This window comes from Streptomyces sp. NPDC021212 (assembly GCF_044332925.1).
In the GTDB taxonomy this organism is placed as follows: Bacteria; Actinomycetota; Actinomycetes; order Streptomycetales; family Streptomycetaceae; genus Streptomyces.
The window spans coordinates 281,257-395,079 of sequence record NZ_JBIRPZ010000006.1 but is presented as its reverse complement, the minus strand read 5'-3'; the positions used below and the strand labels follow the sequence as shown (position 1 = coordinate 395,079).

General features: G+C 72.8%; 98 protein-coding genes, 5 pseudogenes and 1 riboswitch (2 of these 104 cut by a window edge). Of the genes and pseudogenes, 56 read left to right on the top strand and 47 right to left on the bottom strand.

Going from position 1 to position 113,823, the window contains the following annotated elements:
* The 3 genes and pseudogenes from ACH4SI_RS18935 to ACH4SI_RS18925 form a co-directional block, all read left to right on the top strand.
* Positions 1-553: the final stretch of a hypothetical protein gene (locus ACH4SI_RS18935; RefSeq protein WP_398296891.1), read on the top strand. 737 nt of this gene lie to the left of the window's left edge; 553 of the gene's 1,290 nt are visible here — the last part of the coding sequence; the start codon falls outside the window, past its left edge; it ends in the stop codon at positions 551-553.
* Between the two features lie 122 nt (positions 554-675).
* Positions 676-1,431: pseudogene (locus ACH4SI_RS18930) on the top strand (LacI family DNA-binding transcriptional regulator); the annotation flags it as partial.
* Between the two features lie 144 nt (positions 1,432-1,575).
* On the top strand, positions 1,576-3,021 hold the full coding sequence (locus ACH4SI_RS18925; protein ID WP_398296890.1) for a lipase maturation factor family protein: 1,446 nt from the start codon (positions 1,576-1,578) through the stop codon (positions 3,019-3,021).
* An 18-nt stretch (positions 3,022-3,039) separates the two neighbouring features.
* On the opposite strand, the gene ACH4SI_RS18920 is transcribed toward ACH4SI_RS18925, so the two are convergent.
* Complete coding sequence (locus ACH4SI_RS18920; RefSeq protein ID WP_398296889.1) at positions 3,040-3,360, bottom strand: hypothetical protein; 321 nt, start codon at positions 3,358-3,360, stop codon at positions 3,040-3,042.
* An 839-nt stretch (positions 3,361-4,199) separates the two neighbouring features.
* Between ACH4SI_RS18920 and ACH4SI_RS18915 the strand changes: the two genes are divergently transcribed.
* From ACH4SI_RS18915 to gntA, 3 genes are all read left to right on the top strand, one after another.
* On the top strand, positions 4,200-8,075 hold the full coding sequence (locus tag ACH4SI_RS18915; RefSeq protein WP_398296888.1) for an HAD-IC family P-type ATPase: 3,876 nt from the start codon (positions 4,200-4,202) through the stop codon (positions 8,073-8,075).
* A gap of 169 nt (positions 8,076-8,244) precedes the next feature.
* Complete coding sequence (locus tag ACH4SI_RS18910) at positions 8,245-8,373, top strand: hypothetical protein (RefSeq protein WP_398296887.1); 129 nt, start codon at positions 8,245-8,247, stop codon at positions 8,371-8,373.
* 221 nt (positions 8,374-8,594) lie between these two features.
* Positions 8,595-9,353: a guanitoxin biosynthesis heme-dependent pre-guanitoxin N-hydroxylase GntA gene (gene gntA / locus ACH4SI_RS18905; protein ID WP_398296886.1), complete on the top strand. Its 759-nt coding sequence runs from the start codon at positions 8,595-8,597 to the stop codon at positions 9,351-9,353.
* Between the two features lie 89 nt (positions 9,354-9,442).
* Here the strand turns inward: gntA and ACH4SI_RS18900 are convergent, their stop codons facing one another.
* Positions 9,443-10,459, bottom strand: a complete 1,017-nt coding sequence (locus ACH4SI_RS18900) for a cation diffusion facilitator family transporter (protein WP_398296885.1) — start codon at positions 10,457-10,459, stop codon at positions 9,443-9,445.
* 310 nt (positions 10,460-10,769) lie between these two features.
* On the opposite strand from ACH4SI_RS18900, the gene ACH4SI_RS18895 reads away from it, so the two are divergent.
* The gene (locus tag ACH4SI_RS18895) at positions 10,770-11,024 is read left to right on the top strand and encodes a hypothetical protein (RefSeq protein ID WP_398296884.1); all 255 of its coding nucleotides are present in this window, start codon (positions 10,770-10,772) and stop codon (positions 11,022-11,024) included.
* A gap of 45 nt (positions 11,025-11,069) precedes the next feature.
* Here ACH4SI_RS18895 and cobN read toward each other — a convergent pair whose 3' ends face one another.
* Positions 11,070-14,699 carry a cobaltochelatase subunit CobN gene (gene cobN, locus ACH4SI_RS18890; protein ID WP_398296883.1) on the bottom strand — a complete coding sequence of 1,210 codons (3,630 nt, stop codon included), beginning with the start codon at positions 14,697-14,699 and terminating at the stop codon, positions 11,070-11,072.
* Positions 14,700-14,727: 28 nt separating this feature from the next.
* Positions 14,728-14,852: riboswitch (cobalamin riboswitch) on the bottom strand.
* A gap of 88 nt (positions 14,853-14,940) precedes the next feature.
* Between cobN and cobG the strand changes: the two genes are divergently transcribed.
* The 3 genes from cobG to ACH4SI_RS18875 are packed head-to-tail and all read left to right on the top strand — an operon-like array spanning position 14,941 to position 18,550.
* Complete coding sequence (cobG, locus tag ACH4SI_RS18885; RefSeq protein WP_398296882.1) at positions 14,941-16,350, top strand: precorrin-3B synthase; 1,410 nt, start codon at positions 14,941-14,943, stop codon at positions 16,348-16,350.
* An 8-nt stretch (positions 16,351-16,358) separates the two neighbouring features.
* Positions 16,359-17,009 (top strand): precorrin-8X methylmutase, encoded by a 651-nt coding sequence (locus ACH4SI_RS18880; protein ID WP_398296881.1) that lies wholly within the window; start codon positions 16,359-16,361, stop codon positions 17,007-17,009.
* Complete coding sequence (locus ACH4SI_RS18875) at positions 17,006-18,550, top strand: precorrin-2 C(20)-methyltransferase (RefSeq protein WP_398296880.1); 1,545 nt, start codon at positions 17,006-17,008, stop codon at positions 18,548-18,550. The genes ACH4SI_RS18880 and ACH4SI_RS18875 overlap by 4 nt, the downstream gene beginning before the upstream one ends.
* On the opposite strand, the gene ACH4SI_RS18870 is transcribed toward ACH4SI_RS18875, so the two are convergent.
* A complete protein-coding gene (locus ACH4SI_RS18870) occupies positions 18,535-19,299 on the bottom strand; it encodes a cobalt-precorrin-6A reductase (protein WP_398296879.1) in 765 nt (254 codons plus the stop codon). The genes ACH4SI_RS18875 and ACH4SI_RS18870 overlap by 16 nt on opposite strands.
* Before the next feature lie 53 nt (positions 19,300-19,352).
* Here ACH4SI_RS18870 and ACH4SI_RS18865 point away from each other — a divergent pair, with 53 nt between their 5' ends.
* A complete protein-coding gene (locus ACH4SI_RS18865; RefSeq protein ID WP_398296878.1) occupies positions 19,353-20,495 on the top strand; it encodes a cobalt-precorrin-5B (C(1))-methyltransferase in 1,143 nt (380 codons plus the stop codon).
* An 804-nt stretch (positions 20,496-21,299) separates the two neighbouring features.
* Here ACH4SI_RS18865 and cobM read toward each other — a convergent pair.
* From cobM to ACH4SI_RS18820, 9 genes are all read right to left on the bottom strand, one after another.
* Positions 21,300-22,070 carry a precorrin-4 C(11)-methyltransferase gene (cobM, locus tag ACH4SI_RS18860; RefSeq protein WP_398296877.1) on the bottom strand — a complete coding sequence of 257 codons (771 nt, stop codon included), beginning with the start codon at positions 22,068-22,070 and terminating at the stop codon, positions 21,300-21,302.
* A complete protein-coding gene (gene cbiE / locus ACH4SI_RS18855; RefSeq protein WP_398296876.1) occupies positions 22,067-23,308 on the bottom strand; it encodes a precorrin-6y C5,15-methyltransferase (decarboxylating) subunit CbiE in 1,242 nt (413 codons plus the stop codon). The genes cobM and cbiE overlap by 4 nt, the downstream gene beginning before the upstream one ends.
* 47 nt (positions 23,309-23,355) lie before the next feature.
* Positions 23,356-24,105 carry an acyltransferase gene (locus tag ACH4SI_RS18850; RefSeq protein ID WP_398296875.1) on the bottom strand — a complete coding sequence of 250 codons (750 nt, stop codon included), beginning with the start codon at positions 24,103-24,105 and terminating at the stop codon, positions 23,356-23,358.
* A 37-nt stretch (positions 24,106-24,142) separates the two neighbouring features.
* On the bottom strand, positions 24,143-24,859 hold the full coding sequence (locus tag ACH4SI_RS18845) for a (2Fe-2S)-binding protein (protein WP_398296874.1): 717 nt from the start codon (positions 24,857-24,859) through the stop codon (positions 24,143-24,145).
* Complete coding sequence (meaB, locus tag ACH4SI_RS18840) at positions 24,852-25,850, bottom strand: methylmalonyl Co-A mutase-associated GTPase MeaB (RefSeq protein WP_398296873.1); 999 nt, start codon at positions 25,848-25,850, stop codon at positions 24,852-24,854. The genes ACH4SI_RS18845 and meaB overlap by 8 nt, the downstream gene beginning before the upstream one ends.
* Positions 25,850-28,093, bottom strand: coding sequence for a methylmalonyl-CoA mutase (scpA, locus tag ACH4SI_RS18835; protein ID WP_398296872.1), 2,244 nt, complete (start codon positions 28,091-28,093; stop codon positions 25,850-25,852). The genes meaB and scpA overlap by 1 nt, the downstream gene beginning before the upstream one ends.
* Positions 28,093-29,991, bottom strand: a complete 1,899-nt coding sequence (locus tag ACH4SI_RS18830; RefSeq protein ID WP_398296871.1) for a methylmalonyl-CoA mutase family protein — start codon at positions 29,989-29,991, stop codon at positions 28,093-28,095. Before ACH4SI_RS18830 ends, scpA begins: the two co-directional genes overlap by 1 nt.
* A gap of 312 nt (positions 29,992-30,303) precedes the next feature.
* A complete protein-coding gene (locus ACH4SI_RS18825; protein ID WP_398296870.1) occupies positions 30,304-31,518 on the bottom strand; it encodes a cytochrome P450 in 1,215 nt (404 codons plus the stop codon).
* Positions 31,519-32,640: 1,122 nt separating this feature from the next.
* Positions 32,641-32,811 (bottom strand): hypothetical protein, encoded by a 171-nt coding sequence (locus ACH4SI_RS18820; RefSeq protein WP_398296869.1) that lies wholly within the window; start codon positions 32,809-32,811, stop codon positions 32,641-32,643.
* 178 nt (positions 32,812-32,989) lie between these two features.
* On the opposite strand from ACH4SI_RS18820, the gene ACH4SI_RS18815 reads away from it, so the two are divergent.
* The 7 genes from ACH4SI_RS18815 to ACH4SI_RS18785 all read left to right on the top strand — a co-directional run bounded on the left by ACH4SI_RS18815 (position 32,990) and on the right by ACH4SI_RS18785 (position 43,114).
* The gene (locus ACH4SI_RS18815) at positions 32,990-33,997 is read left to right on the top strand and encodes a DUF3048 domain-containing protein (protein ID WP_398296868.1); all 1,008 of its coding nucleotides are present in this window, start codon (positions 32,990-32,992) and stop codon (positions 33,995-33,997) included.
* A 161-nt stretch (positions 33,998-34,158) separates the two neighbouring features.
* Positions 34,159-36,519, top strand: a complete 2,361-nt coding sequence (locus ACH4SI_RS18810) for a glycosyl hydrolase family 95 catalytic domain-containing protein (RefSeq protein WP_398296867.1) — start codon at positions 34,159-34,161, stop codon at positions 36,517-36,519.
* 124 nt (positions 36,520-36,643) lie between these two features.
* Complete coding sequence (locus tag ACH4SI_RS18805; RefSeq protein WP_398296866.1) at positions 36,644-38,200, top strand: bifunctional phosphatase PAP2/diacylglycerol kinase family protein; 1,557 nt, start codon at positions 36,644-36,646, stop codon at positions 38,198-38,200.
* Between the two features lie 97 nt (positions 38,201-38,297).
* Positions 38,298-39,293, top strand: coding sequence for a DMT family transporter (locus ACH4SI_RS18800; protein WP_398296865.1), 996 nt, complete (start codon positions 38,298-38,300; stop codon positions 39,291-39,293).
* 449 nt (positions 39,294-39,742) lie between these two features.
* The gene (locus tag ACH4SI_RS18795; RefSeq protein ID WP_398296864.1) at positions 39,743-41,083 is read left to right on the top strand and encodes an MFS transporter; all 1,341 of its coding nucleotides are present in this window, start codon (positions 39,743-39,745) and stop codon (positions 41,081-41,083) included.
* Positions 41,084-41,111: 28 nt separating this feature from the next.
* The gene (locus tag ACH4SI_RS18790) at positions 41,112-41,777 is read left to right on the top strand and encodes a response regulator transcription factor (protein ID WP_398296863.1); all 666 of its coding nucleotides are present in this window, start codon (positions 41,112-41,114) and stop codon (positions 41,775-41,777) included.
* Complete coding sequence (locus tag ACH4SI_RS18785) at positions 41,774-43,114, top strand: sensor histidine kinase (protein ID WP_398296862.1); 1,341 nt, start codon at positions 41,774-41,776, stop codon at positions 43,112-43,114. The genes ACH4SI_RS18790 and ACH4SI_RS18785 overlap by 4 nt, the downstream gene beginning before the upstream one ends.
* A 50-nt stretch (positions 43,115-43,164) precedes the next feature.
* Here the strand turns inward: ACH4SI_RS18785 and ACH4SI_RS18780 are convergent, their stop codons facing one another.
* Both ACH4SI_RS18780 and ACH4SI_RS18775 read right to left on the bottom strand, forming a co-directional pair.
* Positions 43,165-44,100, bottom strand: a complete 936-nt coding sequence (locus ACH4SI_RS18780; RefSeq protein WP_398296861.1) for a TAXI family TRAP transporter solute-binding subunit — start codon at positions 44,098-44,100, stop codon at positions 43,165-43,167.
* A gap of 95 nt (positions 44,101-44,195) precedes the next feature.
* On the bottom strand, positions 44,196-44,618 hold the full coding sequence (locus tag ACH4SI_RS18775; RefSeq protein WP_398296860.1) for an ATP-binding protein: 423 nt from the start codon (positions 44,616-44,618) through the stop codon (positions 44,196-44,198).
* 269 nt (positions 44,619-44,887) lie between these two features.
* Between ACH4SI_RS18775 and ACH4SI_RS18770 the strand changes: the two genes are divergently transcribed.
* From ACH4SI_RS18770 to ACH4SI_RS18760, 3 genes are read left to right on the top strand one after another with little or no spacing between them, the layout of a single operon-like run.
* The gene (locus ACH4SI_RS18770; protein ID WP_398296859.1) at positions 44,888-45,745 is read left to right on the top strand and encodes a helix-turn-helix domain-containing protein; all 858 of its coding nucleotides are present in this window, start codon (positions 44,888-44,890) and stop codon (positions 45,743-45,745) included.
* Positions 45,746-45,777: 32 nt separating this feature from the next.
* The gene (locus tag ACH4SI_RS18765; RefSeq protein ID WP_398297126.1) at positions 45,778-46,053 is read left to right on the top strand and encodes a DUF397 domain-containing protein; all 276 of its coding nucleotides are present in this window, start codon (positions 45,778-45,780) and stop codon (positions 46,051-46,053) included.
* The gene (locus tag ACH4SI_RS18760; protein WP_398296858.1) at positions 46,050-46,871 is read left to right on the top strand and encodes an SAM-dependent methyltransferase; all 822 of its coding nucleotides are present in this window, start codon (positions 46,050-46,052) and stop codon (positions 46,869-46,871) included. The genes ACH4SI_RS18765 and ACH4SI_RS18760 overlap by 4 nt, the downstream gene beginning before the upstream one ends.
* A gap of 27 nt (positions 46,872-46,898) precedes the next feature.
* Here the strand turns inward: ACH4SI_RS18760 and ACH4SI_RS18755 are convergent, their stop codons facing one another.
* Together ACH4SI_RS18755 and ACH4SI_RS18750 are read right to left on the bottom strand one after the other, a co-directional pair.
* A complete protein-coding gene (locus tag ACH4SI_RS18755) occupies positions 46,899-48,299 on the bottom strand; it encodes an ATP-binding protein (protein WP_398296857.1) in 1,401 nt (466 codons plus the stop codon).
* 3 nt (positions 48,300-48,302) lie between these two features.
* Positions 48,303-49,007 (bottom strand): response regulator transcription factor, encoded by a 705-nt coding sequence (locus tag ACH4SI_RS18750; RefSeq protein ID WP_398296856.1) that lies wholly within the window; start codon positions 49,005-49,007, stop codon positions 48,303-48,305.
* A 173-nt stretch (positions 49,008-49,180) separates the two neighbouring features.
* Between ACH4SI_RS18750 and ACH4SI_RS18745 the strand changes: the two genes are divergently transcribed.
* Positions 49,181-50,446: a glycosyltransferase family 4 protein gene (locus ACH4SI_RS18745; protein WP_398296855.1), complete on the top strand. Its 1,266-nt coding sequence runs from the start codon at positions 49,181-49,183 to the stop codon at positions 50,444-50,446.
* A gap of 51 nt (positions 50,447-50,497) precedes the next feature.
* Here ACH4SI_RS18745 and ACH4SI_RS18740 read toward each other — a convergent pair whose 3' ends face one another.
* The 8 genes from ACH4SI_RS18740 to ACH4SI_RS18705 all read right to left on the bottom strand — a co-directional run bounded on the left by ACH4SI_RS18740 (position 50,498) and on the right by ACH4SI_RS18705 (position 58,549).
* Positions 50,498-51,973 (bottom strand): SDR family NAD(P)-dependent oxidoreductase, encoded by a 1,476-nt coding sequence (locus ACH4SI_RS18740; protein ID WP_398296854.1) that lies wholly within the window; start codon positions 51,971-51,973, stop codon positions 50,498-50,500.
* An 87-nt stretch (positions 51,974-52,060) separates the two neighbouring features.
* Positions 52,061-53,191, bottom strand: a complete 1,131-nt coding sequence (pqqE, locus tag ACH4SI_RS18735; protein ID WP_398296853.1) for a pyrroloquinoline quinone biosynthesis protein PqqE — start codon at positions 53,189-53,191, stop codon at positions 52,061-52,063.
* Complete coding sequence (pqqD, locus tag ACH4SI_RS18730; RefSeq protein ID WP_398296852.1) at positions 53,188-53,454, bottom strand: pyrroloquinoline quinone biosynthesis peptide chaperone PqqD; 267 nt, start codon at positions 53,452-53,454, stop codon at positions 53,188-53,190. Before pqqD ends, pqqE begins: the two co-directional genes overlap by 4 nt.
* The gene (gene pqqC / locus ACH4SI_RS18725) at positions 53,451-54,149 is read right to left on the bottom strand and encodes a pyrroloquinoline-quinone synthase PqqC (protein WP_398296851.1); all 699 of its coding nucleotides are present in this window, start codon (positions 54,147-54,149) and stop codon (positions 53,451-53,453) included. Before pqqC ends, pqqD begins: the two co-directional genes overlap by 4 nt.
* A complete protein-coding gene (pqqB, locus tag ACH4SI_RS18720) occupies positions 54,146-55,048 on the bottom strand; it encodes a pyrroloquinoline quinone biosynthesis protein PqqB (RefSeq protein ID WP_398296850.1) in 903 nt (300 codons plus the stop codon). The genes pqqC and pqqB overlap by 4 nt, the downstream gene beginning before the upstream one ends.
* A gap of 10 nt (positions 55,049-55,058) precedes the next feature.
* On the bottom strand, positions 55,059-55,199 hold the full coding sequence (gene pqqA / locus ACH4SI_RS18715; protein ID WP_398296849.1) for a pyrroloquinoline quinone precursor peptide PqqA: 141 nt from the start codon (positions 55,197-55,199) through the stop codon (positions 55,059-55,061).
* 69 nt (positions 55,200-55,268) lie between these two features.
* Complete coding sequence (locus ACH4SI_RS18710) at positions 55,269-56,759, bottom strand: glycoside hydrolase family 28 protein (protein WP_398296848.1); 1,491 nt, start codon at positions 56,757-56,759, stop codon at positions 55,269-55,271.
* Entirely contained in the window at positions 56,756-58,549 is a 1,794-nt protein-coding gene (locus ACH4SI_RS18705) for a discoidin domain-containing protein (protein WP_398296847.1), read from the bottom strand. Before ACH4SI_RS18705 ends, ACH4SI_RS18710 begins: the two co-directional genes overlap by 4 nt.
* A 241-nt stretch (positions 58,550-58,790) precedes the next feature.
* Here ACH4SI_RS18705 and ACH4SI_RS18700 point away from each other — a divergent pair, with 241 nt between their 5' ends.
* A complete protein-coding gene (locus ACH4SI_RS18700; RefSeq protein WP_398296846.1) occupies positions 58,791-59,600 on the top strand; it encodes a hypothetical protein in 810 nt (269 codons plus the stop codon).
* 11 nt (positions 59,601-59,611) lie between these two features.
* Positions 59,612-60,694: a PQQ-dependent sugar dehydrogenase gene (locus tag ACH4SI_RS18695; protein WP_398296845.1), complete on the top strand. Its 1,083-nt coding sequence runs from the start codon at positions 59,612-59,614 to the stop codon at positions 60,692-60,694.
* 56 nt (positions 60,695-60,750) lie between these two features.
* On the opposite strand, the gene ACH4SI_RS18690 is transcribed toward ACH4SI_RS18695, so the two are convergent.
* From ACH4SI_RS18690 to ACH4SI_RS18680, 3 genes are read right to left on the bottom strand one after another with little or no spacing between them, the layout of a single operon-like run.
* The gene (locus tag ACH4SI_RS18690) at positions 60,751-61,896 is read right to left on the bottom strand and encodes a glycoside hydrolase family 105 protein (protein ID WP_398296844.1); all 1,146 of its coding nucleotides are present in this window, start codon (positions 61,894-61,896) and stop codon (positions 60,751-60,753) included.
* Positions 61,896-63,203: an NAD(P)/FAD-dependent oxidoreductase gene (locus ACH4SI_RS18685; RefSeq protein WP_398296843.1), complete on the bottom strand. Its 1,308-nt coding sequence runs from the start codon at positions 63,201-63,203 to the stop codon at positions 61,896-61,898. The genes ACH4SI_RS18690 and ACH4SI_RS18685 overlap by 1 nt, the downstream gene beginning before the upstream one ends.
* A complete protein-coding gene (locus ACH4SI_RS18680; RefSeq protein WP_398296842.1) occupies positions 63,200-64,597 on the bottom strand; it encodes an MFS transporter in 1,398 nt (465 codons plus the stop codon). The genes ACH4SI_RS18685 and ACH4SI_RS18680 overlap by 4 nt, the downstream gene beginning before the upstream one ends.
* 174 nt (positions 64,598-64,771) lie before the next feature.
* Here ACH4SI_RS18680 and ACH4SI_RS18675 point away from each other — a divergent pair, with 174 nt between their 5' ends.
* The 7 genes from ACH4SI_RS18675 (at position 64,772) to ACH4SI_RS18645 (ending at position 71,453) form a co-directional block, all read left to right on the top strand.
* Positions 64,772-65,950, top strand: a complete 1,179-nt coding sequence (locus tag ACH4SI_RS18675) for a CdaR family transcriptional regulator (RefSeq protein WP_398296841.1) — start codon at positions 64,772-64,774, stop codon at positions 65,948-65,950.
* Positions 65,951-65,974: 24 nt separating this feature from the next.
* Positions 65,975-66,298, top strand: coding sequence for a hypothetical protein (locus tag ACH4SI_RS18670; protein WP_398296840.1), 324 nt, complete (start codon positions 65,975-65,977; stop codon positions 66,296-66,298).
* A gap of 141 nt (positions 66,299-66,439) precedes the next feature.
* A complete protein-coding gene (locus ACH4SI_RS18665) occupies positions 66,440-67,855 on the top strand; it encodes a glutamine synthetase (protein ID WP_398296839.1) in 1,416 nt (471 codons plus the stop codon).
* Between the two features lie 3 nt (positions 67,856-67,858).
* Complete coding sequence (locus tag ACH4SI_RS18660; protein ID WP_398296838.1) at positions 67,859-69,028, top strand: amidohydrolase family protein; 1,170 nt, start codon at positions 67,859-67,861, stop codon at positions 69,026-69,028.
* A gap of 62 nt (positions 69,029-69,090) precedes the next feature.
* Positions 69,091-69,444 carry a hypothetical protein gene (locus ACH4SI_RS18655; RefSeq protein ID WP_398296837.1) on the top strand — a complete coding sequence of 118 codons (354 nt, stop codon included), beginning with the start codon at positions 69,091-69,093 and terminating at the stop codon, positions 69,442-69,444.
* A gap of 87 nt (positions 69,445-69,531) precedes the next feature.
* Positions 69,532-70,329: an SDR family NAD(P)-dependent oxidoreductase gene (locus ACH4SI_RS18650; RefSeq protein WP_398296836.1), complete on the top strand. Its 798-nt coding sequence runs from the start codon at positions 69,532-69,534 to the stop codon at positions 70,327-70,329.
* Between the two features lie 59 nt (positions 70,330-70,388).
* A complete protein-coding gene (locus tag ACH4SI_RS18645; protein ID WP_398296835.1) occupies positions 70,389-71,453 on the top strand; it encodes a zinc-dependent alcohol dehydrogenase family protein in 1,065 nt (354 codons plus the stop codon).
* A gap of 21 nt (positions 71,454-71,474) precedes the next feature.
* Here the strand turns inward: ACH4SI_RS18645 and ACH4SI_RS18640 are convergent, their stop codons facing one another.
* From ACH4SI_RS18640 to ACH4SI_RS18630, 3 genes are all read right to left on the bottom strand, one after another.
* A complete protein-coding gene (locus ACH4SI_RS18640) occupies positions 71,475-72,980 on the bottom strand; it encodes an MFS transporter (protein WP_398296834.1) in 1,506 nt (501 codons plus the stop codon).
* Positions 72,977-73,612 (bottom strand): TetR/AcrR family transcriptional regulator, encoded by a 636-nt coding sequence (locus tag ACH4SI_RS18635; RefSeq protein WP_398296833.1) that lies wholly within the window; start codon positions 73,610-73,612, stop codon positions 72,977-72,979. Before ACH4SI_RS18635 ends, ACH4SI_RS18640 begins: the two co-directional genes overlap by 4 nt.
* Positions 73,613-73,685: 73 nt before the next feature.
* A complete protein-coding gene (locus tag ACH4SI_RS18630; RefSeq protein ID WP_398296832.1) occupies positions 73,686-74,636 on the bottom strand; it encodes an SDR family NAD(P)-dependent oxidoreductase in 951 nt (316 codons plus the stop codon).
* Positions 74,637-74,688: 52 nt separating this feature from the next.
* Here ACH4SI_RS18630 and ACH4SI_RS18625 point away from each other — a divergent pair, with 52 nt between their 5' ends.
* Positions 74,689-75,102, top strand: coding sequence for a MerR family transcriptional regulator (locus ACH4SI_RS18625; RefSeq protein ID WP_398296831.1), 414 nt, complete (start codon positions 74,689-74,691; stop codon positions 75,100-75,102).
* On the opposite strand, the gene ACH4SI_RS18620 is transcribed toward ACH4SI_RS18625, so the two are convergent.
* The 3 genes from ACH4SI_RS18620 to ACH4SI_RS18610 all read right to left on the bottom strand — a co-directional run bounded on the left by ACH4SI_RS18620 (position 75,036) and on the right by ACH4SI_RS18610 (position 78,253).
* The gene (locus ACH4SI_RS18620; RefSeq protein WP_398296830.1) at positions 75,036-76,277 is read right to left on the bottom strand and encodes a serine hydrolase domain-containing protein; all 1,242 of its coding nucleotides are present in this window, start codon (positions 76,275-76,277) and stop codon (positions 75,036-75,038) included. The two genes, ACH4SI_RS18625 and ACH4SI_RS18620, sit on opposite strands and share 67 nt — an antisense overlap.
* Before the next feature lie 69 nt (positions 76,278-76,346).
* The gene (locus ACH4SI_RS18615) at positions 76,347-77,081 is read right to left on the bottom strand and encodes a response regulator (RefSeq protein WP_398296829.1); all 735 of its coding nucleotides are present in this window, start codon (positions 77,079-77,081) and stop codon (positions 76,347-76,349) included.
* Entirely contained in the window at positions 77,078-78,253 is a 1,176-nt protein-coding gene (locus ACH4SI_RS18610; protein WP_398296828.1) for a sensor histidine kinase, read from the bottom strand. Before ACH4SI_RS18610 ends, ACH4SI_RS18615 begins: the two co-directional genes overlap by 4 nt.
* Positions 78,254-78,399: 146 nt before the next feature.
* Here ACH4SI_RS18610 and ACH4SI_RS18605 point away from each other — a divergent pair, with 146 nt between their 5' ends.
* The 13 genes and pseudogenes from ACH4SI_RS18605 to ACH4SI_RS18545 all read left to right on the top strand — a co-directional run bounded on the left by ACH4SI_RS18605 (position 78,400) and on the right by ACH4SI_RS18545 (position 91,282).
* On the top strand, positions 78,400-78,696 hold the full coding sequence (locus tag ACH4SI_RS18605; protein WP_398296827.1) for an antibiotic biosynthesis monooxygenase family protein: 297 nt from the start codon (positions 78,400-78,402) through the stop codon (positions 78,694-78,696).
* Between the two features lie 147 nt (positions 78,697-78,843).
* Positions 78,844-79,338: pseudogene (locus ACH4SI_RS18600) on the top strand (cytochrome P450); the annotation flags it as partial.
* 662 nt (positions 79,339-80,000) lie between these two features.
* The gene (locus ACH4SI_RS18595) at positions 80,001-81,032 is read left to right on the top strand and encodes a hypothetical protein (RefSeq protein ID WP_398296826.1); all 1,032 of its coding nucleotides are present in this window, start codon (positions 80,001-80,003) and stop codon (positions 81,030-81,032) included.
* 30 nt (positions 81,033-81,062) lie between these two features.
* Positions 81,063-82,334 (top strand): FAD-dependent oxidoreductase, encoded by a 1,272-nt coding sequence (locus tag ACH4SI_RS18590; RefSeq protein ID WP_398296825.1) that lies wholly within the window; start codon positions 81,063-81,065, stop codon positions 82,332-82,334.
* Positions 82,335-82,450: 116 nt separating this feature from the next.
* Positions 82,451-83,854, top strand: coding sequence for an MFS transporter (locus tag ACH4SI_RS18585; RefSeq protein WP_398296824.1), 1,404 nt, complete (start codon positions 82,451-82,453; stop codon positions 83,852-83,854).
* A 56-nt stretch (positions 83,855-83,910) separates the two neighbouring features.
* A complete protein-coding gene (locus ACH4SI_RS18580; protein WP_398296823.1) occupies positions 83,911-84,759 on the top strand; it encodes an FAD binding domain-containing protein in 849 nt (282 codons plus the stop codon).
* Positions 84,756-87,128 (top strand): xanthine dehydrogenase family protein molybdopterin-binding subunit, encoded by a 2,373-nt coding sequence (locus tag ACH4SI_RS18575; protein WP_398296822.1) that lies wholly within the window; start codon positions 84,756-84,758, stop codon positions 87,126-87,128. The genes ACH4SI_RS18580 and ACH4SI_RS18575 overlap by 4 nt, the downstream gene beginning before the upstream one ends.
* Positions 87,125-87,664 (top strand): (2Fe-2S)-binding protein, encoded by a 540-nt coding sequence (locus tag ACH4SI_RS18570; protein ID WP_398296821.1) that lies wholly within the window; start codon positions 87,125-87,127, stop codon positions 87,662-87,664. The genes ACH4SI_RS18575 and ACH4SI_RS18570 overlap by 4 nt, the downstream gene beginning before the upstream one ends.
* Positions 87,655-88,296 carry an SRPBCC family protein gene (locus ACH4SI_RS18565; protein WP_398296820.1) on the top strand — a complete coding sequence of 214 codons (642 nt, stop codon included), beginning with the start codon at positions 87,655-87,657 and terminating at the stop codon, positions 88,294-88,296. The genes ACH4SI_RS18570 and ACH4SI_RS18565 overlap by 10 nt, the downstream gene beginning before the upstream one ends.
* Positions 88,293-89,000, top strand: coding sequence for an isochorismatase family protein (locus ACH4SI_RS18560; RefSeq protein WP_398296819.1), 708 nt, complete (start codon positions 88,293-88,295; stop codon positions 88,998-89,000). The genes ACH4SI_RS18565 and ACH4SI_RS18560 overlap by 4 nt, the downstream gene beginning before the upstream one ends.
* The gene (locus tag ACH4SI_RS18555; RefSeq protein ID WP_398296818.1) at positions 88,997-89,848 is read left to right on the top strand and encodes an alpha/beta fold hydrolase; all 852 of its coding nucleotides are present in this window, start codon (positions 88,997-88,999) and stop codon (positions 89,846-89,848) included. The genes ACH4SI_RS18560 and ACH4SI_RS18555 overlap by 4 nt, the downstream gene beginning before the upstream one ends.
* A 34-nt stretch (positions 89,849-89,882) precedes the next feature.
* Entirely contained in the window at positions 89,883-90,719 is an 837-nt protein-coding gene (locus ACH4SI_RS18550) for an Asp/Glu racemase (protein ID WP_398296817.1), read from the top strand.
* Between the two features lie 83 nt (positions 90,720-90,802).
* A complete protein-coding gene (locus ACH4SI_RS18545) occupies positions 90,803-91,282 on the top strand; it encodes a MarR family winged helix-turn-helix transcriptional regulator (RefSeq protein WP_398296816.1) in 480 nt (159 codons plus the stop codon).
* A gap of 65 nt (positions 91,283-91,347) precedes the next feature.
* Here ACH4SI_RS18545 and ACH4SI_RS18540 read toward each other — a convergent pair.
* The 3 genes and pseudogenes from ACH4SI_RS18540 to ACH4SI_RS18530 form a co-directional block, all read right to left on the bottom strand.
* A pseudogene (locus ACH4SI_RS18540) lies at positions 91,348-91,535 on the bottom strand (hypothetical protein); the annotation flags it as partial.
* A 126-nt stretch (positions 91,536-91,661) separates the two neighbouring features.
* Positions 91,662-93,749, bottom strand: coding sequence for a 3-hydroxybutyrate oligomer hydrolase family protein (locus ACH4SI_RS18535; RefSeq protein WP_398296815.1), 2,088 nt, complete (start codon positions 93,747-93,749; stop codon positions 91,662-91,664).
* A 43-nt stretch (positions 93,750-93,792) separates the two neighbouring features.
* On the bottom strand, positions 93,793-95,115 hold the full coding sequence (locus tag ACH4SI_RS18530; protein ID WP_398296814.1) for a CitMHS family transporter: 1,323 nt from the start codon (positions 95,113-95,115) through the stop codon (positions 93,793-93,795).
* 145 nt (positions 95,116-95,260) lie between these two features.
* Here ACH4SI_RS18530 and ACH4SI_RS18525 point away from each other — a divergent pair, with 145 nt between their 5' ends.
* The 4 genes from ACH4SI_RS18525 (at position 95,261) to ACH4SI_RS18510 (ending at position 99,446) form a co-directional block, all read left to right on the top strand.
* Positions 95,261-96,205, top strand: coding sequence for a LysR family transcriptional regulator (locus tag ACH4SI_RS18525; RefSeq protein WP_398296813.1), 945 nt, complete (start codon positions 95,261-95,263; stop codon positions 96,203-96,205).
* A gap of 83 nt (positions 96,206-96,288) precedes the next feature.
* Entirely contained in the window at positions 96,289-97,500 is a 1,212-nt protein-coding gene (locus tag ACH4SI_RS18520) for a CaiB/BaiF CoA transferase family protein (protein WP_398296812.1), read from the top strand.
* Positions 97,490-98,392 (top strand): HpcH/HpaI aldolase/citrate lyase family protein, encoded by a 903-nt coding sequence (locus ACH4SI_RS18515; RefSeq protein WP_398296811.1) that lies wholly within the window; start codon positions 97,490-97,492, stop codon positions 98,390-98,392. The genes ACH4SI_RS18520 and ACH4SI_RS18515 overlap by 11 nt, the downstream gene beginning before the upstream one ends.
* Positions 98,393-98,450: 58 nt before the next feature.
* Positions 98,451-99,446, top strand: coding sequence for an aldo/keto reductase (locus ACH4SI_RS18510; protein WP_398296810.1), 996 nt, complete (start codon positions 98,451-98,453; stop codon positions 99,444-99,446).
* A 43-nt stretch (positions 99,447-99,489) separates the two neighbouring features.
* Here the strand turns inward: ACH4SI_RS18510 and sigJ are convergent, their stop codons facing one another.
* On the bottom strand, positions 99,490-100,380 hold the full coding sequence (gene sigJ / locus ACH4SI_RS18505; RefSeq protein WP_398296809.1) for an RNA polymerase sigma factor SigJ: 891 nt from the start codon (positions 100,378-100,380) through the stop codon (positions 99,490-99,492).
* Positions 100,381-100,601: 221 nt separating this feature from the next.
* On the opposite strand from sigJ, the gene ACH4SI_RS18500 reads away from it, so the two are divergent.
* From ACH4SI_RS18500 to ACH4SI_RS18480, 5 genes are all read left to right on the top strand, one after another.
* Entirely contained in the window at positions 100,602-100,985 is a 384-nt protein-coding gene (locus ACH4SI_RS18500) for a hypothetical protein (RefSeq protein ID WP_398296808.1), read from the top strand.
* A complete protein-coding gene (locus tag ACH4SI_RS18495) occupies positions 100,976-101,227 on the top strand; it encodes a hypothetical protein (protein ID WP_398296807.1) in 252 nt (83 codons plus the stop codon). Before ACH4SI_RS18500 ends, ACH4SI_RS18495 begins: the two co-directional genes overlap by 10 nt.
* Before the next feature lie 34 nt (positions 101,228-101,261).
* Complete coding sequence (locus ACH4SI_RS18490; protein WP_398296806.1) at positions 101,262-103,049, top strand: glycoside hydrolase family 9 protein; 1,788 nt, start codon at positions 101,262-101,264, stop codon at positions 103,047-103,049.
* A 184-nt stretch (positions 103,050-103,233) separates the two neighbouring features.
* The gene (locus ACH4SI_RS18485) at positions 103,234-103,638 is read left to right on the top strand and encodes a nucleotidyltransferase (protein ID WP_398296805.1); all 405 of its coding nucleotides are present in this window, start codon (positions 103,234-103,236) and stop codon (positions 103,636-103,638) included.
* Between the two features lie 309 nt (positions 103,639-103,947).
* Complete coding sequence (locus tag ACH4SI_RS18480; protein WP_398296804.1) at positions 103,948-104,934, top strand: MFS transporter; 987 nt, start codon at positions 103,948-103,950, stop codon at positions 104,932-104,934.
* 10 nt (positions 104,935-104,944) lie between these two features.
* Here ACH4SI_RS18480 and ACH4SI_RS18475 read toward each other — a convergent pair whose 3' ends face one another.
* From ACH4SI_RS18475 to ACH4SI_RS18460, 4 genes and pseudogenes are all read right to left on the bottom strand, one after another.
* The gene (locus tag ACH4SI_RS18475) at positions 104,945-105,433 is read right to left on the bottom strand and encodes a glutathione peroxidase (RefSeq protein WP_398296803.1); all 489 of its coding nucleotides are present in this window, start codon (positions 105,431-105,433) and stop codon (positions 104,945-104,947) included.
* 38 nt (positions 105,434-105,471) lie between these two features.
* On the bottom strand, positions 105,472-105,936 hold the full coding sequence (locus tag ACH4SI_RS18470; protein ID WP_398296802.1) for a PaaI family thioesterase: 465 nt from the start codon (positions 105,934-105,936) through the stop codon (positions 105,472-105,474).
* Between the two features lie 49 nt (positions 105,937-105,985).
* A pseudogene (locus ACH4SI_RS18465) lies at positions 105,986-106,469 on the bottom strand (enoyl-CoA hydratase-related protein).
* Between the two features lie 28 nt (positions 106,470-106,497).
* Positions 106,498-107,076, bottom strand: coding sequence for a TetR/AcrR family transcriptional regulator (locus ACH4SI_RS18460; RefSeq protein WP_398296801.1), 579 nt, complete (start codon positions 107,074-107,076; stop codon positions 106,498-106,500).
* A gap of 238 nt (positions 107,077-107,314) precedes the next feature.
* Here ACH4SI_RS18460 and ACH4SI_RS18455 point away from each other — a divergent pair, with 238 nt between their 5' ends.
* Positions 107,315-107,842, top strand: coding sequence for a DUF3761 domain-containing protein (locus ACH4SI_RS18455; protein ID WP_398296800.1), 528 nt, complete (start codon positions 107,315-107,317; stop codon positions 107,840-107,842).
* A gap of 62 nt (positions 107,843-107,904) precedes the next feature.
* Here the strand turns inward: ACH4SI_RS18455 and ACH4SI_RS18450 are convergent, their stop codons facing one another.
* The 4 genes and pseudogenes from ACH4SI_RS18450 to ACH4SI_RS18435 all read right to left on the bottom strand — a co-directional run.
* Positions 107,905-108,828 (bottom strand): YceI family protein, encoded by a 924-nt coding sequence (locus ACH4SI_RS18450; protein ID WP_398296799.1) that lies wholly within the window; start codon positions 108,826-108,828, stop codon positions 107,905-107,907.
* Positions 108,829-108,938: 110 nt separating this feature from the next.
* On the bottom strand, positions 108,939-109,811 hold the full coding sequence (locus tag ACH4SI_RS18445) for a dioxygenase (RefSeq protein WP_398296798.1): 873 nt from the start codon (positions 109,809-109,811) through the stop codon (positions 108,939-108,941).
* A gap of 50 nt (positions 109,812-109,861) precedes the next feature.
* Positions 109,862-110,131, bottom strand: coding sequence for a hypothetical protein (locus ACH4SI_RS18440; RefSeq protein WP_398297124.1), 270 nt, complete (start codon positions 110,129-110,131; stop codon positions 109,862-109,864).
* 86 nt (positions 110,132-110,217) lie between these two features.
* Positions 110,218-111,696, bottom strand: a pseudogene (locus ACH4SI_RS18435) (FAD-dependent monooxygenase); the annotation flags it as partial.
* A 76-nt stretch (positions 111,697-111,772) separates the two neighbouring features.
* Here ACH4SI_RS18435 and ACH4SI_RS18430 point away from each other — a divergent pair.
* Positions 111,773-113,572 (top strand): sigma-54-dependent Fis family transcriptional regulator, encoded by a 1,800-nt coding sequence (locus tag ACH4SI_RS18430; RefSeq protein ID WP_398296797.1) that lies wholly within the window; start codon positions 111,773-111,775, stop codon positions 113,570-113,572.
* A gap of 10 nt (positions 113,573-113,582) precedes the next feature.
* Here ACH4SI_RS18430 and ACH4SI_RS18425 read toward each other — a convergent pair whose 3' ends face one another.
* Positions 113,583-113,823 carry the final stretch of an SIS domain-containing protein gene (locus ACH4SI_RS18425; RefSeq protein WP_398296796.1) on the bottom strand. The gene runs 968 nt beyond the window's last position, so 241 of the gene's 1,209 nt are visible here — the last part of the coding sequence; its start codon lies beyond the right edge, outside the window — the gene reads right to left on this strand; its stop codon occupies positions 113,583-113,585.

Sequence of the window (113,823 nt, the reverse complement as noted above, 5' to 3'; positions counted from 1 at the left end):
TGAGCTGACGATGCGGCTGGCCACCGGCGATGTGTGCTTCGAGCTGTGCGTGCAGCGCTACGCGGACGAGCGCCGCACCCCGGTCGAGGACGGCTCGGTGGAGTGGCGGGAGGGCGACGCGCCCGTCGTCCCGGTGGCGCTGCTGACCGTACCCCGCCAGGATCTCGACACCGCCGAGGCGCGGGCGGCGGCCCACCGGGTCGAGCAGCTCGCGTTCAACCCGTGGCACACCACGGAGGAGTTCCGGCCGCTGGGCAACCTCAACCGGGCCCGCAAGGCGGCGTACGAGGCGGCCGCCGCGCACCGTCTCGGGCTGTGCGCGGCCGCCGCGCCGCCGCCGCGCGGCACCCTCCTCGGGGCGCCGGTGCGGGCCGGGGCGCGCCTGGCCTTCGGCCTGGTCGACCGCTGTGTGCCGTGGCACCGGCTGCCGGTGCCGCCGGGGCTGCTCGACCTGGCCGCGCTGCGCCGGACGCTCCGGCGGCTCCGTCCCGCCGACGTCGGCGTACGCGAGGGCGCCGACGCACGCGGAGCCCCGCCGCCGCCCGCTCGCTGACCGCCGCCGCGGCCCGCTGGACCGGTTCACCACCGCGATATCGTGTGGCGGTTCACCCGGGCCGGACACGGGGGCGGTCATGGACAGCGAGGCCGGGTCGGACCGGGGGGCGGCGCGTCACCATACGGGACGTGGCCGCGCGCGCCGGAGTCTCCAAGGGCGCGGTCTCCCTCGCCTTCAACGACCGGCCCGGGGTCTCCCCCGCCACCCGGGACCGCATCTTCGCGGCCGCCCGCGACCTGGGCTGGGCACCCCATCTCTCGCCCGCTCGCGTGCTGGTCGAGCGCTCCTGCTCGTTGCTGCTGCGGCTGGTGCGGGACGTCGAGGAGGAGATCGCGGTCCAGGAGGCGTGGTGGCGCGGGCGGCAGGTGGGCGGCTCGATCCTGGTCGACCTGCGCTAACGCGATCCGCGCGTCCCCGCGCTGCGGCGGCTCGGACTGCCCGCCGTCGCCGCCGGACATCCGTCCCTGGCGGGCGGGCTCACCTCGGTGTGGACGGACGCCGTGACGGCGGCGGGCGAGGCGGTGCGCTATCCGGCGGCCCTCGGCCACCGCCGGATCGCCCGGGTGGGCGGCGTGCCGGCGCTCGGTCACAGCACCGTGCGTACGGCGGCCTTCGAGGCCAACTTGGGCGCATTGGGACTCGGGGCCGGGCGCACGGTGGCCACGGACTTCTCCGGCGAGGAGGGCGCGCGGGCCACCCGTGCCCTGCTGGCCTCGGGCGACCGGCCGACGGCGATCATCTACGACAACGACATCATGGCGGTGGCCGGGCTGTCGGTGGCGGCCGAAATGGGGCTCGCGGTCCCGGCGGATGTGTCGCTGCCGGCATGGGACGACTCCCAGCTGTGCCGGCTGACGCATCCGACGCTGTCGGCCACGGCGCCGCCACCGGGGCGGCGGGCCTGAACCGGTTCAGGCGCCCCACCGGGCCCCGAATGCTCCGCCGCGCTGCGGGCACTCGCCGAAGGTGGTACGGATAGCCGCAGGCCGCGGCGGCAACAGGCCCAGGGAGCAGCCCTTATGGAGTGGTTCACCTCATCCGGCTACTGGCTGAGCCGGCTGGTCTTCCAACGGGGGCTGGCCGCCATCTACCTGATCGCCTTCCTGACGGCGGCCACCCAGGGCCGGGCCCTGATCGGCGAACGGGGACTCACCCCGGTGCCCCGGTTCCTCGCGCGGGTGCCGTTCCGCCGCTCGCCCAGCCTCTTCCATCTGCACTACTCCGACCGCTTCTTCACCGCCCTGACCTGGCTCGGCGCCGCGCTGGCCGCCGCCGTGCTGGCGGGGGCCGCCGACGAGGTGCCGCTGTGGGCCGCGATGGCGGCGTGGCTGGTGCTGTGGCTGCTGTATCTGTCGATCGTCAACGTGGGGCAGGTGTGGTACGGCTTCGGCTGGGAGTCGCTGCTGCTGGAGGCCGGTTTCCTGGCCGTGTTCCTGGGAAACGAGCGCACGGGCCCGCCTGTCCTGATTCTTTGGCTGCTGCGCTGGCTGCTGTTCCGGCTGGAGTTCGGCGCCGGGCTCATCAAGATGCGCGGGGACCGCTGCTGGCGCGATCTGACCTGTCTGTACTACCACCATGAGACCCAGCCGATGCCCTCCCCGCTGAGCTGGTACTTCCACCATCTGCCGAAGCCGCTGCACCGGGTGGAGACGGCGGCCAACCACGTGGCCCAGCTGGTCGTCCCGCTGGCCCTGTTCACCCCGCAGCCCGTCGCGAGCGTGGCCGCGGGCATCATCGTGGTCACCCAGCTGTGGCTGGTGGCCTCCGGCAACTTCTCCTGGCTGAACTGGGCGACCATCCTGCTGGCCCTCTCCGCGGTCGACGGGCGGATGGCCGCCGAGGTGCTGCCGCTGCCGGCGCCGCCCCCGCTCGCCGCTCCCCCGGTCTGGTACGAGGTCCTGGTGGCGGCGGCCTTCGTCCTCGTCGTGGTGCTCAGCTACTGGCCCGCCCGCAATCTCCTCTCGGGCCGCCAGCTGATGAACTACTCCTTCAACCCACTCCATCTGGTCAACACCTACGGGGCCTTCGGCAGCGTCAACCGCAGCCGGCAGGAGGTGGTGATCGAGGGCACCGACGAATCCGTGCTCACCCCGGACACCGTGTGGAAGGAGTACGAGTTCCGGGGCAAGCCGGGCGATGTGCGCAGGATGCCGCGTCAGTTCGCGCCGTACCACCTGCGGCTGGACTGGATGATGTGGTTCGCCGGGATCTCCTCGGCGTACGCCGGGTCGTGGTTCACCCCGCTCGTCGGCAAGCTGCTGGTCAACGACCGGGCCACGCTGAAGCTGCTGCGCGCCTCCCCCTTCCCGGACGCGCCGCCCACGCACATCCGGGCCCGGCTGTACCTCTACCGCTTCACCACCCGGCGGGAGCGGCGCGCCGGTGGCGGGTGGTGGCATCGCACCCTGATCGGCGAGTTCCTGCCGCCGGTCCGGCTGGAGGAGATGGGCCCGCCGGGCCGGTGACGACGTCGGGGAACGGCGTTACGCGGCCGCGCCCTTCACGTTCGGCGTCTCGGCTCCCGGCGGCGGGTTGCGCAGGACGGCGTAGCCGAGGCCGACGCCCACCGCGATCGGCCATTCCAGTACGCCCGCGATGCCCATCGCGCCGAGGCCGACGTAGAGCGGAAGCCCGCCCTTGGCGGGCAGCACCCGCCGCGCGGTCTTGATCGGCATCGCGGCGACGTTCGCCGTGGCCATCGCGGCGCGCGGAACGGTGAACGTGACGGTGCGGTCGCCGTTCTTCGCGCGGGACCGCCCTGCCTTGCGGGTGTCGGTCGTCTTGGATGTCGTGGCTGCGCTCACGCCTTCCTCCTTCTGGCCGCCCCTTTTGTTTCTTTTTCGGGTAATTAGGTAAATGTACTGCCATTTGGGACTTTCGGCGACCGAGGGAGCGCGGCCGGTGCTGCCATTTGCGATGCTGTCCGATCTCGTCTCCCTGCCGGGCCGCAGCATCAGCGGGGTGCGGCTGCGCCTCGCGGACGCCGCCCACGTGCTGCGGGACACCGGTGAGCGGCGCACCCGCCGCAGGGTGTGGGCGCGGGCGGGCCGGGCGCATGTGGAGGTGCGGGGGCTCACCGGGCACGGGGAGGCGCATGACCGGCTGGCCGGGCATCTGACGGCCGCGCTGCGCCGCCTGCACGGCGTCAACTGGGCCGAGGTGAACGCGGCCGTGGGCCAGGTGCTGATCGACTACGACGAGGACCATCTCGGCGCCGACGATGTGTTGGAGCTGATCGAGCACATCGAGAAGGCGCACGGGAGCGACACGGACTCCTTCCCCGGCGATCGCCCGTATCCGCCGTACGACACCGCCCCCGCCACGCTGGCCGCCACCGCCCTCGTCGCCGACTGCGTGGGCCTGGTGACGGCCACGGTCCGGCGCGTGACGCTGCTGCCCGCGCTCACCCCCGCGCTGCGGCTCCCGGTGGTGATGGCCGAGATCCAGCCGCGGCTGCGCGGCCTGCTGGAGTCCCGGCTCGGCCACGCCCACGCCACCCTGCTGCTCGGCGTGTCGAACGCGGCGGTACACGCGCTGACCAGGGGGGGAGGTCCCGCTGGCCCTGGACGCGCTGCAGCGCCTCCTGCAACTCGCCGAGATCCGCGGCCGGCAGGCCGTGTGGCAGCTCCGCGAACCCGCTCTGGTGCCCGGCTCCGACGGGCTGCCGCCGCGCTCGCGTCCCGCCGCTCCGCGCCCGGCGCCGCTGCCCGCCGGACCGATCGAGACCTGTGTCGACCGCACCTCCCTCGCGTCCCTGATCGGGGCGGGCGGGCTGCTGGCCTGGAGGCGGGACCCGGCGCGGGCCGCGGAGGCGATCCTGGCCACCGTGCCGAGGGCCGCCGCCGCGGGCCGCGAGGCGTTCGCCGCCCGGCTGGGCGACGCCCTGGCCCGCGAGGGCGTGGTGCCCATGAACGGCGCCGCGCTGCGGCTGCTGGACCGGATCTCGGCGGTCCTGATCGACTCGGGGGTGCTGTGCACCCACTGCCCGCGGCTGCTGTCGGTGGTCACCGTCGGCGACCTGGACGAGGCCGGGGCGTGGAGCGCCGCGCAGTCCGTCCTGGACCGCCGCTCGCTGCCGGAACTCTCCGGCGGGGGCCCCTGGACCCGCGGCGCCTGGCGGCTGGAGCGGCCGGACGACGTCCCCGCGGCACACCCTTCGAGTCCGACGGCGATGACCGTGGACCTGTGCGACCCGCACGGGCGGCGGCAGGCGCGGGTCCGCGTCGGCTGCGAACTCGACCCGCTGGCCGACGCCGTGGTGGCCGCCGCCCGCGTCGGCACGGACCGGCTGGTGCTCACCGAGCACGCGAGCGCGGAGGAGATCGCCCCCTGGGCGGACGAGCTGCTCGCCCGCGACACGCCGCTGCTCGACCGGGTGCGGCGGCTGCAGACCGACGGCAACGGCGTGTTGCTGATCAGCGCCGAGGAGGACCAGGCGCTGGGCGCGGCCGACCTCGGCATCGGCGTCGTACGGCGCGGCGAGGCACGGGTGTGCTGGTCGGCGGATCTGCTCTGCGGCCCCGGGCTCGCCCAGGCATGGCGCGTACTGCGGGCGATGGAGGACGCGCGCGGGGTCAGCCACCGATCGGCCCGGCTGTCGATGGGCGGCTCCGCGCTCGGCGCGCTCATCGCCGCCGCGGGCACCCGGCCCACGGCGGTCGGGTTCGTGACCTCCCCGGTCTACAGCGCGGCCTTCCTGGCCGTGCTCGGGGGGATCGGCGCGGCGCGCCGGGTGCGGCGCCGCCCGCTGCCGGCGGAGCGAGTCCGCGGCAACTGGCACACGCTGGGGGCGCGGGAGACGCTGAGCGTGACCCGCACGTTCCAGGAGTACCGGACGGAGCCGTCGGCCTCCGGCGTGTCGCACTTCGAGGGGGCCGAGGCGGCGACACGCCCGGTGTGGGCGGCCGGGATGCGCCCGGTGCGCAAGGCCGCGGGGATGGTCGTACGGGCCGGGGCCGCGGGCGTCGCCGCCTCTCCCGTCGGCGCGCTGACCCGGGACGCCACGGCGCTGGTCGGCGCGGTGCGCGAGGAGCTGCGCGATCCGCTCACCCCCGTGCTGGCGCTGGGCGCCGCGGCGTCCGCGGCGGTGGGGTCCGGGGTGGACTCCCTGCTGGTCGCCGGCGTCATGGCGGGCAACGCGGTGATCAGCGGCGCGCAGCGGCTGCGGGCCGACCGCTCGCTGCGCGGGCTGCTGCTGAGCGAGCAGCGGCACGCCCGGCTGGTCGACTGGGCGCCCACGATGTCCCTGGCGGACGGGATGGCGGTGGACCGCGAGGCGTTCTTCACCGGGCTGGCCACGGCCCCGGCGCGGCGCGTGCCCGCCGAGGACCTGACGGTCGGCGACATCATCGCGCTGCGGCCCTCGGACGTCGTACCGGCCGACGCCCGGTTGCTGGTGAGCGACCGGATGGAGCTGGACGAGGCCGGGCTCACCGGCGAGTCGGGGCCGGTCGCCAAGGACCCCGCCGCCACGCCCGGCGCGGATCTGGCGGACCGATCCTGCATCGTCTACCAGGGGTGCACCGTGCTGGCCGGGACCGGCTACGCGGTGGTCGTGGCCGCCGGATCGCAGACGGAGGCGGGACGCGCCGCCGCACTGGCCGGGCGCGCCACCGCTCCCCTCGGCATCGAGGGCCGGCTCGCCGCGCTGACCAGGATCGCGCTGCCCGCCACCGGGCTCGGCGGCGCCGCTGTCACCCTGCTGGGACTGCTGCACGGGACGCCGGTGCGCGAGGCGCTGGCCACCGGGGTGGCGGTCGCGGTGGCCGCCGTGCCCGAGGGGCTGCCGCTGGTGGCCACCGTGGCGCAGTCCGCCGCGGCGCGCCGGCTGGGACGCCGCGGGGTGCTGACCCGCTCGCCGCGGGTGCTGGAGGCGCTGGGCCGGGTCGACACGGTGTGCTTCGACAAGACCGGCACGCTGACCGAGGGGCGGCTGTCCGTGTCCCGGGTGGCGGCCTACGATCACGACCTGCCGATCGGCGGCCCCCTGGGCCGCCGGCTGCTGCGCACCGCGGCGCGGGCCTGTCCCGGCCCCGACGGCGGCCGGGCGCTGGCCCACGCCACCGACCAGGCCGTGGTCGACGCGGCGGCCGTGCACTGCGACGCGGACGACGCCTGGCGGCCGGTGTCCGAGCTGTTCTTCGAGGCGAGCCGCGGGTTCTCGGCGTGTCTGGGCACCGAGTCCGGGCGGCCGCGACTCGCCGTCAAGGGAGCACCCGAGATCGTGCTCGCCCGGTGCGTCTCCGCCCTGGGCCCGGTGGCGACATGCGGCACCGTACCGCTGACCCCCGAGCGGCTGCGCTCCACCGAGCGGCTGCTGTACTCCCTGGCCTCCGACGGGCTGCGCGTCCTGGCGGTGGCCGAGGCCCTGCCCGATACGGCCGAGCCGCCCGACACGCCGGGGGCGAGCCTGGCCGAGCTGGCCCGGGGGCTGACCCTGCTCGGCTTCATCGCCATCGCCGACACCACGCGGCCGGGCGCCGCGGAGACCGTCAAGCGGCTGACCGACGCCGGGGTGAGCATCGCCATGATCACCGGCGATCATCCGACCACGGCCGCCGCCATCGCCCGTGAGCTGGGCATCCCCGATTCCGGCCCGGTGCTCACCGGCGCGGAGCTGGACACCCTGCCGGAGAAGGAGCGGGTCGAGCGGATCTCCCGGACCACCGTCTTCGCCCGGGTCTCGCCCGAGCACAAGGTCCGTATCGTCCAGGCGCTGCGGCAGGCCGGGCGGGTGGTGGCCATGACCGGGGACGGGGTCAACGACGCGGCCGCGATCCGCCTCGCGGACGTGGGCATCGGGCTCTCGGCCCATGGCTCGACCTCGGCCCGGGCCGCGGCGGACCTGGTCCTCACCGATCCGGACCCGACCCGGATCCTCGACGCGCTGCGGGAGGGCCGGTCGCTGTGGCGCAGCGTGCGGGACGCGGTGGCGATCCTGGTCGGCGGCAACGCGGGCGAGGTCGCCTTCACCGTACTGGGCGCGGCGATCGCGGGCCGGGCGCCGCTGGGCACCCGTCAGCTGCTGCTGGTCAATCTGCTCACCGACATGCTGCCCGCGCTCGCCGTCGCCCTGGCCAGGGCCCGGGACGACACGGCCGGGGAGGATCCGCTGGCCGGCGGCCCCTCCCCCGCGCTGCTCGGGTCCGACCTCGGCCGGATCCTTGCCGTGCGCGGCACCGCCACCGCGCTGGGCGCGGCGGCGGCGTGGACGTGCGGGCGGATGACGGGCCGGGCCCGGCGGGCGAGCACCATGGGGCTCGCCGCGCTGGTCGGCACCCAGCTGGGCCAGACGTTCATCACCGACTGGCACAGCCCGCTGGTGCTGGTCACCGGCGTGGCATCGGCGGCCGCCCTGTTCGCCGTCATCGAGACGCCGGTGGTCAGCCACTTCTTCGGCTGCACGCCGCTGGGGCCGATGGCCTGGACGGTGGTGGGCGTGTGCTCGGCCGGGGCGACCCTGGGCGCCGCCGCCGCGCCGCGGCTGCTGTTCTCGCGGCCGGTACCCTGCGCGTTTTAGGGAATCAGGCCCACCGGGGGCTTGTCGTGGTTCACCCGAGTTCACCCGATTTTTACCCTGCGTGCGCCGCCTGCTTGCCCACTCGGATCAGGCTACGGAAATGGAAGCGGATGCCTAGCTTCCGGTGCTCGCCTCCGTAAAGAACTGTTCCGTCCAGTGAGGTAACCCCATGGCCGACATTCTGACGACCGTCCTGGCCAAGCTGGCCCGCATGGCTCTGGAAGCGCTGCTCGCGCAGCTCGCGAAGTCGCTTCTGACCGTCGTGTTCAAGCCGTCGGCCGCCCCGGCCGCCGCCTGAAACGACCGTTATCCGGCGACTGTTCGCCACGAACATCCCCGCGTGGGCGATTTCTACGGCACGAAGCTCGCCACGAATTTCGTTGATTGGCCTCGGCCCGTCACAATCTCCAGGTGACCTTCCCCGTCCTCCAGCGGACTCGGTCCTTCCGGGTACCGCCGGTGAGGGGTGGGCGCTTTCGGATGCGTGAAGGAGATGACCTGCTGCGAGGAGGCACGTAGGTGGAAGAAAGGCTGGCCATGACGGTGGATGCGCGTGGTGAAGTCGAGGAGTTCATCCTCGGGGAACGGTTCGCGTGCCTGGCGGGGCGTTCCGCCTGGCGCCGGGGAGGCATCACTCACCGCCACTATGACCTGCTGGGGGGCGAGGATTCCGCCCGGCTGCTGGCGCTCGATCTCGCGGAGTTCGTGAGTTCGGCGGACTGGAGCGCCCGGACGTTCACGAGTTTCATCGCGACCTTCGAGCAACCGCGCGGGGTCGATGAGCTGCGGTTCGAAGAGCTCCTCTGGCAACAGCTGCAACTGCTCCATGAGCAGGACGCGGATTTCCATCATTGGGCGGAGGGCTATTCGTCCGATCCGCAGTCCCCGGAGTTCGCGTTCAGCGTGGCCGGCCATCCCTTCTTCGTGATCGGCCTGCATGAGACCCACCGCCGGTTCGGCCGCAGGCCGCCCTTCCCGATGCTGGCCTTCAACTCCCACGAACAGTTCGACCGGATCAAGGGCGCCGGGATGTGGGACCGGCTCGCGGAGAAGATCCGCAAGCAGGACATCCAGCTGCAGGGGGACATCAACCCCAACCTGTACGAGTACGAGGAGCTGTCCGAGACCCGCCGGTACTCGGGCCGCCCCAAGCCGGCCGACTGGCAGTGCCCCTTCGCCGCCCGGGAGGCCGCCCGGCAGGCCGAGCTGGAGCATGTGGCGGAGCGGGAGCTGACCGTCTCGGCGGCGGCCGTGTCCGTCACCGGCACCGCCGGCTGAGGTTCCGCGGACCGCGGCTCCGCGGCCGGTGACACCGCTGGGGCCCGGGTGCGGAACTCCGCGCCCGGGCCCCTTGCGCAGCGGTTCCGTCAGTGGTCGTGCGCGGATGCCCGGTGGACCGGGCCGTGGGCGGTCAAGCAGTGCTCGACGAGCGGTTCGTCCGCGCGCCGGTGCTCGTCCCCGTCCGCCCGCGGCCGGGGCGTCAGGGTGTCGAGGTGGTCCACCTGGAGCGTGGTGTGGGTGATGCCGTACTCCTCGCGCAGCACCTCCTCCAGCCCCTCCCGCACCGCGTGGCAGTCGCCCTCCGCAGCGACCAGCACATGGGCGGACAGCGACACCTCACCCGAGGTGATCTGCCAGACGTGCAGATCGTGCACCTCGGCCACCTCGGCGTGGGAGGCCAGCAGGCTCCCGATCTCGTCCGGCTCGACCCCGGCGGGAGCCGCCTCCAGCAGGACGCGCCCGGAGGCACGCAGCAGTTCCACGCCCGCCTTGATCATGAGGACGACCACGATGAGACCGGCGATCGCGTCGGCCCGGGCGAAGCCGGTGGTCACCACGACCAGTCCGGCGATCGCGGTGGCGATGAAGGCGTAGAGGTCGTTCAGCACATGCTGGAAGGCGCCTTCGATGTTCAGCGAGGAGCGGTTCGCCTTCGACATGCACCAGGCCGCCGCGATGTTCACCACGATCCCGGCGAGCGCGACGGCCAGCACCAGACCACCGGTCACCTCGGGCGGATCGATCAGCCGCTCCACCGATTCGAATCCGAGGTATGCGCCGAGCAGCAGCAGGGAAAGCCCATTGGCCTGCGCGGAAAGAATTTCAGACCGCTTGAGCCCATAGGTATAGCCGCCGCGGGCGGGCCGGGCCGAAAGCCGGATCGCGATGAGCGCGAGGACGATCGAGGCGGCGTCGGTGAGCATATGTGCCGCGTCGGACAGCAGCGCCACCGAACGCGCGATCACCCCGATCACGACCTCCACCAGCATGAAACCCGTGATCAGCGCGAGAGCGATGGACAGCCACCGGCGGTCGGCGTTCTCCGCCACACCGTGCGCGTGCCCGCCGTGACCCTCATCGTGTCCGTGCGTATGGGCTCCCACCCGCTCCTCCTCGGATCGCTTCAGGGACAGCCGCAATTGAACAGCACGTCGGAGAATTCTCCAAAGGCTGCAATGGACACGGTTATCAGATGGCATTGCCTCATGAATTCGGCAACGCTTTTCATTGTCACGCCGGGGGAAATACGCGGGGCACCGGGCTCCGGAGGGGGCGTCACCCGGGCGGGCGCCACACGAGTGGCCGATATCCACGGGTCGCTGATGTGTACGAGGCCACGCCGGTGCGGGTGAGGTCGGCGCGAAGGAGGTGACCCCGCGGGGCGCGGCGCGTTGGCCGAACATGACGACGACGATGCGACGCCGTTCTCTCTCGCAGCCGAGCAGAGCGCTGGACCGGAGCACCGAAGGCGGCGGAACGGTTCACCAGACGCTTCACCAGTCGAGCTCCGTACCGATCTACGCGGCGCTGGTCGAGCGCTGGTCGTCCGCGGGGCGGGCGGTGCCCGGGGCGTACGACCGCGAGTGGACCGAACTGGTCAACTGCCCGCCCTGGCCGGACCGGATCCGGGCGGCGACCCGGCCGGCGGCACAGTCCTCCGCGGGCTGAGCCGCCGCCCGTCCGACGCTCGGGAGATCCGGAGGATCCGGAGGATCAGTCGTCCCCGCCCTCCAGGCCGCCCTCGGTCTCCAGGAACAGCTCCCGGACCCGCTCCAGCACCTCCGGGTCCGGCTGCTCCCACAAGCCCCGGCTCTCGGCCTCCAGCAGCCGCTCGGCCATGCCGTGCAGCGCCCAGGGGTTGGCCTCCTCCAGGAACGCGCGGTTCTCCGGGTCGAGCAGATAGGTCTGGGCCAGCTTGTCGTACATCCAGTCGGCGACCACGCCCGTGGTGGCGTCGTAGCCGAAGAGGTAGTCGACGGTGGCGGCCAGCTCGAAGGCGCCCTTGTAGCCGTGCCGGCGCATCGCCTCGATCCAGCGCGGGTTGACCACCCGGGCCCGGAAGACCCGCGAGGTCTCCTCGTGCAGGGTGCGGGTACGCACCGTCTCCGGGCGGGTGGAGTCGCCGATGTACGCGGCCGGGGCGGTGCCCTTCAGGGCGCGCACGGTGGCGACCATCCCACCGTGGTACTGGAAGTAGTCGTCCGAGTCGGCGATGTCGTGCTCGCGCGTGTCGGTGTTCTTCGCCGCGACCGCGATCCTGCGGTACGCGCTCTCCATCTCCTCGCGCGCCGGACGGCCCTCGAGACCGCGGCCGTAGGCGTAGCCGCCCCACACCGTGTAGACCTCGGCGAGGTCGGCGTCGGTGCGCCAGTCGCGGCTGTCGATGAGCTGGAGCAGGCCCGCGCCGTACGTCCCCGGCCGGGAGCCGAAGATGCGGGTGGTGGCGCGGCGCTCGTCGCCGTGCTCGGCGAGGTCGGCGCGGGTGTGGGCGCGTACGTAGTTGACGTCGTCGGCCTCGTCCAGGGACGCGGCGAGCCGTACGGCGTCGTCCAGCAGCCCGACCACGTGCGGGAAGGCGTCGCGGAAGAAACCGCTGATGCGCAGCGTGACATCGACGCGCGGGCGGCCCAACTGGTCGGCGGGCACGGGCTCGAGCCCCGTCACGCGCCGCGACGCGTCGTCCCACACCGGGCGGATGCCCATCAGCGCCAGCGCCTCGGCCACGTCGTCGCCGGAGGTGCGCATGGCGCTCGTGCCCCACAGCGACAGGCCGACCGACCGCGGGTACTGGCCGTCGTTGTCGGCGCGGTAGCGCTCGAGCAGCGAATCGGCGAGCGCCTGGCCGGTCTCCCAGGCGAGCCGGCTGGGCACGGCCTTGGGGTCGACGGAGTAGAAGTTGCGACCGGTCGGCAGGACGTTGACCAGTCCCCGCAGCGGCGATCCGGACGGCCCGGCCGGGACGAAGCCACCGCTCAGCGCGTGGACGGCGTGATCGATCTCGTCGGTCGTGGCGGCGAGGCGCGGCACCACCTCACGGGCGGCGAACTCCAGGATCGCGGTGACGGCGGCCCGCTGGGCCTCGGGCAGGTCCAGGGCGGCCTTCTCGGCGGCCTCCGGGACCCAGTCCGCGTCCTCCATCGCCTGGACGAGGGCGCGGGCGCGCTCCTCGGCCTCGTCCGCGTTCGAGCGGGTGGCGGCCGACTCGTCCAGGCCCAGCGCCTCGCGCAGCCCGGGGAGCGCCGACGTACCGCCCCAGATCTGACGGGCGCGCAGGATGGCCAGCACGAGGTTGACGCGCTCGGGTCCGGTCGGCGCGCCGCCGAGGACGTGCAGACCGTCGCGGATCTGGGCGTCCTTGACCTCGCACAGCCAGCCGTCGACGTGCAGCAGGAAGTCGTCGAAGCCCTCGTCGTCGGGCCGCTCCTCGAGACCCAGGTCGTGGTCGAGCCGGGCGGCCTGGATGAGGGTCCAGATCTGGGCGCGGATGGCGGGGAGCTTGGCCGGGTCCATGGCGGAGATGGCGGCGTACTCGTCCAGCAGCTGTTCCAGCCGGGCGATGTCGCCGTACGAGTCGGCGCGCGCCATCGGCGGTACGAGGTGGTCGACGAGGGTGGCGTGGACGCGGCGCTTGGCCTGGGTGCCCTCGCCGGGGTCGTTGACCAGGAAGGGGTAGATCAGCGGCAGGTCGCCGAGCGCGGCGTCGGGGCCGCAGGCGGCGGACAGGCCCGCGTTCTTGCCCGGCAGCCACTCCAGGTTGCCGTGCTTGCCCAGGTGCACCATGGCGTCGGCGCCGAAGCCGCCGTCGGCCTCGGGGGTCGCCATCCAGCGGTAGGCGGCCAGGTAGTGGTGCGAGGGCGGCAGGTCCGGGTCGTGGTAGATGGCGATGGGGTTCTCGCCGAAGCCGCGCGGCGGCTGGATGACGACCAGGAGGTTGCCGTGGCGCAGCGCGGCGAGGACGATCTCGCCCTCGGGGTCGCGGCTGGTGTCCACGAACATCTCGCCGGGCGGCGGGCCCCAGTGCTCCTCGACCGCGTCGCGCAGCTCCCGCGGCAGCGTGGCGTACCAGCGGCGGTAATCGGCGGCGGGGATACGGACCGGGTTCTTGGCCAGCTGCTCCTCGGTGAGCCAGTCCTGGTCGTGGCCGCCCGCCTCGATGAGGGCGTAGATCAGTTCGTCGCCGACGCCGGAGACCAGGCCCGGGAGGGAACCCTCGCCGTCCTCGGGGCCGAAGTCGTACCCTTCGGCGCGCAGTCGGCGCAGCAGGGCGACGGCGCTGGCGGGGGTGTCGAGGCCGACCGCGTTGCCGATCCGGGAGTGCTTGGTGGGGTACGCGGACAGGACGAGCGCGAGGCGCTTGTCGGCCGCCGGTATGTGCCGGAGCCGGGCGTGTCGTACCGCGATTCCGGCGACACGCGCGGCGCGCTCGGGGTCGGCGGCGTAGACCGGCAGACCGTCCTCGTCGACCTCCTTGAAGGAGAACGGCACGGTGATCAGCCGCCCGTCGAACTCCGGGACGGCGACCTGGGTCGCGGCGTCCAGCGGCGACAGACCCTCGTCGTTCTCCTCCCACGCGCGGCGCGACGAGGTCAGGCACAGCGCCTGGAGCACGGGGACGTCGAGCGCGGCGAGCGCGCCCGCGTCCCACGCCTCGTCGTCGCCGCCCGCCGACGCCTCGGCGGGGCGGGTGCCGCCCGCGGCGAGCACGGTGGTGACGACGGCGTCGGCCGCGCCGAGTGCCTCGATCAGCTCGGGCTCGGGGGCCCGGAGGGAGGCGACGAACAGCGGCAGCGGGCGTCCTCCGGCGTCCTCGACGGCCTGGCAGAGCGCCTCCACGAAGGCGGTGTTGCCGCTCATGTGGTGGGCCCGGTAGTAGAGCAGGGCGATCGTCGGGCCGGTGACGTCCTCGCGCGCGCTGCGCTCCAGCGGCCCCCAGGTGGGGGCGGGGGCGGGCGGTTCGAAGCCGTGGCCGGTCAGCAGCACGGTGTCGGACAGGAACCGGGCCAGCTGGCCCAGATTGGCGGGGCCGCCGTGCGCGAGGTAGGCGTGCGCCTCGGCGGCGATCCCCACGGGGACCGTGGACGCCTCCATGAGCTGGGCGTCGGGAGCCTGTTCACCGGTGAGGACGACGACGGGGAGGTCGCCCGCGAGCAGGGTTTCGAGGCCCTCCTCCCAGGCGCGGACGCCACCGAGCAGCCGCACGACGACGAGTTCGGCACCGTCGAGGAGCCCGGGCAGATCGTCGAGCGCGAGCCGCGCCGGGTTGGCGAGACGGTACGGCACCGGGCCCGTGGCCGCACGGGCACTGAGCAGGTCGGTGTCGGAGGTCGACAGCAGCAGAATCATGGCTCAGCGCCTTCCTCGGGGTCCGCGCCCCGGCGGGTGGGAAGACGGCGGGAGTTCCTGGCTCGCACGGCGGGCTGCCGTGCTCACAGTGGCGGGACCGCACCGGATTCGCACCGGTTTCCTCCCCTTGACGCCGTCTTGTGCGTCCAGCGGGCCACATGGCCCGCCGCAGAGCATAGTAGGCGTTGCTGACCTGGCACGGGACAGTGAGGGCCGACCGGACGTCGGTATGCTCGCCGCCATGTCCCTCCCCCCGACAACCGTCCCACTTGCGAACGAAGCGCCCTCTCAAGCGCCCTCGCGGCGGGCGCGCGGTCGCGATGACGCCTGCCCCGGCGCGCTGCGGCTGCACCCCGCGGACGACGGCTCGCTGGCCCGCATCCGGATACCGGGCGGGCTACTGACGGCAGGTCAGGCGCGGGTGCTGGCGCGGGCGAGCGAGGAGCTGGGGGACGGCCGGCTGGGCCTCACCTCGCGGGGCAATCTCCAGATCCGCGGCCTGGACGCGGCATGCGGCGGCGAGCTGGCGGCCGGTCTGCGGGAGGCCGGACTGCTCCCCTCCGACCGGTACGACCGGGTGCGCAACATCGTGGCCTCCCCGCTGAGCGGCCTGGACGGCGCCGGATACGGCGATGTCACGGCGTGGGCGCGGGAGTTGGACGCCGCGCTGTGTGCAGGTGAGTGGGAAGAGTTGTCCGGCTTGTCGGGCCGTTTCCTGTTCGCGATGGACGACGGCCGCGGCGATGTGGCCGCGTTGGGCGCGGATGTGACATTGATCGCAACGCGCGACGGCGGAGCGGTGCTACGGGTGGGCCCCGGCGCGTCCGGCGTGTCGGACACGGGGTTCGCGCTGGAGGTGTCGGCGCGGGACGCGCCGCGCGCCGCCGCGCTGGCCGCCGTGGAGTTCCTGGCCAGGGCCCGGGCGAGCGGTACGCGGGCGTGGCGGGTGCGCGAACTGCCCGCGCAACACGCCGTGACCGCCGACGGCTTGGCGGCGCGGCTCGCGGACGAGGGTGCCGAAGCCGTACGTATCGGACACGACAGACCGGGTGGCACGCCGGGCGCGCCGCCCGCGCCGGGCGTCGTGTCCGGGCCGGACGGGTGGCACGCCGTGTCCGTCCTCGTACCTCTGGGCCGGGTCGGCGCCGCGCAGTGGCGGCTGCTGGCCGGGCTCGCCTCCCGGGACGGGTCGGACGCGCTGCGTGTGACACCCTGGCGCGGCGTGGTGCTCCCGGGCTTCACCGCGGACGGCGCGGCGCACGCGTCACGGGAGGTGGCCGACGCGGGGCTGGTGACCGATCCGGACTCCCCGTGGACCGGGGTCGGCGCGTGCACGGGACGGCCGGGCTGCGCCAAGTCCCTGGCCGATGTGCGCGCCCACGCGGAGCGCGCGGTGGCGGGCGCTCCCCGCTCCCCTGACGCCGACGCGCCGCCGGTGTACTTCTCCGGCTGCGAGCGGCGCTGCGGCCACCCCGGCGGCCGCTGGGTGGACGCGCTGGCCACCTCCGGTACGGACTACCGGCTCACCGTACGAGACGCGCAGGGCCCCGACGGCGCGACCGGCGCGACCGGCGTCGGCGAAACAGACGTGGCAGACGTAACGGCGGAGCAATTGGCCGACGCCGTGGCGGCGGCCCGCGGAACGGCATGATCAACGACATGATCGAGGACACAGTGTTCGACTACGAGAAGGACGGGGCGGCCATCTACCGCGCCTCCTTTGCCACCATCCGCGCCGAGGCGGACCTGGGCGGCCTCCCCGCCGACGTCAGCCAGGTCGTGGTGCGGATGATCCACGCGTGCGGCATGGTCGACCTGGTCAAGGACCTCGCGTACACGCCCGGGGTGGTCGCGCGGGCCCGGGAGGCGCTGCGCGCCGGGGCGCCCGTGTTCTGCGACGCCCAGATGGTCGCCAGCGGCGTCACCCGCAGGCGGCTGCCCGCGGACAACGACGTGGTGTGCACGCTGTCCGACCCCGCCGTACCGGAGTTGGCGCGACGCATGGGGACCACGCGCAGCGCCGCCGCGCTGGAGCTGTGGCGGGACCGGCTGGAGGGTTCGGTCGTGGCGGTCGGCAACGCGCCCACCGCGCTGTTCCGTCTGATGGAAATACTCGAAGAAGGCGGGGCGGGCGCGCCGCGCCCGGCCGCCGTCATCGGCGTGCCGGTCGGGTTCATCGGCGCCGCCGAGTCCAAGGACGCGCTGGCCGGACATCCGGCGGCGCCCGACCATCTGGTGGTGCGCGGCCGACGCGGCGGCAGCGCCATCGCCGCGGCCGCGATCAACGCGATAGCGAGCGAGGAAGAGTGAGCGAGCAGCAGCGACAGGCGACGCCCGCGGCGAAGGGTCCGAAGGGCCGGCTGTACGGCGTGGGCCTCGGTCCCGGTGACCCGTCCCTGATGACGGTACGGGCGGTGGAGGTCATCGCCGGGGCCGATGTGGTCGCGTACCACAGCGCCCGGCACGGCCGCAGCATCGCGCGTTCCATCGCCGAGCGGCATCTGCGGCCCGACCACATCGAGGAGCGGCTGGTCTACCCGGTCACCACGGAGGGCACCGACCATCCGGGCGGCTACCGGGGCGCGATGGAGGAGTTCTACACGGAGGCGGCGGCGCGGCTCGCCGCGCATCTGGACGCGGGGCGCACGGTCGCGGTGCTGGCCGAGGGCGATCCGCTGTTCTACGGCTCGTACATGCACATGCACAAGCGGCTCGCCGACCGCTACGACACCGAGGTGATCCCCGGCGTGACCTCGGTGAGCGCGGCGGCCGCCCGGCTCGGCGCGCCGCTGGTGGAGGGCGAGGAGGTGCTGACGGTCCTCCCGGGCACGCTGCCCGAGGAGGAGCTGACGGCACGTCTCGCGACGACCGACGCGGCGGCGGTCATGAAGCTCGGCCGCACCTTCCCGGCCGTGCGGCGCGCCCTGGAGCGTTCGGGGCGGCTCGCCGACGCGCGGTACGTGGAGCGCGCCACGATGAGCGCGGAGCGCACCGGGCCGCTGGGCGAGGTCGACCCGTCGTCGGTGCCCTACTTCTCGGTGGCGGTGCTGCCGAGCCGCGTCGGCACACCGGCCGCCCCGGACGCCGCCGCGTCCGGGCGCCCGGGCGAGGTCGTGGTGGTGGGCCTGGGCCCCGCCGGTCCGCTGTGGCTCACCCCCGAGGCGCGCGGTGAGCTGGCCGCCGCCGAGGACCTGGTCGGCTACACCACCTACCTGGACCGGGTCCCCGTACGCCCCGGCCAGCGGCGCCACCCCTCCGACAACAAGGTGGAGGCCGAGCGCGCCGAATTCGCCCTCGACCTCGCCCGGCGCGGGCGGCGTGTCGCCGTCGTCTCCTCGGGCGACCCCGGGGTGTTCGCCATGGCCACCGCCGTGCTGGAGGCCGCGTCCGAGGACCCGTACCGCGACGTCCCGGTGCGCGTGCTGCCCGGCATGACCGCGGCCCACGCCGCGGCCGCCCGCGCGGGCGCGCCGCTCGGCCACGACTACGCCGTCGTCTCGCTGTCCGACCGGCTCAAGCCGTGGGAGGTCATCGCCGGACGCCTGGCCGCCGCGGCCGCCGCCGACCTGGTCCTCGCCCTCTACAACCCCGGCTCCCGCAGCCGGGTCTGGCAGGTCGGCAAGGCCCGCGAACTCCTCCTGGAACACCGCGCGCCGGACACCCCGGTCGTCCTGGGCCGCGACATCGGCGGCCCCGAGGAGAGCGTCCGCATCATCCGGCTGGCCGACCTCGACCCGGCCGAGGTGGACATGCGCACGATCATCCTGGTCGGCTCCTCCCAGACCCGCACCGCCCGCCGCGGCGACGGCACCGAGATCGTCTGGACCCCGCGCCGCTACCCGGAGGTGTGACGCCCCCGAAGCCAGGCGACGGCCTCGGCGGGGGTCCGGACCACCGGGACGTCCTGCGGGGCGGGTGGGCGCTGGACCACGACCACGGGGATTCCGGCGTCGCGGGCCGCGGTCAGCTTGGGGGCCGTGGCGCCGGCGCCGCTGTCCTTGGTGACCAGGACGTCGATGCGGTGGCGGCGCAGCAGCTCGGTTTCGCCTTCGTAGGTGAACGGGCCCCGGTCGAGGATCACCTCCATACGGGGCGGGGCCGGGGGCTCGGGGGCGTCCACCGAGCGGACCAGGAACCACGGCTCGGCGAGGTGGGCGAAGGCCGCGAGTCCCATGCGGCCCGTGGTGAGGAAGACCCGCTCCCCCAGGTCCGGCAGCAGCCGCGCGGCCTCCTCCAGGGAGGCCGCCGGGTGCCAGCGGTCGCCCGGACCCGCCACCCAGCCGGGGCGGCGCAGGGCGAGCAGGGGAACATGGACGGCGGCGGCCGCACGGGCCGCGTTGAGACTGATCGTGTCGGCGAAAGGATGGGTGGCGTCGATGAGCGCGTCCACCTGGTGCTCGCGGAGCCAGTGGGCCATGCCCTCGGGGCCCCCGAACCCGCCGATCCGCACCTGCCCGGCGGGCAGTCGCGGTTCGGCGACCCGGCCCGCGAGCGAACTGGTGACGCGCAGGGCGGGATCGCCGTCCAGCTCCGCGGCCAGTCGGCGGGCCTCGGTGGTGCCGCCCAGGATGAGCACGTGGCGCGCCGGTGCGCTGTTCATCGGATGCCTTTCGTCGCCGGTGCGCCCGTCATCGTATGCGCGGCGGGTGGCCCATGGCTGAGGCGGAGACCGAGGCGGCCGGGGGTCGCGGGGCGCAGCTGGAGCGGACCGGGCTGCGGCCCGGGTGGACCACCGGGGCGTGTGCGACGGCCGCGACGACCGCCGCGTACACCGCGCTGCTCAGCGGCGAGTTTCCCGATCCGGTGACGATCGCGCTGCCCAAGGGGCAGCGGCCCGCGTTCGCGCTGGCCGCCGAGGAGCTGGCGGCGGACCGGGCCATGGCCGCGGTCGTGAAGGACGCCGGGGACGATCCCGACGTGACGCACGGCGCGCTGGTACGGGCGACCGTACGGGCCCTGCCGCCGGGCGGCGGCGTGGTGTTCCGGGCCGGGCCGGGCGTCGGCACCGTCACCCGGCCCGGGCTGCCGCTCGCGGTGGGCGAACCCGCCATCAACCCCGTGCCGCGCCAGATGATGCGCGACCACATCGCCGCGGTCGCCGCCCGCCACGGCGGCAGCGGTGACGTCGAGATCGAGATCGCCGTCGACCACGGTGAGGAGATCGCCCGTAGTACGTGGAACCCCCGCCTGGGCATCCTCGGCGGGCTGTCCATCCTCGGGACGACCGGCATCGTCGTGCCGTACTCGTGCTCGGCCTGGATCGACAGCATCCGGCGCGGGGTGGACGTGGCACGAGCGGCGGGACGGCGGCATGTGGCGGGATGTACGGGGTCGACCTCCGAGAAGGTGGCGGTGGCCGAACACGGGCTGCCGCAGGACGCCCTGCTGGACATGGGTGACTTCGCGGGCGCCGTGCTCAAGTACCTGCGCCGCCACCCGGTGGACCGGCTGACGATCGCGGGCGGCTTCGCCAAGCTCTCCAAGCTCGCCGCGGGCCACCTGGACCTGCACTCCTCCCGCTCCCAGGTCGACAAGTCCCACCTCGCCGACCTGGCCCGCCGCGGCGGCGCGGACGAGGAACTGACGGCGGCGGTCGCGGCCGCCAACACCGGCCTGGAAACGGTCCAGCTGTGCGCGGCCCGAGGCGTCCCCCTCGGCGACCTGGTCGCCGCGGCGGCCCGCGACACGGCCCTCGGCGTCCTGCGCGGGGCCCCGGTGGCGGTCGACGTCATCTGCATCGACCGCGCGGGCACGATAGTGGGCCGCGCCGCCCCGCGCGGCCCACGGGACGCCTGACGCGGCCGGCGCGCACGCCGTACCCCGCGCCGCGTGCGGCGCCCTCCCCGGGCGAGAGGCGGCTGCCGCCGCGGGAACACGGTCTCCGGCCGACCGACGCCGTGGCGCCGGCGCGGCGCGAGGCACGGTCCCCGTCCGACGCCAGGTACGGTGCCTGCCCGCCACGGGACACGGGGCCCCGCCCGACGCGACGGGTGGCGCGAGGCGGCACCCGTCGCCCGGCACCGCGCGGCCCGGGACGCGCCGCCCGCCGGGCGCAAAGGGCGTTACCCGGCCCGCCTTCGCGTGGCAGTCGCCGGACGCGGGCGGCGGCGCGGCGTGAAGCGCAGCGCCTCCCGGCACGGGGCGCAGGCTCCACGCGGCGCGAGGCGCGGTACCCAGCCGACGCGGGACGCGCCCCGCCCGGCACAGAGCACAGCACCCGCGCGCAATGCGGTGTCCTGCCCGGTACAGCGGGGGCTTGGCCGCCGAACCGGGGCACCGAGGCGCCCGAGGGTAGGGGCGCCGTACCCACCCGGCGCGGGGTGGCGCGCCCGCCGGATAGGGAACGCAGCGCCGGCCGGCACGGGGCACGGGCCCCGCAGGGCGCGAGGCGCGGTGCACAGCCGATGCGAGAGGCGGACCCGCGCAGCCCGCGCGACGCGGTGTCCCGCCCGGTGCAGCAGGCGTCCGGCCGACGAGCCCAATGGCACTACCGGGCCGCCGGCGGGGCCCCGCCCGGCCGCGCGGTGAACCGGCGGGCGGTGGTGAGGTGTTCGCGTACCCGGGCGCGATGGGTCACGGTGGCGTGGGCCGACGGGTTGCTCAGGCGTCGGGCGTGGCGCACGGGGTGTGGGAGCGGGTGCGCTCAGCCGAGTAGAGGTGGCTGTCGCGGAACTGCTCGGCGGCCAGGGTTCGGCCCACCATGATGACGGCCGTGCGGACCACACCGGCCGTCTTCACCTGGTCCGCGATGTCCGCCAGGGTGCCGCGCAGCACCAGTTCGTCGGGGCGGCTGGCCATGGCGACCACGGCGGCCGGGCAGTCGGGGCCGTAGTGCGGGAGGAGTTCGTCGACCACGCGGTCCACGTAGCGGGCGGCGAGGTGCAGGACGAGCAGGGCGCGGCTGCGGCCGAGGGTGGCGAGGTCCTCGCCGTCGGGCATGGGGGTGGCCTGCTGGGCGATGCGGGTGAGGATGACGGTCTGGCCGACGGTCGGCACGGTCAGCTCGCGGCCCAGCGCCGCGGCCGCGGCGGCGAAGGCGGGGACGCCGGGGACGACCTCGTACGGGATCCCGGCCGCGTCGAGGCGCCGCATCTGCTCGGCGACGGCGCTGAAGACGGCCGGGTCGCCGGAGTGCAGCCGGGCCACGTCGTGCCCCGCCTCGTGGGCGGCGGTGAACTCGGCGGTGATCTGGTCGAGATGGAGCCCGGCGGTGTCGACGAGCCGGGCGTCCGGCGGGCATTCGGCCAGCAGTTCGCGCGGTACGAGGCTGCCCGCGTAGAGGCACACCTGGCAGCGGGCGAGGGTCCGCGCGCCGCGCAGGGTGATGAGATCGGCGGCGCCGGGGCCCGCGCCGATGAAGTACACCGTCATCGTGTCTCTCCTGGGACTGGGTCTTTGGTGGTGGACCACTGGGTGACCGGCATCGCCTGGCGCCAGCCGGTGAAGCCGCCCACGGGGGCGGCGTGGGAGACGGCGAGGCGGATGAGGTCGCCGCCGTGGCGGCTGTACCAGGCGGTGAGCAGGGCTTCGGATTCGAGGGTCACGGTGTTGACCACCAGGCGCCCGCCCGGGGGGAGGGCGGTCCAGCATGCCTCCAGGAGACCGGGGGTGGTGGCGCCGCCGCCGACGAAGACGGCGTCGGGCGCGGGCAGGCCGGTGAGGGCGGCCGGGGCGGCGCCGGTGACGACGCGCAGGGCGGGGACGCCCAGGGTGGTGGCGTTGCGGGTGATGCGTTCCGCGCGTACCGGGTCGCGTTCGACGGAGACCGCGCGGCAGGCGGGGTGGGCGCGCATCCATTCCACGGCGATGGAGCCGGAGCCGCCGCCGACGTCCCACAGCAGTTCGCCCGGGGCGGGGGCGAGGGCGGCGAGGGTGGCGGCGCGGATGTGGCGTTTGGTCAGCTGGCCGTCGTGTTCGTACGCGGCGTCCGGCAGCCCGGGGACGGCTGACAGGCGCGGGGTGTCCGGCGCCGGGGCGCAGTCGAGGGCGATGACGTTGAGGGGGTCGCCGGGCTGGTGGGGCCACGCCTCGGCGGTGCCCTCGATGGCGTGTTCCCGCGCACCGCCCAGCTGTTCCAGGACCCGCATCCGGGTCGGGCCGAAGCCGCGGTCCCGCAGCAGCCCGGCGACCTCGGCCGGGGTCCCGGCGCCGGCGCTGAGGACGAGCAGCCGGCGGCCCGGGTACAGGGCGCGTGACAGGGCGGCGAGGGGGCGGCCGACGAGGCTGATCACCTCGGTGTCCTCCTGCGCCCAGCCGAGCCGCGCACAGGCGTGGGAGACGGACGACGGATGGGGCAGCACCCGCAGCGCGTCCGGGCCCAGCAGCTCGGTGAGGGTGCGCCCGATGCCGAAGAACATGGGGTCGCCGCTCGCCAGTACGCAGACGTGGCGCCCGGCGTGCGCGGCGAGCAGCCCGGGGATCGCGGGGCGCAGCGGCGACGGCCACGGCACCCGCTCGGCGGCGCATTCCGGTGGCAGCAGGTCGAGTTGGCGCGGGCCGCCGATGACAGCCTCGGCCGCGCGCAGTGCCTCGCGACCGGCCGGGGCGAGCCCGTCCCATCCGTCGGCGCCGATGCCGACGACGGTCAGGGGGTCGGGTGGTGGGCTCACAGGGGTTCCTCGTGGTTCGGTGGCGGCTCTTGCACTCTACTGACCTGCTACGACGCTCCCGCCTCCGGCTCCGCCTCGGCCAGCGCCAGCAGCTCCTCCACCGTCATGCCGGCCGGTATCGGCTCGGGCGCGGGCGTCCGCAGCGGCGGCTGCCAGCCGTCCTCGGGGGCCCAGCGCCGGATGACGCGGGCGGGCGCCCCGGCGACCACGGCGTGGTCGGGCACCTCACCCCGTACGACCGCGCCGGCCGCGACGACGACGTTGCGGCCCAGCCGCGCCCCGGGCAGGATCACGGCGCCCGCGCCCAGCCAGCTTCCGGAGCCGATCTCGACGGGCGCGGAGCGCGGCCACTGCCGTCCGATGGGCTGGTGGGGGTCGTCGTACGAATGGTTGTCGCTGGTCACGTAGATGTACGGACCGCAGAACACGTCATCGCCGAACACCACGTCCCGGGAGGCGATGACGTGGCTGCCGCGGCCCAGGATCACGCCGTTGCCGAACCGCAGAATGGGGCCGGGGCCGAGGTCGAGGCCGGGCATCATGCCGACGGTGAGCGTGACCTGTTCGCCGATGACGCAGTGCTCGCCGAGTTCGATCCACGGCTCGCCGAAGATGGTGCCCTGGGGGAACGCCAGCCGGGTGCCGGCGCCGATGCGGCCGAAGCGGTACGGGCCGGGCCGCTCGGCGGTCACCGCGCCCGCGCGCTGGACGGCGCGCCATCCGCGGTGCACCAGCCGGGACGTGGCGCGGCGGCGCCACGCCCGCCAGGATGAGAACACGTTCTCGTTCATCGGCATTCGCACACCGTATCGAGTCCCGGCGCGTCCGTCCGCGTCAGCCCGGTGACTTCCGCAGGACGCAGTCCCCGCACAGCCCGCCGCCCGGCACCCGGTAGTACAGGCAGCAGCTGCGGCGCCGGAAGGCGGGCGGCGGGGCGGTCAGCTCGCCCGCGCCCCGCAGCGGCGGCTGCGCGAGCAGGTCGCGTACCAGCCCCGCCGCCCGGTCGGCGGCCTCCGCCCGGCCCCGGGCGCGGCACCAGTCGTCCAGCACCCGGAGCGAACCGGTGAGCGCGGAGGCGGCGTTGCCCCACAGTAGACGCCCCGAGACCCGGTACCCCCGCGTCACGGCGGAGTGCAGGGGCAGCAGATGAGCGTACGCGGAATCGGCCAACTGCCCGGCGAGCCCGCCCGGTTCGCCCATCACCCGCGCCGGACCGGGCCACCACAGATCGTCGGGCGCGGTCCGGGCCGGGTTCCACCACAGCTGATCGGGACGCAGATCCGGCACCCGGCCGGAGAGGGCCGCCGGGCCGAGCGCGAGCGCCCACAGCCGGGCGGCGAGCCCCTGGAAGACGAGGGAGGCCGCGACCCTCGGCTCATCGGTGCGCAGGCCGGCGCCGACCGACTCCACCCGGCCGCGCAGCAGGGGCGCGGCGGCGCCCCCGCCGGTCACCCGGTAGGCCTCGCCGATCCGCGCGTACCCCTCCTCACCCGGATCGCCGGGGCCGGTGCGCAGGGCGAAGAACGGCCCGATCCGGGCCTCCTCAGACACCGTCGGCCGGGCCCCTGAACGCCTCCAGCAGCCGGTCCGCCGCCAGCGTCGCCGTCAGCGTGCCGTCGCGGACCTCCTGTTCGAGGCCGGGCGCGAGGCGGCGCACCTCGGGGTGGGCGTGCAGCCGGGCGAGCAGCTGGTCGCGCACCATGGACCAGGTCCAGCCCACCTGCTGGTCGCGGCGCTTGGCCTCCAGCGCGCCGGTGGCCTCCAGCACCCTGCGGTGCTGCTCCAGCCGCTCCCACACCACGTCGAGCCCGGTGTTCTCGCGCGCCGAGCAGGTGAGCACCGGCGGGTTCCACGGGGCGTCCGGCGGCTGCAACAGCCGTAGCGCGCCCGCCAGTTCGCGGGCCGCGGACTTGGCGTCCCGGGCGTGCGGACCGTCCGCCTTGTTGATGGTGACGACGTCGGCCAGCTCCAGGACGCCCTTCTTGATGCCCTGCAGCTGGTCGCCGGTGCGGGCCAGGGAGAGCAGCAGGAAGGTGTCCACCATGTCCGCGACGGCGGTTTCGGACTGACCCACGCCGACGGTTTCCACGAGCAGCACGTCGTAGCCCGCGGCCTCCATCACGACCATGGACTCGCGGGTGGCGCGGGCGACCCCGCCGAGCGTCCCGGCGCTCGGCGAGGGCCGTACGAAGGCGTTCGGGTCGACGGCCAGCCGCTCCATCCGGGTCTTGTCGCCCAGGATGGAGCCGCCGGTACGGCTGGAGGACGGATCGACGGCGAGCACCGCGACCTTGTGGCCGAGCCCGGTGAGCATGGTGCCCAGGGCGTCGATGAAGGTCGACTTGCCCACCCCGGGCACCCCGCTGATGCCGACCCGCCGCGCCCCGCCGGTGTGCGGCAGCAGCTCGATCAGCAGCCGCTGGGCGAGGTCGCGGTGGTCGGCCCGGGTGGACTCGACGAGGGTGATGGCGCGGGCGATGTACGCGCGCTTGCCGTCGAGCACGCCCTTGGCGTACTCCTCGACGTCGATCGTCCGCGGCATTACAGCTCGTGGCCGAGGTCGGCGGCCAGCTTCCGCACCAGGTCGTGGGCGGCGTCCGGGATGACCGTGCCCGGCAGGAAGACGGCGGCGGCACCGGCCTCGTGCAGGGTCTGCACGTCCTGCGGCGGGATGACGCCCCCGACGACGACCGTGATGTCCTCGCGGCCCGCCTCGGCCAGCTGCTCGCGCAGCGCGGGCACCAGCGTGAGGTGGCCGGCGGCCAGCGACGAGACGCCGACGATGTGCACATCGGCCTCCACCGCCTGCCGGGCGACCTCCTCCGGCGTCTGGAACAGCGGGCCGACGTCGACGTCGAAGCCCAGGTCGGCGAAGGCGGTCGCGATCACCTTCTGGCCGCGGTCGTGCCCGTCCTGGCCCATCTTGGCGACCAGGATGCGGGGTCGGCGGCCCTCGGTGCTCTCGAACTTCTCCACCAGCGCCCGGGTGCGGTCCACACCGGACGACGGTCCGGCCTCGTCTCGATACACACCCGCGATCGTACGGATCTGGCCGGAGTGGCGGCCATAGACCTTCTCCAGCGCGTCGGAGATCTCCCCGACGGTGGCCTTGGCGCGAGCGGCGTCCACGGCGAGCGCGAGGAGGTTGCCCTCCAGGCCGCTGCCGGGGCCGGACTCGGCGGCGGCGGTGAGCGCGCGCAGCGCGTCCTGGCAGGCGGTCTCGTCGCGCTCGGCGCGCAGCCGTCGCAGCTTCTCGATCTGCTGGGCGCGGACCGCGGAGTTGTCGACCGCCCGGACCTCGATCTGCTCGTCGCTGCCGCTTTCGGGGCGGTACTTGTTGACGCCGATGACCGGCTGGCGGCCGGAGTCGATCCGGGCCTGGGTGCGGGCCGCGGCCTCCTCGACGCGCAGCTTGGGGATGCCCGCGTCGATCGCCTTGGCCATGCCGCCGGCCGCCTCGACCTCCTCGATGTGCTGCCAGGCCCGGCGCGCCAGGTCGTGGGTGAGCTTCTCGACGTACGCGCTGCCGCCCCACGGGTCGATCACCCGCGTGGTGCCCGACTCCTGCTGGAGCAGCAGCTGGGTGTTGCGGGCGATGCGGGCGGAGAAGTCGGTGGGCAGGGCGAGGGCCTCGTCCAGGGCGTTGGTGTGCAGCGACTGGGTGTGGCCCTGGGTGGCCGCCATCGCCTCGACACACGTACGGGTCACGTTGTTGTAGACGTCCTGCGCGGTCAGGGACCAGCCGGAGGTCTGCGAATGGGTGCGCAACGACAGCGACTTGGGGTTCTTCGGGTCGAACTGCTTGACCAGCTTGGCCCACAGCAGGCGCGCCGCCCGCAGCTTGGCGATCTCCATGAAGAAGTTCATGCCGATCGCCCAGAAGAACGACAGCCGCGGCGCGAACGCGTCCACGTCCATCCCGGCGCCGAGCCCGGCCCGCAGGTACTCCACCCCGTCGGCGAGGGTGTACGCCAGCTCCAGGTCGGCCGTGGCCCCGGCCTCCTGGATGTGGTAGCCGGAGATGGAGATGGAGTTGTAGCGCGGCATCCGCTGCGAGGCGTAGGCGAAGATGTCGGAGATGATCCGCATCGACGGCTGCGGCGGATAGATGTAGGTGTTGCGGACCATGAACTCCTTGAGGATGTCGTTCTGAATGGTCCCGGCCAGCTTCTCGGGCGGTACGCCCTGCTCCTCGGCGGCCACGATGTACAGCGCGAGGATGGGCAGCACCGCGCCGTTCATCGTCATCGACACCGACATCCTGTCGAGGGGAATGCCGTCGAAGAGCTGCCGCATGTCGTAGATCGAATCGATGGCCACGCCCGCCATGCCGACGTCACCGGCGACCCGCGGGTGGTCACTGTCGTAGCCACGGTGGGTGGGCAGGTCGAAGGCGACCGACAGGCCCTTCTGCCCGGCCGCCAGGTTGCGGCGGTAGAACGCGTTGGACTCCTCCGCGGTGGAGAAGCCCGCGTACTGCCGGATCGTCCAGGGCTGGTTGACGTACATCGTCGGGTACGGGCCGCGCAGATACGGCGCCACGCCCGGGTAGGTGTCCAGGAAGTCCACGCCGTCGAGGTCCTCGGCGGTGTAGAGCGGCTTGACGCCGATGCCCTCGGGGGTGTCCCACACCAGGTCCTCGACGCCCTTGCCGACGCTGTCCTGCACCGCGGCGGCCCAGGCGGCGGAACCGGCACCGCCGGTCGCCTGCTCGTCGGCCGGTCCGTCGAACTCGACGGCCGAGAAATCCGGGATCCTGCCCGCTTCCACCGGATTGCCGCCCATCACCGCACCCCCATGATGTCCAGAGCCGAGGACAGCACCTCGACCGCGTCGCAGCCGGCGAAGACGAAACCGTCCACCCCGGCCCGCTCGTACTCTGCCTGAAGTGTCCCGGGCCGTCCGGCCAGCAGGACCCGGGCCGCCCCGGCGGCCTTCAGCCGCTCGGCCACGGCCACCGCCTGCTCCGCGTACACGGTGTCGCTGGAGCACAGGCAGGCCACGCTCGCGCCGCTCGCGGCGAACGCCTCGGCCACCGACTCCGCGTCGACCGTGGCCGGTTCCTGCACGGCCTCGATGCCGCCCGCCTGGAAGAGGTTGGCGGCGAAGGAGGCGCGGGCGGTGTGCACGGCCGCGGGCCCCAGCGCGGCCAGGAACACCCTGGGCCGGGCGCCCCGGTCGGCCAGATGCGCGTCGGAGCGGGCGCGCAGCGCCTCGTACGCCTCGTCGCGGCGCACCCGCGGCAGCCCGCCGCCGGGCCGTTCCGGCGCGGCCTCGCGCGTCACCGGCGGCTCGGCGAGGTTCGGGAACTCGCTCACGCCGGTGATCGGCTCCTTGCGGCGGGCGAGGTCGCGCGAGCGGCGCTCCCAGGTGGCGGCCAGCCGGTCGCGCACCAGCCCGGAGGCGAGGGCGGCGGCCAGTCCCCCGGCCCGCTCGATCTCCTGGAACCAGGCCCACGCGGCGCGGCAGATCTCCTCGGTCAGCGACTCGACGTACCAGGAGCCGCCGGCCGGGTCGATCACCCGGGCCAGCCCCGACTCCTCCAGCAGGATCGTGGAGGTGTTGCGGGCGATACGGCGGGCGAAGTCGTCCGGCAGGCCGATCGCGCTGTCGAACGGCAGCACCGTGACCGCGTCGGCGCCGCCGATCCCGGCGGCCAGGCTCGCCACGGTGGTGCGAAGCATGTTCACCCAGGGGTCGCGCCGGGTCATCATCACCGGCGAGGTGACCGCGTGCTGGCGCTGGGCGCACTCCGGTGAGGCGGTCGTCGCCCCGCACGCCTCCGCCACCCGCGCCCACAGCCGCCTGGCGGCGCGCAGCTTGGCGATGGTGGTGAACTGGTCCGCGGTGGCCGCGTAACGGAATTCCAGCTCGGCACAGGCCGCCTCGACCGTCATCCCGGCCCCGGTCAGCGCGCGCAGATACGCCACTCCGGCGGCCAGCGAGCAGCCCAGTTCCTGGGCCACCCCGCCGCCCGCCTCGTGGTACGGCAGCGCGTCGACGGTGAGGGCCCGGACGCCGCGGTGGTCGCGGTAGCAGGTGGCGGCCAGGTCCGCGGCGGCGGCCAGGTGGGCGGGCAGGTCCGCGTCCCGGCCGGTGCGGGCCACCAGGCCCAGCGGGTCGGCGCCCAGGTTGCCGAGCGCCGCGTGCGGCGGTACCTGACGGTCCCCGTACAGCCGCAGCAGGGCGCGGGCCGCGGCCTCGAAGCCGGCGCCCGCGTCGAGAACGACGGGGGCGAGGTCGAGGTAGACGCCGGTCAGGGCCTCGGGCAGCGCGTCGACGGCCATCCCGCCCTCGCCGACCGCCAGCCACACCGACCCGGCGCCGTTCTCCAGGTCCGCGAGCACGGCCCGGTTGGTGGTGCCCGCGTCCGGGTGCGCGTGGCGCTGGCGTACGTCCCAGCCGGAGGCCGCGGACCCCGCGGGGCGCGCGCCGCGCAGATACGGGGCGAAGCCCGGGTAGCCGGAGTGGCCGGGGTCCTGGGGCGCGTCCTGGGACGTGTAGAGGGGACGGACGGTGATGCCGTCCTCGACCTCGGTCGCGAGGGCCGCTTCGGCGCTTGCGCCCGTGGCATCCGACGCGCCGGTTTTACGCAGCACACCTTCCACGAGGCGGTGCCACTCGTCTCGCGTCACATCCGGGAATTCGTCGGCTAGGGGAAGCCCGTCGGGCAGGACCGTCATGGAAGGGAGGCTAACGGCCTCGGCTAAAGCCGCAGCAGAGGGTAGAGCTGTGAGCTTACTCTCGGCCCCGGATGCCCGGTTCCGACCGATTACCGGCCGGTAAGTCAGAGGTTTACGGGGGCCGTAGGGGTTGCCGCCACACCGGGCGCGGATGCGGTCGCGGCGTCGCTCGCGGGGTGGCCCCGACCGCGGGAGAGTGCCCTCACACAGAGGCCCGCCCGGTGCGACGGGGGATGCACACCGGGCGGGCTCAGTGACCTTTTTACCGCATCCACCGGGGGTTATGCATCAAAAACCTGTTCGCCTTCCCGCTCACCAGGCCACAGGGAGCGAGATCAGGCCACGCGCACGAATCGAGGGCCGCCAGCGCAGCTCCTCCCTCGGCACATCCAGCCGCAGCCCCGGAAACCGGGACAACAGCGTGGCCAGAGCGATGTCGGTCTCCATCCGGGCCAGCGGTGCGCCGAGGCGGTAGTGGATGCCGTGACCGAGGGCAAGGTGCCCGGATCGGCCAATATGTGGATTGAGCGCGTCCGGATTCTGGAAGTGCGCCGGATCGCGGTACGCCGAGGCGAGGGAGAGCAGCACGGTCTCCCCGGCGGGGATCGTCACCCCGCCGATCTCGATGTACTCCCGGGGGAAGCGGCGGATCGCCAGCGAGGCCGGGCCCTCATAGCGGGCCAGCTCGTCGAAGGCGGCCGGGACGCGGGTGGGGTCCTCGCGCAGCTCCGTGAGGAGTTCGGGGTGGTCGAGCAGGGAGAGCACGGAGTTGGCGATGAGGTGGACCGTGTTCTCGTACCCCGCGAGCAGGATGAGGAAGGCCAGCGAGGTCAGCTCGTCCTCGCTGAGCCGGTCGTCACCGCCCTCCGACTCGTCGTCGCGCACCCGGATCAGGTCGGACAGCAGATCGTCGCCGGGCTTGGCGCGCTTCGTCGCGATGAGGCCGGTGTAGAAGCGCAGCATGGCCCCGACCGCCTCCTTCGCCGCCTGCGGCCACGCCGGGTCCGGGGTGATCAGGGCGTCGCTCCAGGCGCGGAAGTCCTGGCGGTCCTCCTCCGGGACGCCGAGCAGATCGCAGATGACGATGATGGGCAGCTGCCCGGCGTACGCGGCGAGCAGATCCGCACGGCCGTCGGCCTCGACCGCGTCGAGCAGTTCGCCGGCGACCCGCCGGACCGGTTCGCGCAGCTTCTCGACCCGGCCGGGGGTGAACGCCTTGACCACGAGGCGGCGCACCCGGGTGCGGTCCGGTGGGTCCATGTTGAGCAGGTTGGTGTCCAGGGCGGGCGGCAGCGAGAAGCCGCTGTAGTTGCCCGGGGCGGCGTGGCGCTTGTCCAGCGAGAGGCGCGGGTCGGCGAACGCCCGCCGTACGTCGTCGTAGCGGGTGACCAGCCAGGCCGGGCGACCGTCGGTGCCGGCGATCCGGTGGACCGGGCCCGCCTCCCGGAGCGCGGCCAGGGCGGGGTACAGGTCTTCGAGCAACGCGGCCGTGTCGGTGGTACGGGCGGTGTCGGCGGTGTTCTGCATGGCTCCCGACCTTGGAGAGTGCCGTCGTCCAACGCGGTGGCCGAGAGGCGGCGTCGGGGCTGAATCTCCCCGACGCCGCCTGCGCCACGGGTGGCCCCGACCCCCGTCCAGGGCCACCTCGTCCTTGGTCCCCTCCCCCGTTCGCCGCCGTGGGCCGTGTCTGTCTGCTTGAATCAGCAAACCGCGTCCGAGCGCTGGTGTTTCCCCTACGGCAGCAAGTTGCCAATCGCCGCACCGGGGCGCTTGGGCCTTGACACGGGCGATCTCGGGCGCCGGACCCCATAGGGCACCGCGCCCGCGCGGTGTCACGCGGGGGCGGGTTCGGGGCCCGGCCAGGCAACTGGTGAGAATGGCCGGATATAGCACCACGAAATGAGCGCCGCACGGCGGCGGTCGGCGGGGCTGCGCGGTCGGGCCGAAGTTCTGCCACGCGCCGACGTTGATGCAGCGGATCGCCCTGCGGCCCCGGACGGAGTTTCCCGAAGCCGTCGCTGTCGTGGACGGGTACGTCGACCGACCCGTTTCGGGGGCGGACCGCCAGGGGCCGGCCGCGCGCCCGGGCACACGGAATCCGTCCCGGCGGACGGGCGGCGGTCGAGTCCGGCATCCCGGCCTGCCCAGGTGTCCCGCGCGGCGACGCCGTCGGACGCGGTGTCGACGTACCCGGGCAGCGGCACATGATGGGCCGTCACCGGGCGGGCGTTTCGGCCGGGCCCTTGCTCGCCGCCCTCAGACCGGTCGGCGACTCGGCGAAGGAGTACCGGGGCTGTCGGCCGAGCGGCCGACCGGCGGCCCCGATGTCCGCTTGCTGCCAGGAAACGGCGGCCGAACGTGCCGGGCCGCCGCCGCTCTCCTCGACGCGGCCGCGGAAGCCCGCTCTCTCACCAGCCCCTCGGCCCCCTCCCGCACCGGGCGGGCCGTGCCGCCGGCGAGTCGCCGGTCACGGACAGCGTCGTCCGGATCGGCGGCACAAGTCGCCGCCCACGAGGGCGCCGTGACGGGACCTCATCACCGTCCGTTCCTGCCGCGCGGCGGGGGCATCACTCCTCGTGGGCCGCGCCGAAACCGGCTGGATGACGGCCGCGCGAATCGCTCGGCAGGAAGGCGAATCGGCGGCGCCGCTCAGTCCACGCTCTGGAGGATATGTGGCTCGGCCAGGTCGTCCTCGTAGCCCGCGAGACGGATCGGCGCGGAGCGCGCCCACACCTCCAGACTGCCCACTTCCGGCGGCTCCGCCCGCCGCCCGCCGTTCTCCGCGTGTGACTCGTCGCTCATCGTCTGCTCGGGGGTCACCGCACACTCCTTCGTGGTCGGCTGAACCGGATCTGTCGTCAGGTTAACGAGCACTTGAATGCTCCGCGCGTCGATTCCCAAGGACTGGACAAGGAAAGAGCACCCGGGCCGAATGGTCCGCGCCAAGTGGCCGGTGGCCGCCATCCATGGTGAGCTGGGACGGGAGGAAGTGGGGCTTATGTCCACCGAACAGGTGAGATGCCCACGGGGTGCCCGCCCCGCGGTTCTGCTGCTCACGGCGCTCCTCGTGCTCACCGCGCTGAGTGGCTGCGGCGGCGGGGGGCAGAAGAGCCCGGCCCGGCCCACGGAGCACAGCCGGCCCCCGACCGTGGAGGGCGGCCGGTCGCCGTTCACCGGGCTGTCCGCGAAGCCCGCGCCCATCCTCGCCGTGAAGATCGACAACGCCTCCCAGGCCCGCCCGCAGACGGGTATCGGCGCGGCCGACATCGTCTACGTCGAGCAGGTGGAGGGCGGGTTGAGCCGCATGCTCGCGGTCTTCTCCGGCCGGCTGCCCGCCACCGTGGGACCGGTGCGCAGCGCCCGCGAGAGCGATCTCGACCTGCTGCGCCAGTTCGGGCGCCCGGCGCTCGCGTACTCGGGCGTCCAGTCCCGGCTGCGGTCCGCCGTGGACGCCGCGCCGCTGTATCCGCTGCCGCCCGGTGCGGCGCCCCGCGCCTACGTCCGCGGTACGCAGCACCCGGCGCCGCACAACCTCTATGTGCACCCCAAGACCGCGTTGCGCGCGGCCCCGCACGCCTCGGACGCCTCGGACATCGGCTTCCGTTTCGGCGCGGCGCCGCCGGGCGGAGAGCCCAAGAAGCGGCAGACGGTGCGCTATCCGTCCGCGGGTTTCACCTTCACCTGGTCCGCCACGGACAAGCGGTGGCTGGTGGCGATGGACGGCACCCCGGCCCGCACCACCGACGGCGGACGGCTGGGCGCCGCCACGGTCGTGGTGCAGCACACGACGATCCGCCCGTCACGGTTCCACGATGTGCTCGGCAGCGTCACGCCCTTCACCGTGACGGTCGGGTCGGGCACCGCGCTGGTACTGCGCGACGGCAAAGCGTACGAGACCCGCTGGTCACGGCCGGGCGCAGGGGGCGGCACCACCTTCACGACCATGGACGGCCACCGGATGACGTTCGCACCCGGCCCGGTGTGGGTGGTGTTCGCGGCCACGTGAGTCCGCCTCCGTAGCCGCGCCGCGCCGCGCCGGAGGCGAGGAGATCCGAGGTATTGCCGCCCCGGCAGCGCCACCGGGGCGTTTTGACGCACCGATCCGGACTCTCTCATCCGATGTTTATGGCGCGCGAGGGGTTCCCGTTCCTGCGGAAGGGCGCCATCATGCCCAGGGGTTCAGCCCGAGGAACTGGAGGCACGTACGTGACCGCACCCACCAGAAGGACCGTCGTCGGTGGCGCCATGGCCGCCGGTACCATCGGGCTCACCGCGCCGGCCACGGTCGCCCACGCGGCCGCCGACGCGGCCCCGGGCACCGCCCGGCGGACCTCGCCCGACCCCTGGAGCACCGTCCTCGACGACGCCGACATGGTCTGGCAGAAGATGCCGGGGACCTGGTACGAGGGCCCGTACCTCGGCAACGCCCGCCTGGGCTCCGGTATTTACGCCGACCCGGACACCCCGGGGGCCGTCCGCTTCAACGTCCAGCACACCGAAGTGCAGGACCACCGCCCCGAGTTCGGCTCGCTCTTCGGGCTCGCCCGGCTTCCGATCGGTCACTTCACCCTGGAGCCGGTCGGCACGATCAAGGCCGTCGACTGGCGGCTGCGCCTCCGCGACGCGGAGCTGACCGGCACGCTCACCACCGACAAGGGCACGCTGACCCTGCGCGCACTGGTCCACAACTCCCGCTCGGTCATGGCCATCGAGGTCACCCCCACCCGTGGCGAGACGGGGTTCCGCTGGGTGTTCCACCCCGCCGAGGCCATCAGCCCGCGCGTCGCGTTCAAACCGGTCCCCGAGGGCTACACCGGCAACCCCCCGGCGACCGTCGAGGACCACCACGGCATCCGGGCCGGCGTACAGCCGTTACTCGCGGGCGGGCAGCATGTGACGGCCTGGCGCGAGCACACCCGGTCCCGGCGCCGCACCCTGTACGTCACGGTGGCGCACTCCCACCCCCGCACCACCGCGCGCGACCGGGCCCTGAGGGACGTGCGGGCCGCGTCGGCGCTGCCGTACGACGCGCTGGCGGCCACCCACCGCCCCTGGTGGCACGCGTACTACCGCAAGAGCTTCCTCTCGCTGCCCGACGCCCGCCTCCAGCGCTTCTACTGGATCCAGCTCTACAAAGCGGCCTCGGCCGCCCGCGCCGACGCGCCCGTGATGGCCACCAGCGGACCGTGGCTGGAGTCCACACCGTGGCCCGCCACCTGGTGGAACCTCAACGTACAGCTCGAATACTGGCTGATCCACGGCTCCAACCACCTGGAGCTGGACGCCGTGACCCGCGCCCTCGGCGAGTTCCGCGACAACCTCTCCAACCAGCTCGACGCCCCCTACCGCAAGGACTCGGCGGGCATCCCGCGCACCACCGACATCCACCTGGTCAACGGCGGTGCCGTGGCGAACGGCGGCTTCGCCGTCGGCGTCCCCGGCCAGGACCCGCCCACCCCCGAGGTCGGAAACCTCACCTGGGCGCTGCACAACGTGTGGCTCAGCTACCGCCACACCATGGACATCGCGATCCTCCGGGACGTGGTCTTCCCCCTGCTGCGCAAGGCCGTCGCGTACTACCTCCACTTCCTCACCCCCGGCAGCGACGGCAAGCTGCATCTGCCCGCCACCTTCTCGCCCGAGTACGGGGTGAACGCCCCGGACTGCAACTACGACCTGATGCTGCTGCGCTGGGGCTGTGCCACACTCCTCGACTCGGCGAAGGCCCTCGGCGTGAACGACCCGTCGGCGCCGCGCTGGCGGGAAGTGCTCACGAAGCTCATCCCGTATCCGGTCGACGAGAACGGCTTCATGATCGGCGCGGGCGTCCCGTTCGCCAAGTCGCACCGCCACTACTCCCACATGCTCGCCGTCTATCCGCTGTACGAGGTGACCTGGGAGGACCCGGACAAGCGCGCGCTGATCGAGAAGTCCCTCAACCACTGGGTCGGCTTCGAGGGCGCGCTGCAGGGCTACACCTTCACCGGCGCCGCCTCGATGTCCGCGCAGATGGGGCGCGGCGAGGACGCGCTGAAGTACCTGGGTGAGCTGATGCGGCGTTTCATCCAGCCGAACACCATGTACAAGGAGTCGGGCCCGGTCATCGAGACACCACTGTCGGCCGCGCAGTCGCTGCACGACATGGTGTGCCAGAGCTGGGGCGGGGTGATCCGGGTGTTCCCGGCGCTGCCCGCCGCCTGGCGCGATCTCATGGTGCACGACTTCCGCACCCAGGGCGCGTTCCTGCTGAGCGCGGCCCGCGAGGGCGGGGTGACCCGCTGGGTGCGGCTGCGCAGCGAGGCGGGCGCGCCCTGCGTCGTACGGCATTCCCTGCCCGGGAGCGTCGAGGTGCACGACGAGCGCGGGCGGCGGCTGTCGTACGAGCAGGTGGGCGCGGGGACGATCCGTATCGCGCTGGGCAAGCGGCGTGAGGCGGTGATCACGGCGCGCGGCGATCGCCCGGACATGACGGTCAGGCCGGTCGAGCCGAACGAGGCGGCGCCGCGCTGGGGACTCCCGGCGTCCTGACGCCACGTCACCGGGTACGGGGGCGGGCGCGGGCCCGCCCCCGTACCGCACGGAACCGCAGGCGAATGCATCACACCGCGTGCCGGTCAGGCGTGTCGCGGCCATTCCGGGTTACCCAGGAGACATGGGACCGATCAGTGACATCGACCGGAAGCTGTTCGCGCGGGTCGCTGCCAGCCGGCTGCGCGGCGCTCATCCCCTGCTGCCCCGGCTGAGCCGGGCCGCCAACCACGGCAAGCTGTGGTTCGGCACGGCCGCCGTGCTCGGGACGGTGGGCGGGCGGACCGCGCGGCGGGCGGCGCTGCGGGGCGTCGGCTCGCTCGCTGCCGCCTCGATGGCGTCGAACATGGTGGTGAAGTGGACCGTGGAGCGCCGCCGCCCGGTGCTGGACGCCGTGCCGCTGGTCCGGCGGCTGCGTCATCAGCCCTGGACCAGCTCCTTCCCCTCCGGGCACTCCGCCTCCGCGGCCGCCTTCGCGACCGGGGTCGCGATCGAGTCGTCCCGGTACGGCACCCTGGTCGTACCGCTCGCCGCCGCCGTCGCCGCCTCCCGGGTCTATGTGGGCGTCCACTACCCCAGCGATGTGGTGGCCGGGGTCGCCCTGGGGATCGGGGCGGCCGCGCTCACCTGCCGCTGGTGGCCGCCGCGCCCGGAGGTTCCGGCGCGGGCCCGGCCGCGGGTCTCGGCGCCCGCCATGCCGAAGGGCGAGGGGCTGGTCGTGCTCGTCAACCACAGCGCGGGCAACGGCGCGGTCACGGGCGGGTTCACCGACGCCGAGCAGCTGGAAGTGCTGCTGCCCGCGGCCGAGATCATGGAGTGCGGGCCCGGTGACGACTTCATGGCCATGCTCGGCCAGGCCGCCCGCCGGGCCTCGGCACGGGCGGGGGCGCTGGGGATCTGCGGCGGGGACGGCAGCGTCAACGCGGCGGCCGCGCTCGCCGCCGAGCACGGGCTGCCGCTCGCCGTCTTCCCCGGCGGCACCCTCGACCACTTCGCGCTGGACATCGGCGTGCCGAACTTCGAGGACACCGCGCACGCGGTGACCGAGGGCGACGCGGTCGCCGTGGATCTCGCCCGGGCCACCCCGCTGGCCGGAGGCGAGGGCAGCAGCCACTTCGTCAACACGTTCAGCCTCGGCTTCTACCCGGAGCTGGTGCGGATCCGCGAAAGCCTTCAGGACCGGCTGGGCAAGTGGCCCGCGGCCGCCGTCGCGCTCGGCCGGGTGCTGCGCACGGCCACCCCGATGGAGATCGAGGTCAACGGGCACCAGCGGCGGCTGTGGGTGCTGTTCGTCGGCAACGGCGGCTACTCCCCCGAGGGGTTCGCGCCCGCGTACCGCGAGCAGCTGGACGACGGGCTGCTGGATGTCCGGGCCGTCGACGGGGACCAGCCGCTCGCCCGCACCCGGCTGCTGCTCTCGGCGCTCACCGGCACGCTGGGGCGGTCGCGCGTCCTCACCACCCGCCGGATGCGGCAGCTGCGGCTGTCCGGGCTGCACGCCCTGGACACCCGCGCCTACGACGGCGAGGTCGCCGCGGAGCCCGCGGAGGCGCTGCTGATCGACAAGCGCCCCGGGGCGCTCACGGTCTACCGGCCCGCCCAGCCGCAGAACGAACTGCTCCAGCGGGCCCGCACAGCCGCCGCGAAGGCGAAGTGGTGGCGTGCCGTACTACGCAAGTAGGAGGCGCAAGTCTGTGCTCAAGGACGACGACGGAGCGGGGTCGTACCCTCAAGGATGAGGGCATGGACGGAGACGGATCGGCCCAGGGGGCCTCGACGTGACCTCGCTGGCACTGTCGGTGCTGCTGGCACTGGCCTCATCGGTGGGATACGCCGCCGGGGCCATCCTCCAGGAGCATGTCGCGGCGACCACGCCGCCGGGCGCCACCGCCCCGCTGCGGCGCGGGACCTGGTGGGTCGCGGTGTCCCTGAACGGCGCCGGGGCGGTCCTCCATGTGATCGCGCTGGCCTACGGGCCGCTGAGCGTGGTGCAGCCGCTGGGCGCGCTCACCATCGTCTTCGCGCTGCCGATGGCGGCGATGTTCGTAGGGCGCCCGGTCGGCGCGGCCGGCTGGCGGGGCGCGCTGCTGGCCACCGTGGGGCTGGCCGGGCTGCTCTCGCTGACCGGTTCGTCGCGGGCCCAGGCGCTGACGGACGGACAGCGGGTCACGCTGACCGTGGTCACGCTCTCCTCCCTCGCGGTGCTGGTACTGATCTCGCGCTTGCTGCGGCCGGGCGGGTTGCGCGGGGTGCTGCTGGCCGTCGCGGCCGGGACGGCCTTCGGCATCTCCTCGGTGTTCGTCAAGAACGTCGCCGTGGAGTGGACGTGGGGTTCCTGGGCCGACGCGCTGCCGAGCCTCGTCATGATCGGGGTGCTGGCCGGGGCCGGGGTGCTGCTGTCCCAGGCGTCGTACCACGGCGCCGGTCTGGCCTCGCCGCTCGCGACGGCCACGGTGGTCAACCCCGTGGTGGCGACGGCAGTGGGCATCGCCGCGCTGGGCGAGCACTTCCGGCACGGCACGCCCGGCACGCTGCTGGCGGTGCTCGCGGCGCTGGTGGCGAGCACGGGTCTGGTGATGCTGACGGTGCACAGCGCGGAGACCGGGGCGGATGCCGTGCGGCGGCCGGAGGACGACGGTCCCGACGACCAGCCGCCCGCCCCCAAGGCCCCCGAGGCCCCGCCCCGGCTCACCCGCCGGATCCCCTGCCCCCGTCACCCGGTGCGCAGGCGCACCCCCGACCGCGGCGAGGCGGTGCTCCAGACGCACGGCTAGCGGGTCAGCTGGTGCGGTTCCGGCCGACGTACACGTCCCGCGCCCGGTAGTACGTGTCGCCGCCCGGGCCCGAGGAGCCCGAGGAGCCCTCCATCTGGAGGTTGATGATGAGCCACAGCGGCTTGCCGACGAAGCCGGCGCCGCGGTGGACGTCCTTCCAGGTGCCGTCGGCGGCCAGCTGTTGACCCCGGTCAGCCAGAAGGCGGTAGGTCGCCGCCGGTGCGGCGGCTGCCGGGCGGGGCCACCCGGCCAGGGCCGCGGCCCCCAGAAGAGGTCAACGGTTCGGGACGGAGCCCGGCGGGCAAAGGTCCGGCGCGGGACGGTGTGTTAACCGGATGTTAGCTCTCGGTCCGGCGTCTGTACGCCGCCCCCTGTCCACACCGACGCTGCGTTGCGCGACGACCGCTCCCTCGGCGGCCGGACCACTACCGCACGTATCTGGAGGCCCAGTGAGCGACACCGGCTCAGCGCAACACCCCCGCACCCCCTGGCGGGCCGTACTCGGCGGCTCGATCGGCAATCTGGTCGAATGGTTCGACTGGTTCGTCTACGCCAGCTTCGCCACCTACTTCGCCGGTGCCTTCTTCCCCAAGGGCAACGACACCGCGCAACTCCTCAACACCGCGGGCATCTTCGCCGTCGGATTCTTCATGCGCCCCATCGGAGGCTGGCTGCTCGGCCGGTACGCCGACCGGCGCGGGCGCAAGGCCGCCCTCACCCTCACCGTGACGCTGATGTCGGCCAGCGCGCTGCTCATCGCCATCGCGCCGACCTACGACCAGGTGGGCTACTTCGGCGCGTTCATCCTGCTGGTGGCCCGGCTGCTCCAAGGGCTGTCGGTCGGCGGCGAGTACGCGGCCAGCGCCACCTATCTCACGGAGGCCTCCCAGCCCGGCCGCCGCGGCTTCGTCTCCAGCTTCCAGTACGTCTCCATGACCATGGGTCAGCTGATCGGCCTGGGACTGCAGATCCTGCTCCAGCACACCATGTCCGACGACGCGCTGCACTCGTACGGCTGGCGCATCCCGTTCATCGTGGGTGCCGTGGCCGCCGCGGTGGTCTTCTGGCTGCGGCGCAATCTGCTGGAGACCGAGGCGTACACCGAGGAGGAGGGCGCCGGGCAGGGGGCCGAGCGCGGGAGCATCGGCCAGCTGCTGCGCCACCGCAAGGAGGCGGCACTGGTCATCGCGCTGACCATGGGCGGCACGGTCGCGTACTACACGTACACCACCTATCTCACCAAATACCTGTCGAACACCGCCGGGCTGAGCAAGGACGACGCGTCGCTCGTCAGCTTCTGCGCGCTCTTCCTGTTCATGCTGCTCCAGCCGGTGGCCGGATCGCTGTCGGACCGGATCGGCCGCCGGCCGCTGCTGATCAGCTTCGGCATCGGCTCGATGCTCGGCACCGTGCCCATCATGACCGCGCTCTCGCACACCGACACCTTCCTCGGCGCGCTGCTGCTCTCGCTCGCGGCGCTGGTCATCATCACCGGCTACACCTCCATCAACGCGGTGGTGAAGGCCGAGCTGTTCCCCACCCACGTGCGTGCGCTCGGGGTGGCGCTGCCGTACGCGCTGGCCAACGCGCTGTTCGGCGGCACGGCGGAGTATGTGGCGCTGTGGTTCAAGGACGCCGGCATGGAATCCGGTTTCTACTGGTATGTCTCCGGCTGTGCCGCCGTCTCGCTCGTCGTCTACCTCACGATGCGCGAGACCCGGGACACCGCCCTCACCAGGGAAGCGGCCGAGGAAGCAGCCGCCGGGGGCCTGCGGAAGACCGCTGTCTGAGCCCTCGGGCGGCCGCTTACCCTGAAGCATGCACGTTCTCCTGGTCGAAGACGACGACCGGCTGGCGGCCGCGCTGACCTCCGCGCTCGACCGGCTGGGGCACCAGGTCGTCCGCGCCGGGCGCGCGGACGACGCGCTCCGGCTCAAGGACGGCGCCGACTTCGTCCTGCTCGACCTGGGGCTGCCCGACATGGACGGGCTGGAGGCGCTGCGCAGGCTGCGCCGCGCCTCCGCCGTCCCGGTCATCGTGGTCACCGCCCGGTCCGCCGAGCGGGACCTGCTCCGCTCCTTGCGCGGCGGCGCCGACGACTACCTGGTCAAACCGTTCCGCACGGCCGAGCTGATCGCGCGCATGGAGGCCGTCGTGCGGCGCGGGACCCGGCCGCTCACGGCCGCGGGTCCCGTGATCGCGGTCGGCGGCGTACGCATCGACCTGGCCACCCGGCAGCTGGAGGTGGACGGCCGGCCCGTCGCCCTCACCCGCCGGGAGTTCGACGTGCTGGCGCTGCTCGCCCGCGAGCCCGGTGTCGTCCGCAGCCGCGAGGAGATCCTCGACGCGGTCTGGGGCGACCTGCTGCTGTCGGCGTCCCGCTCCCTCGATGTCCACATCGCCGGGATCCGTTCCAAGACCGGCCGTCCGGAGCTGGTGGAGACGCTGCGCGGCACCGGATACCGGCTGGGTACCGGCGGATGACCCTGAGGATCCTGACGGTCTACACCGTGCTCATCGCGTGCCTGGTGGCCGCGCTCGCGGTGCCCTTCGCCCGCGCGTACTCCTCCCACCGCACCGGGCAGCTGCTGCTGGAGCGCCGCGCGGACGCGACGCGCCTCGCCGAACTCGCCGACCAGGCGATCCGTGACGGGTACACCACCGGACTCGTCCAGGAGGTCTCCCGCTACCACCGGCTGTACGGCACCGCGGTGGAGATCCGGGGCCGGGACGGCGAGCGGGTGGCGGGCGGCGGGGCCTGGGAGCGCGGGCCCGCCGAGCGGGCGCTGTCCGGCCGTACCACCGGGAGCCTGCCCCTGGTCACCCCGTTCGGCCCGGCGTCCGTGGTGATCGCCGAGCCGGTCGGCCGGGACGCCCAGGTCTCCGGCGTGGTGCTCATGCGGGTGGCCACGGCCACCGCCCGGCGCGAGGTGACCCTCGTCTGGGCGGCGGTCGCGGGCGGCTCACTGATCGCCGTGGCCTGCGCGCTGATCGCCGCACGCCGACTCGCGCGGTGGATTCTGCGGCCGGTGACCGAACTGGACGTCACCACCCGGGCCATCGCCGAGGGCCGGATGGACGCCCGGGTGCGCGACGGCGGCCACGGCCCCGCCGAGCTGCGGCTGCTGGAGCGGCGGTTCAACGCCATGGCCGACGCGGTCTCCACCGCCCTGGAGCGGCAGCGCGCCTTCGTCGCGGACGCCTCGCACGAGCTGCGCACCCCGCTGACCGTCCTGTCGCTGCGGCTGGAGAACCTGGAGCCGCATCTGCGGAAGAGCGGGACCGCCGACTACGCCGAGGCGCTCGCGGAGGTCGACCGGCTGGCCGAGCTGCTGGAAGACCTGCTGGCGCTGGCCCGGGTGGAGGCCGGGACGGCCGCCCCCGAGCCGATCACGCCCGCGGCGCTCGCCAAGCGGCTCACCACCTGGCGCGAGGTGCACGCGGCGCGAGGGCTGACCCTGGTGGTGGACGTGGACCGGGCGGGCCCGGACGCCCCGCCGCTGCCCGCCCCGGCCGCCCGGATCGCGGACATCGCGCTGGACAACTCGGCCAAGTTCGTGCCCTCCGGCGGCACGGTCACCGTCTCGCTCGACGCCGCCGGAGCACTGCGGATCGCCGACGACGGCCCCGGGCTCACCCCCGAACAGCTGGCCGCGGCAACCGGCCGCTTCTGGCGCGCGCCGGACCACGGAAACGTCCCCGGCAGCGGTCTGGGCCTCGCCATCGCCGCCGAACTGGCCCGCTCCTGCGGCGGCGAACTGACCCTCCGCTCCGCCGAGCCGCGGGGCCTGGTGGTGGAGCTGCGACTGCCGCTGGGCTAGGGCAGGTTTCTCCCCCTACCCCGCCCCGCCACACCGCGCCGAGGGGGCCGTCAGCCGTAGGCGGCGCGGTAGTAGGCGGCCGCGCCCGGGTGGAGGGGGACGGTGCCGGTGCCGATGGCGTAACGCTCGTCCAGGCGGCTGCCCGGCGCGTCCGGCACCGCCAGCCGGTCGCGGCGCTCGAAGAGCACACCGGTGAGCGCGCGGGCCGTACCGTCCGCGAGCCCGGAGCGGCAGACGAGATAGCTGGGCGTGCCCACGGTGGGGGTCGGCCCCCGCAGCCCGTACGCCCCGGCCGGGATCGATGCCTCCTCGTAGACCGGGCCGTGCGCGCCGCGCAGCGCGCGGGCGAGCCCGCCGAGGGGGATCAGGCGCAGCGGGCGGCGGCGGGCAAGCTGGGCGATGGCCCAGGTGGGGGCGCCGCCGGACCAGAAGAAGGCGTCCACGTCTCCCCTGCCGAACGCGTCGGCGGACTCGCCGAGCCCGAGGCGTACGGCGTGGATGTCGCGTACTCCGGCGGTCGCGAGCACCCGCCCGGCGGTCGTCGAGGTGCCGGACCCGGCGGCGCCGAGGGAGACCGTACGCCCGGCCAGCTGCGAGGGGTGCTCGATCGTGGAGTCGGCCGGCACGACCAGGTGGAGATAGTTGAGGTACAGCCGGGCGAGGGCCGCGACCGGGATCCGCCGCCGGAAGGTGCCGCGCCCCGCGGCGGCGTCCGCCGCGCTGTCGGCCAGGGTGAGCGCGGTGTCGGCCCGGCCGTCGCCGAGCATGCGCAGGTTCTCCACGCTCGCCGCGGTGGTGAGCACCCGCACGGTGAGCCCGTGGTGGGCCCGGTGCGCCTCGGTGGCCAGTCTGCTGCCGAAGGTGGCGTAGGGCCCACCGCGCGGGCCGGTGGCCAGCCGCACCCGGGCGGAGGGCCCGGGGTCCGAACAGCCGGCGAGCCCGCCCGCGGCGAGAGCCAGCACCAGGCGGCGTGGAACGGTGTGCACCCGGCGATGCTAGGCCCTGTCCGGGGATCTTCGTGGATCAAGCCGCGGCGTCGCGGCCGCGCGAAGATCCGACGGACAGGGCCTAGCATCGCCGGTCAGCGGGCCAGCGTGCTGAGCTGGGCCCACACCACGCGGCCACCGGCCGGACCCGGCCGGTCGCCCCAGGCCTCGGTCAGGGCGCAGACGAGGGCCAGACCGCGGCCGCACTCGTCCTCCACACCCGCCTCCCGGGGCATGGGGCCGAGCGGGCCGCCGCCCTGGTCGGCGACCTCGACGTACAGCGAGCGCCGCTCCTGGGCGCGCAGGACGCACAGGATCTGCTCGCTCGCGGTGTGCACGAGCGCGTTGGTGAACAGCTCGGACATCACCAGCTCCGCCGCGCCGCACACGTCCTCGTCGAAGCCCCAGTGGGGCACCCGGCTCCGGACGAGCCGTCGCGCGGCGGCGACCGAGGCACCCCGGGCGGGCAGTTGCAGGGCCTCCTGGCGGAGGGCCATATCAACGCCGGCGGAGCTCATGTGAGGGGCCATCGTCGAGCGTTGACGCAATGCCACAGCCATGTGCCTTCCGTCCGTCCGTCTACCTGTGGGGGCGTGAATGCCGTACGTGAATGCCGCAAGTGCGCGACAGGGCAGCCACGTTGGGAGCGGTCACGACGCCACTATCGTTCCTGCGAGCATCAGTTGGCAAGGCGCGTTCTGCAAAATGCAGAATGACCGACGCAGTCTGTGGCACTCATATGGAGCATGGCACACTGAGACGCACAACACCGTCGAGGAGGTACGACGTGGGTGAAGCGCGGTCTGCCCCGACCGTCGGGCAGATGGTCCTCGGCATGCGGCTGCGGCACCTCCGCGAACAGGCCGGCGTCAGCTATGACACGGCCGCCAAGGCACTGCACGTCAACCAGACCACCGTGCGCCGGATGGAGAAGGCCGAGGTCGGCCTGAAGCTCCCGTACGTGGAGAAGCTCCTGCGGACCTACGGCGTCGAGCAGGACGAGGTGGAGTCCTTCCTCGGACTGGTCGAGGCCGCCAACAAGCCCGGCTGGTGGCACGGGTTCCGCGATGTGCTGCCGGACTGGTTCAGCCTCTATGTGAGCCTGGAGGGCGCCGCCAGCCGGATCCGCGCGTACGAACCGCACTTCATCCCCGGCCTGCTCCAGACCGAGGACTACGCCAGGGCGCTGCTGCGCATCGGCTTCCCGCAGGGCACCGAGCACGAAATCGACCGCCGGGTCGCCCTGCGGATGGAGCGTCAGGAGCTCCTCTCCAAACCCGACGGGCCGCATCTGTGGGCCGTCATGGACGAGACGGTGCTCCGTCTGCACATCGGCGGGCCGAAGGTGATGCGCGCCCAGATCGACCGCCTCATCGAGGCCGTCCAGATGCCGAACGTGACCCTGCAGGTGGTGCCGTTCGCCGCCGGGCCGCATCCGGGCATGGGCGGTCCCTTCCAGCTGTTCCGGTTCCAGATCCCGGAGCTGCCGGACATCGTCTACGCCGAGGGCCTGACCGGCGCCGGCTATCTCGACCAGCGCTCCGATGTGGTCGCCTATCTGGAGGCACTGGACCGGATGGGTACCCGGGCCACACCGGCGCGGCGCACGGAGAACTTCCTCCGTGAGATTCGCAAGGAGCTGTGACTGTGAATCAGGCAGAAGACGTGTACAACGGCATGCCCGCCACACGTCTGGCGACGGAAGGCTGGCGCAAGCCCTGGAGCGGCCCCAACGGCGGTGCGTGCGTGGAGGCCCTTCGGCTGCACGACGGGCGGATCGCCCTGCGGCAGTCGACGGACCCCGACGGCCCCGCCCTGATCTACACCCACCATGAGATGGAGAAGTTCATCCAGGGCGCCAAGGCCGGTGCCGCGGACTTCCTTCTCACCCGACCGGACACCGACAACCTGGCCACCTCGGCGGCTACCGCACGCGAACGGAGGGCGGCGTGACCGACTACGGACTCGCCCCGGAGCAGCAGATCGACACCAGCAAGCCGCACTCGGCTCGGATGTACGACTTCTACCTCAACGGCAAGGATCACTACGAGGTCGACGCGGAGGCGGCGGGGAAGGTCCTGGAGGTCTACCCGACCGTCAGGCTCAACGCCACCGTCAACCGTGGCTTCATCCACCGGGCCACGCGCTGGCTGGCGCGCGAGGCGGGCATCCGGCAGTTCCTGGACATCGGCACCGGCATCCCCACCGAGCCGAATCTGCACCAGGTCGCCCAGAGCGTGGCCCCGGAGGCCCGGGTCGTCTACACCGACTACGATCCCATCGTGCTCGCCTACGCCCAGGCCCTGCTGCGCGGCACCCCCGAGGGGCGCACCGCGTACGTCCAGGCCGATGTGCGCGAGCCGGATCGGATCATGTCGGCGACCGAGCTGCACGAGACGCTCGACCTGAGCAAGCCGGTCGCGCTCTCGGTGAACGCGCTCTTCCACTTCATTTCGGCGGAGGAGAAGCCGTACGAGATCGTGGCGGAGCTGATGGGCGCGCTCGCCCCGGGCAGCTATCTGATGCTGACGCACTCCACGTCCGACTTCCACGCGGAGACGTGGCAGAAGGTGATCGCCGTCTACAAGGAGAGCGGCATAGCCTTCATCACCCGCAGCAAGAGCGAGGTCGCGGCGTTCTTCGACGGTATGGAGCTGGTCGAGCCGGGCGTCTCGGAGCCGCACGACTGGAAGCCGGACCCCGGCGACCGCCCGGACGAGATCCGCAGCGCGGACATCAACATGTGGGCCGGAGTGGCCCGCAAGCCGTAACCGGTGGTTCCGTTACGGCTCCTCCCCTTACGGCTCCTCCGGGCCGTCCACCGTGAAGCCCAGGACCGCGCCGCCGCCGGGGCGGGGGCGGGCGAAGACCGTGCCGCCGTGCGCGAGGGCGACCTCGCGCACGATGGCGAGCCCCAGCCCGGAGCCGGGGAGGCTGCGCGCGCCGGGGGCGCGGTAGAAGCGGTCGAAGAGCCGCATCCGGTCCTCCTCCGCGATGCCGGGCCCGCGGTCGCGTACCTCGACGCGGTGCCCGGCCACCACGACCTCGACGGGCCCGTTGCCCTCCTGGTCGAACTTGGCGGCGTTCTCCACCAGGTTGGAGACCGCGCGCAGCAGCGCGGCCGGGTGGCCCTCGACGAGGGTGTCGCCCTTGACTCGTACGGTGATCTCCCGGCCGGTGCGCCGGCGGGCGAGGGTCGCGGCCTTGGCGGCGATCTCGTCCAGGGACACCTCCGTGCGCGGTTCGTCGTCCCGCTGACCGGCCGCCAGGTCCACCAGCTCGTTGACGAGGTCGGTCAGTTCCCGGGTCTCCCCCACCAGATCGGCCAGCAGCTCGTCGCGCGCGGCGGGCGGCAGCTGCTCGAAGCGGCTCAGCAGCGAGATGTTGGTGCGCAGCGAGGTGAGCGGGGTGCGCAGTTCGTGTCCGGCGTCCTGGACGAGGCGCCGCTGGTCGTCCTTGGAGCGGGCGAGCCGGCCGAGCATGCCGTCGAACGCCCGGCCCAGCCGGCCCACCTCGTCGTCTCCGGCGACCGGGACCGCCACCTCCATCCGGCCGGTGGCCGCCACGCTTTCGGCGACCCGGGTGAGCCGTACCAGCCGCCGGGTGATGCGCCCGGCGAGCCACCAGCCGGCCAGCCCGGCGGCCACGATGATCGCGACGACGAGCAGCGCGGTGCGCTTCTGCAGCTCCTGCAGCAGATCCTCGGTGTCGCTGATCTGCTGGGCCACCTGCACGGCGCCGCGGTGGTCGCCGAGCGCGACCGTGGCCATCCGGTACTGGTCCTCGCCGATGGAGATGCTGCGCTGCCGGACGCTGCCCGCGGTGACCGCCGCGGCCATCACCCGGTCCTCGTCGCCGACCGGCAGCGGGGGCTTGCCCTCGTCGTAGACGCCGCCCCGGCCGCCCAGCACCTGGACGTCCATGCGGCTGATCCGGCGCAGGTCGTCGCGCAGCCCGTAGGGCACCGGGACCTCGGAGGGGTACTGCCGCAGGATCACCTTCTGGCCCCGGACCTGGGTCCGCAGATCGCGGATGACGTCGGTGAACGCGGACTTCTGGTCGACCCGCACCAGCCCGGCGGCGGCGTCGTAGCTGAGGAAGCCCACCAGGAGGGTCACCACGGAGGCCAGCGCCGCGAAGGAGAGCGCGAAGGTGGTGTGCAGGCTGGGCCGTGGACGACGGCGGGGGCGGAAGCGCACCGTTCACTCCTCCCGCAGGGTGTAGCCGACGCCGCGCACCGTGTGGATGAGCGGGGTGCGCCCGGTCTGGTCGACCTTGCGGCGCAGGTAGCCGATGTAGACGGCCAGGTTCTTCGATCCGGGGCCGAAGTCATAGCCCCAGATGCGAGAGTAGATCGTGGCATGGTCGAGGACGATGCCCGCGTTGCGGGCCAGCAGCTCCAGGAGGTCGAATTCGGTGCGGGTCAGCTCCAGCTCCGTACCGCCGCGCCACACCCGGCGTGCCGAGGGGTCGAGCCGGAGGTCGGCAACCGCCAGGCAGGCGTCGTAGGCGCCGCCCTCCGCCGCCGGCTCCGGTGTGGGGGCGACGCGGCGCAGCAGCGCGCGCAGCCGGGCAAAGACCTCCTCGACCTCGAACGGCTTGGCCACGTAGTCGTCGGCGCCCGCGTCCAGTCCCTCGATCCGGTCGGCGGTCTCCACCCGCGCGGTGAGCATGAGGATGGGAGTGCGGTCGCCCTCGGCGCGCAGCACCCGGCACACCTGGATGCCGTCCACGCCCGGCATCATCACGTCGAGCACGATCACGTCCGGATGCTCCCGGTGGATGGCCGCCAGGGCCTCGACGCCGTCGGACACCGCGGTGACCCGGTATCCCTCCAGCGTCAGGGCGCGTTCCAGCGCATGGCGGATGGCACGGTCGTCCTCGGCGAGCAGCACGGTGTTGGTCACATGACGAGTCTGCCAAGACGTTTAGGGAGCGATCGCCCTCATCCCCCCGGAGCTGCGGTTCTTACCCGGCTCTCACCCTTCTCACGCGACCGGCTTACCGGGCCGGTCCAGGGTACCCAGTACGTTCCGGGGGGATCGCGCCCCGGTGTTGCCACCGGCCGGAGAGACACCGAATGAAGATCGTATTCCTGCTGCACAACGCCTATGGGATCGGCGGAACGATACGCACCACGCTGAACCTCGCCGCGGCGCTCGCGGAGCGCCACGACGTGGAGATCGTCTCGATGATGCGCCACAGAGGGAAGCCGCGCTTCACGCTCGACCCGCGGGTGCGGCTGGTGCCGCTGGTCGACACGCGTCCCGGCGGCCTCGACGCGCGGGATCCGCTGTTCTCCGAGCCCACCCGGGACTTTCCCGTCCACGAGAAGCGGAACCACCAGTACAACCGGCTGATGGACGTGCGGATCGCCCGGTATCTGGAGGGCAGCGACGCCGACGTGATCATCGGCACCCGGCCGGGCGTCAATGTGTATCTCGCCCGCTTCGGCCCGCGCAGGGCGCTGCGCATCGCGCAGGAGCATCTGCGGTACGAGGCGCACAGCAAGGAGCTGCGGGCGGAGCTGGCGCCGCACTACCGCACGCTGGACGCCGTCGTCACCACGACGGAGGCGGACGCGGCGGTGTACCGGGCGAAGATGCCGCTGCCGGGGGCGCGGACCCTCGCGATACCGAACAGCGTCCCCGAGCCTGCGGCGGAGCCCTCCGAAGGCACCGCGCCGGTGATCGCGGCGGCCGGCCGGCTGGTCCGCGGCAAGCGCTTCGACCTGCTGATCGACGCCTTCGCGGAGGTCGTGCCGAAGCATCCGGACTGGCGGCTGCGGATCTACGGCGGTGGCTCCCGGAAGGACCGGCTGCAGGAACGCATCGAGGAGCTGGGGCTGACGGCGAGCGCCGAGCTGATGGGGCCGCACTCGCCGATCGAGGAGGAGTTCGTCAAGGCGTCGATCGTCGCGGTCGCCTCGGACGCCGAGTCGTTCGGGATGACGATCGTGGAGGCCATGCGCTGCGGGGTGCCGGTGGTGAGCACGGACTGCCCGCTGGGCCCCGCCGAGATCATCAAGGACGGGGTCACCGGGCGGCTCGTACCCGTGGGCGACAAGCAGGCGATGGCGCAGGCGCTGCGAGACCTGATCGACGACGAGCCGGGCCGCCGCGCGATGGCCGCGGCGGCGCTGGACAGCGCGCGGATGTACGACCCGGAGCCGATCGCCGCGCGCTACGAGCAGCTCTTCGAGGAGCTGGCGTCGAGCCGGTTCGTACGCTCCTGGGAGCGCACCCGGGTCCGGCTGCGGGCCGGCTACCGCCGTAAGGTCCGCCGCTGGAAGCGCGCCTTCCGCCGCCGTCTGCCCGCAGCGGGCCGGACGAGCGCGAAGGCGTGAGCGCGGGGCCGGGCGGTGCTCGCCGCCCGGCCCGGCCACCGGCCCACCGGCCTACCAGGTGGTCGTCGCGTAGTCCTTGAGGAAGCAGCCGAACAGGTCCTCGCCCTGCTCGCCCCGGACGATCGGGTCGTAGACCCGGGCCGCGCCGTCCACCAGGTCCAGTGGGGCGTGGAAGCCGTCGGCCGCGAGCCGCATCTTGTCGGGGTGCGGGCGCTCGTCGGTGATCCATCCGGTGTCGACGCTGGTCATGAGGATGGCGTCGGTCTCGAACATCTCACGGGCGCTGGTGCGGGTGAGCATGTTGAGCGAGGCCTTGGCCATGTTGGTGTGCGGATGGCCCGCGCCCTTGTAGCCGCGGCCGAACTTGCCCTCCATCGCGGAGACGTTGACCACGTACTTCCGCCGGGCGGGCGCGGCGGCCATCGCCGGGCGCAGCCGGCTGACCAGGATGAAGGGCGCCGTCTCGTTGCACAGCTGCACCTCCAGCATCTCGACCGGGTCCACCTCGTGGACCCGCTGGATCCAAGTGTTGGTGGCGTCCAGGTCCGGGACCAGCCCGCCCGCGTCGATCGCGGTGCCCGCCTCGATCCGGGCGGGCGAGGCGGAGCCGCGGTTAAGGGCGAGCGCGGTGAGGTCCTGGGCGGTCAGCGCCCCGTCCCGCTCCGCGCGGGGCCCGGGCAGCGCGGTCTGTGAGCCGCTGCCGAAGGCGCCGAGAACCACGGCCTCGGGCAGCTCCCCGGCGGGCAGCGGCGCCGACTCGCCCGCTATCAGCTCCGCGTACGCCTGCGGGGTGCGGCGCACGGTCTGCGCGGCGTTGTTGATCAGGACGTCCAGCGGTCCGGCGGCGCTCACCTCGTCGGCCAGCGCGATGACCTGGGCGGGGTCGCGCAGATCGATGCCGACGATCTTCAGCCGGTGCAGCCACTCGGCGCTGTCCGGCATCGCCGTGAAGCGGCGGATCGCGTCGCCCGGGAAGCGGGTGGTGACGGTGGTGTGGGCGCCGTCGCGCAGCAGCCGCAGGGCGATGTACATGCCGATCTTGGCGCGGCCGCCGGTGAGCAGCGCCCGGCGTCCGGTGAGGTCGGTACGGGCGTCGCGGCGGGCCCGGTTCTCGGCGGCGCAGCCGCGGCAGAGCTGGTGGTAGAACGCGTCGACCTCGACGTACCGGGTCTTGCAGACGTAGCAGGAGCGGGGGCGCTCCAGGATGCCCGCGATCTCGGTGGTGACCGAGCGCTTGAGGGCGCGCCCCAGGGTCTCGTCGTCGATGCGGTCGGCGGCGCCGGTGGCGGTGGCCTCGGTGACCGTCTTGTCGTTGGCGGTCTTGGCGGCCCGCCGTTCCTGGCGCCTGCGCTGCTTCACGGTGCGGTAGATCCCGGCGGTGGCCCGGCGCACCGTGATGGCGTCGGGGTGGTCGACGGGCAGCCGGTCCAGCTCCGCCAGGACGCTCAGGCAGGTCGCAAGCCGCTCGGGGTCGATGCCGGGCTCCGCGTACTCCGCGGGCGCCTGGCCGTCGTCAGTCACCGTCATCGCCGCTGCCGCTTTCTGGTTCTGTTTTCCCTGGGTAACGGCCGAACTGTACGGAAGCGGGGGCGGCCCTGCCAAACCGGGGCGGTCTCACCTCCTCCCGTAACCGCGGTACGTATAGCCCGGGGACGGGGGTTGCGCGGCCGGAGCGGGGCTGGTCAGCGTACGGATCAGGCCATGATCGGGCGAGAGGGCGCAGGCCGGGTCGGTGCGGGCGGCGTCCCCGGTGAGCGCGTACGCCTGGCAGCGGCAGCCGCCGAAGTCCTCGGCGCGGTGGGTGCAGCTACGGCACGGTTCGGCCATCCACTCCTCGCCGCGGTAGCGGTTGAAGGCGGCGGAGTGGTCCCAGATCCACGCGAGCGTGTGGTCGCGGACGTTCGGCGGGTCGAGGCCGGGCAGGGCGGCCGCGGCGGGACAGGGCAGGACGGTGCCGTCGGGCGCGACGGTGAGGGAGACCGCGCCCCAGCCGCCCATGCAGGGCTTGGCGACGCCCTCGAAGTAGTCCGGGAGGACCCACACCAGCTCCGTGCGGCCGCCGAGCTTTTCGCGCCATCGTGCGACGCCCTCCCGGGCCCGGGCGAGCTGGTCGCGGGTGGGCAGCAGGGCGGCGCGGTTGCGCAGGGCCCAGCCGTAGAACTGGGTGTTGGCGAGTTCGACGCGGTCGGCGCCCCAGGCCACGGCCAGTTCGACGAGGTCGTCCAGCGCGTCGAGGTTGTCGCGGTGCAGGACGACGTTGACGCCCAGCGGCAGGCCCGCCTCCCGTACCAGGGCCGCGGCCCGCTCCTTGGCGGCGAACGAGCGGTGTCCGGCGATGCGGTCGGAGGCGGCAGGGTCGGCGTGCTGGACGGAGAGCTGGACGCTGTGCAGCCCGGCCCCGGTCAGCGCCGTCAGCCGGGCCTCGTCAAGACCCACGCCGCTGGTGACGAGCTGGGTGTAGAGCCCGGCGGACGCGGCGGCGGCGACGATCGCCTCCAGGTCCCGGCGCAGCAGCGGCTCGCCACCGGACAGATGGGTGTGGACGACGCCGAGATCCGCCGCCTGGCGCAGCGTCCGCTCCCATTCCTCGCGAGTCAGCTCGCGGGAGCGGCGCACCAGTTGGAGCGGGTTGGAGCAGTAGGGGCAGTGCAGCGGGCAGCCGTGGGTCAGCTCGGCGAGCAGCGCCCAGGGGCGGGGGTGGGCGGTCACCTGGGGGTCGGCGGTAGCCCGGGGGTCGGCGGTCACCGTATCCAGCCCTCCTCGTGCATCCGGTCCAGGAACGCGGGGACTTCCGTGCCAACGGGGGCGCCGGGGAAGCGCTCGGCGAGTTCGGCCACGATGGTGTCGAGGTCGCGGTCGCCGTCGCAGAGCCGCAGCACGGTTCCGGCGGTGCCGCGCAGGACCACGACGCGCTCGGGCATCACCAGCAGGTCCACCTCCCGCACCCGGTCGTGGCGCAGGCGCACCGCGGGGGCCAGGGCCGGCCGCCAGGCGGCCGGGGCCGTCATGTCGCCTCTCCCGCGGCGTCCTTGGTGTCGGCGTGTTCCACCGCGTCCAGCAGGGACCACAGCACATCGCATTTGAAGGTCAGCGCCGCCACCGCCCGTTCCTCGTCCTCGGGGGTGCGGGCCCAGGTCAGTACGAGGTCGAGGGCTTCGGCGCTGTCCCGGCCGCCCTGGCCGACTCTGTCGCGGAAGTAGCGAAGCCCTTCGCGCTCGATCCACGGGTAGTGGCGTTCGAACGCCTCGATGCGGGTGCGCATGATGCCGGGGGCGGACAGTTCGGTCAACGAGGCGGCGACGGCCTCCAACGGGGTGCCCAGACGGCAGAAGTTGACGTAGCCGTCGACCGCGAGCCGCACCCCGGGCAGCACTTCGGCGCCGGTCAGCAGCCGTTCCCGGCCGATGTCGGCGGCCTCGCCGAGCCGCAGCCACCGCTCGATGCCGCCCTCGCCATCGGCGGCGCCGTCGTGGTCCCGGATGCGGCGCAGCCACATCCGGCGCAGCCGCGGGGTGTCCAGCTTGGCGGTGATGAGGGCGTCCTTGACGGGGATGTGGCGCTGGTAGTGAAAGCGGTTGAGGATCCAGCGGCGCAGTTCGGCGGGGGTGAGGTCGCCCGCGTGCATGCGGAGGTTGAAGGGGTGCCGGTCGTGGTAACGCTCCTGGGCGACGGCGCGCAGCCGCTCTTCGAGGCTCCGGGTCATAAGTCGATCACCATCCCGTCGGCGGCCACCTCGATGCCCCGTCCGGCGAGCACCGCGTGCTGGGGCGCGGCGGGGTCGTTGAGGGGATTGGTGTTGTTGAGGTGGGTGTAGAGGGTGCGGGCGCGGAGCGCGGCGAGCCGCCGCGCCGTACCGCCGGGCCCGTCGATCGGCAGATGGCCCATGGCGGTGGCGGTGCGGGAGCTGAAGCCGCTGCGCCGGGGCTCCTCGTCGTCCCAGAAGGTGCCGTCGACGATGACGCAGTCGGCCTCCTCGGCGGCCTGCTGGAAGGCGTCGGGCCAGGCGGCGAGGGCGGGGGCGTAGAGGAGGGAGCGGCCGGTGGCGCGGTCCCGCAGCCGCAGGGCGACGACCCAGGCGTCGGCGTCGGGGCTGCTCACCTCGGTGGCGTAGCGCGGGCGTTTGGCGGAAACGGGGACGGCACCGATGGCGAAGTCGGCGTCCGGGGCGGCCGGGCGGGCGTCCCCGGTCGACAGCTCGTGCCAGTCGAGGCGGGTGTAGGGGGCGAGCACGTCGCCGAGGTGGAGCCCGGTCAGCAGGGCCCGGCGCACCGGGGCGGTGGTGTGCAGCTCCACGCCGTCCGCCTCGCGCAGCCGGGCGATGCCGAGGGTGTGATCGAGTTCGGCGTCGGTGAGGATCACCCCGGCCAGCGGGGTGCGACGGGGTTCGGGCCCGGGGTGGAGTTCGGGGTTGTCCTCGATCTGGTCGCCGAGGTCGGGGGTGGCGTTGACGAGGTACCAGCGGCCTTCGGCGGCCCGTACGGCGAGCGAGGCGTGGCGGCGGCGCCGCTCCGGGTGGGCGCGTGCCCCGGAGCATCCGGGGCACGCGCAGTTCCACTGGGGTACGCCGCCGCCCGCCGCGCTGCCGAGCACACGCACGCGCACGGCGGCGCCGTCAGCGGGCGTTCAGCGAGTAGGCGGTGACCTCCAGCGCGGTCTCGACGACCACGTAGTCGGGGGTCTGCCAGGCGGTCTCCTCCGGGACGGGCGGTGTCCGGTCCGCGGTGGTGGGGGTCTGCCGCACGGTCTCGTTCATGGTGTTGACCTGCCTTCCGGTTTCCGATGGGTGGGTCGGTCACGAGGAGGTGTCGTCGTAGGGGCGGGGTCAGCCGGTTGTTCTGATCCGTAAGTCCTCGCCGTCGGTGGTGGTGCTGTGCCGGACCACGGGGCCGGTGACGCCATGGAAGCCCACGTCGTACGGGCCGGCGGTGCCGCGCTGGGCCGTGAACCGGTCCAGGGTGACGGCTACCCCGTCGTCCGCGATGAACGCGGGCCGGTCGTCGTTGGCATCGGTCCGGACGGCGCTGTTCCTGAAGGTGATGTCCTTGGCGTGCCGGATCCACCAGCCGTAGGAGGGGCGCACGCCATAGGACTTGGGGACGTAGTCGGTGAGGTATTCGCCGGGGACGATCTCCGCGTCGGAGGCGGGGTGGCCGCCGGGCACGGTCAGCCGCACCCGGTCGAAGGTGATGTCCTCCACGTCGGCGCCGGGTGCTCCGGTGATGGTGCTGGTGTAGTCGACGCCGGTGACCGGGTGGGTGAGCCCGGTGCCGGTGACATCGGTGAAGGAGATGTCGTGGATCCGACCGGCGGGCGGGGAGCCCGGGCAGCGCTTGCGGTCGCCGATCTTGATGAAAACGGGGGTGGCGCCCTTGGTCATGCTGATGTCCGAGTAGCGGACGTCGCTGATGTCGGCGCCGTCCATGGAGACGATGCCGATGGCCGCCTTGCCCCCGCCGCCGATCCGGAGCCGGTCGAAGCGGATGTCGCGGAAGTCGCCGCAGGTCTCCGAGCCGAACTGGAGGGCGTTGTTCTCGGTGGACAGCACATCGGAGTCATGGACCCGGATGTCATGGCTGGTGTAGGTCCGGCCCAGCGCGTAGTCGCTCTTGAGGACCACACCGTCGTCCCGGCCCTCGATGCGGGAGTGGCCGATGTCGACGTGGCGGCTGTTGATGAGGTTGACGGCGTCCCGGTCGGTGCTGGTGAGCACCTTGGTGCGGGTCATCCGTACGCCGTCGCAGCCGTTGAGCAGCAGCGCGAAGTGGCCGCCCCGGGTGAAGGTGACGTCCTTGATGTCCAGGTCGGCGCAGCGCTTGAGGGAGAGGATCTTGTCGCCGACGCCCGGCTCCAGGGTGTTGCTGGTGCCCAGGCCCTCGCCGTCGAGGGTGCCGGAGCCGGTGATGGCGAGGTGGTGGATGTTCTCGCCCGTCAGCAGCGCGTTGCGGAAGTGGCTGTGGCCGAAGTCCTGATAGGCGTCCCAGGGGTTGGGCTCGGCTTCGTCCATGCCGGAGGTGGCGGCGAGCAGCGTCGCGCCCTTGGCGAGGTGCAGGGTGATGTCGCTCTTGAGATGGACGGTGCGGGACTTGTAGGTGCCGGGCGGGAACAGCACGGTGCCGCGGCCGGGACCGGCGGCGGCCGCGTCGATCGCCCGGTCGATGGCGTCGTCGTCCAGCGTCGTACCGTCGCCTGTCGCCCCGTAGTCGCGCACGTCGTACGTGCGGTGGGCGGCGGGGGCCGCGGTGGCGGCCGGAGGAGGCACGGCGAGCGCGCACGCCCCGGCCAGCGCGGTGGCCGCGAGTCGTAATCGCGTCATGAGGTGCCCTTCGGGTAGCCGGATCCGATGCGCACCTCGTCGATCAGCAGCTTCTGGTAGCGCTTGGTGTCGGTGGCCGCGGCCCAGGTGCTGTTGACGGTGAGCCGGACGTAGCGCGTGGTGGCCGCGGGGAGGTCGATGAACTGCACACCGCGCGCGCTGGGCAGGGTTCCGGCCTTGACCGGGCTGCCCCAGGTGGTGCCGTCGCTGGAGACCTGCACCTGGTAGTCGCGGATCCGGGCGGACTGTTCGGTGTCGGACCGGGCGTAGGCGACCGACCACTCCCGCTGGTTGACGGCCAGATACCGGACGCTTCTGGCCGAGCGCAGGTCGAAGGTGACCGTGGCGGGCAGCTTGGTGTTGTTGTCCCAGTAGGTCTGCGGATCGCCGTCGAGGACGGCGGAGGCCGGGTGGCCACTCGCCGATGTGCCGGCGCTCGCGGTCATGGAGTCGGCCGGCAGCATCCCCTGCCTGCCGTCGGTCCGGACGCTCAGGACGGTGTCGTACGGATCCCAGCCGGTGATGCCGGAGATGGTGAGCTTTCCGTCGCCCTGGCGATACGCCAGCTTCTTTCCGCTGCGGAAGTCGGTGACGCCGGACACCTTGTATCCGTTGTCCCGCAGGGTCAGCGTGGAGCCGGACGGCTTGGTCAGGACGTGGACGTAAGTCTGGTCGGGGTCGGTCTTACTGACCGTGGTCACCCCGTGCGCCCCGTCGTTCCAGGAGCCGGGCTGGAGGCCACCGTACGCGTAGCCGCCGCCCTCGGTGCCGTTCAGCGAGCCCCAGATCTTGTCGAGGTAGCTCTTCGCGAGGTTGTTGAAGGCTTCCTGTTTGCTGGGGAACTTGCCGTTCACCTGGGCCGTTTCGGCCATCAGCGACTTCACGGAGGATCCGGAGTTGCTGATCAGCCGGCCGAGGGTGAGCCCGGTGTCCACCGCCGAGTCGGTGCCGCTGTACCACCAGGCCCCGCTGCTCGGCAGCTTGAAGCAGGCCTCGGTGAGCCGCGGCTGCGGGGTCCAGATGGCCTGCGGGTAGTCGTACGCCGGGGTCATGCCGGTCTTCTGCTCATTGCTGACCGTGTCCATGATCGGCGTGTCTTCGTTGTTGTTGCTCAGCAGCCACTGCGGGCGGTCGGCACGGATCTTCTCGTAGAGGCCGTGGTCGAGCCAGTAGTCGTTGTCGTTGTCGATCCAGAACCCGGACAGGTTCGGGTACTTCTTCATCACTTCGACGAAGTTGTCGTACGAGTACTCACCGAACCCGTCGCGCGTGGTCAGGTCGACATCCCTGCCCTTGTAGGCGGAGTACGCCGCCGAGTCGAGCCATTCATGGCCGCCCTCGTCGTGCCACTGCGGATCGTCGGTCATGTAGAGCATGACCTTCAGCCCTTGCTTGCCCGCCGCGTCGATCAGCTCGCCCAGGAAGTCCCGCTGCGTGGAGCAGCTGCCCGGGATGGCGGAGGGCCAGGCGCGCGCGTATCCCAGCCGACTGTGGAAGGAGGCGAGGACGAGGTACTTGGCGTGCAGCTTCTTGGCCTCGTTCACCCAGTAGTCGGCGCTCCAGCCGCCGTCGGTCACCGCCTTCTCCCAGGCGGCACAGCTGGTGTAGCCGGGGGAGGTGCGCATGCCCCAGTGCAGGAAGAGACCCGCCTGTGAGTCACGCAGCCACTGCTGCCGGGGGTTGACCACGTCGGCCCGGGCGGGGGCCGGAGCGGCCAGGGTGAGCGTGCCGATGGCCAGCAGGATGGCGGCCAGCCAAGCGCTCGGGCGTCGACGCGATCTTCGGCTCATGGGCGGCTCCTTGTCGGAGTACGGTCGCGTGCGTTCTGATGCAGCGTCACCATTTGCCGGTGTCCGGTCAATAAGCGTGCACCTAAAATCCTCCGACCTCTTTCGCGGCGCATGCCACGCAAACCGAAGGTGGCCGCCTCCTTGGTCCACACCATTCCTTGACTCATGAAGGCATACCTCCTACCTTCACAGTCCCCCGATGTTCCCCGATGTGAACAAGGATCAGACAGGAGAATCCTTGATGGAGCGCCCACCGCTCTTACCCCGCACCGCCCTCACCCTCGCGGCCATTGCCGCCCTGATCGCTCCGGCCGCGGTCGCCTACGGCACCGAGCGCTCCCCGCAGGCGCCGGCCGCGTCCTGGAGCCTCAAGTGGAAGCCCGCGGCCGGGGCCAGTGTCGCCAGCGCCTTCGAAGGTGCCGAGGACGACCGCGCGGACTCCCATCCGGGCACCACCCACATCTACCCCTACCAGGGCGGTTTCCGGACCGACATCCACTACCCCAAGGACGTCGACACCAGCACCGACCGCCAGCGCAACGAGGTCCGGGGCATGAAGCAGGACGGCTCCGCCGTCAAGATCCTCAAGAACGAGACCTGGCGGATCCGGTACCAGATGTACGTGCCGGACACGCTCGACGCGACCACGGGCTTCACCCACATCATGCAGATCAAGGTCGGGGACGTGGCCGCCCCGCTGTTCACCATGTCGCTGCACCGGCACGGCGACGGCCCGAAGGTCGAGATGCGGACCTCGGACGACGACGACAACCTGACCGAGGCCGGGGCCGCGGACATGGAGCCGCTCCAGGGCACCTGGAGCGATGTGTCGGTCGAGGTCAAGGCGGCCGACTCGGGCGCGTACGCCGACTGGTCGGTGACCACAACGGACGGCAGGAAGATCGCCTCGTACAAGCGCACCGGCCTGGACCTGTGGCGCGGCAAGAACTATCTGCGCCCCAAGTGGGGCATCTACCGGAGCCTGAACAGCGACGGCCTCCGGACCACCTATCTGCTCACCCGGAACTTCACGGCGTACAAGCTCCAGTAGGAGGACACGCGATGAAGAGCTGTCGGAACACCCTGGTGGCCGCGGCCGCCACCACCGCACTCACCGCCGGGCTGCTGCTCACCCAGGCGGGCACGGGCAACGCCGCACCGGCCGCGGCCGATTCCGCACCCTCGTCCATCACGACCGTCTCGTCCGGCTGGTCGATCCCCTGGGGGCTGAGCTGGCTGCCGGACGGTTCGGCGCTGATCACCGAGCGGGACTCGTTCAAGCTGTTCAAGCTCACCCAGTCGGGCACCAGGACCCAGGTGGGCACGGTGCCCAATGTGGTGACGACCGGCGGCGAGGGCGGTCTTATGGGCCTCGCGGTCTCCCCGAACTGGAACACCGACCACTACGTCTACCTCATGCACACGGCATCCGACGGCAACCGGATCGCCCGCATGACCTACGACGGCTCCGACTTGAGCGACTACAAGGCGCTCGTCACCGGCATCAAGAAGAACAAGTACCACAACGGCGGGCGCCTCAAGTTCGGCCCGGACGGCTATCTGTACGCCACCACCGGGGAGGCCCAGACCCCCGACCTCGCCCAGGACAAGAACTCGCTCAACGGCAAGATCCTGCGGATGACCACCGACGGCAAGCCCGCCCCCGGCAACCCGTTCGGCACCCTCGTCTACTCCCTCGGCCACCGCAACCCGCAGGGACTCACCTGGGACCCGCAGGGCCGGCTGTGGGAGGCGGAGCTGGGCAACAGCAAGTACGACGAACTCAACCTCATCGAACCGGGCAAGAACTACGGCTGGCCCACCTGCGAGGGCACCTGCTCGACCTCCGGGATGACCAGCCCCAAGCGCCAGTGGTCGGTCGGCGAGGCGTCGCCCAGCGGAGTCACCTACGCCGACGGCGCACTGTACATGGCCGCGTTGAAGGGCGAGCGCCTGTGGCGGATCCCGGTCGACGGGACGAGCGCGGGCACCCCGAAGGCGTACTACACCAACTCGTACGGGCGGCTGCGCACCGTCGAGACGGTGCCCGGCAAGAACACGCTGTGGCTGTCCACGACGAACGCCGACAACAACGGCGGCGAGCCGGACGGCGCGGACAAAGTGTTCCAGGTCGAGCTGAAGTAGCGCGCCGTCAGCCGTGTGTGCGGCCGCGCCCCGCGGAGCGCGGCCGCACGCGCGCGTCAGTACGCGAGCCGCTCGTTCATCAGCAGGAAGGCGCCCAGCCCGTGCAGGTCGTTCGTGTTGCGCTTGCGGCCGAGGTAGTACGCCAGATCACCGACGTTGGTGCCCTCGCTGATGTCGGCGATGCTGGTCAGGCCGTCCGCGTCCACCGTCACCTTGTCCAGGACGCCCCGGTAGCCGCGGCGCGCCGCCGCCTCGTAGGCCCCACCGCGGATCCAGCCCTGACCCAGGGCCGCGTGCAGCATCAGGGTGTACATGCTGGAGGCCGAGGTCTCGGTCCAGTTGCCCGGCTCGCTCGCCTTGTCCACGACCTGGAACCAGCGGCCGGTCCCCCGGTCCTGGTAGCGCAGGAATCCCTTCGCCAAGTGCGTCACGTTGCCGATGAGTTCGGCGCGGCGCGGATCTTTGGCGGGCAGCATCTCCAGCACCTCGATGTGCGTCATCGCGGTCCAGCCGATGGCCCGGGCCCAGAAGTGGGCGGAGGTGCCGGTGGCGGGGTCCGGGTTCCAGGGGGCGTCGCCGTCCGCGTCGTAGGCGTGGTAGATCAGCCCGTTCGGCGCCTTGAGGTGGCGGAAGTACACCGAGAGGTTCCGGGTGACCTCGTCGTACGCGTATGCCTCGTCCCCGTAGGCGATGCCGTACCGCAGCAGGAACGGCTGGGCCATGAAGACGCCGTCGCCCCACAGCTCGTTGGTCTTGCCGGTGGCGTGCCACATGCCGCCGTCCGCGGTGCGCGGATAGCTGGTGATGCGGGCGCGGATCTGGTCGGCGGCGGTGCGATAGCGTGCGTCGCCGGTCTCCCGGTGGAGCATCAGCAGCAGGTTGCCGGACTGCATGGCGTCGAGGTTGTCGAACGTGCGGCTCATATGGCCTTCGGCGTCCACGAAGTTGTCGACCCAGCGCTTGATGTACGCCAGGTACGAGGGCTCCTTGAGCCGCTGGTAGACGCGGTACGCCCCCAGCAGGAACAGCCCCCGGGTGTAGCCCCAGCCGCCGAGCGAGGCCGGGTCCGGGTAGCGGGCGATGGTGGAGTCCACCACCGCCCGCGACCAGTCCGCCCGGGCCGCGTGGGCCACCCCGGTCCCCGGCAGCAGAAGGCCGCCGCCGATGCCTAACGCGCTCGCGAGTACGGTCCTGCGTCTCATCACTGGACTCTCCTCTTCACGGGCTGAATGCCATGCACACGCCAAGGATAGCGGCGAACGTGCCGTACCGGGTCAAACGCGGAGGAAAGGGCCGGATTCGCATCCCCCGTCAGCAGTCCGGCCACCAGCCGGCCGGTCGCGGGGGCGAGCATCAGCCCGAGCATGTTGTGGCCGGTCGCCAGCAGCACCCGGGGGTGGCCGGGCACCGGGCCGATCAGCGGGAGTCCGTCGGGGGTCATCGGACGCGGGCCCACCCACTCCTCCTGGAGGTCGTCCCAGTCGGCGTGGCGCAGATACGGGCGCGCGGCCGCGACGATGGCCTCGACGCGCCGCCGCCGGAACCGGTCCGGGTCGCGCTCGAACTCCATCGTCCCGGCGACCCGGACCCGCTTGCCCAGGGGCGTGAGCACCACCTTGGCCGCGCCGAGGTGGACCAGCCGGGACGGCGGGGGCTCGGCCGCCACCGAGAAGCTGTAGCCCTTGCCCGCCACCAGGTCGATGTCCACGCCGAGCCCGCGGACCAGCTCGCGGGACCAGATGCCCGCGGCGACGACCACCGCGTCGCTCCGGTACGTCCCCGCCGAGGTCCGCACCTCGGCGCGTCCGCCCCGGTCGGTGACGGCCGACACCCGGGCGCCCTCGACCAGTTCGACGCCCTGGCGGCGCAGCCGCTCGGCGAGCCGGTCCACGAAGAGCCCGGGGTCCAGCGACCACTGGTCCTCCACCACGAACCCCGCCCGGGCGCCCTCGGTGAGCGCGGGCTCGGTGTCCGCGAGGGCGGCCCCCGTGAGCAGCCCGCCGGCGGCGATGGGCGCGCCCAGGCGGCGGAAGGCGGTGAGCGCCTTGGCGGCGTACTCGCGGGACGGAAAGGCGAACAGGAACCCGTCCTTGTGCGCCTCCCCGTCCACGCCGAGCGCCTCCAGCTCCTCGAAGAGCCCGAAGGTGCCCTTCGCGAGCGCGCCGAGCGCGCTCGCGCCGCGGTCGTGGTGGCGTGCGGTGGCGCGCAGTCCGAAGCGGATGAGGAAGCGCACCAGTTCGGCGCTGGTCGACGGGTGGACGGCAAGGGCGCTGTCCGGGCGGTGCAGCCCGCGCAGCGCGCTGCCGATGACGCCGGGGGCGGCGAGCGGTTCCACCAGGTCGGGGCAGACCTCCCCGGCGTTGCCGCGGGAGGCGCCGCTGCCCAGCCGGTCGCGTTCCAGGACGGTGACCCGCAGCCCGGCGGCGCTGAGGTGGTGGGCACACAACAGGCCGACGACTCCGCCGCCGACGATCGTGACCGAGGAGGGCGGGGTGCCGGGGAAGGTCATGACGTCTCCTTCACCGCGGGCCGCGGTGTGGTCGGGGCGGTGTCGCGGCGGAGGCGGGAGCGGCCGCGCGGGTCGCCGTCACGGTCCGCCGAGCTGGCGTCGGCGAGGGACAGCCCGCTGGTCTCCGGCGCGAGGACGTACGACGCGGCCCAGCCGATGGCGCAGATGACCGCGCCGAGGAGCATCGCCAGCCGGGTGCTGTGGGCGAGGACGACGGGCGCTCCCCAGGTGCCGATGGCGGCGCCGACCCGGCTGATGCCGGTGGCGAAGCCGTTGGCGGTGGCGCGCACCCCGGTCGGGAACAGCTCGGAGGGATAGATGGCCTGGAGGCACTGGCTGGAGAAGCACGCCACGCCGAAGGCCGCGAAGAGGACGACCACGACGGCAGGTGCGGGGTGGGCGAAGGCGGCGAGGGCGAGCAGGGGGATGGCGGAGAGGCCGAAGCTCCACAGCAGCAGGGTGCGCCGCCCCTTGTTGACCACCAGGATTCCGGACAGCGAGCCGAGGACGAAGAAGATCTGTACCACGACCGCGCCGAGGTAGGAGTCGTTGCCGTCGGCCAGTCCGAAGGAGGCCAGGATGGTGGGTTCGTAGGTGGTGATGGCGTAGATGGGCAGCAGCTGACAGGCCCAGAACACGCTGACGAAGATCGTCCTGCGCAGATAGGCCCCGCGGAAGATGTCGCCGTAGCGGGTGCGCGAGGCGGTGTCCGCCTCCAGCTCGGCCAGGCTCGCGTCCGGGCCCAGCATCTGCTTCAGCACGGCCTGGGCCTCGTCGGTGCGCCCCTTGCTGAGCAGCCAGCGCGGGGACTCGGGGGTGCCGAAGCGCAGCAGCAGGATGAGCGCGGCCGGGAGGGCGCTGCTCGCGAGCATCCAGCGCCAGTCGTCGTGGCCGGAGGACATCATCGCCCAGCCGACGACGTACGCGACGGCGGCGCCGACCGACCACATCGTCACCATGATGACCAGCAGCGGGCCGCGGGAGTTGCGGGGTGCGAACTCGGAGGCGATGGTGCCCGCGATGGCGAAGTCCGCGCCGATGGCGATGCCCATGAGGAAGCGCAGCACGGTGAGCTGCCATGGGTCGGTGACGAAGAACTGGGCCGCGGACAGCACGATGAACGCGGCGATGTCGAAGAGATAGACCTTCTGCCGCCCGACCCGGTCGGTGACATAGCCGAAGATCAGGCCACCGGCGAACATGCCGACCAGCGAGGCGGAGCCGACGACTCCGGCGTCGAAGGAGTTGAGGTGGTAGTCGGCGGTGAGGAGCGGAAGCGCGACGCCGATGATGCTGAGGATGTAGCCGTCGCAGAACTCGCCGCCGCCCGCGTAGAGCGTGATGAGCCAGTGGGTGCGGGTGGGACGGGATTTTTCGAGTGATGCTGTGCTCATGGGCCGTCTCCGGAGGTGGTGCTCCTGGGGAGGAGGAGGACGGATGGCCGGGCGGTCGCGGGGCGCCCGGTGCTGATGTCGGAAGACGGTAGGCAGTGCGGGGCGTAGGGTCATCGTAGGAGTCGCACGAACCGATCCCCGGCTTGGAGGGGGGGTCACTTGTACGATCCGCCCATGGACCCTCTGAGTGGCCACCCCGTCCTGACCCCGCAGCTGGCTCAGGAGATCGCCCATGACATCGGCCGGATCACCGGCTTCAATGTGCTGATCACCGATCCCGGGGCGGTCGTCATCGGCTGCGGCGACCTCTCGCGCGTCGGCACCGTCCACGAGGCGTCACTGGAGGTGGTGCGCACCGGGCGGCCCTCCATTCACACCGCCGGGCAGGCGAGCCGGATGCGCGGGGTGCGGCACGGGATGAGCCTGCCGATCACCGTCGGGGAGGAGGTGATCGGCACGGTCTGTCTGACCGGGGAGCCCGCGGAGGTGGACCGGTTCGGCCTGGTGGTCCGGCGGCAGGCCGAGATCCTGCTGGAGGAGGCGGCGCTGCTGCGCTCGCGCATGCTCCACGAGCGGGCGGTCGACGACTTCGTACGGGACGTGGCGCTCTACGACCCCGAGGTGGTCGACGCCGGGGCGGTGGACGCGCGGGCGGTGGAACTGGGCCTGGCCCCCGGCGCGGCCCGGGCCGCGCTGCTGCTGGAGGTGCGCATGGCCGGCGAGGGCGCGGCGGTCTCCCGGATCACGGTGCTGCGGACCGTACGGGAGGTGTTCCGGGACCGGCAGGACGTGGCGGGCGAGCAGGCGGCGGGGCGGTACGTGGTGCTGGCCGCCGCGCACGGTGAGCGCGCGGCCCCGGGACGGCTCGCCGACGCCTGCGACCATCTGCTGTCGCGCTTGCGCGAACGCCATGGGCTGGACGGGCGGATGGCCGTCGGCGAGCCCGGCACGGGCACCACCGGGATGCACCACTCCTACCGCGACGCGGCCACCGCACTGCGCACCGGACCGGCCGTCGCTCCGGGCGACCGCGTCTTCATCGCCTCCGAGCTGCGGGTACCGCATCTGCTGGGGTCCGTTCCACGCCAGGGCAGGGCGCGGTTCGCCGATGCCGCGCTGGGGGACCTGCGCGGCCAGCCGGACTGGCCGACGCTGCGGGAGACGCTGGTCGGCTGGGCGGAGGGCGGTTTCCACCTGGTGCGGGCCGCGGAGCGGCTGCACATCCACCGGAACACGCTCCTGTACCGGCTGGAGAAGATCGGAAAGCTGTCGGGGAAGCAGGTGCGGGAGCCGGCCCAGGCCATCGAGATGTATCTCGCCTGCCTGACCGACATCCTCCAGGGGCAAGCCTGACCTGAGAAGCCCTTGGAGTTGTCCGTGCGCACCCACCGTCTGTTCCCCTGCTCGCCGCCGCCCTGGCCGCGACCGCCCTCACCGGCTGCGGCCCCGCACGGTCCGCGGACTCGGCGTCGGCGTCCGAGCGCCTGCCGGGCGCCCGGCAGGCGGACGGCGCCTGCCACCACCCGCGCCGACAACGCCGGACTGGTCCCGGACTATCCGCGCGACGCGCTGTCGAAGAAGCTCGACGCGGTACGCGCCGGACACACCGTCACAGTCGACGACGACCCCTGGTACCTCAACGCCGGACCGACCGCCGCGCGTGTCGTCCTGCACGACATCACCGAGCACCTGGGCGGCTGAAGCGGACCCGGACGTTCGCGACGGTTATGGGGAAGGCATATCCCACCGTCACGCCCCGTATGCGATCGGGACAATCCGTCACCATAATGCCCTCCGCAGGCAATAGTCTCGGCGTAGAGGCCGCGGCGGAGGAGGTAGCCCATGGGGACGGGCGATCGCGAACAGGCACAGGCACGGGCGCGGCAGGAAGCCGACCGGCTCACCGCGCAGGGCATCCATGGCATCGCGCTGACCTGGGTGGACAACGCGGGGCTCACCCGGGTGAAGTCCGTGCCCACCGGGCGGCTCGCGCACACCGCCCGGCGTGGCGTCGGCATGTCGCCCGTCTTCGACGTGTACCTCGTGGACGACTCCATGACGACGAGCCCTCATATCGGCGGGCCCGACGGCGATCTGCGGCTCTTCCCCGATCTCGGCCGGCTCACCGTGCTGGCCGCCCAGCCCGGCTGGGCGTGGGCACCGGCCGACCGCTACGCCCAGTCCGGCCTGGAACACCCCACCTGTCAGCGGCTGTTCGCCCGCCGGATGACCGAGCGGGCGCAGGGGCGGGGGCTCGCGCTGCGCATGGGGTTCGAGACGGAGTGGATCGTCACCACGGGCGGCACCGGCGGCAACGGCGCGCCGCGCCCCGCCCGCGACACGCCCGGCCCTGGGCCGTACGGCGCCGATTCGGGACCGCACTACGCCGGTGCGGGCCCGGCCTACGGCATGGCGCGCCTGGTCGACCTCTCCGGCTATCTCGCCGATGTGCTCGACACGCTGCACACCCAGGGCGTGGAGGTGCTGCAACTGCATCCGGAGTACGCGGCCGGGCAGTTCGAGGTGTCCGTGGCGCCCGCGGACCCGGTGGGCGCCGCCGATCTCGCCGTCCTCGTCCGCGAAACGATCCGCGGGGTGTCGGCACGGCACGGGCTGACCCCGCTGTTCGGCCCGGTGGCCGAGGCGGGCACGGTCGGCAACGGCGGCCATCTGCACCTGAGTCTGTGGCAGGGCGACCGCGATCTGTGCCGGGACGGGGACGGCCCGCACGGCATGACGGCGACCAGCGAGGCGTTCCTCGCCGGAGTGCTGCGCGCCCTGCCCGCCCTGCTCGCCGTCGGCGCCCCCTCCCCGGCGAGCTATCTGCGGCTCGAACCCTCCCGCTGGGCGGGGGCGTACCAGTGCTGGGGGCTGGAGAACCGCGAGGCCGCGCTGCGCTTCATCACCGGCGCCCCGGACGACCCGGGCGCGGCCAACGCCGAGATCAAGTGCTTCGACCCGGCCGCCAACCCCTACCTGGTCACGGGGGCGGTCATCGCCGCCGGGCTCGCCGGGCTCGACGCCGGGCTCACGCTGCCCCCACCGGTGGCCGGCGACCCGGCGCGGACGGGCCGGGAGCGGCGGCTGCCGACCTCGCTGCCCGCCGCGCTGGAGCACTTCGAGGACTCGGCCGTGCTGCGCGAGGCGATGGGCGATCCGCTCTTCGAGTCCATCGCCGCGGTACGCCGCGCCGAGGCGGCGCTGTTCGAGAAGGCCACCCCGCAGGAGATCGCGGCCGCGACCCGGGGACGGTACTGAACGATGCATTCCGCCGAGGGGACGGCGCCGACCGGGCTGTCCCTGCCGCCGCTGGTGGACCACCACTGTCATGGGGTGGCCCGCCGCGAACTGGACCCCGCCGCGTTCGAGGCGTTCCTGAGCGAGTCCGACGCGCCCGCCGCGCTCGGCACCACGTTCTTCGACAGCCAGCTGGGCTTCGCGCTGCGCCGCTGGTGCCCGCCGCTGCTCGATCTGGAACCGCACTGCCCGCCCGCCCGCTATCTCGCCCGGCGGCGGGAGCTGGGGGCGCGGGAGGTCAACCGGCGGCTGCTGAGCGCCGCCGGGATCACCGAGTTCCTCGTCGACACCGGCCTCCCGGGCGACCTCACCACCCCGGACGAGCTGGCCGCGGCGGCCGGCGGCACCGCGCACGAGATCGTCCGGCTGGAACACCTCGCGGAGCGGACCGCCGACACCTCGCGCAGCGCCGACGACTTCCTGGCCGGGCTCGCCGACGGGATCCGGGAGGCCGCCCGTACCGCCGCGGGCTTCAAATCGGTGGCCGCCTACCGCTACGGCCTCCACTTCGAGCCCGACCCGCCGGCCCCCGCCGCCGTGCACACCGCGGCCGAGCGCTGGCTCGCCCACCGGGCCGAGGGCGGCGCGCCCGCGGCCCGGGTGACCGACCCCGTGCTGCTGCGCCATCTGCTGTGGTCCGCGGCCCACACCGGGCTGCCGCTCCAGCTGCACACCGGCTTCGGCGATCCGGATCTGCGGCTGGACCGCTGCGATCCGCTCGCGCTCACCGACTTCATCCGCGCCGTACGCCCCACCGGCTGCTCGCTGATCCTGCTGCACGGCTATCCGTACCACCGCGGCGCGGCCTACCTCGCCGCCGTCTTCCCGCACGTCTACGCCGACGTCGGCCTGACCCTGACCCACACCGGGGCGCGGGCCGGGGCGGTGCTCGCCGAGATGCTGGAGCTGGCCCCCTTCGGCAAGGTGCTCTTCTCCACCGACGCCTACGGACTGCCCGAGCTGTACGTGGTGGGCGCGCGGCTGTTCCGGGAGTCGCTGACCGGGCTGCTGGACCAGTGGGTGCGCGAGGGCGCGTGGTCGAGCGGCGACGCCGGGCGGGTTGCGGCGCTCCTCGGCGCGGACAACGCGCGCCGAGTGTACGGGCTCGGCAGCACAATCACCCGTGACCATTAGCCTTGACCGCAGAATCACCGGTTTGCGGGGCGCTGGGCGACGGTTTTCGCCACGATGGTGGGATGGACGAAGAGCAATTCGTGGAGCGCGCCCGGCAGTTCGCGCTCCATCTGGCCGAGCTTCAGTCGCGCCTCGACCCCGCGTCGTACGATCTGCTGCTGCGCATCCTGCACGGCATCAACGACGCCATCGTGGGCCGGTCCGCGGGCGGCCCCACCGGTATCGACGTACCGTTCACCGCGCTCGACCGGGACCTGTTCACCCCCGCTCTCGGGCGGGAGCTGGCCGAACTGACCAGTCTGCTGGGGCCGCACGGGCTCCAGTTGGTGGTCGAATTCGGCAGTCGGCAGGAGCGCGACCGGCGCGAGGTCGAGGCGATAGCCCGGGTCAGCGGCATGGATCCCGGCGGCGCCTGACCGTTTACCGGCGGGTACGGTTCGGCGTGGGACGGCGACGGTACGTGCCGTCGCCCCCGCCATGTCAGCGTCGCCGGAGGAGAACGCATGCGGATCAGCGGCACCACCGTCCTGCTCACCGGAGCGACCGGGGGCATCGGGCAGACCCTCGCCCGGGCTCTCGCCGCCAAGGGTGCCAAGCTGCTGCTCACCGGGCGCCGCGAGGAGGTGCTGCGGCCGCTGGCCGAGCGGCTCGGCGCCCGTCCGCTCGTGGCCGACCTGGCCGACCGGTCCGATGTGGAGCGCCTCGTCGAGGAGGCGGAGGCGGCGGACACCCGCATCCTCATCGCCAACGCCGCGCTGCCCTCCAGCGGCGACGTCCTCGGCTACGACACCGACCACCTCGACCGCGCCCTCGACGTCAATCTCCGCGCCCCGCTGCTGCTGTCCCGGCTGATGGCACCGCGGATGGTCGCCGCGGGCTCCGGGCAGCTGGTGATGATCGGCTCACTGTCGGGCCGTACCGCCTCCCCCGGCGCCGCGCTCTACAACGCGGCCAAGTTCGGGCTGCGCGGGTTCGCGCTCGGGCTGCGGCAGGACCTGCACGGCACGGGCGTCGGGGTCACGCTGGTGCAGCCCGGGTTCGTCGGTGACGCCGGGATGTTCGCCGACTCCGGCGCCTCCACGCCTCCCGGGGTGCGTACGATCACCACCCGCCGGGTGGCGGCCGCCACCGTCCGCGCGATCGAACGGAACCGGGGAGAGGTGAACGTGGCCCCGCTGGAGCTGCGCTTCGGCAGCGCCCTCGGCGGCCTCTTCCCCACCCTCGCCGAGCGCGCCCAGCGCCAGGCGGGCGCCGGGCGGACGTCGCGGCAACTCGCCGACGGGCAGCGCGACAAGCGCTGAGGACGGCGTGGTGTAGGTTCGGGCGACCCCACCGGGTGTTCGAGCGAGGGAGCGGGTTCATGCGTGCTGTGGTGTTCGACGACTTCGGGCGCAGGCCCGAGGTACGGACCGTCGACGATCCCACCCCCTCCCGGCGCGGCGCGGTGATCCGCGTCGAGGCCACCGGGCTGTGCCGCAGCGACTGGCACGGCTGGATGGGCCACGACCCGGACATCCGGCTGCCGCACGTCCCCGGCCACGAACTCGCGGGCACGATCGAGGCGGTCGGGTCCGACGTCCTGAACTGGCGCCCCGGTCGGCGGGTCACCGTGCCCTTCGTCTGCGCCTGCGGACGCTGCGCCGCGTGCGCGGACGGCGCCCAGCAGGTGTGCGAGCGGCAGACGCAGCCGGGCTTCACCCACTGGGGGTCGTTCGCCGAGTACGTCGCGGTCGAGAACGCCGACATCAACCTCGTCGGCATACGGAACGAACTGCCCTTCACCACCGCCGCCTCGCTCGGCTGCCGCTTCGCCACCGCGTTCCGCGCGGTGGTGACCCAGGGGCGGGTCGCCCCGGGCGAATGGGTCGCCGTGCACGGATGCGGCGGAGTCGGGCTGTCCGCCGTCATGATCGCTGCGGCCTGCGGGGCGCGGGTCGTCGCGGTCGACATCTCCGCCCGGGCGCTCGCCCTGGCCTCCCGTTTCGGCGCGGCGGTCTGCGTGGACGCGTCCTCCACCCTGGGCTCGGTGGCCGAGGCCGTCGCGGACGCGACGGGCGGCGGCGCCCATGTCTCCGTGGACGCGCTGGGCTCGCCCCGTACCTGCGCGGCCTCCGTGGGCAGCCTGCGCCGCCACGGCCGCCATGTCCAGATCGGCCTGATGCCGCCCGCCGCCGGAAACCCGATGCTCCCGATGGACCGGGTCATCGCCCTCGAACTCCAGCTGCTGGGCAGCCACGGCATGGCCGCCCATGCGTACGGGCCGATGATGGAGATGGTCGACGCCGGGACGCTGCGGCCGGACCTGCTGGTCACCGACGTCATAGGGCTGGACGCCGTCCCCGAGGCCCTGTCCGCGCTGCCGTCGGCGGCGAGGGGCGGAGTGACGGTGATAGAGCCCCACCGCGACGCGTCGTCCGCCCCCTGACGGACGGCGAACTCAGGCGGATCACTTGGCCGTTGACCCTGCGGCAGGTTCGCCGGGCGTCGCCCGGGCCGCGGCGCGCGGGGCGGGTCCGCGGCCCCCCGGGGTGGGGATGGTGATGTCGCGCATCGCGAGGACCGCCGCGAGGGCGAGGACTCCCGCGACGGCCCCGCCCCAGGCGACCGTGGAGCCGATCGTCGTGGCGCTCCCGGTGGCCGTGCCGTAAGCGCCCATCAGGGACTGCGCGCAGGCCAGCCCGAAGGTGCCGCCGATCTGCTTGGCGAGGGCCGAGCCCGCGGTGGCCGTGCCCATGTCGGCGGCGGGTACGGCGTTCTGGGTCGCGAGGGTGATGCCGCCCATGGCGGGCCCCGTACCGAGCCCGGCGATCAGCAGCCACCCGCAGATCAGCGCCGTCGGCGTCGCCGCGCCCAGGGCGAAGAACGCGCCGGTACCTGCGGTGAGCAGCCCGGCGCCGGTCAGGAGCGCCGGTTTGGGGTGGCCGCTGCGCAGAATGGCGGCGGCGGTGAGCCGGTTGCTCAGCGCCATGCCGGTCATCAGGGGCAGGAGCAGCAGACCGGAGGTGGTCGCGGAGTGGCCCCGTACGTGCTGGAAGTAGAGCGGTAGCAGGATTCCGACCGGCATCGCGGCGGCTTGGAAGAAGAACCCGCCGGTCAGCAGGGCGCTATAGGTGCGGTGCCGGAAGAGCCGGAGCGGCAGCACGGGGACGGACGCGCGGCGCTCGACGGCAACGAGCAGGGCGAGCAGGACCAGACCGCCGAGCAGACACCCCGCGACGGTGGGATCCGTCCAGGGCGGGACGTGTCCGCCCGCCGGGGTGCCCTTCAGGCTGAGACCGGTCAGGGTCAGTGAGAGACCGGCCGTGAGGAGGAGCACCCCCGCGATGTCGAGCCGTCCGGACGGCGCCACGGCGGGGCGTCGGTCCGGCAGGGCCAGGACGAGGACGGCCGCGGCGGCCAGGCCGATGGGGAGGTTGAGCCAGAATGCCCAGCGCCAGCCCGCGTGGTCGGCCAGCAGACCGCCGACGAGCGGGCCGCCGACCAGGCCGAGCACCAGCATCGTGCCCATCGCCGTCTGCATGCGGATCAAACCCTCCGTGCGGGAGGGCGGGTTGAGGTCACGGATCAGGGCCATGCCGAGGGTGAGCAGGGCCCCGGCGCCCAGCCCCTGCCCGGCGCGGCAGACGATCAGCGCTTCCATCGAACCGGCCAGGCTGCACGCGAGCGAGCCCGCCAGGAACAGGGCGAGCCCGCCCAGCAGCAGCCGGCGGCGACCGTACAGGTCCGAGAAGCGGCCGTAGACGGGCACGCTGATCGAGGAGGTCAGCAGGTAGGCGGTGACGAGCCAGACGTACCAGCCCTCGCTGCCGCCGATCTGCTCGACGATGCGGGGCAGGGCGGTGCCGACCACAGTGCCGTCGAGCATGGCGAGGAAGGCACACACCAGCAGGGCCAGGGTGATCAGGGTCCGGCGGCGGGACGTGAGGTGCGCATACCCGTCGGATGCGGTCACCGGCCCTCCCCCGGCCCGGTGAGCGCGCCGTGCAGGAAGAGGTCCACCAGTTCGTCGGTGGTCAGCGGGTCGGTCACGCCCGGCCGTCCGGAGAACATGAGCAGCAACTGGAAGGAGTCCGCGAGCCGTTCGGGGGCGAGCCGCAGGCTCTCCCGGTCCGGCTCCAGCAGGGCGGCCAGCGCCGCGCGCGGTGCGGCGAGCCCCGCCTCACGGTCCGGCAGCCCGCCGCCCTCGGCCGACGGACCGGGCGGCCTGCGCTCCAGCCGGCCGGTCGCGGCGAGGGCCCCGACGACGGCGCCGATACGGGTCATGTGACCGCGCATCACCTCGGCCGCCTCGGCGAGCCGGGCCGCGAGCGGCTGGTCCAGGTCGATCGCCTCCAGGTGGGCGACGGCGTCGTCGGGGCGCGTGGCCTCGGCCACGCAGGCGGCGATCAGGGTGTCCTTGTCGGGGAAGACGCGGAAGATCGTGCCCTCCCCGATGCCCGCGGCCCGGGCGATCTTCGCGGTGGTCACGGCGGCGCCGTATTCGACGACCAGGGGAAGCGCCGCGGCGACGATCATCTTGCGGCGCTGATCGGGGTCCATGGCGGGCGCCCGGCGCCGGGGCGGTGTGGGTGAGTTCTCCGTCATGCTGCGAAGAGTACGGAGTGAGTGCTCACTCCGTCAATGAGTGAGCACTCACTCCGCCACACCGGCACCCGGCTCAGAACGCGTTCACGCCGGTGAGTTCGCCGGACAGGTCCCACAGGCGCGAGGCGGCGTCGGGGTCGGTGGCCCAGGGCTTCACCCCGCCGATGAGCATGTCGTCGGTGGTGGCCGGCTCGGCGATGTCGCAGTCCTGGCAGTACGCGCCGCCGTGGGCGTCGAGCAGCGGGGAGGTCGCGGCCCAGACGGCCGTCGCCGCACCCTGCGACGGCGACTTGAAGCCGTCGGCGGGCTCGCCGTCCGGCGTCACCCAGCCAAGGCCGCACCACTCCTCGCGCGGGATGTGGCGCTGCAGCGGGGTGAGGATGCTGCCGGGGTGCACGGCGTAGGCACGCAGGCCACTGTCGGCACCGAGGCGGTCGAGGTGCAGGGCGAAGAGGGCGTTGGCGGTCTTGGACTGGGCATAGGCGAGCCAGCGGTCGTAGCCGGTGCGGAAGTGCGGGTCCTCCCAGCGGATGTCGCTCAGGAAGTGGCCCGACGACGCCACGGCCACCACGCGGGCGCCGGGGGCGAGGGCGGGGCGGAGGCGGCCCACGAGCGCGAAGTGCCCGAGGTGGTTGATGGCGAAGTGGGCTTCCCAGCCCGGGCCGACGCGGGTTTCCGGACACGCCATCACGCCGGCGCCGTTGATGAGGATGTCGAGCGTGCGGCCGGTGGCCAGGAAGCGGTCGGCGAACGCGCGCACACTCTCCAGGTCGCCCAGGTCGAGCGCGCCGACCTCCGTCCCCGGTATGCCCCGCAGCGCTTCCGCGGCGGTGTCGGTCCGCCGGGCCGGGACGATGACCCGCGCCCCGGCGCGGGCCAGGGCGCGGGTGGTTTCCAGGCCGAGCCCGGAGTATCCGCCGGTGACCAGGGCCGTGGTGCCGGACAGGTCGACCCCGGCGAGAACGTCGTCGGCGGTGCTGTGCGCGCCGTAGCCGGAAGGGAGCTTCCGCTGTTTCGTGATCACGCGGAGGACGCTAGAACCTCGACCGCACGCGAGGTCAAGGTACGGTTCCCCGATGAGCAACGGCTTGAGCATCGGCAAGGTCTCCGAGGCGACCGGGATGAGCGTGCACGCGCTGCGGTTCTTCGAGCGCGAGGGGCTGTTCCTGCGGGAGATCCCCCGTTCCGGCGGCGGGCAGCGGATCTACGAACAGGCCGATGTGGACTGGCTCGCGCTGTGTGACCGGCTGCGCGCCTCCGGCATGCCGATCGCGACGATCCGCACGTTCGCCGAGCTGGTCCGCCGCGGTCCGGGCAATGAGCCCGATCGGCTCGCGCTGCTCCGTGAGCACGAGGAGAACATACGGGCCAAGATCGACGAACTCGGCGCCTGCCTGGAGGTCATCCACACCAAGGTGACCGTCTACGAGCGGCACGTCCGCGACGGAACCGCCGCCGGGGTGTGGTCCCCGACGCGGCCGGACGCCTGAGGATCCGGCTTGCCGTAGGCGGCCACCCAGAGGTTCATGGCCACCTCGTTCATGTCCTGCCCTTTGGCGTCCGTGGAGTTGACGCTGTAGACCAGGGTGCGGCAGCCGTCGCGGGTGGAGGCGATGGCCGTGTTGTAGCCCCAGCGGCCGCCGGTCTTCCCCCACACTTCGCGGCCGCCCAGTTTCTTCATCGAGAGGCCGGCGGAGTACGCGGCCGGGGCGCCGCTGCCGAAGTCCGTCACCTTCGGCAGCGTGAACATCTCCCGCAGGAGCGGGCCGCGGACCACCCGGCCCCGGAACAGGGCCTTCGTGAACCGCTCCAGGTCCGCCGTGGTCGAGATGAGGTCCCCGGCCGCCCAGCCGTCCGTCGCGCTCCACACCGAAACGTCGCGCAGGCCGGTCGTGCCGTCGTCCAGCCTCATCGTCTGGTAGCCGTGGTTGTGCCGGCCGCTGATGCGCGGATCCGCCCCCGGGGAGTAGGTGTCGCGCAGCCCGAGCGGTTTCAGGACCCGGCGGGCCAGCTGATGCTCGTACGAGTCGCCCGTGACACGCTCGATCAGCAGACCGGCGATCGTGTAGCCGATGTTCAGATAGTGCTGCTTCGTGCCCGGCGCGAACTCACGCTTCTTCGATGTCGCCGAGCGGACCATGTCCTCGGGGTCATAGGTCCGGAAGCGGTTCGCGTACGCCTCCTCGACCGTGTTCCCGGGGAAATCGGGGGCCGGGATGCCGTGCGTGTGGTTGAGGAGTTCCCGGACGGTGACCTTCCCGTACGAAGCGGGGATCAGCTCCGGCAGGTAGGAGCGGGCGCTGCGGTCCAGGTCCAGTCTGCCCTCGGCGGCCAGTTGCAGGGCGACGGCCGCCGTGAAGACCTTGGTCACCGAACCGGCGCGGAAGCGGGCACCCGGATCGGCCGGCCGGTTGGTGTTCAGGTCGTGCACGCCCGAACTGCCCCGCCAGACGCCCTCGGCGCCGCCGACCCTGACCAGCGCGGCCGTCGCTGTCGCATCCGGCAGCTTCGCTATGGCGGCCTCGAGGGCGGGGACCGTGGGATCGGCGGGCCGCGCCGAGGCCGCGTGGGGCGGGGCGGACGCGAGGGCCGGGAGGGCCGCCGGTCCCGCGGCGACGCCGACGACGAGCGCGGCGGCCAGCAGCGTGCGGGTGGTGCTCTTCATGGGCAACTCCATGGGTGCGAGCCGTTGTTCTCGATGGCCCCATCCTGCTGACCAGCGGCCTTTCGCGGATCACCCGCACAGGCGGGTTTCGCCGGGCCGATTCCTCACCGGCGCGGGGGAGGTTCCGGGCCGGGGCGCTCCCCCGGGCGGGGGATCTCCGGCCGTGACGAGGCCCGTCTCGTACGCGCAGATCACCGCCTGGATCCGGTCCCGCAGCCCCAGCTTGGCGAGCACATGGCCGACATGCGTTTTGACCGTGTGGTCGCTGACGACCATCTCCGCCGCGATCTCGGCGTTCGACAGGCCCCGCGCGAGCAGCAGCAGCGTCTCCCGCTCCCGCCCGGTCAACACGTCCAGGCGGGCATCGGGCCGCCGCCGGGCGGCCGGGCGGGTGTACTGCTCCACCAGGCGCCTGGCCACGGACGGCGCGAGCAGCGAGTCGCCCCGCGCCACCACCCGTACCGCGTGCACCAGATCGTCCCGGCGTACGTCCTTCAGCAGGAAGCCGCTCGCGCCCGCGTGCAGCGCCTCGTACACGTACTCGTCCGAGTCGAAGGTCGTCAGCATCACCGTCCGGCAGGCGCCGGCCGCGCTGATCTCGCGGCATGCCTCGATGCCGTCCATGCCCGGCATCCGGATGTCGAGCAGCGCCACTTCGGGCGTGTGCCGCCGCACGGCCCAGGCCGCCTCGGATCCGTCGCCCGCCTCCGCGACCACCTCGATGTCCGGCTGGGCGTCCAGGATCATCGAGAAGCCGCTGCGCACCAGCTCCTGGTCGTCGGCCACCACCACCCGGATCGTCACCGCGCCACCTCCGCCGCGGACGGTACGGGGAGGCGTACCCACACCTCGAAGCCCCGGCCGTCCGGTCCCGGCCCGGTGACCGCCGTACCGCCGTGGGCCGCCGCCCGCTCGCGGATCCCGACGAGACCGTGGCCGGTCCGGGGACCGGGCCGTGGGCCGCGTCCGTCGTCCGTCACCCGTATGTCCACATCCCGCTCCGTGTACGTGAGTTGTACGGAGACGGTGCGGGCGGCCGCGTGCTTGACCGTGTTCGTCAGCGCCTCCTGGACGATGCGGAAGACCGTCGCCCCGGTCGCGTCCGTCAGCGGCCACGCGGACCCCGCCGTTCCGTAGACGACATCGAGGCCACCGGCCCGCACCCGGTCGAGGAGGTCGGGCAGACCGGCCAGGCCCGGTTGCGGTGCGCGCGGGGCGCCGCCCGGCTCCTCTTCCTCGCGCAGCACCCCCAGCATGCGCCGCAGCTGCGCCATGGCGTCCCGGCCCGTCTCGGAGATCGCGTCAAAGGCCGCCTCCGCCCGCTCCGGTGCCGTACGCACCGCCACCGGGCCCGCCTCGGCCTGCACGATCATCAGGCTCACCGCGTGGGAGAGGATGTCGTGCATCTCCCGTGCGATCCGGGCCCGTTCCCGCGCGGCGGCCTGTTCGGCCTCGACCCGGTTGGCCCGCTGCCGGGCGGCGGTCAGCCGCCCGAAGGCGTAGGCCGCCGCGAACACGAAGAAGGAGAAGGTGAGTTCGCGTGCCGTCCGGGTGTTGAGCCAGACCGACATCGGCACGGCCACCAGCACCAGGACTCCGGTGGTCAACCGCTTCCACGGCGGTGAAAGGACGGCGATGGTGTAGACGATGACGAGCCCGGTGTACGGCAGCGGCTGCCCGGGCCCTTCCAGCGCCGGCTTGTACAGCGCGCTGGTCGCCAGGATCGCGAACAGGGCGGCGAGGGGAGCCTTCCGGCGCCAGATCAGGGGGATCACGGTGAGCGTGGTCAGCCCGTAGGCGGGCCAGGTCGCCGGTGCGACATCGGCCGGGCGCGGCACCACGAACGGCATCGTCATCGCCGCCTGCACCAGGAACGCGACCCCGATGTCGACGGCCGGCGGATGGGCCGCCGACAACGCCCTGCCCCGCGCCCACCACCCCCGTAAGTGCTCCCGTAATCGCTCCCGTATGTCCATCACGGCCTGAGTGCCCTTTCGCGGTTTCGGCGGCGAGCGGCGCCGCCGCGTCAGATTACCCGTGGAGGTTGCGCAGCGGGGAGGGCGAACGATCTACGCTTCATGGGCGCCACCCGCACCCTCGTCAAAAGGCAGGAGCCACCACCGTGATCACCGAGATCGCCCAGATCGAGATCCTCCCCGGCCAGGAGGAGGAGTTCGAGCAGTCCGTGGCCGAGGCACGGCCACTCTTCCTCGCGGCCGACGGCTGCCGCGGAATCGATCTGCACCGCAGCGTCGAACACCCCACGCGCTACCGGCTCATCGTCCAGTGGGAAACGCTGGAGCACCACACCGTCACCTTCCGCGGCTCCGAGAGCTTCGCCCGGTGGCGGGCCCTCGCCGGACCCCACTTCGCCACTCCGCCGCAGGTCGAGCACGTGTACTCCGTGCTCGCCCCGTAACGCGACGAGCAGCCGGGCCCGGGCCGGATCGCACCGGGCTACGGCACGCGCACGGCCCCCCGCACCACCCGCACCGGTCCCCCGCCGCCGGATCGGCCGCGATCGCGGGGACGTTGGCCGTGGTCAGCTCGGGGGCGTGTCCCGGCTCACAAGGCCATCGCCGGTCTCTTCCGCAATCTGCTGGCTCATCCGGAGCAACTGGCGGCCGTGCGCGAGGACCGTACCCTCATCCCGGCGGCCTTCGCCGAGACGCTGCGCTTCACGCCTCCGGTGCACATGATCTTCCGTCAGCCGTCTGAGGACGTGGAGGTGAGCGGTGGCACGATTCCGGCGGGTGCCACCGTCACCTGCCTGATCGGAGCGGCCAACCGGGACGGGAGCCGTTACGCCGATCCCGACGCGTTCAACATCTTCCGTGAGGATCTGACGGCCGGCAGTGCTTTCTCGGCCGCCGCGGACCATCTGGCGTTCGCACTCGGGCGGCACTTCTGCGCGGGGGCGCTCCTGGCGAAGACCGAGATCGAGGTGGGCGTCAACCACCTGCTGGACGCCTTCCCGACGATGGCCTTCACCGATGGTGAGGTCCCCACCGAGACAGGAGTGTTCACCCGGGGCCCCGGCTCGCTGCGGGTGCGCTTCTGAAGCGCTCCGCGGAAAGTGGCGCGGGGTGCGCCCGTTCAGCCGCGGCTGCGTCGTGACTGGCCGGTCCGCCGGACACCCCGCAGTGGTGCCGTGTCAGATGGGGCCGCAGGGCCGACGCCCTGCGGCCCTCGCATGTTCACGCGAGGACACCGCGCAGACGCGGTAACGCGACAGGGCCACGTACACCGCGACGGCAGTGCGCCGAGGGACGCGGGGGATGGCCATCGGAGCCCTCCTTGGGTGGGGGCGCGCCGCCGAGAACCAGCCATCGCAAGGCAGCTCAAGGCACGCGGTCCGGATGCGAACAGAAACCATCCGAGCACGTACGAACTCTCTGCGCAAGGCTTCATGTCAGCCGCAATCATCTTTCGTTCATCTTCGTGAATCCGGGAAAGGCGGCCGACGCCTGGGGAAAATGCAAGGTCAGCGGGGATGCTCTGGCCGTCGCGGCCACCCCGGGGGAGGAACTGTTTACAAAAAAGTTCGACCGGCCCCCTTGCCAGACCCAGGTCGTACGCGTTCGGATTAATTCCGTCGACGGCGCCCGTGAGACTCGCGTCTCCCCATGAGGCCACCTGACCGCATGGCTGGATCTCTACCTCTACGCATGCCCAGATTGTGCGATCGCCGTCTGCCACCTTTCCCTTCCCCAGGAGCGAGACATGCTCGACCTCACCTCCGTTGACCTGCTCGACGCGTTCACCCAGGAGCTGAAGCTGTGCAAGCTCAAGCCCGATGAGCACGTCGTCGTCCTGTCCGAGCCCACCAGCCGCGGCGACTACGTGGCGGCCGCCTTCGGCGCGGCCAAGGCCTGCGGCGCGCATGTCATCGCCGCCACGGTCCCCGGCGGCAACCCGTCGCCCTCGGACAGCACCCGCACCGGTGCCGGACCCGGCCTGAGCGCGGTGCTCGGCGACAGCGCCGCGCAGGATCTCCTCAAGGCCGCCGACCTCGTCGTGGACCTCACGCGGGAGGGCTTCATCCACGCCCCGCTCCAGCAGGAGATCATGCGGACGGGCACCCGCATCCTCTTCGTGTGCGACGCCCCCGACGTACTCATCCGCAACCTGCCCAAGCCGGAGGACAAGGCGGAGGTGCTCAAGGGTGTCAACCTGCTGAAGAGCGCTTCCGTCATGCGAGTGACCTCCGAGGCCGGCACCGACCTGACCGTCGAACTGCCGGGCTCGAAGCCGGAGTTCCAGGTGGGTTTCGCCGACGACCCGGGCCGCTGGGACCACTGGCCGAGCACCATGGTCCTGTGCTGGCCGCGGTTCTCCGAGGGCCGGATCGTGCTCTCCGAGGGCGACATCCTGCTGCCGTTCAAGGAGTACGTACGCCAGCCGGTGACGCTGGAGATCGCGGGCGGGAACATCGAGAAGGTGTCCGGTGGCGCCGAGGCCCATCTGCTGAACACCTTCTTCGATGACGCGAACGACGAGTGGGGACGCAGCCTGTCCCATATGGGCTGGGGCCTGATGCGCACCGCCGACTGGTTCGCCACCGCCCTGTACGGCAAGGAAGAGCTGATGGGCATGGACGCGCGGGCGTTCGCCGGAAACTTCCTGTGGTCCACCGGACCCCACCCCGTACTCGAGCGCGAATCGTATGCGCACGTCGACATCGCCATGCGCGGCTGCACCGTCTCCGTCGACGACCAGGAGGTCGTCACCGCGGGCCGGCTCGTCGACTGCTGATCCCGCCGCCGCACCGCGTCTGGAGAGAACATGGCATCCACCCAATCCCTCGACGTTGTCATCGTCGGCGGCGGGCTCGGCGGAATGACCGCCGCGCTGTCGCTGCGGCAGCGCGGCCATCAGGTGACCGTACTGGAGCAGGCACCGCGGTTCGGCGAGATCGGCGCGGGTATCCAGACAGCGCCCAACGCCAGCCGGGTCCTGCTCGGGCTGGGGCTGCGCAGGCAATTGGAGGCCATCCACACCGAGCCCCAGGACCAGGTGCGGCGCCGGTGGAAGGACGGCAGCATCATCGGACTGACCCAGCTCGGTGACTACGTCAAGCGGCACTACAACGCGCCGTACTGGCACTACCACCGGGCCGATCTGCACGGTGTCCTCACCGATGCCTGCGTCGACCCGACCGGCCCCGGCCCGGTGGTCGCGCTGCACACCTCGAGCCGGGTCGGCGAACTGGACCGGAGCGACCCCCGCCGCCCTGCGGCCGTGACCGAGGACGGACGGCGCTTCGAAGCCGATGTGCTGATCGGCGCCGACGGCATCCGTTCCCGGGTCCGCGACCTCATGGGCCTCCCGGACACCCTGCTGTTCTCCGGCGAGATGGCCTTCCGGGTCCTCATCCCCGGCGACCTCATCGCCGCCGACCCGGCCACGCGCTTTTTGATGGACCGCTTCCAGAGCACCATCTGGTACGGCCCCGACCGGCACCTGGTCCACTACATGATCCGCGGCGGCGAGTACCTCAACGTCGTCGGCTGCGTCCCCTGCACGGACGAGGTCGCCGAGAAATGGACCGGCTCGGCCACCGCGGAAGACCTGGTGAACGCCTACCAGGGCTGGGACGACCGGGCAGCGGCGATGCTGTCCAAGGCCAAGGAGGACGTGCTCTCCTTCGCCCTCTACCACCGTCGGCGCGACCCGGTCTGGATGGACGGCCGGGTGGCCCTCCTGGGCGACGCATGCCACGCCATGCTGCCCTACCAGGCCCAGGGTGCCTCCCAGGCCATGGAGGACGCCGCCGTACTGGCCGAGGAACTGGGCCCGATAACCGCCGACGGCGTCGAGGGCGCACTGCGGCGCTACGTGGACCGGCGAGCCAAGCACGCCGGCATGGTGCAGGACGCCTCACTGCAGAACAAGACCTTCTACCACTATCCCGACGGCCCGCAGCAGGAGGCCAGGGACGCCCTGCTGCGGCGCGGCTTCGACGGAGAATCCGACGTCTCCTACCACTGGTTGTGGAGCGGCAGCCCACTCGACGACCCGGACCTGGGCGCCTTCGACTACCGCTTCGCCCGCTGACCGGACTCTCCCCCTCCCCTCCCGCTCATCGCTCGCCCCCTTCGGGGCTGCTTCCCTCTCATCCACCTCGGTGTCGCCCCGCGCGGGCACATCCCCGAACACCCCGTGGAGCGACAGTGAAAACCGGCGACCAGATCGTCCAGGACCTCCCATGGAGATGGGGGGTCCAGGGCAGAATCTTCATCATCGGCGGCCTCGGCTACCTCTTCGACGCCTATGACATCGCCCTCAACGGCTTCCTGATGCCGCTGTTGGGCGACCACTTCCACCTCTCCCTCTCCCAGCGAGGTCTGGTGGCCACCGCCAATCTGGTCGGCATGGCCGTGGGCGCGGTGGCCTGGGGCGCGATCGCCGACCGCATCGGACGCAAGAAGGCCTTCAGCGTCACCCTGCTGGTCTTCGCGCTGTTCTCGGTCGCCGGTGCCCTGGCCCCGAACTATGGGATCTTCCTCGCCCTGCGCTTCATCGCGGGTGTCGGACTGGGCGGCTGTATTCCCGTCGACTACGCCCTGGTGGCGGAGTTCTCTCCGACGAAGTACCGCGGACGCGTACTGACCGCATTGGACGCCTGGTGGCCGATCGGCGTGACCCTGTGCGGTCTGGTCTCGACGGCCATGCTGTCGCTGGAAGGCAACTGGCGGTGGATGCTCAGCGTGATGAGCATTCCGGCGCTGCTGCTGTTCTGGGTGCGAAGGGGTGTGCCGGAGTCGCCCGTCTACCTCAGCAAGAAGGGCAGGGAAGCCGAGGCGCGGTCCGTCATCGACGATCTGGTCGCCCGCACGGGTGCGCCTGTCGAGCCGTACGTCATTCCCGCCCCGGTGGACGAGGCCGGGGAGAACGGCCCCCGCGCCGCGCTCGAACAGCTTCGTGGGGTCTGGAAGTTCAGCCCGCGCATCACCTCCGCCGCCTGGTTGCTGTTCGCCACCGTCATGCTGGTGTACTACGCGGCGCTGAGCTGGCTGCCGTCCATTCTCAAGGAGGAGGGCCTCGGCGACACGGCCGCCTTCATGAGCACCACGCTGATGAGCGCGGTCGGCATCCTCGGCGTCCTGATCTCCACGGTGCTGGTGGACACGGTCGGCCGGAAGTGGCTCATAGGGGTCTCGGCCCCGATCGCCTCGCTCGCACTGGTGGTGTTCGCGCTGGTGATGCGCATGCCCACGGGTTCCATCGTGGCCATCGCCGTCTTCGGCTTCCTGATGCAGCTGACCATCCCCGCCATGTACGCCTACGTCTCCGAGCTGTACCCGACAACGCTGCGAGCCAGTGGCTTCGGCTGGGCGTCCTCGTTCAGCCGGGCGCTCACCGGCTTCGCGCCGATGCTGTTCGGCTCGGTGATGTGGCCGCTGCTGGGGCTGCCGCTGACGTTCGGGGTACTGGCCGTGGCCGTCCTGGGGGCCGTCATCTGGACGGCATTCGCGGCGCCCGAGACAAAGGGACGCGACCTCGACGAGGACGACCCGACCGCGGTGCCCGCCCATGCGTCCCCGGAGCCGCCCGTCGGCCAGACGGTGCGCTGAGGGATCCCCGCCCCGACCGGGCTGCCCGGGTCGGCCTTCGAAACAACAGGAGAAACATGAAGCCCGCTCCCTTCCAGTACCACCGGGCGCGCGATGTCGAGGGCGCCACGGCACTCCTGGCCGAACTGTCCGACGAGGCCAAGGTCATCGCCGGCGGCCAGAGCCTGGTCGCGATGATGAACTTCCGGCTGGCCCGCCCGGGGCATCTGGTCGACATCGCCGGTCTGCGCGAACTCGACCATCTCGGAGTCGAGGCCGACGGCGGGCTGCGCATCGGGGCGCTCACCACCCATCACACGGTGGAGACCGCGCCCGCGGACCGGCTCGGGGCGGGTTTCGAGGTCATCCGCGAGGCCATGCGGTGGATCGGCCATTTGCCGATCCGGACCCGCGGCACCGTGGGCGGCAGTATCGCGCACGCCGACTCGACCGCCGAGTGGTGTCTGCTGGCCGTACTGCTCGACGCCGAGTTCATCGCCCACGGCCCGCGCGGGCGGCGGCGCATCCCGGCCGGTGAGTTCTTCTTCGGTTACTACACCACCGCCCTGGACCCCGACGAGATCCTCGTGGAGATCGTCTTCCCCAGCCCCGCGCCGCACGCGGCGCTCACCGAGTTCGCCGAGCGTCGCGGGGACTTCGCCATCGTCTCCGCCGCGGTCGATCTGGCCACCGAGGGCGAGGACGTCCTCGGCGGCCGGGTCGCTCTGGGCGGTGTCGCCGCGATGCCGGTACGGGTGCCCGAGGCGGAGGCCGTGCTGGCGGTCGGCGGCTCGTTCCGGGACTGCGCGGAGGCGGCGGCCTCCGCCGTGGATCCGCCGAGTGACGGACACGGCAGCGGCGACTACCGCAAGCACCTCATCCGCAATCTGATCGAGCGAGCCTGTGAGGAGGCGATGTCACGATGACCTCCGCCAAGAACGACCGGCTGGTCGGCAGGTCGGTGGCGCGCCGCGAGGACCCCCGGCTGCTGACCGGACGTGGCCGTTTCGTCGATGACATCGAACTGCCCGGCATGCTGCACGCGCAGTTCGTCCGCAGCACGGTCGCTCACGGGACGATCACCGAGATCGATCTGACGCGGGTGCGTCAGGTCCCGGGTGTCGTCGCCGCGTTCACCGCCGCCGACCTGGAGCTGGGGGACATCACCGCCCAGCTCGGCCGCCCGCTCTCGGAGTTCGTGCCGACCGCCATGCCCGTCCTCGCCCGCGACCGGGTCCGCTACGTCGGCGAGCCCGTCGCCGTGGTCGTGGCCCGCGACCCCTACCTCGCCGAGGACGGTCTGGAGGCCGCCAAGGTGACGTACGCGCCCATGCCGCCCATCACCTGCGAGGAACAGGCCCTCGCCCCCGACGCTCCGCGGGTGCATGCGGAGGCCGCCGGGAACACCCTGGTCGACGTCGGCCTGTTCGCCACCGAGGGCATCGACGAGATCTTCGACCAGGCTCCCTGCGTGGTCCACGTCGATATGCGAACCGGCCGCCAGAACGCCCTGCCGCTGGAGACGCGTGGCGCGGTGGCGCAGTGGGACGCCCGGGAGGAGCAGCTCGTCCTGCACACCTGCACCCAGACCCCGCATCAGGTGCGGACCGTGGCCTCCCGCTGCCTGCGGCTGGACGAGCGCGCGGTGCGAGTGATCGTCCCGGACATGGGTGGCGGCTTCGGCCTCAAGTGCGTGGTCGGCCGCGAGGAGATCGCCGCCGCCGCGGCCGCGCTGCGGCTCGGCCGGCCCGTCAAGTGGATCGAGGACCGCAAGGACGCCCTGTCCGCCTCGTTCCTCGCCCGGGAACAGCACTACACCGCACGCGCCGCCTTCGACGCCGACGGCCGGATCCTCGGCCTCGACGCGGACGTGGTGTGCGACATGGGTGCCTACTCCTGCTACCCGTTCACCGCCGGTATCGAGCCGCTGATGGCCTCCGCCGAGATGCCCGGCGTCTACAAGGTCCCCGCCTACCGGGTGCGCGGCCGGGCGATCACCACCAACAAGGCGCCCACCGCCCCCTACCGGGGCGTGAGCCGCCCGAGTTACGTCATGGCCATGGAGCGGCTCATGGAGCGCGCCGCCCGCGAACTGCGTCTGGACCCGGTGGAGATCCGGCGCCGCAACGTCATCACCGACTTCCCGTACACCGGCGTCAACAACATCACCTACGACCCCGGCTCGTATCTGGAATCCCTCGACCTGTGCGAGCGGGCACTGCACGAGGCGGGCTGGTACGACCGGCAGGCCGCGGCCAAGGACGAGGGCCGGCACATCGGGATCGGCTACAGCTGCTTCAGCGAGCGCACCGGCTACGGCTCCGCCGCCTTCGCCCAGCGCAAGATGGAGGTCGTGCCCGGGTTCGACCTCGCCGAGGTCCGCATGGACACCAGCGGCGCGGTCACCGCCACCACCGGCACCATCAGCCACGGCCAGAGCCATGAGACGACCATGGCGCAGATCATCGCCGATACGCTCCACCTCGATCTCCCCAAGGTCAAGCTTCACCAGGGCGACACCGACCGCATCACCTACGGCTGGGGCACCTTCGCCAGCCGCTCGATCGCTGTCGGCGGCAGTGCCGTACGTCTGGCGGCGGGCAAGCTCGGCGACAAACTCCGCGCCATCGCCGCTGCCGAGTGGGGCATCCCCCCGGAGGAGACCGAACTGGACCGGGGCCGGGTCCGCCGACGCGACGACCCGGATGTCGCACTCTCCTACGAGCACCTGGCCGACACCGCCTACCTCAAATCGCATCTGCTGCCCAAGGACATCGACCCGGGCCTCACCGCCACCGCCGTCTTCGACGTCCACAACGACGGCACCTTCTCCAATGCCACCCACGGGGTGGTGGTGGAACTGCACGAGGGCACCGGGCAGGTGGAAATCCTCGCCTACTTCTGCGTCGAGGACTGCGGTGTCGCCGTCAATCCGCAGGTGGTGGAGGGGCAGTGCCGGGGCGGCATCGCACAGGGCATCTCGGGGGCGCTCTTCGAGCAGATCACCTATGACGCCCAGGGCGAGCCGTCGGCCACCAGCTTCATGGACTACAAGGTGCCCACCGCCCATGAGATCCCGGACGTGGTGATCCACCATCTGGAGACCCCCTGCGCCTTCACCGCGACGGGCGCCAAAGGCGCCGGCGAGGGCGGCACCATCGGGGCCCCCGCCGCCGTACTCAACGCCGTCAACGACGCACTGCGGCCCACCGGCGTCGAACTGGACAACACATCCATCACACCGGAGACGGTCCACCGTGCCCTGACCCCCCGCACACCGGAGCAGACACCATGAACGACACCACCGGCCTGGGCGACGACGTCCAGCTCATCGCGCTCGACGTCAACGGCACGTCATACGAGGTGATCACCGCGCCGCGCCGCACCCTGGTGGACGTGCTCCGCCACGATCTGCGGCTGACCGGTACCCACGTCGGCTGCGAGCACGGGGTCTGCGGCGCCTGCACCGTGCTCGTCGACGGGCTCCCGGTCCGGGCCTGTCTGATGTTCGCCGCCCAGGCGGAGGGAACGCGGATCACCACCGTCGAATCCCTCGCCGACTCCGGCACCGGCGAGCTCAGCGATCTCCAGCGGGCCTTCACCGCCCACCACGGCCTGCAGTGCGGCTTCTGCACCCCCGGCTTCCTGATGCTGGCCCAGGGCTTCCTCGCGGAGCGGCCGGAGGCGACCAAGGAGGACATCCGGGAGGTCGTCGCCGCGAACCTGTGCCGGTGCACCGGCTACCAGACCATCGTCGAGGCGATCGACGCCTGCGCGACCGCCCGGCGCTCCCAGCGGGCCATGGGCGCCGAGGAGGACTCATGCAACTGATCAATACCGTTTCCGTCAAAGCCGAGCCCGACGCGGTGTTCGCGCTGCTCGGCGACGTCCGAAGAGTGGCGTCCTGCATGCCCGGTGCCGCTCTTGAAGGCCGTGACGGCGATGCCTGGCGCGGCACGGTCAAGATCAAGGTGGGCCCGATCACGGCCGCCTATGCCGGCACCGTGCGCTTCCTGGAGGTCGACGCCGAAAAGCGGAGGCTACGTGTCCACGCGAGCGGCGCCGACACCCACGGCAGCGGCGACGCCGAGGCCGAGGTCTCCCTGGAGGTCGTCCCGGCTCAGGACGGCGCCCAGCTCAACCTCTCCACCGACCTGGTGATCCGGGGCAAGATCGCCCAGTTCGGCAAGGGAGCCATCGGAGCCGTGTCCGACAGGATTCTCCAGCAGTTCGCCCAGAACCTCGGCAACCTTCTCCTTCGGCAGGAGGGCGCGGAAGCGTCCCCCGCCTCCGGCGCGGCGCCCGCCGCGTCCACTCCCACGGCCGGCGCCCCCGCCGAGGCACCCGGTGAGCTCAACGGAATGGTGCTGATCGCGGGCCCGCTGCTGAAGAAGTACGGTCCGGTCGCGGCCGCGTTCCTGCTCGGGTTCGGTCCGGGCTGGCTGCTGGGGAGGCGCCGATGAGCGGCGGACTGTACGGCGTCGCCACCAACCACACCTACCAGCGGGCCGGCTTCGGTGCCGCGGTGCGGCGCGGCAGCCGTCCGGCGATCGTCGTGGTGGACCTGACCCGGGGGTTCACCGAGGACTCGTACCCTTCCGGTGCCGACCTCTCCGAGGTCGTGGCCGCCACCACGCGCCTGATCGAGGCGGCCCGGCCGGTGGAGGTGCCGGTGATCTTCACCGCGATCGCCTACACCGAGTCCGAGGCGTCCGGTGACGCGATCGCCTGGCTGCGCAAGGCTCCCGGTATGCGCGCCCTGGTCGAGGGCAGCGATGCCGTGGCCATCGACCCGCGGCTGCCCATGCGGCCGGGACACGATCAGCTGGTGGTGAAGAAGGGGGCCTCGGCCTTCTTCGGCACGAGCCTCGCCGCCACCCTGACCAGTCTGGGCCGCGACACCGTCGTGGTGTGCGGCGCCACCACGAGCGGCTGTGTGCGGGCCACCGTGGTCGACGCCGTCCAGTCGGGCTTCCCGGTGCTGGTGCCCCGGGCCTGTGTGGGCGACCGGGCCGAGGGGCCGGCGGACGCGGCGCTCTTCGACATCCAGGCCAAGTACGGCGACATCGTCACCCTTGAGGACGCCGTCGGCTACATCGGCTCCGTTCCCGCCCCGGCGGCTCCTGACGCGGCCCGGCGTTCCCACCGACGAGGAGACAGCACATGACACGGCGTTCGGTCCTGCAAAGCGCGCTCGCCGATCTGGCCGAGGTGCCGGCCACGAGCCGGTGGGCGCGCTCCGGAGAGGTACGGCTACACGCCCTCGACTACGGCGGCGACCTGCCGTCACTGGTCGTCCTGCCCGGAATCACCAGTCCCGCGATCACCTTGGACTTCGTGGCACGAGAGCTGACCGACGTGGTCAGGCCGGTGGTGCTGGACGTACGCGGCCGGGGTCTCTCGGACGAGGGCGAAGGCTACGGGCTGGAGGAGTACGCCGAGGACACCGAAGCCCTCATCTCCCACCTCGGCCTCGACCGTCCGCTGCTTCTCGGTCACTCCATGGGCGCGCGGATCGCGGCGGCCGTCGCGGTGCGTGCCAAGGTGCCCCTGCGCGGCACCGTGCTGGCCGATCCGCCGATGAGCGGTCCGGATCGCGGACCGTACCCCACCGCCCGGGAGGTGTTCCTGCGGCAACTCTCCGAAGCCCGGCGCGGAACGGACGCCGACGAGGTGGCCGCCTCCTGGCCCACCTGGCCGCGGCGTGAACAGGAGCTGCGGGCCCGCTGGCTGTCCAGTTGCGCCGAGGAGGCCATCGTGGCCACCCACCACGGCTTCGAACACGAGGACTTCTTCGACTGGTGGCCCCGGGTGCCCGGACCGGCCCACATGCTCTACGGGGCGGACAGTCCCGTGGTGACGGCGCAAGGGGCGCGGGAGGCCGCCGAGAGCAATCCGCAGGCGCCGCTGCACAAGATCCCCGGCGCCGGTCACATGATCTTCTGGGACGCCCCGGCAATCGCCACCGCGACGCTCCGCGACGCGCTGCGGACCATCCTCTCCCCGACCGCCTGACCGGTGCCCGCTGCCCCGTTTCGGAGGAAACCCCATGGCAGACCATCACATCGGGCTGATCGTGCCCAGCTCCAACCTGACGATGGAGACCGAGCTTCCCCGGATGCTCAACGCACGGGAGTCGATCGCGCCCGACGACCGCTTCGTCTTCCACAGCAGCCGGATGCGGATGAAGCACGTCACCCCGGACGAGCTGCGCGATATGAACGCGCAGACCGAACGGGCCGCCCTCGAACTGGCCGACGCGCGGCCCGACGTCGTCGCCACCGCCTGCCTGGTCGCCATCATGGCGCAGGGACCGGGTCACCACTGTGTGGCGGAGGCCGGCATCACCTCCGCGCTGCGGGCCGAGGGTGCCCGGGCTCCCGTGGTCTCCAGCGCCGGCGCCCTGCTCAGCGGCGTCGAGGCGCTCGGCGCCCGCCGGGTCGCGATCATCACGCCGTACATGAAGGAGCTCACCGCCAAGGTGGCCGGCTACATCGAGGACGCCGGGATCGAGGTGGTCGACGCGCTCAGCCTCGAAGTCCCGGACAACCTGGCGGTGGCCCGTCTGGACCCCGCCGATCTACGTGACCACTGGCGCCGCCTGAACCTGGGCAGGGCCGACGCGCTGGTGCTGTCGGCCTGCGTGCAGATGCCGTCGCTGGCGTCGATCCAGCCCGTCGAGGACGAGGCGGGGCTGCCGGTGCTGTCGGCGGCCACCTCCACCGCGTACCGTATCCTGACGGAGCTCGGGCTGCCGCCCGTCGTGCCCGGCGCCGGGAGCCTGCTCGGCGGCCGACTCCCCCACCCTGCCGGGAGCGGCGCGGCAACGATGGCCGGTCGCAGCGTCGGCGGTACGGGACCGGTCCCGCTCGGTACCGGTCGGTGAGGCAGCGGCCGGGGCCGGCGGGCGCCTCGGCGCCCCGCCTCCGATGTCTCTCGGTGTCAACCGTGCGTGTTTAAGTAGGTTCTATGACTGATCCCACCCCGCCCGCCCAAACCGGGCCGGAGGCTCCCACTGCCCTGACAGCCGCGCCCGGCTATCAAGTGCGCCGTCTCTACCAGGCGTATCTCGCCGCGTGGGCACGGGAGGTGGACCCAGTCCTCACCGGGCCTCAGTTCGCGGTGCTGCAGACCGTGGAAGCCCATCCCGGTCAGGACCAGCGTTCCATGGCCGCCGCCGTCGCCCTGGATACCTCCACCATGGCCGATGTGGCTCGCCGGCTGGAGAACCGGGGTCTGCTCGCGCGGCGAACCGCGGCCGCCGACGGCCGTCGCAAGCTGCTTTACCTGACCGACACGGGCAAAGAGGCCCTTCAGGAGGCGAACCACCGGGCGCGAAGGCTCGACACGATCCTCCTGGACTCCTTCGACGAGGCGGAACGCGAACGGTTTGTCCTCAAGCTGAAGGCGCTCGCCGACCTCTGGGAGGAGCTGGCGGAGGCGGCATAGCCGGACCGTCAGTCCTCGACGGCGCCCTCCAGGACCAGCGTCAGCCGCAGGATGGCCGCCCGCGCCCCGTCCCCGTACGCATCCTCGCCGAGCGCGCGCAGGTCCCAGTTCAGCTCGCCGAGCGGATCGTCCTGGGTGTCGGCCAGATAGTGGGCGAGGGCGCAGTGGTGGAACGGGGCGCCGTCCCGTTCGATCTCCCGCCACAGCGCGGCGAGGCGATTGCGCGCCTCCCCCGGTCGCCGCCCCGGTGCAGCCCCCGGTCTGCTGGGCGACCGTTTTCATCGACGCCCTGTGCGGGCACCTGTCCACCGTCAGCATGGAGACGGTGGACCGGCCGGACCGCTGAGCAGGGCACCGGTGACACCGCGCGCACAGGGCCCTACGGCACGCGCACCGTCCCCCGTTCCACCCGCACCCGGTCCCCCGCCGCAGGATCGGCCGCGATCGCGGGGACGTTGGCCTCGGTCAGCTCGGGGGCGTGGCCCGGTTCGCCGCCCCGTGGCACCGTCCGCACCACCTGGCTGGGCGGCAGCTCCCCGCCCCGGCCGCGCAGCCGCTGCCACATCACGTCCAGCGCCTGCTGGTAGTAGTACCCGAGCGGGACGTACCGGTTGTCCAGCCCCGGCGTCTGCTCGTCGCTGTGGTGCGCGTGCGTGACCTCGACATAGCTGACGGTGGAATTACCTTGCTGGGCAAGGGCGTTGAGCCCCAGATACGGCCGCGAGCTGTGGTTCACGGGCACCCTGGTGTCGTCCCGGCCGTGCACGATGAGCGCGGGCTTTCCGTGCAGATCGCCGCTGCGCCGCGTGGCCTCCAGTCCGGCGGCGAGCCGTGCCGCCCAGCCGTCCCCGGCGGCGCCTCGCGGGGGAAACGCGAGCCGGTACACGCAGCGTTCGCCGCGCAGGTTGTAGTCGTGACGGCCGTCCGTCCCACGGGACTTGCTGTCGGCGACGGGCCCGCCGGGGGCGTTCTCGTCGATCAGCACGCCCGGGGCGGGCGCCCGTCCGAAGCTCGTGCCGAAGGCGGCGGCCAGCTCGGAGCGGCGGTAGGGCGCCGGGGTGCCGGAATCGTCGGTCCGCGCCCATCCGTAACCGCACAGCGCGTCGTCCACGGAGGCGCGGGCGTAGCTCATCGCGTACGAGGCCGGGGTCTGCGGATCGTAGTGGGAGAGCTGCAAGTACCCGGACTGCGGCTGGAATCCGGCGCGTACCAGGGCCCGCGCGGCGAGCCGGGGCAGACCGCCCTCCCCCACCCGTTCCGCGTCGCGGCGCGTGATGAGCCGGGGGTCGTCGCCGACCAGCGCCGCGCACCGGCGGCGGGCGGCGGGGACGTCCAGGGTGGCGTAGCCCGGCGCGGAGGGCTCGGTGACCGCGGCGCACGGCTGGAGGAGCGAGGCCAGGGAGTTGTACCGGATCAGCGGCAGCCCCGCGGCGGGCACGGCGCGCCCGTCCTGGCGCACCCGGATGCCGTTCAGCGGGGCGAGGTTCATCTGTGGTTCGGAGGCGACGACGGCGTCGATGAGCCCCGTACGGTCGTCCTCGCCCGCGGCGACGGCCGCGCCGCCGCCGTTGGAGACGCCGGTGGCCAGGACCGTGGTGGTGTCGGCGGTGTATCCGGTGCGGGGCGCGCCGTCCCGCTCGTCGCGGTTGAGGAGGGCGAGCGCGAGCCGCACCGAGCGCAGCACGTCACGCCCCCAGGTGGCCTGCGGGTCGGTCCGGGAGTGCGCCATCTTGTACGCCACGCGGTACGGGCGCGCGGCGTCGAAGCGGGCGCGCTCGGCGTCGGTCAGCCCGGCGTCGAAGGCGCTGCGGTCGCCGAGTGCCGTGCGCGGCCCGGTCGTACCGTCGTAGGCCATGGCCGTACCGGAGTGCAGATCGTCGAAGGCCGGGCCCATGCCCTTGTCGGTGTAGGCCACCGCGCACCGGCGGTGCAGCCCCCAGGACCCGGCCTTGCCGACCATGCTGTAGACGCCGCCGAGTCCGGTGGCGGGCACTGCCACGACGCAGGGCCGGGCACGGTCGAAGGTGTCCGGCACCTGGACCACGAAGCTGACGCTGTCCGCGCCGTGCCCCGCCACCGCCCGGTACTCGGTGCCCGCGATCCGGCCGTCGCCGGGCAGCGGGCGGCCCCGGTCGACATTGGCCCCGTACAGCCGCCCCAGTCCGCCGCCGGATCCGGCGGCCATCCCGGCGGACGCCCAGATGGCCTGGCGGCGCAGCTCGGCGGCGGTGGGCCGGTCGGGGTCGGCGGGGGCGGGCAGGGGGCCGCGCAGGCCGTCGAAGCCGAGCCCGGCGGTGAGCAGATCGTCGTCGGTGCCGTCGTAATGGACGGAGGTGAGGTGGTGGAATCCGGGCGGCGGAGCGGTGGGCGGTGGTGCGGCTGCCGCGGCGGCGGGCATGAGGGCCGCGGTCAGCGCGACGGTCAGCAGACTCGCGGACGTACGGCGGTGGCGGCGTACGGATGGCATCGCGGAGGCTCCTCCTCGGGGCGTCAGGGCGTTACGAACGCGTTCACACCGGGATCGCGCCCGTCGCCATGGCGACCGCGGTCATCACCAGCGTGGTGCCGAACACCCAGCGGAAGATGAACCGCTGGTGCTCGCCGAGCTGCACACCGCTCATGCCGAGCAGGATGAACGTCGCGGCGGTGAGCGGGGAGAGCGGGAAGCCGGTGGTCATCTGGCCGAGGACGGCGGCCCGGGCGACCTCGGCGGGGTCGGTGCCGAAGGAGTCGGCGGTTCCGGCGAGTACGGGCAGGATGCCGAAGTAGTAGGCGTCGGGGGTGAAGACGAGGCTGAGCGGCATGCTGGTGACGGCGACCAGCCCGGGCAGATGCCCGCCGAGGCCGTCGGGGATGACCTGGACGATCGCATGGGCCATCTTCCCGATCATGCCGGTGCCGGTGAGGATGCCGGTGAACACACCGGCGGCGAAGATCATGGTGGTGACGAGGACGACGCTGTTGCCGTGCTTCTCCAGCAGGGCCTGCTGGTCCTCCCAGCGCGGGTGGTTGACCAGCAGCGCGATGGCGAACGCGAGCACGAACAGCACCGGCAGCGGCATGGCCTCCAGCACCAGAACGGTCAGCAGGGCCAGGGTGAGGGCCACGTTGAAGACGGTGAGCGCGGTGCCCGCCCGACGGGTCACGCGCGGCGTCCCGGGGCCGTCGCCGGCGGCCGCCGCCGCGGCCGGTTCCGGGTCGGGTTCGGGCTCGGCGAGGGTGCCCAGGCGGGTGCGTTCGCGGCGGCCGATGGCGTACGAGGCGAACAGCACCCAGACGATGCCCGCGGCGAAGGCGGGCAGCAGCGGCGTGATGATGTCGGAGGTCTCGAGCTTGAGGGTGGCGGCGGCCCGCGCGGTCGGGCCGCCCCACGGGATCATGTTCATCACGCCCGCGCCGAGGGCGACGACCCCGGCGAGCACGAGCCGGCTCATGCCGAGCCGCCGGTAGACGGGCAGCAGGGCGGAGATGGTGATGAGGAAGGTCGAGGCGCCGTCACCGTCGAGCGCGACGCACATGGTCAGGACGGCGGTACCGACCGTGACGCGCAGCGGGTCGTTCTTCGCGATGCGCAGGATGGCGCGGATCAGCGGTTCGAAGAGGCCCGCGTCGATCATCAGGCTGAAGTAGAGCACCGCGAAGGCGATCATGATGCCGGTGGGGGCGACCTGGGACAGCCCGTCGAGCGCCATCGGGCCGAGGTCGTCCCCGTAACCGCCGATGACCGCGGTGACCACCGGCGTCAGCACGAGGGCGACCAGCACCGAGACCCGTTTGAACATGGTGAGCAGCAGGAAGCCGCCGATCGTGCAGAATCCCAGGGCTGCCAGCATGGGCCGCTCGCTTCCTCGTCCGGTCGGGTGTTGCCGAAGAGTGTCGGAGCGGTGAAAGATCCGCGTCCAGCATCGAACACAGATCTATCCATGCGTTCTGCGCAACAGTTCCCCCGGAGGGCGGTCGCGCATACGCTCGCCGACCATGGACGTCACCCTCCGCCAGCTCACGGCGTACACCGCGGTCGCCCGCGCGGTGAGCTTCACCGCGGCCGCCGCCGAACTGCACGTGTCCCAGTCCTCCCTGAGCCGTGCGGTCGCCGACCTGGAACGCACGCTCGGCATGCGGCTGCTGGAACGCGACACCCGCAACGTCGAACTCACCCCGGCCGGGGCGGAGGCGCTGCGCATCGCCGACCAGATCCTCGCCGCGCACCGGGCCGGCCTCGCCCAGCTGGGCCGCTATGTGGCGGGCGAGCGCGGCGCCGTGTCCCTGGCCACCCTCCCCTCGGTGGCGGCCGTCCTCCTGCCGCCGGTCATCTCCACCTTCCGCGCCCGGCGCCCCGAGATGACCGTACGGCTCCTGGACGGCCTGGAGCGCTCGGTGCTCCAGCGGGTCGTGGACGGCGACGCCGACTTCGCCGTGAGCACGGTCCCCCGTCACCAGGCCACCGGCGGCATACGCCTGCGGCCCCTGGTGCGCGACCGCTTCCACGCGGTGCTCCCCGAACACCACCCGCTCGCCGAGCGGGACGAGGTCACCTGGGCACAGCTCGGCCGCGAACCGTTCCTCGCGGTCGGTACGGACTCCAGCGTCCGCCGCATGACGGACGCCGCGTTCGCCCAGGCGGGCCGGGACGCCGCCCCGGCGGCCGAGGCGTCGAGCGTGGCCACGGTGGGCGGCCTGGTGGCGGCGGGCCTCGGCGTCTCCGCCCTGCCCGCCCTGGTCCACCCCCTGATCCCGCCGGGCCCGGTGGTCCGCCGCCCGCTGGTCGCGCCGGTGCTGGAGCGCCGCCTGTACGTGGTGCTCCCGGCACACCGGGCGCTCCCGCCGGGCGCGGCGCGCTTCCTGGAGGAACTGGAGGCGTTCCGGACGGCGGGCCACCGGCTCCCGGAGGGCGTGGCGTGGGAGGAGCCGGAGGCGGGCTGAGCTGTTTTTCTTGCGACATCCGCATGAATTGATGTCCCTTCAATGCTGGACCCTCATATCCCCCAGCCCGCAGCCTGATCCGCATGGAGGACCACACCAGCACACGGCAGGGACAGCTCGCGGGGCTCAAGGTGGTGGAGTTCGCCCACGTCGTGGCGGGCCCGCTCGCCGGGGGCATGCTCGCCGACCAGGGCGCCGACGTCGTACACGTCGAGCCGCCCGGTGACGGGGACGCCGCCCGGGCCATGGGGCCCCGCCGCGACGGCGTCCCGCTCTGGTTCAAGGTCGCGGGCCGCAACAAGCGCTCGGTGACGCTCGATCTGCACCACGAGACGGGCCGGGAGGTGGCCCGGGAACTGGTCGCCTGGGCCGATGTGGTGATCGTGACGCTGCGCGCCGGGCGGCTGCGCGCCTGGGGTCTTGACTGGGAGGCCGTCCACGCGCTCAACCCCCGGGCCATCCTGCTCCAGATCTCCGGCTTCGGCGCCACCTCCTCCCGCGCGGACGCCCCCGGCTTCGGCAAGATGGGCGAGGCCCGCAGCGGCGTCGTCCATCTCACCGGCTTCCCCGACGGCCCGCCCGTGCACACCGGCTTCTCGCACGGCGACGCCGTCACCGGCCTGATGGGCGCGTTCGCGGTGCTGGCCGCGCTGCACCGCCGCGACAGCGACCCGGACTTCGACGGCGAGTGGATCGACCTGGCCCTCTTCGAACCCCTCTACCGCCTGGTCGAGTGGCAGATCATCGCGTACGACCAGCTCGGCACGGCCCCCGAGCGGGCGGGCAACCAGCTCGCGGTCGCGCCCGCCGCGGTCATCAACACCTACCGCAGTGCCGACGGCGACTGGCTCACCGTCACCTCCGCCACCACCCGTTCGGTGCGCAACGTGGTGCGTCTGCTCGGTCTGCCCGACGCCGAATTCGCCACCGTCGAGCAGCAGCACGCGGGCCGCGACCGGCTGGATGTGGCACTGCGCGAATGGGTCGCCGGGCGCACCTCGGCCGAATGCCTGGAACAGTTCGAACGCGCCGAGGTGGTGGCCTCCCGCGTCTTCACCGCCGCCGACATCGCGGCCGACCCCGTCTACGCCGAGCGTGAGGACATCATCACGGTCGACGACCCCGACCTCGGCCCGGTCCGGATGCAGGCGGTCATCCCGCACTTCCGCCAGGCTCCCGGCGCGGTGTGGCGCACCGGCCCGGCGCTCGGCGAGGACAACGCCCTGGTCTACGGGGAATGGCTCGGCATCGACGCGGGGCGGCTGACGAAACTGGAGGACGAAGGTGTCATCTGAACCGTGCGCACCGGCCCGGGTCCCTCTGCGCTCCCTGCTCTTCGTCCCCGGCAGCAGAACCGACTGGCTGCCCAAGGCCGAGGCGGCGGGCGCCGACGCCGTGATCCTCGACCTGGAGGACGCGGTCCCCGACGACGGCAAAGCGGCGGCTCTGGACGCCGTGACCCACGCCATCGACCAGGCAACATCGCGCATGCGGCTGTTCGTCCGCGTCAACTCGCTCGACCACGCGGCGGGCTGGCAGGCCGCCGACGAGCTGCGCGCCGTGGCCCGCCCCGGCCTCTACGGGATCGTGCTGCCCAAGGTCGCCCACGCCGACGATGTGACGGCCGCCGACCGGATGCTGGCGTGGTGCGAGCGCCACCACGGGCTGCCCGAGGGCCACTTCGCGCTCGTACCCCTGCTGGAGACGGCGCGCGGACTGCGCGAGGCCTACGCCATCGGCCGCGCCGCCGCCCGCATCGCCCACCTGGGCGCGCTCACCGGCCCCGGCGGGGACGTCGAACGCGCCGTGGGCTACCGCTGGAGCCCGGACGGCGACGAGACACGCGAACTGCGCGCCCGGGTGCTGCTCGACGCCCGCGCCGCGGACCGCCCCCACCCGGTGGCCGGGCTGTGGACCGACATCGCGGACCTCGACGGACTGCGCCGCTTCGCCGAGCAGAACCGCGCCCTGGGATACGAGGGGCTGGCGGTCATCCACCCCTCCCATGTGCCGGTCGTCAACGAGGTGTTCTCCCCCGGGCCCGACGAGCTGGCCCGCTGCGCGCGGCTGATCGCGGCGGTGGAGGAGGCCCAGGCGCGGGGGGCCGGGGCCGTGCGGTTCGAGGGGCGGATGGTGGACGAGGCGATGGCGGCCACGGCCCGCCACACGCTCGCCCTGCACGGCTGATCTCCTTGCCGAGCCGGTCTTGCCTCCGTGTGCGCTCCAACTCCTACGCTCCACGGACATGGAGACCATGGCGCACAACAGAACGCTGGGCCGCAGTGGCATCGAGGTGAGCGCCCTCGGCTTCGGCTGCTGGGCCATCGGCGGTGAGTGGCAGTCCCCCGACGGGCAGCCGCTGGGCTGGGGCAAGGTCGACGACGACGAGTCCGTACGGGGGATCCGGCGTGCGCTCGACCTCGGCGTCACCTTCTTCGACACCGCCGACGCGTACGGCACCGGCCACAGCGAACGGCTGCTCGGCCGCGCCCTCGGCAAGCGCCGCGCCGATGTCCTCGTCGCCACGAAGTGGGGCAACGTCTTCGACGAGCGGACCCGGACCCGCGAGGGGCAGGACGACTCCCCGGAGCACGCACGCCGCGCCCTGACCGCCTCCCTGCGGCGCCTGGACACCGACCACATCGACCTGTACCAGCTCCACATCTCCGACGCCGACCCGGAGCGGGCCGCGCGGCTCCGCGAGACCTGCGAGGAGTTCGTGCGCGAGGGGCTCATCCGCGCGTACGCCTGGAGCACCGGCGACCCCGCCCGGGCCGCCGTCTTCGCCGAGGGCCCGCACTGCGCGGCCGTCCAGCACCGCCTGAACATCCTCCAGGACGCGCCCGAACTCCTCGCCCTCTGCGCGGAGTCGGACCTCGCCAGCATCAACCGGAGCCCGCTCGCCATGGGGCTGCTCACGGGCAAGCACGCCGCCGGGCGCGCCCTGGAGGCCGGCGACATCCGCAACGCGCCACCCGCCTGGCTGCCGGGGTTCACCGCGAACGCCGGGGCCGACCCGGCCTGGCTCCAGCGGGTCGACGCCCTGCGGTCCCTCCTCACCAGCGGCGGCCGCACCCTCGCGCAGGGCGCCCTCGCCTGGATCTGGGCCCGCGCCCCGCGGACGATCCCCATCCCCGGCTTCCGCACGGTCGCCCAAGCCGAGGAGAACGCGGGCGCGATCGCCAAGGGCCCGCTCACCGCCGGGCAGATGGCCGACGTCGAGCGGATCCTGGGGCGATAACGGCGCCGGACGAGGGCACCCCGGCGCTCTCGGTCCAGCGCCGTCAATCCAGCGCCGTCAGGTCGATCCGGGCCAGCCGGTCCGGATCGGCGAGGATGTCGATCGCGGCGATCTTCCCGTCCGTGACCGTGAAGCCCAGCACCGAGGCCGGCCTGCCCCCGCGGGTCCCGACCACCCCGACGGCCCCGTTGACCAGCACGGGCCGGGGGACGGAGTCCTCGCCCCCGGAGCGGGCGAAGGTGAGCGCCTGGTTGGCCACGCCCTCCGCCCCGCGCACCGTGCGGAACGCGACGGGGGCGGCGGCACCGAAGTCGGTGCGCAGCACGACCTCCGGGTCGAGCAGGGCGATGAGCCCGTCGAAGTCCCCCTCGCGCGCGGCGGCGAGGAAGGCGTCGACCACCGCCCGCTGCCGGGCCAGGTCCGGGTCGGGAATGGGCGCCGCGCCCCGGACCCGGCGGCGGGCCCGGCTGGCGAGCTGACGGGCCGCGGCCGGGGTGCGGCCGACGATGGGCGCGATCTCGTCGAACGGCACGCCGAACAGATCGTGCAGGACGAAGGCCAGCCGCTCGGCGGGAGCCAGGGCGTCGAGGACGACCAGCAGGGCGAGGCCGACCGAGTCGGCGAGCAGCGCCCGGTCCTCCGGGTCGACGCCGCCCGCACCGCTGAGGACCGGGTCCGGCACATGTTCCCCGAGGGGTTCTTCCCGCCGCGCGGTGCGCGAGCGCAGCATGTCGAGGCACACGCGGCCGACGACCGTGGTCAGCCATCCGCCCAGGTTCGTCACCTCGGCGGTGTCGGAACGGCTGAGCCGTATCCAGGCCTCCTGGACGGCGTCGTCGGCCTCGCTGAGCGAGCCGAGCATGCGATAGGCCACCGCCCGCAGGTGTCCGCGGTGTGCCTCGAAGGTCTCCGCCAGGAACGCGTTTCCGCCCATCGGCCCTCTCGCCCCTCTCTCGTCCTGTGTCATCAGAACACTGACGTATGGGCCGCGGCCGATGTGACAGGACGGACGGACGCCACCGCGGACCCATACGCCCGTTCAGCCCCTCCCCCCTTGACGCACCGCGTCCGCCTCACTACATAACTTGGGAGCGCTCCCAAGTTGTTCGCAGTCCGGACATCGTTGCCATGTCGCTCCCCCACCAGGAGTCGCCCATGCGTACGACCGCCCCCACCGGCGCCGCTCCCCGCATCATGGCCGTCGCGTTCGCCGCCATAGCCGCCCTGCTGCTGTCCCTGCCCTCCCTCGCGCCACCGGCCCGCGCCGCCGCTGCGGAGATACCGGCCGCGGCCGGATTACACGTCGCGGGCGGCAAGCTCGTCGAGGGCAACGGCAGCCCCTTCGTGATGCGCGGCGTCAACCACGCCCACACCTGGTACGCCACCCGGACCACCCAGGCGCTCTCCGACATCAAGGCGCTGGGCGCCAACACCGTCCGGGTGGTGCTGTCCACCGGGGACCGCTGGACCAAGAACGACACCGCCGATGTGACCAACGTCGTCGCGCAGTGCAAGCGCAACCGAATCCCTTGGTCGTAGGCGAGTTCGGTCACAACCACTCCGACGGCAACCCCGACGAGGACGCCATCATGGCGAACGCCCAGGCCCTTGGCGTCGGCTACCTCGGCTGGTCCTGGAGCGGCAACAGCGGCGGTGTCGAATACCTCGACATGGCCACCGGGTTCAACGCCGCGGCGCTGACCGGCTGGGGTCAACGGATCTTCAAGGGGGCGAACGGTATCGGCTCGACGTCCACAGAAGCCACGGTCTACCGCTCCTAGCCCGATACTCCCCAGACAAGAAGGGCCTCCCACCATGCCCACGTCCTATGTACCGCGCACCGCCGCCGCCCTCGTGGCCGGAGCGCTGTTACTCCTCACCGCGCCCACCACCCAGGCGGCCGTGGCCGCGCCCTCGGCCGTCCACGTCAACCAGCTCGGCTACCTGCCGGACGGCCCCAAACGCGCCACCGTCGTCAGCGCGAGCACCACCGCACTCCCCTGGCAGCTGCGCGACGCCTCCGGCGGGACGGCCGCCTCCGGCACCACCACCCCGGGCGGCGCCGACGCCGCCTCCGGCGACTCCACCCAGCTGGTGGACTTCTCCTCGTACCGGCAAACGGGCACCGGCTACACCCTCACCGTGGACGGCCGGACCAGCCATCCGTTCGACATCCGCGCGGGCCTGTACGACGGGTTGCGAGCCGACGCGATGTCGTTCTTCTACCAGCAGCGCTCCGGCACACCCATCGAGGCGCGGCTCGCCGGTGCGGCGTACGCGCGCCCGGCCGGCCACCTCGGTGTCGCGCCCAACACGGGTGACACCAGCGTGCCGTGCCAACCCGGCGTGTGCGACTACGCGCGAGATGTCCGCGGCGGCTGGTACGACGCCGGTGACCAGGGCAAATACGTGGTCAACGGGGGCATCGCCACCTGGCAGCTGGTGAACTCCTTCGAGCGCGCCAAGCGGGCCGGGCACGCCGCCGCGCTCGGCGACTCCACCCTGCGCGTGCCCGAGCGGGGCAACAAGGTGCCCGACGTCCTCGACGAGGCGCGCTGGGAGCTGGAGTTCCTGATGCGGATGCAGATCCCGGACGGGAAACCGCTCGCGGGCATGGCCTTCCACAAGATCCATGACGCTGCCTGGACCGGTCTGCCGACCCGTCCCGAACAGGACTCCCAGCCGCGCGAACTCCACCCGCCGTCCACCGCCGCCACCCTCAACCTGGCGGCCACGGCGGCACAGTGCGCACGGGTCTACGCCCCCTACGACCCGGCCTTCGCCGCCCGCTGCCTCACCTCCGCCCGCCGCGCCTGGACCGCCGCCCGGGCCCACCCCGACCTGCTCGCACCGGACTCCGACAGCACGGGCGGCGGCGCGTACGGGGACACCCGGGTCGGCGACGAGTTCTACTGGGCGGCCGCCGAGCTGTACGCCACCACCAAGGAGAGCCAATACCGGGACGCGGTGACCTCCTCGCCCTTCCACACCGCGGACGACGTCTTCACGCCGGGCTTCGCCTGGCCCGACACCGCCGCCCTCGGCCGCATCACCCTGGCCACCGTCCCGAACAACCTGCCCGCCACCGACCTCACCCGCGTCCGCGCCTCGGTGGTGTCCGCCGCCGACGCCTACCTGGCCACCATGGCCCGCCAGGGATACGCCGTCCCCCTGCCCGCCGACGGATACGTCTGGGGCTCCAACGGCCAGGTGGCCAACAACGCGAGCGTCATCGCCATCGCCTACGAACTCACCCAGCGCCCCCGCTACCGCACCGGAGCGCTGGAGGCCCTGGACTACCTCCTCGGCCGCAACGCCCTCGGCCAGTCCTACATCACCGGCTACGGCGACCACGCCTCACTCAACCAGCACCACCGCTTCTGGGCCCACCAGTACGACCCGTCCCTGCCGAACCCGCCCGCAGGCTCCGTCGCGGGCGGCCCGAACGCGGCCCTGCAGGATCCGGTGGCGCAGGAGAAGTTGGCGGGGTGCTCGCCCGCGAAGTGCTACATCGACGACATCGGCTCGTACTCCACCAACGAGGTGGCGATCAACTGGAACGCCCCTGTGGCGTGGCTGGTGGCCTTCGCGGCCGAGCGCTGAGGTGAGTCCCGACATCGCCGCGGTGAGGGCTGAGACGATGCACCCATGGACGGTCGCATCACTCCGGTAACCCAAGCTCTGGATCTGATCAGGGACCGCTTCCCGCACGCCCTGGGCGCCGTACTCGGAGGTTCGGCCGCCCAGGGCCCGACCAGGGCCTGCTCCTGGCCGACCCCACGGTCATGTGTCCCGCCTGCGCGAACAGGCGCGAGCGGTGTTGGCGTCCGGCCCTCCGCCGCTGACTCCGGCGGAGTGGGAGCGCGGACGCTACGTCCTCACCTGCTTCATGGACGACCTGACGGACACCCCACCGGCCGACCGGTACGAACAGCTCTCCCTCGCCGACTTCACCCTCCGCGAGGCGGCACACCTCCTCATCGCCCACCACGGCGGCTGGACGGGCGTCGGCAAGTGGCTACCCCGCAGGCTGCTGAGCGCGGACCCGGTGCGGGGCAAGGACCTGCTGCAAGGCCATCAGGCCGTGGCCGAACTCGCGGACCCCACCCCACTGGTGGCGGCCGCGGCACACGTGCTCGACGTTCTCGGGGGACCGCTGCGGGAAGGGTACACACAGCGCTGGCACGCTTGAGCTCGTCTCCTCCCCGGAATCTCCCACGAAGGGAAACGTGCATGGCCTGGGGCCTGGTCGCGGTGTTACGGGAACGCAATGCCCGCTGCTATCTGACGGGCGTGCTCGTCTCCGGGGTCGGGGATTCGGCCATGTCACTGGCCGCCGGGGTCTGGGTCAAGGAGCTCACCGGTTCCAGCAGCCTCGCGGCCCTGGTGACGGTGTGCGTCTGGGCGCCTGCCCTGCTGGGGCCGTCCCTCGGCACGCTGGCCGACCGGGTGCGGCGGCGTCCGCTTCTGATCGCCCACCAGCCTCGCGCTGGCCGCCATCATGACGGCGCCGCTCGCGGTGCGTTCCCAGGACGACGTCTGGCTGCTCTTCACTGTGCTGGCCCTGGTGGGCGTGGGCGCCGTGCTCACGAACGCGGCCGAAAACGCGCTGGTGGCCTCTGCCATCCCCGGCGAGCTGCGCGGCGACTTCAACGGGCTGGTCCGTACGGCGATCGAGAGCACGAAGCTGCTCGGCCCCGTGGCGGGCGCGGCCCTGTTCACCGTGGTGGGTGGTCCCACGGTGGCCGCGTTGGACGCGGTCAGCTTCCTTCTGGCCGCACTCGCGTTCTCTCTGATCCGCGTGCACGAGCCCGCGCCGACGAAGCGGGCGGCGCGGGACTGGTGGGCCGAAACGGCAGATGGGCTCTCCTGCCTGTGGCGGCGCCCCGCGCTGCGGTCGCTGGTGCTCGTCGGCGGTTGCGCCATGACGGCGTCGAGTCTGAGGAGTACGGCCACCTACGCGCTGCTCGACACCGGGCTGCACCGGCCGGCGGCCCTGGCGGGCATCATCGCGCTGGTTCAGGGAATCGGATCGGTCATCAGCGGGCTGACAGCGGGCGCGCTGCTGCGCCGCCTGCCCGCACACCGCGTTTCGGCGATCGGGCTCACCGTCTGCGCACTGGGCTCGCTCGCCTGGGTCACTCCCTGGCTTCCGGTGGTCCTGGGCGGCAGCCTGGCGATGGGACTCGGGCTGCCCTGGCCGCTCATCAGCGCGATGACGTCCGTCCAGACGGACACCCCGGGCGAGCTGCTCGGCCGGGTCGCGGCCTCCGCCAACACCCTCATCTTCGCGCCCACCGGGCTCGCGCTCCTCCTGGGCACGGCCATGGTCGCCACCCTCGGCTACCGCGTACAGCTCCTCGCGGCGGCCGCGCTGCTGGTGGGAACGGGCTTCGCCACCGGGTTCCGGGCCCCCGCCGCCCCGGGGAGTGAGTCACCGACCGCCGCCGAACCACGCACGATCGCCGGAGACGACGCCGGTCGGTGAACCCTGCCGCTCAGCGGGGCAGTTGGGCCTCGATCGCGCCCACGACCTCCGCCGCCTCCGGCTCGGTCCGCGGCCGGAAACGCCCGACCACCTGGCCCTGCGGCGAGACCAGGAACTTCTCGAAGTTCCACTGCACATCCCCGGCCTCCCCCGCCGCGTCCGCGGTCCGGGTCAGCTCGGCGTAGAGCGGATGCCGCTGCTCGCCGTTGACGTCGGTCTTCTCCAGCAGCGGGAAGGAGACACCGTACGTGGTCGAGCAGAACGTCTCGATCTCCTCCGCCGTCCCCGGCTCCTGCCCCGCGAACTGGTTGCAGGGAACCCCCAGCACGGTGAACCCGCGCCCGGCGTACCGCTGCTGCAACCGCTCCAGCCCCTCGTACTGCGGCGTCAGCCCGCACTTGGACGCCACGTTGACCACCAGCACCGCGGCACCCTGATGCGCGCCGAGAGTGGTGGGCTCGCCGGACAGGGTGCGCAGGGGAATGTCGTACAGGCTCATCGCTGATACCACCTTCGTCGTTCGCCGATGCGCCCAATCTATGCCCTGCCGACATCCTCCCGGAGGATCATGCAGGTTGTGGTGGCGTGGGCGATCAGTTTGCCGTGGTCGTCCAGCACCTTGCCTTCGGCGGTGGCGGTACGGCGGCCGGCGTGGATGACGGTGCCTTCGGCGATGAGCGTCTGTCCGTCGGTGCGGGCGGCGCGGATGTAGTTGACCTTGAGTTCCAGGGTGGTGTAGCCGGCACCCGCGGGGAGGGTGGTGTGGACGGCGCAGCCCATGGCGGAGTCGAGGAGGGTGGCGGCGATGCCGCCATGGACGGTGCCGAGGGGGTTGGCGAAGTCGGGGCGGGTGTCGAGGGATATGACGATGCGGCCGGGACCGACCTCGTCGAAGCGCATGCCGAGCAGGCGGCCGATGGAAGGGATATCGGCGGGACGTTCGGTCTGCACCCAGCGCATCAGCTCCAGGCCGGTCATGGCGCTGAGGTCGGTGGTGGTCACGGGCGTTCTCCTTGGGTGGTGCGAGTGGGGCGGGTAGGGCGGGTGGGGATCAGCCGAGCGGGTTGGCCGTGTCGCGCAAGGTGGCCAGGACCGGGGCGTACATGCGGGCCTTGATGGTGCCGAGGGTGTCGCCGGCCTTGCCGATCTGCGCCTGGGCGATCTCGATGGCGGTGGCCGCGGTGTCGGAGCCGCCAGTACCCGCGGTCGGCACGCGTGACACGGAAGTCGTGGGCAAGGGAGAACATCGCGCCGGCGGCGAAGGTGTGGCCCTGGAGCGCGGCCACGGTGATGACCGGCAGCGACAGGACCCGCGCGAACAACTCGTGGACGGAGACGACGTAGTTCTGGTGCTGGTCGGCGTGGGCGAACAGCCAGTCCAGGTCGAGCCCGTTGGAGTAGAACTTGCCCGTGGCGGCGGTGACCAGGGCGCGGGGGCCTTGCGCCTTCTCCACCTCGTCGTCGGGGTGGAAGCGGTTCTCCCCGTCTCCGAGGTCGAGGACGAAGACGTTGTCCTGACGGTCGAGCGAGGGCACGGCGGCTCCTTCGGTGAACTGCTGGGGGTCATGGCCGGGTCCCGGGTTCGGACCGGGCGTTCTGCCGCAGGGACTGGACGAGCAGGTCGTGGATCTCGGCGGCGGCTGCCTCGATCGGGGCGGTGCTCTGCTCGGCCCGGCACATGATCACCGCGCCTTCGACCGCGGCGACGATGAAGGCGCCGAGCCTCCGGCCGCGCTCCTCGGTCAGGCCGTGCCGGACGAACAGGGCCGCAAGGGCCTCCTGCCAGCGGGCGAAGACGGCGGCGGCGGAGCGGGCCAGCTGAGGTGCGTCGTCGTTGGTTTCCACGGCCACCGCCACGATCGGGCAGCCGGCCCGGAAACCGCTCTCCACGAGCCGGTCGCGCCACAGCGCGAAGAACGCGTCGACGGCACGCACCGGATCATCGGCCTGCGTGGCGGCGTCGATGAGACCCGCGACGAAGTCCCCCGCCAGCGCCACCGCCTCGTCGATGAGCTGCGCCCGGCCGCCCGGAAAGTGGTAGTACACCGAGCCGCGAGGGGCTCCGCTGTGGGCGAGCACCCGGTCGATGCTGGTGGCGCTCGCGCCGTGTTCACGCAGCAGGGCAGCGGCACTGACGATCATCCGGTCACGACTGTCACTCCTGCGCGGACTCACCCGCCCACCACCTTTCCGAACCCACGGGCTACCCGTCGGTAACTTAAGGTGTACGGCATAGAACATGCAAGAGGGGCCTCGGCGTCGCGCCACGACGACTGGGCCACATGTTGATGACGACTTGACCTCACATCACTCACAGCATCTTCACTTTTCAACCACTGCGACTAAGGTCAACTCCTCACGTATCGCTCAAGGGGGGACCATGTCCTGGAATAACCGGCCATCACCATCACCCACCCCACCGGCGCCCCTTCGCCCCAGATGGGCGCGCAAGCGCGTCGCCATACCGGCCGCGGCCGCGCTGCTGTTCGTCGGGTTCGGCATAGGCGGGGCGGACGGTGCCGACGCCAAGACGGCGGGCCGGGTCGCACCCGCGCCCACCGTGACGGTGACGGTCACCGCGAAACCCGCCCAGATCAAGCACAAGGCCGAGCCGACGCCGACCGTCACGGTCACCAGAACCGTCACGGCCAAACCCAGGGCCACGCCGAAGCCGAAGGTGACGAGGAGCGCCGAAGCGCCCGCCGACACCTCGTCGTCCGGTTCCGGTTCCGGTTACGGGTCGGGGTCGGGGACCGGGTCCGGGGATTCGGGCTCCGGGACGTCAGGGGGTACGGGCGCGGCCGGTGGTGGGGCCACGGCGCGGTGCGAGGACGGGACCCTTTCGTACGCCGCGCACCATCAGGGCGCCTGCTCGCATCACGGCGGGGTTGCCGTCTTCTACCGGTGATACGGCAAACGGGGCGCGCCACACCGGAGCGCCCCGTTGGGGTCGTAAGCTGCGAGCGGCGGCTACTCCGGCGGGGTCGGGGTCTCGTGGTTGCGGTACATCGCCTGGATGTCGAGCTCCAGCTTGACCGTCGGGCCGACGACCGCGATGCCACGGGCGAGCATGTTGCGCCAGTTCAGCGTGTAGTCCTCGCGGTGGAGTTCGGCGGTGGCGTGGGCCGCGCAGCGGAGTTCCTGGTCGTAGCCGCCGTTCACCGCGCCGAGGTACGTGGTGTCGAGCGTCACGGAGCGGCTGACACCGTGCATCGTCAGGGGGCCCTGGATGCTCCACTTCGCGCCGCTGCGCCAGGTGAAGCGGCTGCTGGCGAAGTGGATGTCGGGGAAGTTCTCGACGTCGAGGAAGTCGGCCGAGCGCAGGTGGTTGTCCCGGGTGTTGTTGCCGGTGGAGATGCTGGAGGCGTCGATGAGGACCTCGACGCGGGAGTCCTCCATGCGCTCGGCCACGTGGATGCCACCCCGGAAGCGGGTGAAGCGGCCGTGCACATTGGCCATGCCGACGTGGCGGGCGATGAAGCGGATGGCCGTGTGCGGGGGGTCGAACAGCCAGGTGCCGGGCGGGGGGAGTTCGAGCTGCTGCGAGGGCTGCATCTGGATGCGCTGGAGGTCGGCGCATTCGCCCGGCCTGACCTCGGTGGTGAGGCGATGGGGGGTCAGGCCACTGCTGGTGATCAGTACGGAGTACTCACCCGGCTCCAGGGTGGCGACGAACAGCCCGTGGGGGTCGGTGCTGGCCTTGATCGCCTGCTTGCCCGCGCCGCGGGTCGCGGTGATGGTGACCTCGACGCCGCTCAGCGGCTGACCGACGGGGTCCAGGACCTCGCAGCTGAAGGCACCGGCGCCGATGGGCATGGGGAGGCGGAGACCCGAACCACGGTTCGGGCGCTTGGTTCGCATGCGCCGGAGCAGAGCGAGGGGTGTTGCAGTCATCTCTCTGGTTTCTCTCGGTAACGGGGTGTCCCCATGATGGAGGGCGCTGGGGGACGTCACCCATCGGGGGTGGTTGTATCGGCCAATGGCCTCGGCCACGTACGCGCCGCTCAGGGGGCGGCACGCGACAACACGAGGTCGAAGTCGGCGCGACGAAAGGGGGTGCTGACACCGTAGCGGGTGGCGAGGCCGGGATCATCGACCAGGGTGAAGTCCTTCACCAGACTCCGTTTGACGGCGAACACCGCGTCGGAGTCCACATAGGGGCTGCCCGCCACGAAAACATGGGTGGTCAGGGAGGCATGACCGGCTGCCTCGGCGATGACATGGATGTGTGCGGGCCGGTACGGATGCCGCCCGGTGGCGCGCAACAGGGCGCCGACCGGTCCGTCGGTGGGAATGGGGTACGGGCTCGGCACGCAGGTGCGGAACCAGAAGCGGCCCTCGGCGTCCGCGGTGAACAGCCCGCGCCCGTTGCCCTCCGGCTGCACATCGGGCTGCTGCACATCGTAGAAGCCCTGGTCGTTGGCCTGCCAGATGTCGAGGACGGCACCGGGCAGCGGGGTGCCGTCGGTGTCGGTCACCCGGCCGCTGACGACGCAGGGCTCGCCGGTGCCCACGAGGTCGATGGTGTCGCCGAGTTCGCGGCGTGGCGAACCGGTCAGGTGAAAGGGGCCGAGAACGGTCGGTTCGGTGGCTCCTTCCGTCCCTCGCCCGTTGATCGTCTCGACCAGCATGGAGATGCCGAGCACATCGCTGAGCAGGATGAACTCCTGCCGGGTGTCGGTGCAGTGGTGACCGGTCTCGGTGAGGAAGCCGATCGCCGCCTCCCACTCCTCCGGGGTGGGCTCGGTCTCGCGCACGAAGTTGTGCAGATGGCGGGTCAGAGAGGTGAGGAGAGTGTGCAGCCGTTGGTCGGGAGTGGCGGCGAAGCTGTCGGTGACGGCTTCGGTGGCGGTGTCCTCGGTGAAGTCGGTGGCCATGCCTCTCCCCTTCTCCCCTTCGCTTCGTACGCCTGGTGTGCCGCGTACCGTCAGCCGGCCTCCTCGGGCGGCGCCGGACGCGCACGTCCGAGGATCTGCCTCAGCGCGCCGGTCAGCAAGTCCGCGGCGTCCGGTGAGGCCGTGGCGTGGCGGAAGCCGATGTAGTTGTCGGGGCGGGCCAGCAGCGCGCCACCGTCCCCGGTTTCGCGCAGTCCCGCCCAGTCGCCGTACGGTCCTCGTACTCCTGGCCGGGCCCGATGACGACGGTGGCGATCTCGATGCCCAGTTCGCGGCGCGCGGCCTCGGCCGCCTGCCGCCAGCAGTCCCCGCCGATGCCGGTGAAGAGGGTGAACCGGCCGTGGCCACCGAGGTCGAGGGTCGAGAGGCGGTCGCGGCCGCGGGTGACCCAGGCGTGCGGCAGCTTGGCGCCGGGCCGGGTGGAGGGCTGGTGGTACAGCTCCGGATCGCGGACGAAACCGGGGTCGGGGGTGCCGTCGGGGACGACGGCGGCCGACGTGTACCGCTGGTTCATCTCCACGCCGTGCGCGTTGAACTCGTACACCTTGGCGGCGATGGCCTCGCGCAGCCGCTGCCGCTGCTTCTCGGCCTCGGCAGTGGCGTCCTTGCGGGCGGCCACGTTGCGCCACATCTGGCCGGGGTCGGCGGTGGACAGCACGTTCAGCGCCTGGAAGACCGGCGCGGTCTCACCGATGCTCTTGTTGGCGCGTTCGACGATCTGCCGTCCGACCGGGGCCCGCTCGGCGGAGTAGCTGTCCAGCAGGGCGGGCGCGGCGGTGCCGTCGAGGACGTGGCGGAGTTTCCAGGCGAGGTTGTACGCGTCCTGGATGGAGGTGTTGGAGCCGAGGCCGTTGGACGGCGGATGGCGGTGGACCGCGTCGCCCGCGCACAGCACGCGCCGGTCGGCGTAGGTCTCGGCGTGCAGGTGGTTGACGGTCCAGGCCGAGGTGGAGGTGATACGGACCGGGATCTCGTCATCGCCGAGCAACTGCCGCACCACGGACAGCGCGAACTCCTCGGTGAGGTCCGGCGGGCCGGCCTCCAGGTCGTACCCCCACACCACCATCCACTCGGTCCAGGGGCGTACGCAGCGCACCAGCCCGGCGCCGATGCCGCCGACGGTGGCGCCGGGGGCGAGCACCCAGTAGAGGGTGGAGGGGCGGTGGGCGGTGAGGGCGGTCAGATCCGCCTCGAAGACGATGTTGAGGCTGCCCGCGACGCCCATCCGCCCGACGGTGGGCAGCCCGGCGTTCTCGGCGACGCGGCTGCGCCCGCCGTCCGCGCCGACCAGATAGCGGGCCCGGATGCGGTAGGTGTCGCCGCGCAGCCGGTCCCGTACGGTCGCGGTCACGCCCTCGGCGTCCTGCTCATGGGCGAGGTATTCGGTGTCGAAGCGCAGTGCGGTGCCCCGGGCGACGGCGGCGTCCACCAGGACGGGTTCCATGAGGTGCTGCGGCATGTCGCACATGGCGCTGGGGCTCGCCAACTCGTGCTCGGCCTGGACGCGCGGGTCGTTGCCCCAGGAGCGCAGCCGCCCCAGCTCCTCGCCCGCGAGGCTGGTGCAGAAGACGGTGTTCCCCATGAGGTGCTGCGGGGTGGCCTCGGCCCGCACCCGCTCCTCGACGCCGAGGTCGCGCAGTACCTCCATGGTGCGCTGGTTGGTGATGTGCGCGCGGGGCGTGTCCGCGAGGCGTCCGTACCGGGTGACCATGATGTTGGGCACGCCGTAGGTGCTCAGGGCAAGCGCCGTCGCGGCTCCGGCCGGGCCGCTGCCGACGACCAGTACGTCGGTCTCGACGGTGTCCACTGCGTCAATCTCCTCTCCTGGCGGCCGGTCGGCCGGTCCTTCGCCGATCCCGGCCAGCATTGATGATCTTGATTCAGGAGGGGGCGGCGGAGGTGTCTCAATACGAGACATCCGGCCGGTATACGGTGAGGTCCCTGTGACGAGCATCGACGACACCCCGGCCGCCCCCGCTCTCGCCCCGCTCAGGCGGGCCCGTGAGCGGTTCCTCGGCGGGCGGCCGCCGGGCGAGGACATCCCCGACGAACTGGCCGAGGCGTGGCGGCGGGCCCGTTTCCTCGGCGTACGACGGGATCTGACGCCGCCACCCGCCCCCGTACCCGCGAACTCCCCGCTGCTGGCCGCCGCGCGCCCGGTGCTGAGGCGCATCCTGCCCACCTTGGCCGGCGGCGACACGGCGCTGATGCTCGCCGACTCCCGCTGCCGGGTGCTGTGGTCGGGCGGCGGTCCCGCACCGGCGGTGGGCTGCGATCTGTCCGAGCGGGCGGTGGGGCACAACAGCGCGGTGCTCGCGCTGCGCCTCGGGCGCCGGGCGGAGGTGCACGGCCCGGAACACGTCCTGGACCTGTGGCAGGGGCTGTCGGCGGTCGGCGTCCCGGTGTACGAGCCGGGGGCACGCCGCCCGGCCGGGACCGTCACGGCGCTGGCCCCGGTACGCGAGAACCGCGCGCCCCATCCGGGCGCGGCGCTTGCCGAGGCCATCGCGTTCGCGGTCGAGTCGGAGCTGCTGGGCCGGGCGCGGCCCCCGCAGCGGCTGCTGCTGGACGCGTATCTGCGGGAGGCGCCGGAGGGGCGCGCGGTGGTGGCGCTCGACGGCAGCAGCCGCATCGTCAGCTCCGGGGCGGCGCGGCTGCTGTCGGACGAGACGCTGACCCGGCTGGAGCGCCGGGCCACGGCGCTGCTGCGGGACGCGGGGGCGGCGGACGGGCGGCAGCCGCAGGAGTTCACGGTGCCGGACGGGGCCGGGCTCGTCGTCCGTATGACGCCGGTCGTGCGGGAGGGCGAGCACGAGGGTGAGGTCATCGGCGCGGTGGCGGTGGCCCACCCGGCCCCGGCGGCCGGCCCGGCGGGTCCGGCGCGTGCGACACGTACGGCGGGGCAGGGCGGCGGCCGGGAGCGGCTGCCGGGGCTGGCCGGTACGTCGGGCCCGTGGCGGGTGGCCGTCGCGCGGGCGACCGGGCTGGCCCGGACCGCGGAGCCGCTGCTGCTGACCGGCGAGGCGGGCGTCGGCAAGTCCTCGCTCGCCCGCGCCCTGTTCGCCTGGCGCGGCGCCACCGCACCCCTGGTGGTCGACGCCGCCGAGGGCGCGCCCGGTGACGTACCGCGCTGGTGTCACGACGTGGCGGAGGGGGACGGCACGCCGCCGCTGCTCCTGCTCCACGCCGAGCGGCTGGACCAGCCCGATGTCGCCGCGCTGCTCTCGCTGCTGGCGCGGCGGCCCGAGGTGCCGCTGACGGCGACGCACACCCCGGGCACCCAGGTCGGCCCGTGTCTGCGGCGCCTGCTGGACCTGCTCACGGCCCGTTCCGTCGCCGTGCCGCCGCTGCGCGAGCGCGTCGAGGACATCCCCGCGCTGCTGCCGGGGCTCGCCGGGCGTCCCTCCCCCGGCCGCCCGCCGCTGTCCTGGAGCGTGGACGCGTGCCGGGCCCTGGAACAGCACAGCTGGCCGGGCAATGTCGCCGAACTGTCCCAGGTGGTACGGGAGGTGGCCGAGCACCGCCGGGCCACCGGCCCGGTGCGGCGCGCGGAACTGCCGCCGGGCCTGCGGGTGCCGCCGGCCGCGCGGCGGCTCAGCGGGATGGAACGGGCCGAGCGCACGGCGATCCTGGAGGCACTGCGCCGCCACGGCGGCAACAAGGCACGCGCCGCCGAGTCCCTGGGCATCGGCCGCGCAACCCTGTACCGCAAGCTGCGCGCCCTGGGCGCGGACCAGCCCTAGAAGGTGTCCTTCACGCCCCGGGCTCATCGACCTTGATGTGCCGGGCGTCCATCGGGACGGCGCCGCCGCGGAACGGCACGCGCCCCCAGTGCTGCGCGAGGTCGTGCGAGACCGCCACGCCCGCCGCGCCCAGGGCGACCTCGACGCTGTGAGCGGCAGGAGCGGCACCGGTGAAGAACCGCCGGGTGTCGAGAGTGATGACGTGGTGGCCGTTGTCGCGCAGCGCGCTCGCCAGCCGGTCATGGCGTTCG

Coding starts and splice junctions, on each gene's coding strand:
- ACH4SI_RS18925 (WP_398296890.1), top strand. CDS start 1,576: ATGGAGTGGTTCACCTCATCCGGCTACTGGCTGAGCCGGCTGGTCTTC.
- ACH4SI_RS18910 (WP_398296887.1), top strand. CDS start 8,245: ATGGCCGACATTCTGACGACCGTCCTGGCCAAGCTGGCCCGCATGGCT.
- ACH4SI_RS18895 (WP_398296884.1), top strand. CDS start 10,770: ATGCGACGCCGTTCTCTCTCGCAGCCGAGCAGAGCGCTGGACCGGAGC.
- cobN (WP_398296883.1), bottom strand. CDS start 14,699: ATGATTCTGCTGCTGTCGACCTCCGACACCGACCTGCTCAGTGCCCGT.
- cobG (WP_398296882.1), top strand. CDS start 14,941: ATGTCCCTCCCCCCGACAACCGTCCCACTTGCGAACGAAGCGCCCTCT.
- ACH4SI_RS18880 (WP_398296881.1), top strand. CDS start 16,359: ATGATCGAGGACACAGTGTTCGACTACGAGAAGGACGGGGCGGCCATC.
- ACH4SI_RS18870 (WP_398296879.1), bottom strand. CDS start 19,299: ATGAACAGCGCACCGGCGCGCCACGTGCTCATCCTGGGCGGCACCACC.
- ACH4SI_RS18865 (WP_398296878.1), top strand. CDS start 19,353: ATGGCTGAGGCGGAGACCGAGGCGGCCGGGGGTCGCGGGGCGCAGCTG.
- cobM (WP_398296877.1), bottom strand. CDS start 22,070: ATGACGGTGTACTTCATCGGCGCGGGCCCCGGCGCCGCCGATCTCATC.
- ACH4SI_RS18850 (WP_398296875.1), bottom strand. CDS start 24,105: ATGCCGATGAACGAGAACGTGTTCTCATCCTGGCGGGCGTGGCGCCGC.
- meaB (WP_398296873.1), bottom strand. CDS start 25,850: ATGCCGCGGACGATCGACGTCGAGGAGTACGCCAAGGGCGTGCTCGAC.
- scpA (WP_398296872.1), bottom strand. CDS start 28,093: ATGGGCGGCAATCCGGTGGAAGCGGGCAGGATCCCGGATTTCTCGGCC.
- ACH4SI_RS18830 (WP_398296871.1), bottom strand. CDS start 29,991: ATGACGGTCCTGCCCGACGGGCTTCCCCTAGCCGACGAATTCCCGGAT.
- ACH4SI_RS18825 (WP_398296870.1), bottom strand. CDS start 31,518: ATGCAGAACACCGCCGACACCGCCCGTACCACCGACACGGCCGCGTTG.
- ACH4SI_RS18815 (WP_398296868.1), top strand. CDS start 32,990: ATGTCCACCGAACAGGTGAGATGCCCACGGGGTGCCCGCCCCGCGGTT.
- ACH4SI_RS18810 (WP_398296867.1), top strand. CDS start 34,159: ATGCCCAGGGGTTCAGCCCGAGGAACTGGAGGCACGTACGTGACCGCA.
- ACH4SI_RS18805 (WP_398296866.1), top strand. CDS start 36,644: ATGGGACCGATCAGTGACATCGACCGGAAGCTGTTCGCGCGGGTCGCT.
- ACH4SI_RS18790 (WP_398296863.1), top strand. CDS start 41,112: ATGCACGTTCTCCTGGTCGAAGACGACGACCGGCTGGCGGCCGCGCTG.
- ACH4SI_RS18785 (WP_398296862.1), top strand. CDS start 41,774: ATGACCCTGAGGATCCTGACGGTCTACACCGTGCTCATCGCGTGCCTG.
- ACH4SI_RS18775 (WP_398296860.1), bottom strand. CDS start 44,618: ATGAGCTCCGCCGGCGTTGATATGGCCCTCCGCCAGGAGGCCCTGCAA.
- ACH4SI_RS18765 (WP_398297126.1), top strand. CDS start 45,778: ATGCCCGCCACACGTCTGGCGACGGAAGGCTGGCGCAAGCCCTGGAGC.
- ACH4SI_RS18745 (WP_398296855.1), top strand. CDS start 49,181: ATGAAGATCGTATTCCTGCTGCACAACGCCTATGGGATCGGCGGAACG.
- ACH4SI_RS18740 (WP_398296854.1), bottom strand. CDS start 51,973: ATGACGGTGACTGACGACGGCCAGGCGCCCGCGGAGTACGCGGAGCCC.
- pqqD (WP_398296852.1), bottom strand. CDS start 53,454: ATGACGGCCCCGGCCGCCTGGCGGCCGGCCCTGGCCCCCGCGGTGCGC.
- pqqC (WP_398296851.1), bottom strand. CDS start 54,149: ATGACCCGGAGCCTCGAAGAGCGGCTGCGCGCCGTCGCCCAGGAGCGT.
- pqqA (WP_398296849.1), bottom strand. CDS start 55,199: ATGAACGAGACCGTGCGGCAGACCCCCACCACCGCGGACCGGACACCG.
- ACH4SI_RS18710 (WP_398296848.1), bottom strand. CDS start 56,759: ATGACGCGATTACGACTCGCGGCCACCGCGCTGGCCGGGGCGTGCGCG.
- ACH4SI_RS18705 (WP_398296847.1), bottom strand. CDS start 58,549: ATGAGCCGAAGATCGCGTCGACGCCCGAGCGCTTGGCTGGCCGCCATC.
- ACH4SI_RS18700 (WP_398296846.1), top strand. CDS start 58,791: ATGGAGCGCCCACCGCTCTTACCCCGCACCGCCCTCACCCTCGCGGCC.
- ACH4SI_RS18695 (WP_398296845.1), top strand. CDS start 59,612: ATGAAGAGCTGTCGGAACACCCTGGTGGCCGCGGCCGCCACCACCGCA.
- ACH4SI_RS18690 (WP_398296844.1), bottom strand. CDS start 61,896: ATGAGACGCAGGACCGTACTCGCGAGCGCGTTAGGCATCGGCGGCGGC.
- ACH4SI_RS18685 (WP_398296843.1), bottom strand. CDS start 63,203: ATGACCTTCCCCGGCACCCCGCCCTCCTCGGTCACGATCGTCGGCGGC.
- ACH4SI_RS18680 (WP_398296842.1), bottom strand. CDS start 64,597: ATGAGCACAGCATCACTCGAAAAATCCCGTCCCACCCGCACCCACTGG.
- ACH4SI_RS18675 (WP_398296841.1), top strand. CDS start 64,772: ATGGACCCTCTGAGTGGCCACCCCGTCCTGACCCCGCAGCTGGCTCAG.
- ACH4SI_RS18665 (WP_398296839.1), top strand. CDS start 66,440: ATGGGGACGGGCGATCGCGAACAGGCACAGGCACGGGCGCGGCAGGAA.
- ACH4SI_RS18660 (WP_398296838.1), top strand. CDS start 67,859: ATGCATTCCGCCGAGGGGACGGCGCCGACCGGGCTGTCCCTGCCGCCG.
- ACH4SI_RS18655 (WP_398296837.1), top strand. CDS start 69,091: ATGGACGAAGAGCAATTCGTGGAGCGCGCCCGGCAGTTCGCGCTCCAT.
- ACH4SI_RS18650 (WP_398296836.1), top strand. CDS start 69,532: ATGCGGATCAGCGGCACCACCGTCCTGCTCACCGGAGCGACCGGGGGC.
- ACH4SI_RS18645 (WP_398296835.1), top strand. CDS start 70,389: ATGCGTGCTGTGGTGTTCGACGACTTCGGGCGCAGGCCCGAGGTACGG.
- ACH4SI_RS18635 (WP_398296833.1), bottom strand. CDS start 73,612: ATGACGGAGAACTCACCCACACCGCCCCGGCGCCGGGCGCCCGCCATG.
- ACH4SI_RS18625 (WP_398296831.1), top strand. CDS start 74,689: ATGAGCAACGGCTTGAGCATCGGCAAGGTCTCCGAGGCGACCGGGATG.
- ACH4SI_RS18620 (WP_398296830.1), bottom strand. CDS start 76,277: ATGAAGAGCACCACCCGCACGCTGCTGGCCGCCGCGCTCGTCGTCGGC.
- ACH4SI_RS18610 (WP_398296828.1), bottom strand. CDS start 78,253: ATGGACATACGGGAGCGATTACGGGAGCACTTACGGGGGTGGTGGGCG.
- ACH4SI_RS18595 (WP_398296826.1), top strand. CDS start 80,001: ATGCTCGACCTCACCTCCGTTGACCTGCTCGACGCGTTCACCCAGGAG.
- ACH4SI_RS18590 (WP_398296825.1), top strand. CDS start 81,063: ATGGCATCCACCCAATCCCTCGACGTTGTCATCGTCGGCGGCGGGCTC.
- ACH4SI_RS18580 (WP_398296823.1), top strand. CDS start 83,911: ATGAAGCCCGCTCCCTTCCAGTACCACCGGGCGCGCGATGTCGAGGGC.
- ACH4SI_RS18575 (WP_398296822.1), top strand. CDS start 84,756: ATGACCTCCGCCAAGAACGACCGGCTGGTCGGCAGGTCGGTGGCGCGC.
- ACH4SI_RS18570 (WP_398296821.1), top strand. CDS start 87,125: ATGAACGACACCACCGGCCTGGGCGACGACGTCCAGCTCATCGCGCTC.
- ACH4SI_RS18565 (WP_398296820.1), top strand. CDS start 87,655: ATGCAACTGATCAATACCGTTTCCGTCAAAGCCGAGCCCGACGCGGTG.
- ACH4SI_RS18560 (WP_398296819.1), top strand. CDS start 88,293: ATGAGCGGCGGACTGTACGGCGTCGCCACCAACCACACCTACCAGCGG.
- ACH4SI_RS18555 (WP_398296818.1), top strand. CDS start 88,997: ATGACACGGCGTTCGGTCCTGCAAAGCGCGCTCGCCGATCTGGCCGAG.
- ACH4SI_RS18550 (WP_398296817.1), top strand. CDS start 89,883: ATGGCAGACCATCACATCGGGCTGATCGTGCCCAGCTCCAACCTGACG.
- ACH4SI_RS18545 (WP_398296816.1), top strand. CDS start 90,803: ATGACTGATCCCACCCCGCCCGCCCAAACCGGGCCGGAGGCTCCCACT.
- ACH4SI_RS18535 (WP_398296815.1), bottom strand. CDS start 93,749: ATGCCATCCGTACGCCGCCACCGCCGTACGTCCGCGAGTCTGCTGACC.
- ACH4SI_RS18530 (WP_398296814.1), bottom strand. CDS start 95,115: ATGCTGGCAGCCCTGGGATTCTGCACGATCGGCGGCTTCCTGCTGCTC.
- ACH4SI_RS18525 (WP_398296813.1), top strand. CDS start 95,261: ATGGACGTCACCCTCCGCCAGCTCACGGCGTACACCGCGGTCGCCCGC.
- ACH4SI_RS18520 (WP_398296812.1), top strand. CDS start 96,289: ATGGAGGACCACACCAGCACACGGCAGGGACAGCTCGCGGGGCTCAAG.
- ACH4SI_RS18510 (WP_398296810.1), top strand. CDS start 98,451: ATGGAGACCATGGCGCACAACAGAACGCTGGGCCGCAGTGGCATCGAG.
- sigJ (WP_398296809.1), bottom strand. CDS start 100,380: ATGGGCGGAAACGCGTTCCTGGCGGAGACCTTCGAGGCACACCGCGGA.
- ACH4SI_RS18500 (WP_398296808.1), top strand. CDS start 100,602: ATGCGTACGACCGCCCCCACCGGCGCCGCTCCCCGCATCATGGCCGTC.
- ACH4SI_RS18490 (WP_398296806.1), top strand. CDS start 101,262: ATGCCCACGTCCTATGTACCGCGCACCGCCGCCGCCCTCGTGGCCGGA.
- ACH4SI_RS18480 (WP_398296804.1), top strand. CDS start 103,948: ATGACGGCGCCGCTCGCGGTGCGTTCCCAGGACGACGTCTGGCTGCTC.
- ACH4SI_RS18475 (WP_398296803.1), bottom strand. CDS start 105,433: ATGAGCCTGTACGACATTCCCCTGCGCACCCTGTCCGGCGAGCCCACC.
- ACH4SI_RS18460 (WP_398296801.1), bottom strand. CDS start 107,076: ATGATCGTCAGTGCCGCTGCCCTGCTGCGTGAACACGGCGCGAGCGCC.
- ACH4SI_RS18455 (WP_398296800.1), top strand. CDS start 107,315: ATGTCCTGGAATAACCGGCCATCACCATCACCCACCCCACCGGCGCCC.
- ACH4SI_RS18450 (WP_398296799.1), bottom strand. CDS start 108,828: ATGACTGCAACACCCCTCGCTCTGCTCCGGCGCATGCGAACCAAGCGC.
- ACH4SI_RS18445 (WP_398296798.1), bottom strand. CDS start 109,811: ATGGCCACCGACTTCACCGAGGACACCGCCACCGAAGCCGTCACCGAC.